Source organism: Paralcaligenes sp. KSB-10, from assembly GCF_021266465.1.
Classification (GTDB): domain Bacteria; phylum Pseudomonadota; class Gammaproteobacteria; order Burkholderiales; family Burkholderiaceae_B.
In genome coordinates this window covers 1,776,076-1,891,418 of record NZ_CP089848.1, presented here as the reverse complement: position 1 = coordinate 1,891,418, position 115,343 = coordinate 1,776,076, and the positions used below count along the sequence as shown (strand labels likewise).

The following is a 115,343-nucleotide window of genomic DNA, read 5'->3' as shown; positions in this document are numbered from 1 at the left end:
CGCATGCCGTGCAGCAGGTGCAGGAAGCGCAAATCTATATCGATGAGACCCCGGCCCTGAACTCCATGGAGGTTCGGGCGCGTTCCCGGCGCCTGGCGCGCCAGTGCGGGCAGCTGGGCCTGATCATCATCGATTATATGCAGCTCATGTCGGCCAATTCGTCGGGTGAAAATCGGGCGACTGAAATTTCGGAAATCAGCCGTTCCTTGAAGGGCCTGGCCAAAGAGCTGAATTGCCCGCTGATTGCCTTGTCGCAGCTTAACCGCAGCCTGGAGCAGCGGCCCAACAAGCGCCCCGTCATGAGTGATCTGCGTGAGTCGGGGGCTATCGAGCAGGACGCCGACCTGATCCTGTTTATTTATCGCGATGAAGTCTACAACCCCGATTCGCCCGATAAAGGTACCGCTGAAATCATCGTCGGCAAGCAGCGTAACGGCCCGATAGGCAGCGTACGCCTGACCTTCCAGGGGGCAAGTACCCGGTTCCTGAATTTCAGTACCGGCATGAATTGATTCCAAGGTGCGGTGGCCCTTGCGGCCACCATCTGGCTTCAACTCAGGATGTGCGCGCCGGGGCCAGGTGCTTGCTGTGCGGCTTGGCCGCCGCCGGCCGGCGGGCGTAGGCTCCCGCTATGACTGCGCAAATGATCAGCTGTGTTTGATGGAAGATCATCAGGGGCAGCACGATGGCGCCTACGGCATGCCCGGCAAATAGAATGTTGGCAATGGGAATTCCACTGCTGAGGCTCTTTTTGGAGCCGCAAAATAGCAGGGTAATCCGGTCTTCGAGCTTGAACTTGAAGATGCGCCCCATCAATAGGGTAATACCCAGCACCAGGGATAGAAGCACAACGGAAATGACCACGAGCGAAATCAGCGCCGACAATGGGGTGTTGGACCATAGCCCGCCTATCACCGCCTCGGAAAACGCCGTGTAGACCACCAGTAGAATCGATCCCTGGTCGACGACCTTCAGCAAGGCATTGTGCCTGCTTACCCATTTGCCTATCCATGGCCGCAGAATCTGCCCAAGCACAAACGGCAGCAGCAATTGCAGCATGATTTTTCCTATGGCATCGAAGGAAATGGGAGCGCTGCCGGCTCCGCCTCCGCTCATGACCAGGCCCACCAGCAGCGGGGTCAGGAATACGCCCAGCAAGCTGGATGCGGAGGCGCTGCACACGGCGGCCGGCACATTGCCACGCGCAATCGATGTAAAGGCAATTGCCGACTGAACGGTGGCCGGCAGGCAGCACAAAAACAGAATGCCCAGGTAGAGTTCATGCGTGATAAAGGGCGATACCAGCGGCTTGGCCAGCAGCCCCAGAATGGGAAAAATAACAAAAGTGGCGGAAAAAATGGTGAGGTGCAGGCGCCAGTGCGATGCTCCGGCCACGATCGCATCGCGCGACAATCGTGCGCCATGCAGGAAAAACAACAGCGCGATAGCGATATTTGTGGCCCATTTGAATACGCTGGCCCCTGTCCCATGAGCGGGCAGGAAACTGGCCAGGACGATGGCAATCAGCAGTTTGATTAAAAATGGGTCTATGGAAAAGCGCGATTTCATAAAGTAGGAAAAGAAAGGAAAGTTCAAGTCAAACCGCATCGTAGCCAATCTGTCGATGGACCGCAAAACGTTGCGAGTTGTGCAGCCGGGATCAGGCGCGGGTCTTTGTTTGTGTCATGGCAAGAGCCATATCGTACGCGGCGCGCAGCGAGCTGGGGTCGGCTATCCCCTGGCCGGCGATGTCGAAGGCGGTTCCATGGTCGACGCTGGTGCGCACGAATGGCAGTCCGACCGTGACATTGACCCCTTGATCCACCCCCAGGTATTTGACGGGAATCAGGCCCTGGTCGTGGTATTGCGCCACCACGATATCGAATTCTCCCCGGCGGGCCCGCATAAAAATAGTGTCTCCAGGCCATGGGCCGCTTGCATTGATGCCTTCGGACCGGGCCTGTTCGATGGCCGGGCCTATGATGTCGATTTCTTCTCGCCCGAATCGCCCGTTTTCTCCCGCATGGGGATTCAGGCCTGCCACGGCAATCCGCGGAGCAGGGATACCCGCTTGCCGGCACGCGTGGTCGGCAAGCCTGATCGTATTGATCTCATTGTCAAAATTGATGTGCCGGCCAACTTGGGCGAGCGCCAAATGGATTGTTACCAGTATGACTCGCAGTTCCAGGTTGGCCAGCATCATGGCGTAGTGCTGTGTCCGGGTGCGCTCAGCCAGAATTTCAGTGTGGCCCGGATAGTCGGCGCCACCGGCCTGCATGGCTTTTTTATTGAGAGGAGCGGTCACTATGGCGCGCAGGCGCCCCAATTGCGCATCGTCGATGGCATGGCACAGGTATTCGTACGCGCCGCGGCCTGCTGCCGCGCTGATCTGGCCCAGGGGCAGCTTGGCTGGCAAGGCGTTCCAGCGATTGCAGACGGGTATGCAGCCTGCCTCGCAGGCAAGCGGGTCGGGGTCGGAAAGTTCCTTGATTCTGAGCTGGCCTTTCAAGTTCAAGCGGCCCAACGTGGCATCCAGCATGCCCGCATCGCCATAGACAATGGTGGGCACCGGCAGCCCGGCGGCAAACAGCTTGACGATGATCTCCGGCCCGATGCCGGCGGCATCGCCCAAAGTGATTCCTATGGGAGCGCGCGAAATGTCTGTCATGAGAAATAAGATAGGAAGAAAAACCCGGGCCTTGCGCCCGGGCATATTCGCTGCAGTGTACGCCTACAAGGCCTCGCTGGCATAGTCGGCCAGTCGTGAACGTTCACCCCGTTGCAGGGTAATGTGTCCGGCATGCGGCCAGCCCTTGAAGCGGTCGACGACATAGGTCAGCCCCGAACTGCCTTCGGTGAGATAGGGCGTGTCGATTTGCGCTATGTTGCCCAGGCACACGATTTTCGTGCCGGGGCCAGCCCGTGTGACCAGCGTTTTCATTTGCTTGGGCGTCAGGTTCTGGGCCTCGTCTATGATGAGGAACTTGTTCAGGAAGGTTCGGCCGCGCATGAAGTTGAGCGACTTGACCTTGATGCGCGAACGTATCAGTTCCATGGTCGGGTTCTTGGACCAGTCCTGTCCGGCCGTGTTCGGAGCAATCTCGTTATTGCCGGCGCCCAAGTGCAGGACTTCGAGATTGTCTTCAAGAGCACCCATCCAGGGCAGCATTTTTTCTTCTTCGGTGCCGGGCAGAAAGCCTATATCGTCGCCCACCGGTACGGTGGCCCGGGTGATGATGATTTCGTTATAGCGTTTGGTTTCCAGCGTTTGCGTGAGCGCGCTGGCCAGGGCCAACAAGGTTTTACCCGTGCCCGCCTGTCCCAGCAGCGAGACGAAGTCGCAATCGGGATTCATGAGCAGATTCAGGGCAAAGTTCTGTTCGCGGTTGCGGGCGGTGATTCCCCAGACATTGTTTTTCCCGTGGCTGTAGTCGCGCAAGGTGGCCAGTACGGCGCTTTTGCCGCTGACTTCCTTGACCTGCGCGTAGAGGGGCAGCTCGCCTTCGAAGTAGACGAATTCGTTGACGATGAATTCCCCGCATAGCGGACCCTTGATGCGATAGAAGGTGGTGCCGCCCTGTTGCCACGATTCGACGTCCTTGCCGTGCTTGGCCCAGAAGTTTTCCGGCAGAGGCAAAACCCCGTCATACAGCAGATCGGAGTCGTCGAGAACGTGGTCGTTGTAATAGTCTTCGGCGTGCAGGCCCAGCGAGCGCGCCTTGAGCCGCATATTGATGTCTTTGGACACCAGGATGACCTGCCGTTTGGAAAACAGGGCTTGAAGAGCATGCACGACATTGAGAATGACGTTGTCGGCCTTGCCCAGCGGCAGTTCTATGGGAAGATCCGCATTCATTGCGGTTGTCTGGAAATGCAAGGAACCCAGGGCCTCTACATTGCCCAGCGCGTCCAGGGCCAGCCCTTTTTGCAGGTCGTTGGAATTGCCGACCAGGCCATCGAGCGTGCGGCTGACCTGGCGAGCATTGCGAGCCACTTCCGACATGCCTTTCTTTTGATGATCAAGCTCTTCGAGCACGATCATCGGCAGGAAAATGTCGTGCTCTTCAAATTTGAACAGGGAGTTCGAATCGTGCAGCAGTACATTGGTGTCGAGCACGAACAGTTTGCGCCGGGCCACGGGAAGGCGGGTTTTCTTCTTGGGCTTGAGCAGTGTGATCGGGGCAGCGGCCGGTTCGACGGTTGCTTTGACTCGGGAAGTTGCCGGTGCGGTGGCTTGCCTGGCTTGAGGCACCGCGGTTAAAGGCGCAGGGACGACAAACGTATCGGATTCGATGTCGGCATCGATGTCGATTTCGGCATCGTTGCTGGAAGCAATCAGGGTCCCCAGACGTGTGGGCAACTTGGGTAGCGGCATAAAGTATCTGCTCCTGAACGTTTAAGATAAAGTGTGTAAAGTACCGCACGCTCCGCTAGGCAATATTGCGGACCGCCTGCAAAACCTCATTGATATGGCCGGGTACGCGCAACCCGCGCCATTCTTGTATAAGCACTCCGCTGGCGTCGACTAAAAATGTGCTGCGTTCGATGCCACGTACCTGTTTACCGTACATGTTTTTCATTTTTATGACATTGAATAACTGGCATAGCGTTTCGTCGTCATCCGAAATCAGTGCAAAAGGCAGATTTTGTTTTTCAGTGAAACTGGCGTGCGATTTAAGAGAATCGCGCGAGATGCCTATGACCTGACAATTGGCCGCCACGAAATCCTGGTGGCGGTCCCGAAAATCCTGGGCCTCGGTGGTGCAGCCCGGCGTATTGTCCTTGGGATAGAAATAAAGAATCGCCGAGCGGCCCTTGAGTTCGTCGGGGCTGACCTCGCCTTGTGTGCTGAGTGCCTTGAAATCGGGCAGGGGCCTGCCGACAGTTGCATGAGTCATAGGGGGGCATCCTCGTGAGGTAAAAGGGCAACGACGACACGGCGCCCTTCGGCCATTAATATGTTGTAGGTGCGGGCAGCCGCCTGGGTGCTCATGGATTCGACTCCAATACCCAGCTTCAGCAGGCCTTGCGTTACGTGTGGGGGTAAAAAATGCTGTTTCAGGCCTGTGCCGATCAGAATCACTTCGGGGGCGCCCGGCGGTTTTTGCGGCGCGGCATCGGCATCCAGGAACGCCATGGGGTCGGCGGTGAAGCTGCTTAGGCCAGCTACTTCGCGCAGCAGGCTGGCGCTGATGTCGGCGACGGTTTTTACGGCCCAGGGTTTGATTTCTCCCTCGGGAGCAAAATAAACGGCGTGCTCATACGAGACTTCGTTAATTTCGATGTAGTCGTGCCCGTAGGCGGTTACGGTGTTCAGGGCAGGATTGGTTTCGGTCTGCAGTTGCACAAAAAAACTCCCAGAGTCATAAAGATAATAGCGCAATTCATTGTGTATTCCGTTCCGGATATTCCGGTTTTACAGAATTTTCGGATCGATTAAACTAGCAGGCTATTTGCCCCCGGCGTTTGCTTGAGCTAGATTAGTACTTTTGTTGCACTGCAACTATCGCACCTGTGTTATCCCCCTCCGCCCGTCCCTAGGATCATTTATGACGAACTTTCCTCGTATTGAGCGTTTACCGCCCTATGTTTTTAATATTACCGGCGAGTTGAAAATGGCGGCGCGGCGGCGCGGAGAGGATATTATCGACATGTCCATGGGCAACCCCGATGGACCGACCCCCAAGCATATCGTCGACAAGCTGATTGAAGTGGCGAGCCGGCCCGATACGCACGGATACTCCGTGTCCAAGGGCATTCCGAGGCTGCGCAAGGCCATATCGGGCTGGTACGATCGCCGCTACGGTGTGCAGATCGACCCCGATTCCGAGGCGATTGTGACCATCGGCTCCAAAGAGGGGCTGGCGCACCTGATGCTGGCTACGCTCGATCGCGGCGATACGGTGCTGGTGCCCAATCCCAGCTACCCCATACATATTTATGGCGCCGTCATTGCCGGGGCGAATATCCGTTCGGTTCCCATGACTCCCGGGCTCGATTTTTTTGAGGAAATCGAGCGGGCAGTGCGCGAAAGCATACCCAAGCCAAAAATGATGATTCTGGGCTTTCCCAGCAACCCGACGGCCCAGTGCGTCGATCTCTCGTTTTTCGAACGGGTCGTGGCGCTGGCCAGGGAGCACAATATTCTGGTGGTCCATGATCTGGCCTATGCCGATATCACGTTTGATGGCTATGTGGCGCCGTCGATCATGCAGGTCGAGGGCGCGCGCGATGTAGCGGTGGAGTTTTTCACCATGAGCAAAAGCTACAATATGGCCGGCTGGCGCGTGGGGTTCATGGTGGGCAACCGGGAACTGGTCAACGCTTTGGCGCGCATTAAAAGCTATCACGATTACGGCACATTCACGCCTATCCAGGTGGCCTCGATCGCCGCGCTCGAGGGTCCGCAAGATTGCGTTTCGCATGTGGTCGAACAATACCGCAATCGTCGCGATGTCCTCGCAAAGGGTTTGCACGAAGCCGGCTGGATGGTCGATATTCCCAAAGCATCCATGTATATATGGGCAAAGATTCCCGAGTTTTACCAGAAGCTCGGCTCGCTGGAATTTTCCAAGCGTGTGCTGGCCGACGCCAAGATTGCCGTTTCGCCAGGCATTGGCTTTGGCGAGTACGGAGACGATTACGTGCGTTTTGCATTGATCGAAAATGAGCAGCGCACGCGCCAGGCGGTGCGAGGCATTAAAGAGATGTTCCGCAAGGATGGTTTGAGTAAATGAGCCCCGTCAAAGTAGGTTTGCTGGGCCTGGGTGTCGTCGGCGGGGGCACGTGGAAAGTGCTGACGAACAATGTTGAGGAAATTGCGCGCCGTGCCGGGCGCCGCATCGAAGTTACGGCGGCGGCTGTGCGCGATGTCGAAAAGGCCAGGGCGCTGGTGGGCGATAGCATCAGGATTACGCGTGACGGCATGGAAGTCGTGCGCGACCCGAATATCGACATCGTGGTCGAATTGATTGGCGGCGATACTCTGGCTTTCGAGTGGGTCATGGAAGCGATCCGCCAGGGCAAGCACGTGGTCACGGCCAACAAGGCGCTGCTGGCCATGCATGGCAATGAAATTTTTGCCGCGGCCCACGCCAAAGGCGTCATGGTGGCCTTCGAGGCTGCCGTGGCTGGCGGAATTCCCATTATCAAGGCCATACGCGAAGGCCTTACCGCCAATCGCATCCAGTGGCTGGCGGGCATCATCAACGGCACCACCAATTTCATATTGTCTGAAATGCGGTCGCGCGGCCTGCCGTTCAACGTGGTGCTGGCCGAGGCGCAACGGCTGGGCTATGCCGAGGCGGATCCGACCTTCGATATCGAAGGCGTCGATGCGGCTCACAAACTGAGCCTGCTGGCATCGCTGGCGTTCGGCATTCCGGTGCAATTCGACAAGGCCTATATCGAAGGTATTTCCAATCTTGCGCAGGAAGATATCGCGCATGCCGAGCGCCTGGGCTATCGCATCAAATTGCTGGGAATCACCAAGCGGCGGCCCGAAGGTATCGAGTTGCGCGTGCACCCCACTCTCATCCCCACCGAGCGATTGCTGGCCAATGTCGAAGGTGCCATGAATGCGGTGCTGGTAAGCGGCGACATGGTGGGCGCTACCCTGTACTATGGCCAGGGAGCGGGCGAATTGCCCACGGCTTCATCGGTCGTGGCCGATCTGGTCGATGTCACCCGCCTGCAGGCGGCCGATCCCGAGCATCGTGTTCCGCATCTGGCCTTCCAGCCCGATGCCATGGCCGACACGCCGATTCTGCCCATGGCCGATGTGATATCGGCGTATTACCTGCGCCTGCATGTCGACGATCGTCCCGGCGTTCTGGCCGATCTGGCGCGGATCCTGTCCGATTCCGGCATTTCGATCGGCTCCATGTTTCAGGAACCGCATGGCGAGCATGCGGCCGATATTATTTTCCTGACCCATGAAGCGCGCGAAGGCGCGGTCAACAAGGCGCTCGAGAAAATCCAGGCTTTGCCTTTTGTTAAATCCCCGGTAACGCGTTTGCGTGTGGATAATCTGTCATGAAATATCGTTCAACTCGCGGCGACATGGAGCTCCAGCCTTTTTCGGATATCCTGCTCGAAGGCTTGGCCCCCGACGGCGGCCTTGCCTTGCCGCAATCCTTGCCCAGGATCGGCGCCGAAACGCTGGAGTCATGGCGCGCGCTGCGCTATCCTGAACTGGCGGCGGAAGTGCTGGGCCTGTTTATTACCGACATTCCCAAAAGCGATCTGAGCCGGCTTACGCAGGCTGCCTATCACACCGATGCATTTGCCAGCAGCGAGATTGTGCCGCTCAAGCCACTGTCAAAGGGCTTGAGCCTGCTGGGGCTGTCCGAGGGGCCGACTCTGGCATTCAAGGACATGGCCATGCAGTTCCTGGGCCAGGTGTTTGAGTACGTGCTCGACAAGCGCCATGCCTCGATCACGATTCTGGGAGCCACTTCGGGCGACACTGGCTCGGCCGCGGAGTATGCCTTGCGCGGCAAGCGCGGCATTTCGGTGTTCATGCTGTCGCCGTACGGGCGCATGAGCGATTTCCAGCGCGCTCAGATGTATTCGCTGCAGGATCGCAATATTCACAATCTGGCGCTCAAGGGCGTATTCGATGAATGCCAGGACATCGTCAAGTCGCTGTCCAGCGATCTTGCCTTCAAATCCGCTTATCATCTGGGCGCGGTCAATTCCATCAACTGGGCGCGCATTGCCGCGCAAGTGGTGTATTACTTCTGGGGCTGGCTGCGCGCCACCTCGGGGCAGAACGCGGGGCATGCGCAGCAGGTATCGTTTGCCGTACCTTCGGGCAATTTCGGTAATATTTTGTCGGGCCATATCGCGCGTGAGATGGGTTTGCCGATACGGCGGCTGGTGCTGGCCACCAACGAAAACAATGTGCTTGAAGAGTTTTTCCGCACGGGCGTGTATCGGCCCCGTTCGGCTGCTCAGACCTACGCCACGTCGAGCCCGTCCATGGATATTTCGCGGGCCTCCAATTTCGAGCGTTTCGTGTTCGATCTGGTGGGGCAGGATGCGGACAGGGTTCGAGAGCTCTGGCATGAGCTCGAGCAGAAGGGCGAGTTCGATTTAAGCGCCATGCAGCCCGATTTCGAGGCGCGCTACGGTTTTGTGAGCGGCGTCAGTACCCATGCCGATCGGCTCGACACGATACGTTCGGTCCATCGGGACGCCGGCTTGCTTATCGATCCGCATACGGCCGACGCGGTCAAGGTGGCGGCGGCATATGTGGAGCCTGGGGTGCCCATGCTGGCGTTGGAAACGGCGTTGCCCGCCAAGTTCAGCGAAACCATCGTAGAGGCTATAGGCCGGCCCGCTCCGGTGCCCGAGCATTTGCAGGAACTGGCCAGCCTGCCGCAGCGCGTGGAAGTCATGGATTGCGACGCGCGACTGGTGCGCGAGTATATCAAGCAGCACGCGTAGGGTGGGCTTTTGTGGTCGGTTGCCGATGGCGTTCTTGAGGCGCGGGGGTGGCGGCCCAGGCGGGGCCATTCATTGAGGTCACGAGAAGCGGTAAGTTTGCAGATGCAGGCTGGTTTCGGTGTTGCTGATGCCGCGGATCAGCCGGATGCGCTCCAGCACTCCGGAAAGCTCCGATAAATTGGCCGCGCGCAGCTCTGCGAGCAGATCCCATCGGCCGTTGGTGTCGTGCAAAACCGCGACTCCTGGTTCACCCAGCAAACTGGCGATGACCGTGCGGGTTTCGTTGCCTTCGACGGCAATTCCCATCCAGGCGCGTATATCGTTGGGTTCGGCATCGGGCCTCAACCGGACTGTGTAGCCCACGATTATTCCCGCGTCTTCGAGCTTGGCGATGCGGTTATTGATCGTGCCGCGCGACACCCCCAGCTTTTTCGCCAGAGCGGCGACATTCATGCGGGCGTTTTTGCGCAAATGGGAAATCAGGGCTTGATCGGTGGCATCCATATTGTCATTATGGCATTTATAGATATCTAAATAGTAAATAAATGACAAAAAGATAGCAATATTGGCGATTTACTTTGCCATGGCTCTAGGCCACACTGCTTTCAACATCTCCAATTGGCAGAACCTATACTCTGGAGGCCATCATGAAAACCGGTCAAGTCAGCCATCGCATCCAAACCCTGTTTTTGAGTGCGCAAGATGTTGCGGTCATTGTGCGGCGCAAAGGCCTGGAGTTCTGTTTCAGTCAGCTGGTCGACGTGATGCGCGCCGATTTTCTGCGTTGGGCCGACTTCGACAAATCGGCCCGCGTTGCGAGATATTCGCCGAACGGAGTGATTGAGCTCATGCCGATTGCGGACAGCAAGACCTACAGTTTCAAGTATGTCAACGGCCACCCGCTCAATACGCAATTGGGCCTGCCTACGGTCATGGCATTCGGCGTGCTGGCCGACATGAATACCGGCACCCTTGAGTTGATCAGCGAACTGACCTTGACGACCGCCTTGCGTACGGCGGCGGCCTCGGCCTTGGCCGCCCGCGCCCTGGCTCGTCCGGATTGCCGCAGCATGGCTCTGATAGGCAATGGTGCGCAGAGCGAATTTCAGGCCCTGGCGTTTCATTATCTGCTGGGTATCCGCGAGTTGCGCCTGTTCGATCCCGATGTGGAGGCGACGCGCAAGCTGATGCGCAATCTGCAGGCTTTCGATCTGGGCCTGACGGCATGCGATTCTGTGGGCGAGGCGGTGCGAGGCGCGGATATTGTCACGACCATCACGGCGCACAGCGGTTTGGCCGAAGTACTGGATGCGGAAATGCTCGATGCCGGCATGCACATCAATGCCGTGGGCGGCGACAGTCCCGGCAAGACCGAGCTGGACCCATCGATTTTGCGGCGCGGCCAGGTGTTTGTCGAGTACGAGCCTCAAACTCGCGCAGAGGGCGAGCTACAGCGGCAGCCAGGGGATTTTGCCGTCACCGAATTGTGGCGGGTGCTGGCCGGGCAGGCCAAAGGTCGTGTCGATGCGCAACAGATCACCATTTTCGATTCGGTAGGATTTGCGCTGGAAGACTATTCGGCATTACGCTTGATGCGCGATCTGGCGCGCGAATTGGAAGTGGGGCAGGCTATTGGGATTGTTCCAGAGCTGGCAGACCCCAAGGATCTCTTTGGATATCTGAATTTGCTGAATAATGAGCCCCAGCGGGCATATATCGGGCCGCTTTGCAGTCAGACCGAAAAGGAAGTGTGTGGATGACCGGCAATATGAGTGCGATCAGTCTGATTGGAGCGCCCACCGATGTGGGGGCGAGTTGTCGTGGCGCCAGCATGGGTCCCGAGGCTTTGCGGGTGGCGGGATTGGCGCAGGCCCTGGAACGCCTGGGTGTCCAGGTTGCGGACTGCGGCAATCTGAGCGGCCCGGCCAATCCGTGGCAGCCTCCGGTCGACGGTTTTAGGCATTTGCCTGAAGTCGCGCAATGGAATGGCTTGCTGCACGACGCGGTCTATGCGGAGCTCTCGGCGGGGCGCCTGCCCGTCGTGCTCGGCGGCGATCATAGCCTGGGCATCGGCTCGATCAGCGCGGTGGCGCGCTATTGCCGGCAACACGGAAAAACCTTGCGGGTACTGTGGCTCGATGCTCACGCCGATTTCAATACGGCGGCGCTGACGCCCAGCGGCAATATCCACGGCATGCCGGTGGCCTGCCTGTGCGGTTACGGGCCACAGGAGTTGATTCGGATCGGCGGCCATGTGCCGGCCCTCGATGCGGCGCAGATCAGGCAGATCGGCATACGCAGTGTTGACGAGGGAGAGAAACAGTTTGTACATGAAGCGGGTATTGAAGTGTTCGACATGCGCACCATAGATGAAATGGGCATGCGTCAGACCATGGAGATGGCATTGCGGGATGTATGCGATAATGTGCATATGCACGTTAGCTTCGATGTCGATTTTCTCGATCCGGAAATTGCCCCCGGCGTTGCCACTACAGTACGCGGCGGGCCCAATTATCGCGAAGCGCAGCTTTGCATGGAAATGTTGGCCGATACGGGATGTTTATCCTCGCTGGATGTGGTGGAACTGAATCCGGCGCTGGATGTGCGTAACCAGACGGCCGAGTTGGCTGTCAGCCTGATCGAAAGCCTGTTCGGCAAGAGCACGCTGATGCGCAAATCGTAGCTATTCAAATACCAGGTTCCCAAGAGGAAATTATCGTGAGCCGCAAAACTCCTATAGAACGCTATCGCAACATTGGTATCAGTGCCCATATCGATGCCGGCAAGACTACGACCACCGAACGTATTCTTTTTTATTCCGGGGTAAGCCACAAGCTTGGCGAAGTCCACGAAGGCATGGCTACCATGGACTGGATGGAGCAGGAGCAGGAGCGCGGCATCACGATTACTTCGGCGGCCACTACCTGCTTCTGGAAAGGCATGGCCGGCAATTATCCCGAACATCGTATCAACATCATAGATACTCCCGGGCACGTCGATTTTACGATTGAAGTCGAGCGTTCCATGCGCGTGCTCGATGGCGCCTGCATGGTGTACGACGCGGTCGGTGGCGTGCAGCCACAGTCCGAGACGGTCTGGCGTCAAGCCAACAAATACAAAGTGCCGCGCCTGGCTTTCGTCAATAAAATGGATCGCGTCGGTGCCGATTTTTTTCGAGTGCAGCGGCAGATCCGTGAGCGCCTGAAGGGCAATCCGGTGCTGGTGCAAATTCCTGTCGGGGCCGAAGACAACTTTCACGGTGTGGTCGATCTGATCAAGATGAAGGCCATTATGTGGGACGATGCCACGCAAGGGGTCAAGTTCGAATATATCGATATCCCGGCCGAGCTGCAGGCCAGCGCAGGGCAGTGGCGAGCCAGCATGATCGAGGCGGTTGCCGAAGCCAGCGAGTCGCTTTTGCAGAAATACCTCGATGGCGTCGAACCGAGCGAAGATGAAATCAAGGCGGCATTGCGCCAGCGCACGATCGCCGGGGAAATCGTACCCATGCTGTGCGGCAGCGCCTTCAAGAACCGCGGCGTGCAGGCCTTGCTGGATGCGGTTATCGATTTCCTGCCCGCGCCCACCGATATTCCGCCGGTGTCCGGTCACGATGAGCGCGATCGCGTCGTCGAGCGCCGTGCCAGCGACGACGAAAAATTCTCAGGGCTTGCGTTCAAGATCATGAGCGACCCCTTTGTGGGGCATTTGACTTTTTTCCGTGTGTATTCGGGCGTCATGCGTTCGGGAGACTCGGTTTACAACCCGATCAAGGGCAAGAAGGAACGTGTGGGCCGTTTGCTGCAGATGCATGCCAATCACCGCAGCGAAATTACCGAGGTGTATGCGGGCGACATCGCGGCGGCGGTCGGCTTGAAAGAGGTGACCACCGGCGAAACGCTATGCGATCCGGCTCATGTGATTACTCTTGAACGCATGGTGTTTCCGGAGCCGGTCATCGCTCAGGCGGTGGAACCCAAGACCAAGGCCGACCAGGAAAAAATGGGCACGGCCCTGAACCGGCTGGCCGAGGAAGATCCCTCGTTTCGCGTGTATACCGACGAAGAATCCGGCCAGACGATTATTTCGGGCATGGGGGAATTGCATCTCGAGGTGCTGGTCGAGCGCATGCGCCGCGAGTTTGGCGTCGAGACGACCGTCGGCAAGCCGCAGGTGGCGTTTCGCGAAACCATACGCAAAGTCTGCGAGTCGAGCGAAGGGAAATTCATCAAGCAATCGGGCGGGCGTGGGCAGTATGGCCACGTAGTGCTCAAGATCGAGCCGCAGCCCGCCGGCAAGGGCTTCGAATTCGTCGATGCGATTAAAGGCGGTACCGTGCCGCGCGAGTTCATTCCGGCGGTAGAGAAGGGCGTGGTCGATTCCCTGAATGCCGGCGTGGTTGCCGGCTATCCGGTCGTCGACGTCAAGGTGACCTTGTTCTTCGGTTCGTATCACGACGTGGATTCCAATGAGAACGCCTTTCGCATGGCCGCTTCCATGGCGTTCAAAGAGGGCTGCCGCAAGGCGGGCCCCGTGCTGCTCGAACCCATGATGGCGGTGGAAGTCGAAACGCCGGAGGAAAAAATGGGCGACGTCATTGGCGATCTGTCGTCGCGCCGCGGCATGATACAGGGCATGGAGGACATTCCGGGCGGTGCCGGAAAAGCAGTGCATGCCGAGGTGCCGCTGGCGGAAATGTTTGGCTATTCCACTGCCTTGCGTTCGCTGACTCAAGGCCGCGCCACCTATACGATGGAGTTTCGGCATTATGCGGAAGCTCCGGCCATGGTGTCGGAGGCAGTGATACGTTCGCGTAGCCCGGAAAGAACCAAGGGCTGATCGTTCCCGGGAAACCGGGCTTACTCGATGGTTTCGTAAGGCAGGCCTACGTAGTTTTCGGCAATGTTGGCCAGGCCTGCCTCGGAGCTTGTGTAGTAGTCCAGTTCGGCCAACTGGATGCGTTGGCTGAAAGGGTCGTCGGAAAGTTTGTGCAGCATCGATGTCATCCACCATGAAAAACGCTCCGCCTTCCAGATGCGGCGCAGGCAGATTTCCGAGTATTTATCGAGCAAATCGCGGCGCCCCTCGTGGTAATTCTTTTTCATGATGGTGTACAGGGCATGGACATCGCTGGCGGCCAGGTTCAAACCCTTGGCGCCCGTGGGCGGGACGATGTGGGCGGCATCGCCCACCAGGAACAGATTGCCGAATTTCATGGGCTCCGCCACGAAACTGCGCAGCGGCGCGATGCTTTTCTCGATAGAGGGCCCGGTAATCAGTTTTGCCGCGACGTGTTCGGGCAGGCGGGCTCTGAGTTCATTCCAGAAGCGGTCGTCGGACCAGTCATCCACGCGATCTTCCAGTGAGCATTGCACGTAGTAGCGGCTGAGAATATTGGAGCGCTGGCTGCACAGGGCGAAGCCGCGTTCGTGGCTGGCGTAAATCAATTCGTGGTCGACAGGTGGCGTATTGGACAGCACGCCAAGCCAGCCAAAGGGATAGATACGTTCGAAGGTTCTGATGGCGTCATGGGGTACCGATCTGCGGCTTACTCCGTGAAAACCGTCGCAACCGGCGATGTAGTCGCATTCGAGTTCCATCCTTGCGCCGTCTTTTACGAAACTTACTCGCGGCTTGCCGGTATGGAAATCATGTATCTGAACATCCTTGGCTTCATATATGCTGATCCCCCCATGCTGGGCACGGGCCTGCATGAGATCTCGGGTGACTTCGGTCTGGCCGTAGATCATCACGGTTTTGCCGCCGGAGTAAGTCTTGAGATCGATTCGTCTCTGGATGCCGTTGAATGACAGCGAAACGCCTTCGTGCACATGTCCTTCACGGTCCATGCGTTCGCTGGCCCGGGCTTCTCGAAGCAGATCGACGGTGCCTTGTTCCAATACTCCGGCGCGGATGCGGGTCAGGACGTATTCCGGGGTTCTGGTTTCCAGAATGACGGTATCTATGCCCTGCAGGTGCAGCAACTGGCCCAGCAAAAGGCCGGAGGGGCCGGCGCCTATGATGGCTACCTGGGTTTTCATGAAGAGGTCTCCCGATCCACCCTTCAGCCGGCGTGCGCCTGATGCGACTGGCCGGCTTGGGCGGATTCTTTCTTGCCGTGGTTCAAGGAATGTTTCCATAGTGCGTCCACGCGGCGTATTTTGGAATGGACTTATAGCGCTAATATTTGTACTTTTCGAATATCTCGGATTTTCATTGCAAGCCGGGTGAAAAATCCTGTTAGGATATGAAAACACTTGAATTTGCCAAGGCGGTTATCAATATGGCTCAGGTAGAAGCAGTCCCTGTTTATAAATTGTACGGTGAGCACCGGCAGTGGATGACGCCCGACATGGTGCATTGCGAATCCATTCCTGATCGAAGCAAATTGCATAATTGGCAGATCAAGCCGCACCAGCACCATGGCCTTATCCAGTTCCTGTATTTAAGGGCCGGTACGGCGCAGGTCCTGCTCGACGACACGCATGTCGATATGGAAGCGGGCGGGATCGTGGTGGTGCCGCAAATGTGCATACACGGTTTCAAGTTCGCCCTGAATGCCGACGGATATGTGGTGACGCTGGCGTACCCCCTGTTCGACAGGATAGGCCGCGATATGGACGATGCCCTGATTGCGTTGCCCCGCATATATCGCCCAGGCTCCGGCGACGGTGCCCATATCGGCATGGCCTTCGAGGCGCTGAATAAAGAATACCGGGGGCATGCGCCGCACCGGAATCTGCTGATGGAATCACTGCTGTCGGCGATCCTGATCTGGCTCAGCCGCAATCCGGCCGACGCAGCCCAGGAGATGCCCGTTGGGGTGGATCGGGGGCAGAAGCATTTCAAGAATTTTTGCCTGCTGATCGACGAGAATTACGCCCGACACTATTCGGTCGATCAGTATGCGCGAAGGCTGGGCATTACCGCCGCTCACCTCAATGTGTTGTGCCGTCAACGAGTGGGGCAATCGGCGCTGGATCTGATTCATCAGCGTGTCTTGCTCGAAGCCAAGCGAAGCCTGGTTTACACATCCATGACGATAAGCCAGGTGTCCAATACTCTGGGGTTTTCCGACCCGGCGTACTTCACGCGTTTTTTCAAGCGCCGGGTGGAGCTGTCCCCCAAGGATTTTCGTAAACGGGCGGCCACGTTATCGGACTGACAATTCAATGTCTTCAGCATGTTCTCATAATGAATTATCATGCACGATAGCCAAGTGGGCCGGGTGCGGCAGAGCGCATGACACGTGCGCAATCGCCAGTTTCGCAGTCGGATTGTTCATTGAATGGCCGGATGAACCGGCAACCCATCAGAGGCATATAACTACAAATAGCAAGGAGAAATAATGCAGATCAATAAAATACTGGCCGGTGCCGCCCTGGTTCTTGGCGCCACGACTTCCGCCTATGCCGCCAATGACCTCAAGATCGGCATGGTATTGCCGATGTCGGGTCCCTTTGCGGCCTACGGCAAACAGATATTGAACGGCGCCCGCCTGTACATCAGCGAGCACGGCGACGCGGTTGCCGGCCGCAAAGTAGTGCTGCTGGTCAAGGACGATACCGGCGTGGCGCCTGAACTCAGCAAGCGCGCCGCTCAGGAATTCGTGGTCAAGGACAAGGTGAATATTCTCGCGGGCTTTGGCCTGACCCCCTCCGCCTTTGCCGTCGGGCCTTTGTCCGCCGAGACCAAGATACCTATGGTGGTCATGAACGCCGCAACGTCTTCGGTGACCACCAAGTCGCCGTATATTGTGCGTACCTCAATGACCTTGCCGCAAATCACGGCGCCGATGGCCACGTGGGCCGCTAAAAACGGCATCAAGAAAGTATTCACGGTGGTGGCCGATTACGGCCCCGGCCACGACGCGGAAAAACAATTCAAGAAAACCTTTACCGAGGCCGGCGGCCAGATTGTGGGCGAAGTACGCACTCCGGTCAAAAACCCCGATTTCGCTCCTTTCCTGCAAAAAGTCAAAGATGCCCACCCCGATGCCGTATTTCTTTTTGTGCCGGCGGGCGAGCAGGGGGTGGCTTTCAGCAAGGGCTTCAAAGAGCGTGGCCTGGAGCAGGCCGGCATCAAACTGATCGCCACGGGCGACCTGACCGATGAAGACGTGCTCGACGCGATGGGCGACTCGGCCCTGGGCGTCATTACTTCTTTCCATTATGCCGAGTCCCATAAATCGCCCGAAAACAAGGCCTATACAGAGGCCTATCACAAGGCCTACCCCAAAAACCGCGCCAATTTCATGTCCGTGGCCGGCTATGACGGCATGCATCTGATCTACGATGTACTGAAAAAAACCGGCGGCGATGCCAGCGGCGACAAGTTCATCGCCGCGGCGAAAGGCGATAAATGGATCAGTCCCCGAGGCCCGATCTCAATCGATCCGGCAACTCGCGATATCGTCCAGAACGTGTATATACGCAAGGTAGAAAAAGTCGACGGCAAGCTGCAGAATGTCGAGTTCGATCACGTGGCCGATGTCAAAGACCCGGGTAAACAATAAGCCGGTCCGCTACGGACGCATAATGCGTTCGTAGCCGCTCGTTCGATCGCGAGAACATTTCATGACGATCCTCTTCGATGGCATCGCTTCCGGCGTATTGCTTTTCCTTATCAGCGTCGGCTTGTCCGTGACCCTGGGCTTGATGAATTTCGTCAACCTGGCGCATGGGGCCTTTGCCATGTTCGGCGGCTATGTATGCGTCATCCTTCTTGGGCGCTTCGACGTGCCTTTTCTGGCGACGCTTCCTGTAGTCGCCATTGCCACGGCGCTGCTTGGCGTGGTGCTTGAGCGAACTTTATATCGGCGCTTGTACAAGGCTTCCGACCTCGATCAGGTCCTGTTTTCCATCGGGCTGGTTTTCATGGCCATGGCGGGCGCCAATTATTTCTTCGGCGCCTCGCAGCAACCTCTGGCGCTGCCCGATTTTCTGCGGGGCCAGTACCATCTGCCGGGCCTGGACATCGGCGTATACCGGCTTTTCCTGATTGGGGTGGGGCTGATTGTTGTGCTGTTGTTGCAATGGCTGGTGGTGCGCACCCGTTTCGGAGCCCAATTGCGGGCATCGGTCGACAATCAGCGTGCGGCCCGTGGCCTTGGCATCGACGTGGATCGTGTATTCAGCCTGACATTCGCGCTGGGGTCGGCCCTGGCGGGACTGGGAGGCGCCCTGGGTGTGGAAATGCTGGGCCTCGACCCCACCTTCCCGGTCAAATACATTGTTTACTTCCTGATCGTGGTGGCGGTGGGCGGCAGCGGCAGCATCAAGGGTTCGCTGATCGCCGCCATTATCCTGGGTGTGAGCGATGTGGCCGGCAAGTATTACGTGCCACAGATCGGCGCTTTTGTGATTTACGCGGTCATGGTTGCGATGCTGATTGTGCGGCCGCAAGGCCTGTTTGGGCGCCGTGCGGCGAAATAAGGCATGGGAACCCCAATGAAAGAAATTGCCATCACCGCCTCAGGGGCCGGGCCTCGGGTTTTGCTCGACCTGGAACCGTGGCGCCGCGCCGCGCGGTGGCGTCCTGCCGAGTATGTATTCTGGCTGATGCCGATTGTTGCCTATTTTGTGTTTGGCGATAATTTGCTGCTGATGAGCCAGATTGCCATCGTGTCGCTGTTTGCCTTGTCGCTGGACCTGATCCTGGGCTATGCCGGCATTGTGTCGCTGGGCCATGCGGCCTTCTTTGGCTTGGGCGCTTATGCAGCCGGCCTGCTGGCCAAGTATGGCATGGGGGAGCCGGTGCTGGGCCTGGCCGCGGCGGCGCTTGTGGCCGGTTTTGCGGGTTTTGTGTCCAGCTTTCTATTGTTGCGCGGCAGCGATCTGACCCGGCTGATGGTGACCCTGGGCGTTTCGCTAATGCTGTTCGAACTGGCCAACAAGCTGACCGATTTCACCGGGGGCGTCGATGGTTTGCAGGGTGTGGAGGTAAAGCCCTTGCTCGGCCTGTTCTCTTTCGATATCTACGGCCGCACCGGCTATGTGTATTGCCTTGTGGTGCTGTTCGCGATGTTCTGGCTGGCGCGGCGCATGGTGCATGCGCCGCTGGGCCAGAGCCTGCGCGGCATCCGCCAGAATGGCTTGCGCATGCCTGCGCTGGGTGTGCCGGTAAAAAGAAGGTTGGTGCTTGTTTACACCGTGGGTGCGGCCTATGCCGGGGTGGCGGGTGCCCTGCTTACGCAGACCAATGCCTTTGTTTCGCTGGATGTGCTCAGCTTCCAGCGTTCCGCCGAGTTGCTGGTCATCCTGGTGCTGGGCGGCACGGGCAGCTTGTATGGCGCCTTGCTGGGCACTATCGTGTTCATGGTGGCTCACAACACTCTGGCGGACATCAACCCGCAATACTGGGAGTTCTGGCTTGGCCTGTTCCTGGTGCTGATCGTGCTGTTTGCGCGCGACGGCATCATGGGGGGCCTGGGTCGCCTTTGCGCCGCATGGCGCCGGCGACATCCAGGCAGCGAGGCCATTTCAGGGGCGAGGGAGAATAGGCCATGAACTATGCATTGCAGACTCGCAACCTGGTCAAGAAGTTTGGCGGCTTTGTCGTGACCGACAACGTCAGCCTGAACGTCGCCGAGGGCGCGCGTCATGCCTTGATCGGGCCCAACGGCGCGGGCAAGACGACGCTCATCAATTTGTTGACCGGCTTTCTCGTGCCCACCTCCGGCTCCGTGACCGTGCATGGCCAGGATGTGACCGGCATGGCCCAGCACAGCCGGGTCCGGCAAGGTCTGGTCCGCACGTTCCAGATCAACCAGTTGTTTCCCGGCATGACGGTGCTCGAATCGCTTGTCATGGCCGTATGCGAGCGTCGCGGCCTGGGCGCCCGCTGGTGGCGTCCGGTAGGGATGTATGCCGAAGTCGCCGACGAGGCGGCCGAATTGCTCTCGCGCCTGCGGCTGCTCGACGTTGCATACGAAAAGATCCGAAGCCTGGCTTATGGCCGGCAGCGTTTAATCGAAATTGCGCTGGCCCTGGCTGCCCGGCCGCGTGTCCTGCTGCTCGACGAGCCCGCCGCCGGCGTGCCCGCCGGCGAGAGCCGCGAATTGTTTGAAACCATTGCGCAATTGCCTCGCGATGTGACCATATTGCTGATCGAACACGATATGGATCTGGTGTTCCGGTTTGCCGAACGCATATCGGTGCTGGTTGCCGGCGCGCTGCTAATGGACGATTTGCCGCAGGCAATCGCCAACGATCCCCGCGTCAAGGAAGTGTATCTGGGGGAGGCCGCCTGTGGCTGAATTGCTTCGTCTGAAAAATGTATGGGCGGGCTACGGCGACGCCACGGTACTGGAAGACATCTCCTTCGCGCTCGACGAAGGTACAAGCCTGGCGCTGCTGGGCCGCAATGGCATGGGCAAGAGTACATTGCTTGCCACCCTGATGGGAGCCGCCCGGTTGCGCCGGGGCAGTATGACCATCGAGGGGCGCGATCTGGTCAGGACTCCCGGCCATTTGAGAGCGCAGGCCGGTTTTGGATGGGTGCCCCAGGAGCGCGATATTTTTCCTTCCCTCACGGTCGAGGAAAACCTGACAGTCGTTGCCAGACCGGGCTCCTGGGATCTGGCGCGGGTGTATTCCACTTTTCCACGCCTGAAAGAGCGGCGCGCAAACATGGGTAATCAGCTTTCGGGAGGAGAGCAGCAGATGCTGGCCATGGGGCGCGCCCTGATGCTCAATCCCCGTATTCTGCTGCTCGACGAACCGCTGGAAGGCTTGGCGCCGCTGATTGCGCAGGAACTGCTGCAAATCATAGGCCGAATGGTGAGCGAGGGCAGTATGACGGTTATCCTGGTAGAGCAGCATGCCCATCAGATTCTGCCCATCACCCGGCAGGCTATTGTGCTGGAGCGCGGCCGCATCGTTTACGAGGGAGCGAGCCGTGTTCTATCGGACGACCCGGCCATGCTGGATCAGTGGCTGGGCGTCACGGCCCGTTGAGCTTGGATTGATGCGGGCGGGCGCAAGGCCCGCCTATGCCTTCGTCCCGTTCCATTCCAATTACGTCAGTGAAGCCAGGAAATTTTCGACGGCCTGTGCAAAGGCCTTGGGCTGTTCCGTGACGGCCAAATGCGATGCTTCGGGTATTACGACAAGCTGGGCGCCGGGGATTTGCGAGGCGATGGTCTTCGACATGGCCACAGGCGCGCCCTGATCCAGTTCGCCGGCAATGACCAGCGCTGGTGCCTTGATTTGCGACAGGCGGCGGGTTGTGTCGACGGTACCTACGGCATTGCAGCAGCCCATATAGCCGTCCTGGTCTGTGGTGACCAGGCGTCGGCGGAATGCGGCGACTGCGCCCGCGTGCTCCTGGCGAAAGCCTTCGTGAAAATACCGTTCCATGACCGCATCGGCTATGACTTCTATGCCTTGGGCGCGGACGGTTTCAATGCGTTGTTGCCAAACTGCCCGGACCGCATCGGGGTATTCCGACGTGGAGTTGGCGATGACCAGGGCCGATACCAGCGACGGATGGCGGATCGCCAGTTCCTGCCCAACCATGCCGCCCATGGATAGGCCGATCCAGATTACCGGCCCGCATCCGAGTTCGTGAACCAGGCGCGCCGCGTCCTCGGCCAGTTCCTCCATGCTGTAGAGCGCAAGCGGGGCATCGGAACTGCCATGGCCGCGATGGTCGTAGGAGACGACGTTGTAATCGGCCGTCAGGAAATCGGCCATCTGGTTCCACATGCTCAGATCGCAGCCCAGCGCATGGCTGAGCACTATGGTTTTGGGAGCCGGAGCGCGGCCGCGAGCCGGGCGCATACTGTAATGCAGCGCAGGTTTGCTGTGTGTGACAGCTTCTGTACCCGCACCCGGGCGGCGAGCTTCGAAGAGCGATGCGGGTTCGAGCTCATAGCCGATTTGCGGGCCGATTTCGCGCAGTATCTTCTGTGCGTGCGTAAAGCCTGTATTGGCGGCGGGCACGCCGGCATAGACCGCCGTCTGAATCAGGACTTCTTTCAATTCGTCTGGTGTCAGGCGCGTGTCTGGGTCGCCCAGCAAAGCAGCGCGCACGTGCAGCTCGAATTCTTCCCAGCGGCCCAGCGACATGGTGATGGCCAGCACTATAATGCGGCGAGTCTGTTTTTCGAGTCCGGGCCGGCTCCAGATCTCGTCCCAGGCAAATCGCGTGATCAAGTGCTGGAACTCCGCATTGAAATTGGTGGCATTGCCGATGGAGCGGTCCACCCAGGCATCTCCCAGGATCTGCCGGCGATTTCGCAGGCCGCGTTCAAGGTCATTGTCAAAGGGGTCGTAGCTCATGGGTGCGATACTCGGGGTGTGGTGAATGGAGGCGCAATGCGGCGAAACGCCTTGCGCTGTCGGGAAGCCAATTTTGCCACATAATAAAGGCATGCTTCTTGCGTGCCACATCCATATCGGGAACGCGGCAAGGAATGCCTTGATCTAATGCGGTGAGGCGAATTTAATCGCTATCGCAAGAAATAGAGCGAAAGCCCTTGTTGCGGCAGGGCTATTTCTTTACACAGGCTGGCAGGGGCTCCGCCCATGCGCCTTGGCTTATTCAGAAGGCGGCACCATGATGACTTATGACGTAAAACTGCAAAAACACGACAATGTTGCGGAAGGCACTATGGCCTTTCATTTTGAAAAGCCGAGCGGCTTCACGTTCAAGCCGGGACAAGCTCTGGATGTGATTTTGCCCGGGCTGGAAGCTGGCGATGCGCAGAATGCGCGACACACGTTTTCCATTGTCAGCGCGCCTGCGCAAAGTGATCTGGTTATTGCGACGCGCATGCGCGACAGCGTGTTCAAGAATGCGCTCAAAGCCTTGCCTGCCGGGTCTGTCGTGAAGCTCGAAGGGCCTTTTGGATCGCTGACTCTGCACAATAATCGCGCACGTGCCGCAGTTTTTATTGCCGGGGGCATAGGTATAACGCCTTTCATGAGCATACTGAAGCAGGCCGGGAACGATAAGTTGCCTCAGAGTCTGACATTGCTGTATGCCAACCGGCGGCCCGAAGATGCGGCATTTCTGGCCGAGCTGCAACAGCTCGAGCAGCAAAACGCGCATTTTCGCCTGATCGGCGTCATGGCGCAGATGGAAAAGTCCAGCATGCCCTGGAAGGGGGAAACGGGGCTGATCGACGGCGATCTGATAAAGCGCGCCATCGCTGGCCTGCAAAGCCCTATTTACTATCTGGTTGGGCCTCCGGCCATGGTTGAGGCCATGCGGACCACTTTGAATCAGATTGGTGTTGATGATGACGATATACGGACCGAAGAGTTTTACGGGTATTAGGGTATTTTTGGTTCGAGTGTTTACGGCATTCTTTGATGGATGGGGTATTGGTATATAAAGACGCCGTCTATCGGTGCTTGGGGTCAGGGCCGGCACGGCGTGCTTGATCCGGATCTACCTCGTCCAGGCGGGCGTCGGGCGAACTCGCCCAGCCTCGCGAGGCTGGGCTCAGACAGCGCCCGCCGAAAGCCCCCGCCTTCCCTACGGTAGCATCCGGCGCACGCCTTACGCCGGCCCTGACCCCAAGCCCCGATAGACGGCTCACGTAATGGCATGACTGGAATGAGCTTGCCGGCCCAGCGTATACCTCGCTGCATTGCCTCAACGCAAGCCGCAGGGTGGGCGGTGCTGTGTAGTCCGGCGGTAGTCCAGCGCCGGGTGCTGACGAAGGGAAGGCGGGGGCCTTCGGCGGGCCATGTTTGAGCGCAGCCGCGCCAGCGGCGTAGCGAGTTTGGCCCGACACCCGCCTGGACGAGGCAGACCCGGGCAGTCGGGGCGCGCAGCGCCACGACCGCTGGACGTGCCGGACTACACAGCACCGCCCACCCTGCGGCGTCTTTATAGAAAAAAACCGCCACAGACCCATACTTCCGATCCAAACCTGCTTGTCGTCTTGTCCGCCCGTTTGATTTCAAATGAATGTGCCAGTGATCATTTAGGGTTTTTGCTGATATCGGCCCATTAAGATCGGCTATTATGATTGCCTTAATACTAATATATTAGTATTTTAATTATTGAGTTTTCCAATTTTCCATAAATACCAATCGGCCGTGAGACTCTGAGATGAATATCGCTAGAAAATTATTTGTGCTTGCCTCGCTGGGGCTAGTCATGTCGGGTGCCTATGCGGACGACACGCCTGCCTATCCATCCCGGCAGGTTACTCTCATCGTGCCTTTCTCTCCCGGCGGGGGCACGGACACCACATCAAGATTCCTGGCCCAGAAACTCGGAGAAATCTGGAAGCAGTCTGTCGTGATCGAAAATAAGCCCGGCGCTTCCGGAATGATCGGCGCCGGATTCGTGGCACGCGCCAAGCCCGACGGATATACCCTGATGATGGGCAATATTGGAACGCAATCGATCAATCCGTCGCTGTATAAAATGCCCTACGACAGCAAAACTGCATTCGAGCCGATTACCGAGGTTGCCGAGCTGCCCTTGATCCTGGTTGTAAACCCCAAGGAAAATATCAAATCGGTCAAGGATTTGATCGATACAGCTAAAAAAGAGCCGGGCAAGCTGTTTTTCAGCTCTTCGGGAGCGGGCAGCTCGATGCAATTGGCGGCCGAGGTGTTTCAGAAAGATGCCCAGATCAAAATGACGCATGTGCCGTTTGCCGGCGAAGGCCCCGCCATTACCAATTTGCTGGGCGGACAGGTAAACGTGACCTTCGGCACTATTCTGGGCAGCGGCCCATTCGTCAAACAGCAAAGGCTGCTTGCGCTGGGAGTCACCAGCAGCAAGCGGTACCCGGCTTTTCCCGATGTGCCGACCATCGCCGAAAGCGGGCTGGATGGCTATAACTCGGTGTCCTGGGTGGGTTTGCTGGCACCCAAAGGCACGCCCAGGGCGGTTATCGATAAAATCTCGAAAGATGTGCAAACAGTACTTCAGAACCCGGAGGTCAAACAAAAGCTGATCAATCAGGGTGCGCTGCCTGTGGGATCCACGCCCGCGGAATTTTCGGAAAAAATAGCCAGCGATTACGCTTTGTACAACAAGATTATCAAAGATAACAAAATTACCGTTCAATAAATATTCCTGAATGTGGCGGCCGGTAAACCCGCTTCGGCGGGTTTCCACGGATGGCTGAACGGTGCGATACTTCGGTGAATATACAAAGTGGATTTCATCAGGAGTTTTTCATGGCACTGGATAATCAACCCGTCTGGTTCATCACCGGTTGCTCGACCGGCTTTGGCAGAGAACTTGCGAAACTCGTCCTGGCCCGCGGCTGGCGGGCCGTGCTTACCGCCCGCAACCCTTCCACGCTCGACGACCTGGTCAAGAACCATGGCGCAAACGCACTGGCCCTGGCGCTTGATGTGACCAATCACCAGCAGGTTGCCGATGCCGTTGCCAAGGCGCATGCGCATTTTTCGCGTATCGATGTGCTGGTCAACAATGCGGGCTATGGTTATCTGGCTGCCATCGAAGAGGGCGAAGACGCCGCCGTGCGGGCCATGTTCGACACCAATGTGTTCGGGCTGATCGACATGACCAAAGCCGTGTTGCCGGGCATGCGCGAGCGCAAAAACGGGCTGATCGTCAATATTTCCTCCATAGGAGGTTTCGTGGGTTTCGCCGCCACCGGCTATTACCATGCAAGCAAGTTCGCGGTGGAAGGATTTTCCGAATCCCTGGCGGTCGAAGTCAAGCCGCTGGGCATCGGCGTGTTGATTGTGGAGCCGGGACCATTCCGCACCAATTGGGCGGGCCCCTCGCTCAAGGAGTCGCCGATACGCATTGCCGACTACGACGCCACGGCGGGTACGCGCCGCAAAGAGACCGCCGCCCGCAGTGGCCGCCAGGTCGGCGATCCGGTGCGTGCCGCCCAGGCCATCATCGATGCGGCCATGGCTCAAGAGCCGCCGCTGCGCTTATTGCTGGGGAAGCGGGCCCTGATCGCCGCGCGTGGCAAGCTCGGAACCTTGCAAGAGGACTTTGACGCCTGGGAAAAAACGACACTGGGCGCGGATTTTCCTGAAGAAGAGCGTTAGCTTCATAAGCCCATCGGTCATGGATAGCCGGCGGGTTGCTGCGCATTCATTTTATTGGAGGGCTTATCATGCGACTCGAAGGTTCCTGCCATTGCGGCGCCGTGCATTTCAGCCTGTTCAGCGCCCATCCTTATCCTTACCAGCGTTGTTACTGCTCCATTTGCCGCAAGACCCAAGGGGGCGGAGGCTATGCCATCAATCTTGGCGGCGATGCGCGAACGATGAAGGTTACCGGCCGCGACGATGTTTCCATTTACCATGCGAAGATCAAGCGCGAGGGCGATGCGCGTGCCCACACCAGTACGGCGCAGAGGCATTTCTGCAGGCGCTGCGGCAGTGCGTTATGGCTTTACAGCCCGGAATGGCCCGAGCTGATCCACCCCTTTGCTTCGGCGATCGATACGCCTTTGCCTGTGGCTCCGGAGCACACGCACCTGCTTCTGGAGTTCAAGGCGCCATGGGTGGAAGTTGCCGTGCGGGCGGGTGACAAGCAATTCGACGGATACCCTGAAGAGTCGATCGCCCAGTGGCATGAGCGCCTGGGATTGACCGACAATGATGGGGCGCCGCGCGAACAGCAATAGGGGGCCAAGGCAGTCTTGTCAGTTCAGAGCCGCCTTGGCTGCCTCTTCGGGCGTCAGGCCTTCATAAAACTGGTCGATGAACCATTCGACCTGCTCTTCGATATGATCCTGCGCTTCGCGCACGCTGGCACCGGCGGCTACCAGAAAGCCTTCCACTTCGGTGCACCATTGAATCAGTTCCTGCGTTTCAGGATCCAGCTTGTCCTTTTTTGCCATCATCGTGTCCTTCGGCCTGCGATGTCGAATTTTATCCCTGTTTTCAGCCGGCGCCTGTATCGTGCTTGAGCGGCAGGCTTATGCCCGCTTCGGAAAAGACCTCGCGAACGATTGCCAGTCCGTTCAGGGCGGCGGGGAATCCCGCGTACACCGACATCTGCATGACAATCTCGACGATTTCGGACGGCGTGCAGCCTACGTGCAAGGCGGCATGCACATGTACCTTGAGTTGCGCGGCGGCATTTCCCAGTGCGCAGAGGGCCGCCACGACGGCAATTTCGCGTTCGCGCAATCCCAGGCCAGGCCTTGAGTAAATATCGCCAAAAGGGTATTCGATCAAATACTTCGCGAAATCGGGAAAAGATTGGCCAAGCTTGTCGAGCACTTGCACTCCGGCCTCGCCGTCAATGGCCCGTAGTTGAGTCTTGCCGCGGGTATAGCGTTCAGATTCCATTGTTCATCTCCAGGTAATCGGGGTTCGAGGCGAGTGCCGCCTCTTGCAATAAGCGCCGGATATGGCGCCCATGGGTCGAACTGTAGGCGGAGTCCGCTGGTGGCGCCATGTCCAATTTCGTGATACCTTTTTGATATGAGTAAACTTATCGATTCACGCGCATTGACACTGTTCCTGGCCGTGGCAGAGTCTTTGAGCTTTCGCCAGGCCGCCGAGACACTGCACATGTCCCAGCCTCCGTTGAGCAGGCGCATCAAGGAATTCGAAGACCGGTTGGGTGTGCGCCTGTTCGAGCGTGATACGCGCGGCGTGTCCCTGACCGCGGCGGGGCACCGGCTGTTGCCTCGCGCCCGGCGCATCATGGCTTTACTGGACGAGGCGGAAAAGACGCTGGCCTCCGGTTGCGAGCCGGCGCGATTGAGGCTGGGCGTCACGAATGCCGTCGAGCCAGAGTGGTTCGCCGGCCTGGTTTCACGCATTCATGCGGAAAGGCCCGGGCTGGCGACGGCAACGGTTACGGGGGCTTCGCCGCACCTTGTCCGCCTGCTTCGGGCCCAGCGCATCGAGGCGGCTTTTATCGCGCTGCCAACCGAAACCAAGGGTTTGCACGTCACCCCGATCGATCGGCAGCCGATGGTGGTGGCGATGAATTCAGCCCATCCTCTTGCGCGTCGGCGCAGCTTGCGCCTGAACGACCTGGGCGACGAGCCTCTTTTCTGGTTCGAACGTTCTCGCCAGCCCGCTTTTTTCGACCATTGCAGCGCGGTATTCGAACGGCATGGATTCGCGCCAACGGTAATCAAAGAGCCCGCCGATCATCATGTGCTGCTTGCGGGCGTGGCCAATGGGCAAGGAATTGCGCTGCTTCCCAAATCATTTACGTCGTTGAAGCGATCCGGCGTTTGCTATCGATCGTTGAAAGAGGGGGATGAACTTGGGGTGGGAGTCGGTCTTGCCCTTGCTCCCGATCATGCCGACTTGCGGGATTTGCTGCTGCGTTGCGCCGGATTGCAACTTTAAATGGTTGCGCGTTTTTTTTCCCACGTTCCAGTCGCACTGGTGCTTGCCGCGTAATCGCGGAAGGTCCACACGAACGGAAGGGCGCCAGGCTTGCGCCATCCTCCCGTTACGTGGAAGCGCCAGAGGCGTTCGGCTCCCGTCAGGCAATGCGCCTCTTCGGTATCCCAAAGAATTTCCGTCGAACCCTGCAGATGCAGCACATCGCCATTCAAAAAATCGACGAACAGCAGCGCCGCCCGTGGCTCGATCAGCAGATTGCCCAGGGTATTGAAGTAGCGATTGCCGTTGAAATCGGGAATCGTCAGCGTGTCGCCGTCGATGCGCACAAAACCCGGCTGTCCTCCCCGGTGCGATATGTCGGTGCCGCCGCGGGCATCGTCGATGCGTGGGCCGGCGGTACTGGCCACAAAAAATGCGTCTGCATGGCTGATCAGGCGGCACGCATCCTGATGGAGATGCGTGAGAAATTCGATTGGCTCCCCGGAAACCGCGGCGTCGTGGATATCGCGCGTCTGGATGTATCTGGGGCAATTCCCGAAGGATTGCTGGATCCCGATCTGCCATTCCCGGGTTTGGACATGGGCGATCAGACCATTGGCCCGGTTGCGGCGGCGCGTACTGAAATCGATGCCGAGCATGCCTATGGGCTGGCCCTCTTCGATCAGCGGCGCAATAGGGTCGTTCCAATCGGCCGCCAGGGCAATGTGCAGGCTGCGAGGGTCCGGGGATGAAACGAATCCCGCCGGTCCGGTCAGCATGGCTGCGGCAGGCTGGCCGCGGCGGTCTGTGGCCGCGATGCACAGAAAAGGCAGGGATGCAAAAAAGGTACGGTGCTGCTCGGGCATGAAGTTGCGTATTGCGGCACCCCCAGGGGCAATTCCCGCGCGCGCCTGGGCCTGCAGTTCGCCCGCATGGAAAGGGCCGCCTTCGATTGCCGTGATCATGATGATCTCGGCGCGGACGAGCGCGGCATGGGCTTGAACCCCGGCAGCGACTCGACTCTGGACAGCCAGGCACGCACTTCGGGGTAAGGTTCCAGAGCAATCCCGCCTTCCGGCGCGTGCGCAGTATATGAGTAGCAAGCCAGGTCGGCAAGGCTCGGGTGGTCGCTTGCCAGATAGGGCCTACCGGCCAGATGCTGCTCCATGAAGCCCAGCAGCCGGGCGGCGATCTGCGCGGCACGCACGGGATCGTCCGGCACACCCCATAGCAGGGCCATGCGCGCGGTCGCGGGCCCATACATGAGTTCTCCGGCGGCAATGGACAGCCATCGCTGCACCTGGGCGGCAGCAATGGCATCGTCGGGCAACCAAGGGCTGCCGGGGGCATAGCGCTTGACCAGATAGACCATGATGGCATTGCTGTCGCACAGCACCAGGTCGCCGTCCAGCAATACCGGAACTTGCCCGAGCGGATTGAGCTGGCGGAACTCGGGCGATTGGCGCGTTGCCGCGGGCGCGTCGATGAAGCGAAAGGGCAATTCCAGCATGCGCAACAGAAGCTCGACCCGGTGCGAGTGGCCGGATAAAGGGGTTCCATACAACGTGATGGCAGGGGGGTTAGTCATGTGTATCAGCCTTCAATGGATTGTGCTGAAATCTTATCTATTTCATAAAATAGTGTAAATACCTATAAAATGAAAATTACTCTTTCATTTTATGAAATAATAAATGGACCGTCTCGACGAGTTTGAAGTCCTGTTGGCCATTCTGGAAGCAGGCAGCCTGACGGGGGCTGCGCGCAGGCTGCGGCGCTCCGCGCCTTCCATCACGCGATCGCTGGCCGCGTTGGAAAAAAGGCTTGGCGCCCGCCTGGTCGAACGCAGCACGCGCAATCTGGCGCCCACCGAAGCCGGCTTGCGCCTGGCGGAACACGCCCGCCGTGTATTGGCCGATTACGCGCAGGCCGTGCAGGAAGATCCGGCGGCGCCGCTGCGCGGCACGCTGCGGGTGACCGCGCCGCATGTGTTTGGCCGCCGGCATGTAAGCCCTGTGGTCATCAGCTACCTTAAGCTCTATCCCATGATGCGGGTCGAGCTTGTATTCAATGACCATAACCTGGATCTGATCGAGGAAGGCCTGGATGTGGCCGTGCGGATCGGGCCCCTGGCCGATACCAGCCTGGTGGCGCGGCGGGTTGGGGAGGTCAGCCGGCTTCTGGTGGCCAGCCCGGATTATCTACAGGCGCGCGGCACGCCGCGCACCTTGTCCGATCTGGAGATGCACGACACCATCTTCACCGATGGCCGGATTGCATCGCTTGAATGGCGCTTTCGCCAGGCTGGCCGCGATCGCGTGCTGCGTCCCGCCCCGCGCCTGATTGTCAACGAAATCGATGCCATGCTGCTTGCCGTAAAAGCGGGGCAGGGCCTGGGGCGACCGCTGTCCTATCAGGTTGCCGACGAACTCCAGGCCGGCACGCTTGTGCGCCTGCTTGCGGAATTCGAATCCGAGCCCTTGCCGGTGCAGCTGGTTGTGCCCAGTGCCCGCTACATGGCGCCCAAGCTGCGCGCTTTCCTCGACCACGCCGTGCAAATGCTGGAAACCCTGGATGTGATCCGGCCGCTTTGAGAGACGATTTTCATGCCGGGAAAGTCAGCTGCATATTGCCCGGCCTGCGGCCATTGGGGTGTAGAGCGTCACTCGGGCGGCTCAGGCTGCATAGTGCTTATATATCGATTGCCGCGATCGAGCCGGCGCGTTTTCTCAATTCGAATTTCTGTATTTTGCCGGTGGATGTTTTGGGCAGTTCGCCGAACTCGATATGGCGTGGGACCTTGAAGCCGGTCAGATGCTTTTTGCAGTGAGCGATGATTTCTTCGGCGGATACCTGTGCGCCGGCTTTGAGCTCGACGAAAGCGCAGGGGGTTTCGCCCCACTTGGCATCGGGCTTGGCAACCACCGCCGCTGCCAGAACGGCGGGGTGGCGGTACAGCACGTCTTCGACCTCGATGCTTGAGATATTTTCTCCGCCTGAAATGATGATGTCCTTGCTGCGGTCTTTGATCTTGATGTAGCCGTCCGGGTATATCACGGCCAGATCGCCGGTGTGGAACCAGCCGCCGCCGAAGGCTTCCTGCGTGGCCTTGGGGTTTTTCAGATAGCCTTTCATGGTGATGTTGCCGCGGAACATGATTTCGCCCATGGTTTCGCCGTCGGCCGCAACCGCCTGCATGCTGGCGGGATCGAGTACGGTGATGGCATCCTGCAGGTGGTAGCGCACGCCTTGCCTGGCGTTCAGACGTGCGCGATCGCCTATGTCGAGCCGGTCCCAGGCCTCGTGTTGGGCGCAGACCGAGGCCGGGCCATAGACTTCGGTCAGGCCATAGACATGGGTAAGTTCGAAGCCCAACTGTTCCATGCCCTCGATCATGGACGCGGGTGGCGCAGCGCCCGCAACCATGGCGTGGACTTTGTGAGTGATGCCGGCCTTGAGCGCATCGGGGGCGTTGACAAGCAGGCTATGGACGATGGGAGCACCGCAATAATGCGTGACGCGTTCGCTGCGGATCAGATCGAAAATGGCCTGGGCGTCGACTTTGCGCAGGCATACATTGACGCCGGCGCGCGCGGCGACAGTCCAGGGAAAGCACCAGCCGTTGCAGTGGAACATTGGCAGCGTCCAAAGATACACCGCATGCTTGGGCATGTCCCATTCGAGGATATTGCTGATGGCGTTGGTATAGGCGCCGCGGTGATGGTAGACCACGCCTTTGGGGTTGCCGGTGGTGCCCGAAGTATAGTTCAGGCAGATGGCATTCCATTCGTCGGCAGGGGGCTGCCAGGCATAGTGCGGATCGCCCGTGGCCAGCAGGGCTTCATAATCGAGCGTGCCTATGCGCTCGCCAGGCCCGGTGTATTGGGAATCGTCGACATCGATGATCAGGACAGGGTGATCGACCTGTTTGAGCGCCTGCGCGACCAGGGGGCCGAACTCTTTGTCGACCAGCATGGCCTTGGCTTCGCCATGATTGAGCATGAAGGCGATGGTGCCTGGGTCGAGTCGCGTATTGAGGGTGTTGAGAACCGCGCCTGTCATGGGCACGCCGAAATGGGCCTCGACCATCTCGGGAATATTGGGCAGCATGGCGGCGACGGTGTCGCCGATGCCGATACCCTGCGCAATCAGCGCCGAGGCCAGCCGGCGGCTGCGATCGTAGGTTTGCTGCCAGGTGCGTCGAATCGAGCCATGCACCACCGCCAATTGCGCAGGGTAGACGCTTGCGGCGCGTTCAATAAAGCCCAGCGGTGTGAGCGCGGCGTAATTGGCGGGATTCTTGTCCAGTCCGTCGGCGTAGATATGGCTCATTGCGTCTCTTCCATGGTGTTTTTTTCATCCTACTATTTTCCCCAAATACTGTCCACGAATCGGCGTGAACCGCCTGGCCTGGGCTCGACCCAGGGGCATGGGATGGGAGGGCTAGCGACAGGCGGCAATGAGCTCGGCCGCGCGTTTGCCGCTGCGCACCGCGCCTTCCAGCACGGCCGGGTAGCCGGTATCGGTCCAGTCGCCGGCTGCCCAGACTCTTGGCCAGGGCGTGGCGTTGCCCGGGCGCTTCAAGTTTGGCACGGCGGCAAAGGTGGCGCGTTTTTCCACAATCAGTTCGTGGCCCAGCACCTTGGGCATGGGCTTGAATCGCCGCGTCTGTTCGCGAATCTGCTGCAGGGCTCCGGTCACGATTTCGTCTCGTGTGTGCGAGCCCAATGCTCCCGCGTTGCTGATGACTATGCTCAATGATGCATCCTGCAACGCGGAGCCCCGGGCGGCGATCCGGCTGCGATCGAACAGCCATTGGCCGAATTGCCGCTTGTCCGGATAGTCGTACAACATCAGCATCGGACAGGGCAGGTTCCAGGCATGTTGCAGCTTCAGGCTTATCGTGGCAATGGAGGTATAGCGAAATGCCGCCAGCCTGGCCAGATACTCGTTGCCAGCCGGCGTAGGGGTGCCCTGCCGCAGCAGGCGAGCGGCCGAGTGCGCGCTGGTTGCCACCACTACGGCGTCGAACGGGTCATTGTCGACTGCTATGTGGGTGGAGCAAGTGTTCAGGTGCCTGATTGCGTGGCCATAGCGGATGTCGAGTTGCCTTGCCGCCTGCGCAGGCCAGAGCTCCGACAAATCGACCCGGGGCAGCAGCATGTCGGAGTCGGCCCGCCGGGCTCCCAGGCTGTCGCGCAAGACGTTTGCCAGCAATTGGGCGCTGGCCTGGTCGATTGGGGTATTCAGGGCAGCCAGGCACAGCGGGGTCCAGAAACAGCGCATGGCGTGAATCGATTGATGTCCCTGTGTCAGCCATTGTTCAACGGTGAGGCTGTCCGGGAGTTGCCATCGCTGTTTTTTTAATCGATGGATAAGGGCGACAAGCCTGAATCGGCCGGGCAGGCTCAGACCCCGCATGCCCACCATGCCAGCCAGCAAGTGCCATGGCGCAGGCAGTACCGGCGCCCGCAAGCGGAAACTGCCATCGGCGGCCTGCAGGTTCAGCCCCAGGCGCAACAGGCGCGATTCGATTGGAAGGTTCAACTGGCGCATCAGGGCAAGGGTTTCGGTGTAGGCGCCCAACAATATGTGCTGGCCGTTATCGATGGTGGCATTCAGGCGCGGCGAATGGAGGCTGCGCGCGCGACCGCCGGGGATGCGGGCGGCTTCGAACACGACCGCGTGATGGCCTTGACGCTGGAGCCCGAGGGCCGCACTGAGTCCTGCCCAGCCCGCCCCGATAACGGCTATTTTCATTGACTCAGGCGTTTGACCAGGCTACGCCCGCCACCTACCCAGATCTTCCAGGCCAGCCAGAATTTGCGTATGGGGGTGAGCGATATGCGCTGGTCCAGCACCTGCCAGTTGTCGCGTTCGATTTCATTGAGCAGGGCATGGTAGATGGCCGCCATCATCAGGCCTGGCCGCTGGGCGCGCCGATCGATTTCAGGCAGGGCACGCATGGCTTCGCGGTAGTATTGGCGGGCGCGTTCGGTCTGGAAACGCATCAACTCCACAAAACGTTCCGAGTATTGGCTGTTCAGGATCTCGGAGGCCTTGACATCGTATTTCTGCATATCGTCGACGGGCAGGTAAATCCGCCCGCGGCGTGCATCATCGCCCACGTCGCGAATGATATTGGTCAGTTGGAAGGCCAGGCCCAGTTTTTCGGCGTAGAGCAAGGTGGCATCTTGCGTATAGCCGAAGATCCCGGCGGAAAGCTCGCCCACCACTCCGGCGGCGTGCCAGCAATATTTGCGCAAACCGGCCCAGTCCAGATAACGGGTTTGGTCGAGGTCCATTTCCATGCCGTCGATAATGGCCTGCAGGCGCCGGGCGTCCAGGCGGCAGGACTCGATATGCGGGGCCAGGGCCTGGGTGACCGGATGTTCGGATTTGCCCTCGAACATTTTTTCGATTTGCGTGCGCCACCAGGCGAGCTTGATCCGGGCTACGGACGGGTCGGTACATTCGTCGACCACATCGTCGACTTCGCGGCAAAAGGCATAAAGCGCGGTAATGGCCTTGCGGCGTTCAGGCGGCAAAAATAAAAAGGAATAATAGAAGCTTGAGCCGCTTTGGGCGGCCTTGTCTTGGCAGTATTCGTCGGGGCTCATGTATCTCAGCGTGTCCGGGTCGTCGAAGCGGCGGCTTGGGTGCTCATTAACGTAAAGCGCGCCATAGTAACAGGGCCCAATCGCGTTTTTGCAGCGTGGGGCGGTGGTTGAATACGTCGTAGTGTAGTTGGTCCAGGCGTTCGAGAATACGCAGGCCGCCCTGTACGACCAGCCTCAATTCGAAACCGATGCGGCCGGGCAGGCGGTGCGCCAACGGCAGGCCCGCGCAGAGCAGGCCGCGCGCCTGCTGCACCTGGCCCTGCATCAAGGCCTGCCAGTTCTTGCCGGTTTGCCGCCGGGCCAGGGCCTTTTCGCTGACGCCGTAACGATGTAGTTTGTCCTGTGGCAGGTAGACTCGGGATTTTTCCCAGTCTATGGCCACGTCCTGCCAGAAATTGGTCAACTGCAGCCCGGTGCAAATGGAGTCGGAGTCGACCATGTTTTGGGGTGTGACGGCCTGGTACAGATACAGCATGAGGCGTCCGACCGGATTGGCCGAGCGCGAGCAGTAATCGAGCAGGGCGGCGTCATTGGCATAGCGATGGGTGTTGACGTCCTGCTCGAAGGCGGATATCAAGTCAAAAAACGCCTGTAGCGGAAGCTGGTGCGTGTGGATGGTGCGCGCAAGAGGGGCGAATATGGCACCCAGGGCGTCGGTTTCGGGTAAATTGAACGTCCCGCTGCCGATTTCCTGCAATGCGCAACGATATGCGGCCAACTGCTCCAGCCGGGTGTCCGCACTGGCTTTTCCCTCGTCGGCGATGTCGTCGGCGCTGCGGGCAAAGCGGTAGATATGCCTGACCGGTTCGCGCAGGCGGGCCGGCAAAAGCAGCGATGCAACAGGGAAATTTTCGTAGTGATCAACAGCCATGTACGATTCTGTAAAAATGCGCAAGACCTCATTTTAAGAGAGCTTGCAGGAAGCAGCTTGCCGCCGCTGGACTTTGGCGTGAAATGTCAGGATTTGTCACGCACCCCCTTAACGGAGTGTGCGGAACTGGATTAGACTGCCGGTTATCAAGGGGGAGATATGCCACGTCCTATAGCGGCACGCATTTCATTGTCTGCATTAAGTCACAATCTGCACGTTGTGGCCAATCAATTATGTCCGGCCGATGCTGCGCCGGCTTGCCCCCGCCCTTTGGTATGGGCCGTTATCAAGGCGAACGCCTACGGACACGGGCTTCTTAACGCTGTTGGGGCTTTCGCGCAGGCCGACGGCCTGGCCATGCTGGATCTGAACGAAGCCGTGCGCTGCCGCGAAGCGGGCTGGGCCAAACCCATTCTACTGCTGGAAGGCTTTTTCGAGGCAGCCGATATTCCCGTTCTCGATCGACACCAAATCTCCATTACCGTGCACAACCAGGAGCAGCTCGATATGCTGCGCTCGGCAACTCCCCGCCGGCCCATCGATGCCATGATCAAATTGAATACGGGCATGAACCGGCTGGGGTTTTCGGGCGCTCAATATCGCGACGCCTACCAGCAGGCGACTGGCCTGCAACAGAAGGGTGTGCTGGGGGCTTTGGGCAAAATGACGCATTTTGCCCGAGCCGACGACGACGCATTGGCAACCCGCGAACAAATACAGTATTTCAATGAAACCACCAAGGGCTTGCCGGGTAAGATCAGCCTGTGCAATTCAGCCGCCACGCTGACACCCGGCTTGTGGTCATCCAGTTTCGAGCCCGTAGAACAGTGGGTGCGCCCCGGTATTTGCCTGTACGGAGCCTCTCCCTTCGACAACAAGGCGGCACACGACTTCGGTTTGCGGCCGGCCATGACGCTCAGCGCCGCGCTGATCAGCGTGCGCGCCGTATCGGCGGGTTCCGGCGTGGGTTATGGGCATGTTTTTACGGCGCCGCACGCCATGTCCGTCGGTGTGGTGGCTTGTGGGTACGCCGATGGCTATCCGCGTCATGCGCCCACGGGAACCCCGATCTGTGTCGGCGGGGTGACAACCCGCTTGATCGGACGGGTTTCCATGGATATGCTGGCTGTCGACCTGACGCACGTGCCGCAAGCCCAGGTAGGCACGGAAGTAGTATTGTGGGGCGAGGGCGGGCCTTCGGTCGACGACGTTGCGCAATCTGCCGGAACCATTGGTTATGAGTTATTGTGCGCCCTGGCCCCCAGGGTACCCGTGACGGTCTTTTGAAGCCGGCATGGCGGCAGGGGCTTGATTTTTGTCTCAAGGAAACGATCTGTGAAAGATAAATGTGTGCTGGTTACCGGAGCAACCAAAGGAATAGGCTGGGCCATTACCCGGCGGCTGGCCGACCTGGGCTGCCATGTAGTCGGTCTGGCGCGGCATACGCAAGAGATCGACTTCCCCGGCTATCTTTATTCTTGCGATTTGCAGAATGCGGGCGAAACCGAAGACATACTGCGCGTCATACGTGAAAAGTACCCTGTCGACGCCGTGGTGAATAACGTGGGTGTGGTCCGGCCCGAGCTGCTGGGCGAGATCGATCTGGCATCCCTGTACCAGGTCTTCGACCTGAATGTGCGGGTCGCCGTGCAGGTGGCGCAGGCCTTCGTGCCCTCCATGAAGGCGCGCAAGGAAGGCCGTATCGTGAATATCTGTAGCCGGGCGATTCACGGCTCGGCGTCGCGAACCAGCTATTCGGCCGCCAAGAGCGCGCTTATCGGCTGTACCAAAACCTGGGCGCTGGAATTGGCCGAGTACGGGATTACCGTCAATGCCATCTCGCCCGGCCCGATCGAAACCGAGCTGTTTCGCGCCGATCGGCCCGTGGGCAGCGAGGGCGAGAAAAAAGCCCTCGCATCGATTCCCATGGGGCGCCTGGGGCAGCCGGCCGAAGTCGCCGCAGCCGTTACTTTCCTGCTATCGGATGAAGCGGGTTTCATTACCGGGCAGGTATTGGGTGTAGATGGCGGCGGTAGCCTGGGCGGCCGCTGAGGCATACGCGGTTAAACTCCGGGTATGGCCAAATCAAAAACCTCATACGTCTGTAATGAATGCGCAGGAACCAGCCTGAAATGGGCGGGCAAATGCCCCCATTGCGGCGCCTGGAATTCGCTCCAGGAGTCGCTCGATTCAGGCTTGCCCGTACACCGCTTTGCTCCCTTGGCGGGTGCCAGTCCCATACGCAGCCTGGCCGAAATCGAAGCCCGCGAACTGCCGCGCCAGCCTTCGGGCCTTCCTGAGTTCGACCGGGTATTGGGCGGCGGTCTGGTGGCCGGTGCCGTGGTGTTGATCGGCGGCGATCCGGGCATAGGCAAATCGACGCTTTTGCTGCAGGCCCTGGTGTCCCTCTCCAAGGTGGCCAATGTTCTGTATGTGACGGGGGAAGAGTCCGCCGAGCAAGTAGCCTTGCGCGCCAGGCGTCTCGACCTGGCCTGCGGCGATGTCAATCTGCTGGCTGAAATCCGCCTTGAAGCGATAGTGGCTGCATTGACCGAACAGCGGCCCAGCGTGGCGGTCATCGATTCGATCCAGACTCTGTATTCCAGCGAGCTCACCGCGGCTCCCGGCTCGGTGTCGCAAGTACGGGAATGCGCCGCGCAACTGACGCGCCTGGCCAAGCAGACCGGTATTTCCATCGTCATGATCGGGCACGTCACCAAAGATGGCTCTTTGGCCGGGCCTCGTGTACTGGAACACATTGTCGATACTGTGCTGTATTTCGAAGGGGACACGCACTCGTCGTTTCGCCTGGTTCGAGCATTCAAGAACCGCTTTGGCGCGGTCAATGAACTGGGCGTATTCGCCATGACCGACAAGGGCCTGCGCGGGGTCAGCAATCCGTCCGCCTTGTTCCTGTCGCAGCACGATCAGGATGTGGCGGGGTCTTGCGTGATGGCTACGCAAGAGGGCACGCGGCCATTGCTGGTTGAAATCCAGGCGCTGGTCGACAGCGCGCATGTGCCCAATCCGCGCCGGCTGTCGGTGGGCCTCGAGGCCACGCGTCTGGCCATGTTGCTGGCCGTGCTGCACCGGCATGCCGGGGTGGCCACCTTCGACCAGGATGTGTTTGTCAATGCGGTGGGCGGAGTCAAAATTACCGAACCCGCCGCCGATCTGGCGGTTGTGCTGGCCATCATGTCGTCTCTGCGCAACCGGCCATTGCCCAAAGGCCTGATCGTTTTCGGGGAAATCGGCCTGGCCGGCGAGATCCGGCCCGCTCCTCGAGGCCAGGAGCGCTTGCGCGAGGCGGCGAAACTGGGTTTTGGCGTGGCGCTCGTGCCCAAGGCCAATGCACCCAAACAGCCTATCGAAGGCCTGGAAATCTGGGCGGTGGACCGGGTGGACGCCGCCATAGATCGCTTGCGATAGCTGTATTGTGGCCTATCGCGTTGCCGGGCGGTCTTCAAGCTGGAAACGTTTTAAGCGCTTACGTCGATCTGGGAGTCTCGGGTGGAGTGGTACATAGTTGGCTTGGGTTGTCTGCTTTCGGGCGCCCTGATCGGTTTTACCGGAGGTGTATTGGGCATAGGCGGTGGCTTGCTGGCTATCCCCTTGCTGGGCCTGGTGCTGAATATGCCGCAGCAGGCAGCGCAAGGCACCGCCCTGGTCATGGTCCTGCCCGCGGTGCTCCTGACGGTGCGCAAATACAATCAGCGCGCCAAGATCGATTTGCGTGCGGCGGCGGCAGGTGCCGCGGGCTCCATCCTGTTCACCTGGATAGGCGCAAAAATTGCCCTGGGTATCGACCCCACGCTGCTGCGGCGTACCTATGCGGTGTTCATCCTTGGCATTGCGATTTTTTATTTCCAGCAGAGCCGGCGCAAGACCGCGCCCTCCCGGCCTGCCGCGCCGTGCCGCAATGCCGGCGATTTTCATAAGGGATGGTTCGCGCTGGTAGGTGTTTTTGCGGGATTGGCCGGCGGGGTGTTCGGTGTGGGCGGCTCGGTTTTGGCAGTACCATTTCTAACAACGTATTTCCGCCTGCCGCAGACGTCGGCCCAGGCGCTGGCCTTGACCATGATCATTCCCGGTACAACCGTCGCGCTGTTTACGTATACGGCTCACGGGCAGGCCGACTGGCCCATAGGAATTCCGCTGGCGATAGGCAGTATTTTCTTTGTGCCTTACGGGGTCAGGTTTGCCTATGCGCTACCCGAACCGCGTCTGAAGAGGATATTTTCCCTGATGCTGCTTGTGATAATTTTTTTACTGCTGATCAAGGCCTGAACCTATGCATGGAAAGTGGCTTGCGGGCATTCGCCCAGGAGTGCTGGCGCTGCGGCGCGACTGGAGCTCGGGCGAGTTGCGGCTGCTCCTGCTGGCTCTGGTCGTTGCGATCGCGGCGGTAAGCAGCGTCGGATTCCTGGCCGACCGGGTCGGCGCGGCCCTGGGGCGCGATTCCGGCCAGATGCTGGGGGGCGACATTGCCCTGGAGGCCGATGCGCCCATTCCTCAATCTTTTATGGAGCAAGCCGGCAAGGCGGGGTTGGCGTATGTGCGAACCTTGCAATTCCCGTCCATGGTCAGCGGCCGGCAGGGTTCGCAACTGGCTTCTCTCAAGGCCGTGGCCCCGGGTTATCCCTTGCGTGGCGCACTGCGGCTTCAAGGGGCTGCGGCAGGCAAGGAGGTCGTTGTGCACGACGTGCCGGACTTGGGTTCGGTTTGGGTCGATCCCCAAATTCTGGGCGCGCTGGGCCTTGGGCTTGGCGATTCACTGGAAGTGGGTGACTCGGTATTGAAAATAAGCGGTATCGTCAGCTATGAGCCGGACCGCGGCATGCGGTTCATCAATGTGGCGCCACGCGTCTTGATGCGTATCGAAGATGTGCCGAAAACCGGCCTGATTGCACCGGGTAGCCGTGTCAAATACGGTTTTCTGGTGGCCGGCGAGAGCGCTGCCGTCAAGGGCTATGGGGCGTGGCTCGATGGACACCTTGAGCGCGGGCAGAAACTCAATACCGTGGGCTCGGCCAGGCCCGAGATCCAGAAGGCACTGGATCGTGCGCACCAGTTCCTGGTATTGGTGGCTTTGCTCACTGTAATGGTCGCTGCAATTGCGATTGCGCTGGCGGCACGCCGGTTCAGTTTGCGACATCGCGATGGTATTGCCGTCATGCGCTGCATGGGTGCTTCGCAGTCTCAATTGAGCCGGATGCTATGGGTCGAGTTTGCCCTGCTGGCCCTGCTGGCTTCCTTCGTTGGAATTGCCATCGGTTTTGCGGCTCACCTGGGCCTGGTATCTGTCGTCGCATCCTGGCTGGATACCAGCTTGCCTGCGTCGTCCTGGACGCCCGCGCTGCAAGGAATGGCAACCGGCCTGGTATTGTTGCTGGGTTTTGCGCTGCCGCCGCTTGCCGCTTTGCGCCGGGTTGCTCCGGCCCGTGTCCTGCGGCGCGAAACGGCGATGTGGCAGCCGCGCAATGGCGTGTCCTATGGGCTTGGCCTGGCGGCTTTTTGTATCCTGGCGCTGTGGTTTTCAGGCGATTTGCGCATGAGCGCCATTGTGACAGCAGGTTTTGTGCTGGCGTTTGGTGCCTTTGCTCTATGCGCCTATGCCGGAATCTGGGCGCTGGGCTTGCTGCGCCATCGCCTGAATGGCCGTCCAGCCCTGCGTTTTGCCTTGGCAGGCATGGCTCGCCGCAAAGGCCTTGTTGTGACCCAGGTCTGTGCACTGTCCATGGGGCTGATGGTCTTGCTGCTGCTGGCGCTTACGCGCACCGATTTGCTGCAGGGCTGGCAGAACACGGTGCCTGCGGATGCGCCTGATACTTTTCTGATCAATATCCAGCCTGACCAGCGTGCGGCGGTGGCGACTCGGCTGCAGCAGGGAGGCGTGGCTTCAATAGTGCTGTCGCCCATGGTGCGCGGCCGGTTGGTGTCGATTAACCGGCGGCCCGTCACCGGCAGCGATTATGCCGAGGATAGGGCCAAGCGCCTGGTGGATCGCGAATTCAATTTGTCGTACCAGGATCAGTTGCCGTCCGACAATCGCATCCAATCGGGGCGTTGGCTCGATTCGAATAAAAATGAGGTTTCCATAGAAAGCGGCCTGGCCGACGCCCTGGGTATAAAGCTGGGCGACGAGCTCGGATTCGATGTGGCGGGCCAGACGGTCGATGTCAGGGTCAGCAGCGTGCGCGAAGTGAAATGGGATTCCTTTCAGGCCAATTTTTTTGCGCTTTTGAGCCCGAGGGCGTTGAAAGATGCCCCCACCACGTACATCACCGCCTTCCGGATTCCCGCCGCGGCACCGGATCTGGTCCAAAAGCTGGTGCACGAATTTCCCAACCTTACGGTATTTGATGTCCGGGCAATTTTGCGGCAGGTTCAGCATGTGCTCGATCAAGTCATTCAGGCCGTGCAATTGCTGTTCTTGTTCACCGTTTTTGCCGGTATTCTGGTGCTGGGCGCTGCACTGTTTTCCACACGCGACGAGCGTATCCAAGAGGTTGCCCTGCTGCGCTCCCTTGGCGCGAGTGCGCGTCAGTTAAGGCAGGCCCAGCGCGTGGAACTGGTGCTGGTGGGGGTCGTGGCTGGATTGCTGGCCGCGGCCGGTGCCGTGGCAGTGGCGTGGGTACTGGCGGACAAGGTGTTCGACTTCGAGCTGTCGTTCCCGTGGTGGCCGTGGCTTGGCGGTATCGTATTGGGTGTTACAAGCGCCAGCGCCGGGGGGGCTATCGCCCTGCGGGGTGTACTGACTACTCCGCCCCTGGCTCTTCTCAGAGAGGTGCCGTGATCATGGGCAGCACGACTATCCGGGATCTGGCCTTGAATCATGGGGCGATGCGGTTCGATTCCAGCCGCCTTGCTCATGCGGGGCCATCCGTTTTTGATCCGGCTGCGGCCGATAATCGGGCGGTGCCGGTTCAGGTGGGCGGGCGACAGGCAGCCTGGTTTACACAGGGCGAATTTGGCGCGGGCGTGCTGCGGCAGTATCGCCGTGGCGGCATGATTGCGCGTCTCAGCCGCGATCGCTATTGCTGGACAGGTGCCGAGCGCACACGGTCGTTTGCGGAGTTTGGACTCTTGCGGTACATGCGTGAACGAGGCCTGGCCGTGCCGGCTCCGTTGGCGGCCGCCTATTGGCGCAACGGCTTCACATATCGCACGGCAATCCTGGTTGAACGCATTGCCACTGTGCAAACGCTGGCAAAGGTGCTGGAGCAGCCCAGTCATGAAGCGGTGGCCCGCGCCATCTTTGCCATGCATCAGGCGGGCGTCTGGCATGCCGACCTGAATGCCTATAACATTCTGCTCGACGAGGGGGGAAAGGCGTGGCTGATCGATTTCGACCGTGGGCATCGGCGCGGCGTATCGTCCAGACAAAGGCGGGCTAATTTGTTGCGCTTGCGCCGCTCCCTCGATAAAGTGGCCGGGCCGGCCGGTGTGGCCTATTGGGAAGAGCTTGACCACGTGTATTGGCGGATGGCGCGCTAGCGAGTCGGTAAAATAAGGAATCAGCATGAAGACGATAAAATTGTATGGCCTGCGCAAATGCAGTACGTGTGTGAAGGCGATGAACTGGCTGGATCAGCATGGTCAGGCCTATGTATTCAGCGATTACCGGGATCAGCCCATCGCGGCGCAGCACCTGAAGGACTGGGCGCGCGAACTGGGCGGCTGGGAAAAACTGGTCAATCGGGCTTCGCTGACCTGGCGTAATCTTCCCGGCGAACGCAAGGAGCCTGGTACGGATGCGCAATGGCTGGCGCTCATCGCCGAGTTCCCCGCGTTGATCAAGCGGCCGGTCGCCGTTGATGCGGGCGGTTCGGTCAGTGTCGGTTTCTCCGAAAAGAAGTACGGCCAATTGTTTGGCTGATTCGTTTCTTATTATTTTCAGGACAATTTTCATGCTGACGCAGGAAGAGCTCAAACAGAACGTCGCCAAGGCGGCGATCGATTACGTATTGCCGTTGTTGGGGCCTGACGTCGTCCTTGGAATTGGAACCGGATCGACGGCCAATTTGTTCATCGACGGCTTGGCCGATCACAAGCACCGGTTCAAGGGGGCGGTTTCAAGTTCCGAGCGCAGCGCCGCGCGCTTGTCCGCCCTGGGCATTGCCGTTTTCGACCTGAATCAAATTGAACGCATGCCGCTGTACATCGATGGAGCCGACGAGATCGACGGCGGCCTGAACATGATCAAGGGCGGAGGCGGGGCGCTTACGCGTGAAAAAATTGTTGCATCGGTGGCCGACAGGTTTGTTTGTATCGTCGATGAATCCAAGCTGGTTCCTTATCTGGGTGCCTTTCCGCTGCCTATCGAAGTGATCCCGATGGCGCTTGCCGCCGTGGCGCGACGGCTTGCCAGGTTTGGCGGGAATGCCGTCTTGCGCAAGGATTTCGTTACGGACAATGGTTGCCGGATTCTGGATGTATCGGGGCTGAGTATCAAGTCGCCGGCCGAACTCGAGGCGGAAATCAATAATATTCCAGGGGTAGTCACCTGCGGGCTGTTTGCCATCGCCGGGGCTGATGTGGCTTTGCTGTCAACCCAGGATGGGGTTCAGCAATTACATTCGCCGCGGTCACAATCACGTAATAATTAGCGTGTAGGCTGAAAACTTTGCGCTTGGGCCGTTGGTATTGCGTGCAATCTTGCGTGCGCCAGGCTTATTATTCCCTGATGCCGTACGGTATTCGAAGCGCTTCCTATTTATAGACTCTTGCGATGACAAAAGGCTGATATGTCCGAGCATACGAATAAACAGTTTCATTCCGACCTGGAGACTACGCGCTCCCTGTTTCTGCAAATGGGCGGTGTGGTCGAGGCCATGATCCAGGAGAGCATGGAGGTGCTGGCCAACGGCGATCTCGGTCTGGTTGATCGCGTGCGGGAACGCGAAAAGGATGTGAATCGGCTCGAGGTCGAGATCGATGAGCTTATCGGCCTGCTGATTGCGCGCAATCAGCCTACGGCGATTGATTTACGGCTTTTGCTGTCGGTTTCGAAAATGCTGACTGACATGGAGCGCTGCGGCGATGAGGCCGAAAAGATAGCCAAGGTGGCGCGCCGCCTGCACGAATCCGAAAGCCGCTATGTGCCGGTGATCGAACTGCGCCACATGGCGAATTATGTCACTGCCATGATTCGTGATGCGCTGGATTCGTTTGCGCGCGAAGACCCGGTACATGCGGCTACTGTGGTGCGCAACGACAAGGAAGTGGATAAGGAATGGAAGGGCTCCTTGCGCCACATTATTACGTACATGATTGAAGATCCGCGTACGATTTCGCGTTCGATCGATCTGATCTTTATTGCCCGTTCGCTCGAACGGATAGGCGATCATGCCAAAAACATGGCGGAGCGGGTCATCTACATGGTGCGCGGCGACGATGTGCGCCATACCGGGGTCAAGAATACCGAGCGCACGGCGCGCGGCGAGTTGCCTGATGAAGGCAACGAAGTCTGATTGCTATTGCCGGGGCGTTTTGTATTCTTAATTCGCCACGGTGGCGGCCTGGGCACAGCGGCTGCGCCTCGCCGGGCCTTGGCGTTGCAGGACTGCCCGCCTCTCAAGCCCCGGACAGGTCGGCCGCGGAACTCGCGCCGCGCGCAGCATGCTGCGCGCACCCGTGGCGCTCGAACAGCCGCAACCTTGCTTCCCCGTCCGGGGTTTGAAAGGCGGCTGGCCCAACGTTCTGGCGCGGATTGTCAGGCTGGTGGGGGCACGAAGCCCTGGGCTTCAACGGAACCGTCTTCGAACAGAAAGCTTTCCATTTGCTGCGCCAGGTATTTGCGCGCACGGGCATCGGCCAGGTTAAGGCGGTTTTCGTTTACCAGGCGGGTCTGGATATCTATCCATTGAGCCCAGGCTTCTTTGGAGATGCTCTGCCAGATGCGCGTTCCGAGCGGACCTGGATAGGGGGGGAAGTCCAAACCTTCCGCTTCGCGCTTGAGTTTTACACATTGAACCATACGAGCCATGACTTCATACCTTAAAACAAGTGAACAAGTAGCTCCTATTGTACCCAGAGCCGGTACGACAGCCAGGGCGGCCTGCACGGGAAGCCTTGCCCAATCCGGGTACCCTTGATATCCTTACTTATCCATAAAAATAAATACATGGATGTGAAAATGAAGGTCAAGAAGAATGAGCGGTCCGCTGGAGGGTGTTCGGGTTATTGACATGACGACCGTATTGATGGGGCCCTATGCGTCGCAGATACTGGGCGACATGGGGGCGGATGTCATCAAGGTGGAATCGCCGCACGGCGACCTGGTGCGTGACCTGGGGCCCATGAAGCACGAGCACATGGGGGCCTTGTACCTGCATATCAATCGCAGCAAGCGCTCGATCGTATTGGATGTCAAAAAGCCCGAAGGGCGCGAAGCCCTGCTGCGCCTGGTGGCCGATGCCGACGTCCTGCTTTACAACATCCGGCCTCAATCCATGGAGCGTCTCGGACTGGGTTACGACGTTGTAGCCGGAGTCAATCCGCGTATTCTGTATGTCGGTACATTCGGCTTTGGCCAGAATGGGCCCTATGCCGCCAAGCCGGCTTTCGATGATCTCATACAAGGCGCCATTGGCTTGCCTACGCTCATCAAGCAGGCCGGGTCCGATGTGCCGCGCTACGTGCCGTCCAATATTGTGGATCGCACTGTCGGCTTGTATGCCGTCTCGACGCTGTGTTCCGCCCTGTATCACAGGGAAAAGACCGGGCGCGGCCAGCGTATTGATATTCCTATGTTTGAAACCATGGTCAGCCATCTGTTGAGCGATCATATTTCCGGCGAGACGTTCGATCCACCCCTGGGCCCGGCTGGCTATGCGCGGCTGCTGTCATCCGAGCGGCGTCCGTACAGGACCCGCGACGGTTTTGTTTGCGCGGTCATCTATAACAACAAGCAGTGGGCCGCGTTCTATGAAGCGATTGGCCGCTCGGATGAAATCGAGAACGATCCGCGCTTTGTCGACCTGGATACCCGCAATCGCCACATCGATCAGTTGCAGCGGATGGTGGCAAAAATCTTCACTGAGCGTACCACCAGTGAATGGCTGCATTTGCTCGAGAGCGTGGATATTCCCTGCATGCCGCTGCACACGCTGGAGTCGATTTTCGATGATCCGCATTTGCGGGCCGTTGATTTGTTCCAGTGGGAGGAGCATCCGACAGAAGGACGTTTGCGCCGTGTGGGTGTGCCCACAACATGGTCGGATTCCCAGCCTGAGCCTGGCCGCCCGGCCCCTGCGCATGGCCAGCACAGCGTGGAAGTGCTGCGCGAGGCCGGCTATCGCGATGACGAAATCGCGGCCATGGTCGAGCGCGGCATTACACGTGATGTTGCCATCGATCAAAAGAATGACTGACGGTATGAATATTGAAACAAGCGCTTATTGTGTGGAGCCCAATTCCTATGCACGGGTGAGAGCGCTGTTGATGGCACAACGTGCGATCCAGGCCGTGGAGCAATCAAGATAAATGTTTTCAATAGCTAACTCGACGGCTTTTCGGGGCAGGAAGCATTCAGATGCGTTCCTGGCCGGCTTGGCTTTAATGCTGGGGTTTCTGTTCAATGTAATTGGTCGCGGCATTGGCGATACTTACATTGTGTTTTTATTGCCCTTAGGCTCCGAGTTCGGCTGGAGTCGTTCCGAGATCTCCAGCGTTTATTCGGTCTATATGTTGTCGGCAGGTTTGTCGGCGCCATTTGTCGGCATGCTTTTCGACCGTTGGGGCCCGCGCGTGGTCTATTCATTTGGGCTGGCTTGCCTGGGTAGCGCGTATGTCCTGGCTGGCAGCCTGAACCAACTGTGGCAATTTCATATTTGCGTGGGGGTGGCGGGAGGCATAGGTGTCTCGGCGCTAGGCATGGTTCCGGCCGCCAGTCTGGTCAGCCGCTGGTTTCGGGGCAACACGGGTACCGCGATCGGCATTGCCTATGCGGGCTCGGGCTGCGGTACGCTTTTGATCGTGCCGTTGGCGCAATACATGAGCCAATCCATCGGCTGGCGCAGCGCCTATCATGTCTTGGGCGCCAGCCTGCTGTTTCTGTTTTTTCTCGCTTTATTCTTGCCCTGGCGCGCATTGCGGGCGGGGCGTCGCGACGACAATGCCTGCGGCGACCCCTCCCGGGCTCAAGCGCGCCGTGCCTTGCCGCGGGGAGCCCCCTTGCTGGCGGCGCTGAAAACGCGCGCGTTCTGGTCGCTGGCGCAGGTTTTTTGCTTTACCGGCTTGGCCATGTATACCATTCTGGTACAGACCATCGCCTTTCTGGTCGAGAGCGGTTTTGCGCCGCTGGAGGCGGCCAGCGCATTTGGCGTGGCAGGCATGCTGTCGGTCATTGGCGTGACGGCATCGGGCACATTGGCCGACCGCATCGGCTATCGGCGCACGGCCATGGCCAGTTTCGTGTGCACGTTTCTGGGCTTGATTCTGCTATTGGCCCTGTCGTACCGTCCCTCGCACTGGCTTCTGTTCGGATTTGTCGCGTTATTTGGCATTGCCCAGGGCGCCCGCGGCCCCATTGTGTCCAGCCTATGCGCCAAGATATTTCCCGGGGCGGGGCTGGCTACCATCTATGGCACTATCTACGCATGCATGTCGCTGGGTGCCGCAACCGGCTCGCTGGCCTCGGGCCTGTTGCACGATCTGACAGGCGGTTACCAGGCCAGTTTTATATTTTCGATGCTGAGCGTCTTGGTTGCCGTGGCTCCATTCTGGACTTCTCCGGCCTTGAGGCGTTTTTCGCGCTCGTAAACGGTTGTTGAACCGCGCCATCCCGTCAGAAAGAAGCGGCGCCTGCCGCCTTGAAGGCTAATGCCGTTTTTGCCGAATGGAAAAGAGCATATTGTGCGTGGCCCTTTTCACGGTATCGGCCAGATTGGCAAACTCCCGGCGCAGCACGTCCGACCATGAGCGCTTCGGACCCGGTGCCGCGACATTGATGGAGGATTCAAAGCTCTCGTCGGGCCGGATACAAAATGGGTCCAGGCCTATGGCTTCGACCTTGTGTTCAAAAAAACGGTCCATCGTGTCGTCGACCGGATAGATCCATTCCGAACAATAATCGAGCAGGGCCTGTGCCTTGCCGGGAGTGATCAGATAGCCTGCGGTATGGGAAAAGCCTTTGGCGAATTTCTTGACAGTGAACGGGCCAATCCGCTCGAGAATCAAACCCCGATGATCCTTGATCTTGTTGCTGGGCTGGATCCAGACGAAACCGTATTTATCGGCGAACTGCTCCGCTATTTCATAGAAAGGCATGAACGGCGCCAGCAAAATGGCGTCGTCTTCGAGCACGATGATGGCTTGCCCGTCGCGCACGCATTTCTCCCAAAGCAGATAGTGGCTGGCAAAACAGCCCAGTTGGGAGGTCCGCAGTGGCGTTCCCTTGCCTTTCCTCCGGGCCCGTTTCTTGTCGTTATATTTGTCAAATAAATAATGGTGGGGATTTTCCGCGCCGTTGACCGCATCGAAAAAAAGATAATCGACGCTCAGTTCCTGCAACTGCCGCCGCATGAAGTCCCGCCTGTTTGTGGCGGAAGCAAGGCTTACAACATGAATGACCGGTTTGGGCATGCGGGGCTCTGTAAACAAAAGCTTAAAGCTTTTTGATGAATATCATGCTGTTGCGCGACCGGTTGTAGTGCGCCTGGCGCTCGCGGGGCAGATCGGAAATGCCGCCCTGCACGAAGCCGCGCTTGATGAACCAGTGCGATGTGCGAGTGGTCAGTACGAACAATCGCCTTGCGCCCATCGCGCGCGCGCGGGATTCGGTATGGCGCAGCAGGATTTCGCCTTCTCCCGTGCCCTGCCATTCGGGGTGGACGATCAAACAAGCCATTTCGGCCATATTGTCTTCCATATAAGGCATCAGGGCCACGCAGCCGTAAATGACGCCATCGTGTTCCAGCACCGTGAACTTTTCGACGTCGCGCTCAATGACGGAGCGGCCTCGCGGCACCAGAGTGCCGTCGGCCTCGAGCGGGTCGATAAGCTGAACGATAGCCCCCACATCGTCCACGGTCGCCGGTCGCAAGTCGTCCAGTGTATCTTCCACAACCATGGTTCCAACGCCGTCGTGGGTAAAGATCTCGAGCAGCATGCTGCCGTCCAGCGTGTAGGGAACCAGATGGGCGCGCGCCACGCCGCGCTTGACGGCCAGCGAGGCGTGCCGCAGAAACGACGCTGTGTCTTCATCCAGGGTGCCGGCGGCAAGCAGGGCGTCGGCATCTTCGCGGGCAAGTTCGGTATCGACCGCGCCGTCCGCATCGAGGACAGTGCGTCCCTGGGTCAGGAAAATCAGCTTTTCGGCGCGCAGGGATGCCGCGGCGCTGGTGGCCAGGTCTTCCATCGCCAGGTTGAAGGCTTCCCCTGTGGGCGAGAACCCCAGCGGCGACAGGAGTACGATAGCGCCCTGGTTGATGATGCTTTTGATCGCATCCAGATCGAGTTTGCGCACGGTGCCGGCATGCTTGTAGTCGACCCCGTCGATAATGCCTACGGGACGGGCGGTTACGAAGTTGCCCGAAATAACGCGTATATGGGCGTGCGACATCGGTGTATTGGGCAAGCCCTGGCTGAACGCCGCTTCGATGTCCAGGCGGATTTCACCGGCCGCTTCCTTGGCGCATTCCAGCGCTTCGGCGCTGGTCGGCTCGGTTCCGCGGCCGAATTGAGTGTTGTAGCCTTTGAGCTTGAGCTGTTCGTTGACCTGGGGGCGCGACCCGTGCACCAGTACCAGCCTTACTCCCAGGGCCGACAAGAGGGAAAGATCTTGCACCAGGGTGTTCAAGGCGCCGTCGCCGACCAGTTCGCCGCCGAAGGCGACAATGAATGTTTTTCCGCGAAAATCATGGACATACGGCGCAACGTCACGAAACCAGCGCACGAATTGAGCGGGGGCGAATTCGGGGGCATCCTGGGCTGATACGGTGTCTGGTTCGTTGGTGGCCATGTCTATTTGCTTAGTGGGTCAATTAAGGGGTTTCGCACAAAATTATAATGAGTGCAGCCCATTGAAAAGAATTTTTATGCAAGAGTCTGTCAATTCGACTGTCAAGGTGTTGCCAAAGCCCCGCACGGAGCGCGAGGCGCCGCGTCCGGTGCCGCCCATCAATTATCCCGAGGAATTGCCTGTCAGCGCCCGGCGCCAGGACATCGCGGCGGCAATCAAGGCGCATCAGGTGGTGATTGTCTGCGGCGAAACCGGTTCGGGAAAAACCACGCAGCTGCCCAAGATCTGCCTGGAGCTGGGGCGTGGCAGTGTCAAGATGATAGGTCATACCCAGCCGCGTCGCCTGGCGGCAACCTCGGTAGCCAGGCGAATTGCCGAGGAACTGAACACTGAGCTGGGCGATTGGGTGGGCTACCAGATACGGTTCAACGACAGGACCGGACCCCGGGCGGCCATCAAGCTGATGACCGACGGCATTTTGCTGGCCGAATCGCAGCGCGACCCCTTGTTGCGCCGGTACGATACGATCATTATCGACGAGGCCCACGAACGCAGCCTGAATATCGACTTCCTGCTGGGTTTCTTGCGGCAACTGCTGCCCAGGCGGCCCGATCTGAAACTGATCATTACCTCGGCGACTATCGATGCGAATCGCTTCGCGCAGCATTTTTCCCAGAAAGGGAAGCCCGCTCCGGTGATCGAGGTGTCGGGCCGCTTGTATCCGGTCGAGATTCTGTATCGCCCAGTGCTGCAGGACACTGGTGCTCCCGAGGCGGAAGCGGCTAGCCGGCGTTCCAGCGCCGACGAGGAGCGCGACCTGATCGATGCCGTGGTGGACGGGGTGGCCGAATGCGCCCGGCATGGCGCGGGCGATGTACTGGTGTTTTTGCCCGGCGAGCGCGAGATACGCGAAGCGGCCGAGGCGCTGCGCAAGAATCACCCGGTTGGGACCGATGTGCTGCCCCTGTTCGCACGGCTGTCGCAGGCCGAGCAGGAGCGCATTTTCAGGCCGCAGGGCAATGGGCGGCGCATTGTGCTGGCCACCAATGTGGCCGAAACATCGCTGACCGTGCCGGGTATACGCTATGTGGTCGACAGCGGCCTGGCGCGCGTCAAGCGTTATTCGTGGCGCAACAAGGTGGAGCAGTTGCGTATCGAAGCCATCAGCCAGGCGTCCGCCAACCAGCGCTCCGGGCGCTGCGGGCGCATAGGCCCGGGTGTATGCGTGCGTTTGTACGATGAATCCGATTTCAAGAACCGGCCGGCGTTTACCGATCCCGAGGTGCTGCGATCTTCGCTGGCTTCGGTGATCCTGCGCATGAAGGCCCTGAAACTCGACGATATCGAAACCTTCCCGTTTGTCGATGCTCCCTCGGGCCGGGCTATTGCCGATGGTTATCATTTGCTGCAGGAATTGGGCGCGCTCGACGATGCCAATCAGTTGACCGAGACCGGGCAGACCCTGGCGCGCCTGCCGGTCGACCCAAGGCTCGCGCGCATGATTCTCGAAGCCAAAGATCAGCAGTGCCTGGCCGAAGTACTGATTATCGCCTCCGCCCTGTCGGTGCAGGATCCACGCGATCGCCCTATGTCAGAACGCGAGTCCGCCGAGGCGGCGCATGCCAAGTTCGGCGACGATAAATCCGAATTCCTCTCTTATGTGAAGCTGTGGCGATGGTATGGCGAACAGGTGGCGCACAAGGCTTCGCAGCGCAAGCTTGTCGGCCTGTTGCGGCAGAATTTTCTGTCGCCGCTGCGGCTGCGCGAATGGCACGACGTACACACGCAACTGGCCGCGCTGGTGGGCGAGCAGGGCTGGCGTGTCAACACACTGGATGCGACGTACGAGCAGACTCATATGGCGCTGCTTGCCGGCCTGCTGGGCAATATAGGCTTGAAAAGCGACGAAGGGGCCGGTTATCAGGGTGCCCGCGATATTCGCTTCCAGATTCATCCAGGTTCGCGGTTGGTCAAGAAGGCCGGGCGCTGGCTGGTGGCCGCTGAACTGGTCGAAACCACGCGGCTCTATGCCCGCTGTGTGGCAAGAATCGATCCGGTCTGGCTGGAGCGGGCCGGCGCGCACCTGATCCGCCGCAGTTGGTCGGATCCCCGTTGGGAAAAGAAGGCTGGCCAGGTGGTGGCCAATGAGCGGGCTACCCTGTATGGCCTGCCCATTTATGTTGGGCGTCGGATCCATTTCGGCAAGATTGATCCCGTACAGGCGCGCGAGCTGTTCATCCGCCAGGCGCTGGTGACGGGCGAAATCGAGACTTCCTTGCCGTTTGTCAGCCACAACCGGCAGTTGATTGCTTCCATAGAGAAACTTGAACATCAGGCGCGCCGTCCCGACATTCTGGTTGATGATGCGCTGATCCATGCGTTTTACGACCAGCACATACCCTCCGATATCTGTCAGACGATTACCTTGGAAAAATGGGCCAGGAAGCTGGACAGGACAGCAGCCCAGGCCCTGTTGCTGACGCGCGATGCGCTGATGCGCCATGAGGCCGCCGGGGTGACCACCGATGTGTTTCCCAAGAAAGTCGAATGGCAGGGCGTGCAGATGGCGCTCGATTACCATTTCGAGCCGGGCTCGGTGCGCGATGGGGTTACGCTTACCGTACCGTTGTTTGCCCTGAACCAGATCGATGCCTTGCGTTGCGAATGGCTGGTGCCGGGCATGCTCAAGGAAAAAGTGTTGCAGCTGCTCAAGTCTTTGCCGCAGAAAATGCGGCGTCATTGCGTGCCCTTGCCGGAGTACGCGGCAGGATTCTATGAGCGCTGGTTCGAACGCGCCTCCGCCCCGGAGTCGGGACTGCTGGAGGCCCTCGCCGCCGATATGTGGGAACAGGTCAAGGTCAGGCCCTTGCGCAGCGATTTCAAGCTCGAAACGCTGGCACCGCATTTGTTCATGAATTTCAAGATTGTGGACGAGCACGGCCGCATGCTTTCAGGCGGTCGCAACCTGGATCAGCTCAAGGCCGAACATGGCCGTCAGGCCCAGGCCTCGTTCCAGAAATTTGCGGCACGCGACGATCAGGTGGCGCAGGCCCTGGCTCACGAGCAACTGACAGACTGGACCTTTGGCCCTTTGCCTGAAATCATGGAAATCAGGCGCAAGGGACAATCCTTCGTAGGCTACCCGGCCCTGATCGACCGCAAAACCCACTGTGATCTGGATGTCTTCGACGATCCGGCCGAAGCAAAACTTCAGCATCGCGCCGGTTTGTTGCGGCTGTTCCGGCTGGGTTTGCGCGATCAGGTCAAGTTCCTGGAAAAAAATCTTGCCGATCTGACCCGCATGGGCATGTTGTACATGAGCCTGGGCACTCAAGAAGAATTGAAGGATCAGATCATTGATTGCGCGCTGGAGCAGGCCTGCCTGGCTGAGCCGTGGCCTAGCGACCAGTCCAGTTTCGAGCTGCGGCGCAATGAAGGCAAAAGCCGCCTGGGCCTGCTGGCGCAGGAAATCGCCAGGCTGGCGGGGCAGATTCTGAGCGAATGGGCCAGCCTGCAAAAAAAATTGCCTCAGGCCAAGGCCCAGCCGGGGGCCTATGCCGATTTACAAAAGCAATTGGGCGTATTGATGGGCAAGTGGTTCGTGCGCGCGACCCCCTATAGGCAGCTAGCCCATTACCCGCGCTACCTCAAAGCGGCGCAGGCGCGTATCGACAAGCTGCGTGCCGACCCCGCCAGGGACGCTCGCCTGATGGCCGATATGGCGCCTTTGCTGGTCCAGTACCAGCGCGCGCAGACCGCCTTGAAGGGCGCGGAGGACAAGCAATTGGAGGAATTTCGCTGGTTGCTGGAAGAGCTGCGCGTGGCATTGTTCGCCCAGGAATTGCGTACGCCCATGCCAGTTTCGGTCAAACGTCTGCAAAAATCCTGGTCAATGTTACAACGCTAGATCTTGAGCCGTCTCTGGGTACAATCTGGGCATGACTGAAGCAAATATTTCATCCCCCTTCGTACACCTGCGCGTTCACTCCGAGTTTTCGGTGGTGGACGGCATTGTGCAAATCCCCAACCTGATTGAAAAGGCGGCCGAATACGGGCAGCCTGCGGTCGCCCTGACAGATCTGGCCAATATTTTCGGTTTGATCAAATTTTACAAAGCCGCCCGTAAATCGGGCGTCAAGCCGATTGCCGGCTGCGACGTCTGGCTGCAGAACGAGGAAGATCGCGACAAGCCGTGCCGATTGCTGATGCTCGTGATGAATCGGCAGGGGTATTTGAATCTTTGCGAAATACTGACCAAGGCGTGGCTCGATAATCAATATCGCGGGCGGGCCGAAATTCGCCGCGAATGGCTGGCAGGGAAAGAAGGGTTGATCCTGATTTCGGGCGCCCGCGGCGGCGATGTCGGACAAGCTCTCGAGGCCGGCAAAGAGGCTGAGGCACGGGCACTGGCCCGGGATTGGGCCAGACGCTTTCCCGATCACTATTACATCGAGTTGCAGCGGACCGGGGTCGAGGGCGACGATGCCTATGTCCAGGCCGCCCTGAAGCTGGCGCTTGAATTGAATTTGCCGGTGGTGGCTACTCACCCTGTGCAGTTCATTGCCGCCAGCGACTTCCGGGCCCACGAGGCCCGGGTCTGCATCGCCGAGGGCGAACAGCTGGCCAATGCCAAGCGCGTGCGGCGTTTCACCGAAGATCAGTATTTGCTGAGTTCGGAAGAAATATCGCGTCGCTTTGCCGATATTCCGTCGGCATTGGCCAACACGGTTGAAATTGCCAAGCGCTGCAACCTGACCCTGGATCTGGGCAAGCCTCGCCTGCCGGATTTCCCCACCCCCGAAGGCGTGACGCTGGATGATTACCTGATCGAGTTGTCGGTAAAAGGGCTGGACGTGCGCATGGCCCAGCTTTTTCCTGACGAACAGGAGCGCCAGGCTCGGTATCCCGCTTATTCCGAACGTCTTCAATGGGAATGCAAAACCATTACCAGCATGGGCTTTTCGGGTTATTTCCTGATCGTGGCCGACTTCATCAATTGGGGCAAGCACAATGGTGTGCCGGTTGGGCCGGGACGCGGTTCGGGGGCGGGCTCCCTGGTAGCCTATTCCCTGGGCATTACCGATCTCGATCCCATACGCTACGATTTGCTGTTCGAACGTTTCCTGAATCCGGAACGCGTATCCATGCCCGACTTCGATATCGACTTCTGCCAGGACAACCGCGAACGCGTCATCGACTACGTCAAGCAGAAATACGGCAAAGAGGCGGTCAGCCAGATTGCCACCTTCGGTACCCTGGGGGCCAAGGCGGTAGTGCGCGACGTGGGCCGTGTGCTCGACATGCCGTATATGCTGTGCGATGGCCTGTCCAAGATGATTCCGTTCAACCCGGCCGATCCATGGACCCTGAGCCGGACTCTCGAGCATGAGCCGGCGTTCAAGGAACGCTACGAACAGGACGAAGAAGTGCGCGCGCTTATCGATCTGGCCCGGCCGCTCGAAGGCCTGACCCGAAACATAGGCATGCATGCCGGCGGTGTGCTGATCGCTCCCGGCAAGCTGACCGATTTCTGTCCGCTGTATTGCCAGCCAGGCCCCGACAGCAATGCGGTATCGCAGTTCGACAAAGACGACGTCGAAGCTGCCGGCCTGGTGAAATTCGACTTCCTGGGGCTGCGCAACCTGACGATCCTGGATTGGGCCGTGCGTTATGTGCGCCGGTTCAACGAAGGTCTGCGCGACTTTGACATCATGGCCCTGCCCCTGGACGACCATGGGGTATACAAGCTGCTGAGCGAAGGCAATACAACCGCCGTGTTCCAGCTGGAAGGGCGCGGGATGAAAGAGCTGCTCAAGAACATGCAGCCCAATACCTTCGAGGATATCATCGCCTTGCTGGCGCTTTATCGGCCGGGGCCGCTCGAGTCCGGCATGGTGGTCGATTTCGTCAATCGCAAGCACGGCCGCGCGGAAGTCGATTATTTCCACAGCGATCTGGAGGCCGTGCTCAAGAGCACCTACGGCGTGATCGTATATCAAGAGCAGGTCATGCTCATTTCGCAGGTGATAGGCGGCTATACCCTGGGCGGCGCCGATTTGCTGCGTCGTGCCATGGGCAAGAAAAAGGCCGAGGAAATGGCCAAGCACCGCGAGATATTCGAAAAAGGCGCGGTCGAAAAAGGCTACGATGCCGCACTGGCAGTCAAGCTCTTCGATTTGATGGAAAAGTTTGCCGGCTATGGCTTCAACAAGAGCCACTCGGCCGCTTATGCGCTGATTGCCTATCAGACCGCATGGCTCAAGGCGTATCATCCGACCGAGTTCCTGGCGGCAACCTTGTCGTCCGATATGGACGACACCGACAAGGTACAGACGTTCTGGAAAGATGCGCTGGCCAATGGCGTGGAAGTCCTGCCGCCGGATGTGAACGCTTCCCCCTACCGCTTTGAACCCGTTGCCGATCGCTACATGAAAGACGGCAAGCCGCCGCGCACCATGCGCTACGGCCTTGGAGCGGTCAAGGGCACAGGGCAGGGCGCTGTGGAAGAAATAATCAGGGCGCGTGAAGAAGAAGGCCCGTTTACCAGCCTGTTCGACTTTTGCCGCAAAGTGGATCGCCACACGGTAAATCGCCGCACTATCGAGGCCCTGATACGCGTGGGCGCTTTCGATCAAATCGAAGAAAACCGTGCGGCCCTGCTGGCTACGGTAGGCAATGCGATCGAAGCGGCCGAACAGGCCGAGCGCAGCGCCAACCAGGTATCCTTGTTTGCCGACGACAGCAACGATATCGTCGAGGGCGAGCTGGCCAAAGTGTTGCCCTGGGATTTACAGACACGGCTGACCCAGGAAAAAGCGGGTCTGGGTTTTTGCTTCAGCGGCCATCTGTTCGATGCCTGGCGCGACGAAGTCCGCCGTTTTGCTCCCAAGCCGCTGGCGCGCCTCGAGGCTTCCCGCAGTCTCCAATGGTTTGCAGGCGTCCTGACTTCGATGCGGCCAAAAATGACGCGGCGCGGGAAAATGTTGTATGCGGTACTCGACGATGGCTCCGCGCAAGTCGAGGTTGCCATTTTCAATGAACTGTATGAGCAGCATCGGCAGCGCCTGAAGGAAGACCGCCTCATCATTATCCAGGGAAAAGTCAGCAATGACGATTATTCGGGAGGGTTCCGGGTGTCGGCGGAATCCATATTCGATCTGCAACTGGCGCGCGAAGCCCGCGCCCGCACGCTGCGCATTACCCTGAATGGCAATGCCGACGCCGTACGCCTGCGGCAGATGCTCAATCCATTTCGCGCCGAACCCGAAAACGGCGTGCCGGGCGTTCCGGTTGAAATTTTGCTCAAGCGCCACGATTTTCTTTGCACCCTGCGGTTGGGCGAGGAATGGCGTGTACGCATGGCCGATACCTTGTTCGAGCAGCTCAATGGCTGGGTCGAGCCCGATGGCGTGGAGATCCGTTACTCATGACGCCCTTGCGTATTCTGCATACCGAGGCGGCGACCAGCTTTGGTGGCCAGGAGCAATATATTTACAGAATGATGCTGGCCATGCGCGAGCGCGGCCACCATCTCGAGGCGGTGTGCCAGCCCGATGCCATGTTGACGCAACGCTTGCTGGCCGAGGGCTTTACTGTCCACACGACATTCATGGACGGGCCGTTCAATTTTGTGAAAAGCGTGGCGGCAATACGCAAGGTGCTGCGGGCCGGCCGTTTCGATGTGCTCAATTGCCATAGCCGTCGTGACACCATGATTGCGGCCACCGCCGGCCGGCTGGCGGGCACGCCCTTGATCGTACGAACGCGCCATTTGGCCAACCGGGTCGGCTCGCTGCTGTCATTTACCGTATTGCCGCATCGCGTGACAACAGCCAGCGATTTCGTGCGCAATCACCTTATAGAAAGAGGGGTGCCTCCCGGGCATGTGGCCACTGTCTATCCCGCTGTCGAATTGGCGCCCGTGCCCGGGCACTCCACATTGCGGCAAGAACTCCACCTGGCGCAAAACGATATTGTCGTGGGTTGCGTGGCGGTCATGCGCGCCCAGAAAGGCCATCGCGATCTGATCGATGCAATCGAACCGCTGATCAGGGAGCGCCCCAATGTCCATCTGGTTTTGGTCGGTGGCGGTTCCCCGGTTTTCGAGGAAGTGCAGGCTTATATTGCCGAAAAAAATCTGGAAAAGCGCGTACACCTGATGGGAGCGCGCAGCGATGTGGCCAATTTGCTCGCCGGCTTCGATCTGTTTGCGCTGGCGACCCGGAAAGAGGCATCCGGCACCGTTTTTGTCGAAGCCGGGGCGGCCGGCTTGCCGGTGATAGGCACGGACGTCGACGGCGTACCCGAGATGATGCAGGATGGCATTAGCGGTCTGCTGGTCCCGCTTGGAGATTCCGCCGCCCTGACGGCCGCCCTCAGGAAACTGATCGACGATTCCGAACTGCGTTGCGCAATGGGGCGCGCGGGCCTGCAGTTTTGCCGCAAAGAGGGCCGGTTCAGTGCCGAGGCCATGGTGCAGCGTATTGAATCCTGCTATACACGCTGGTTAAGCGAGCGACAAAAATGAAGCAAGCCCGAACTGTGCCGGTACTGATGTACCACCACATATCGCCATCCGAAGGCATGATCACCACTTCGCCCGATAATTTCGAACGGCAACTGGCCTGGTTGTCGCGACGCGGCTACCGCTCTCTGACCAGCGACGAGTTCGCCGGACATTTGCATGGCCGTGCCGTGCCGGCCCGCTCCATACTGATTACTTTCGACGACGGCTACCTGGATAACTGGGTCTATGCCTACCCCTTACTCAAGAAATATGGCTTTTCCGCATTGATTTTCCTGGTCACATCATGGGTTGGCCAAGGGTCGGTGCGACGCTATCTGGGGCAGGACGAATTGCCGCAAACGCCCGCGCACGACGAGTGCGAGCGGCTTATAGCGCAAGGGCGCAGCGACGAGGTGATTTTGCGATGGAGCGAAATAGAGGCGCTGCGCGCTGCCGGCACCTTCGAATTTCATAGCCATACGCACACCCATACTCGCTGGGATAAAAGCATGCCCGCTTCCGAAAAAAATGCCCATATGGCCCAGGAATTGAGCTTGTCGCGCGAAACCCTGGCCGAGCACCTGGGCAGCGTTTCGGAACATTTTTGCTGGCCCCAGGGCTATTTCGATGCCGACTATATCCGGATAGCCCGCGAAGCAGGTTTTCAGTACTTGTATACCACCCAGGCATTCGGGCAGAATCGGGCCGGCACCGATCCGGCTTCCATTTACCGTTTCGCGGTGCGCAATACTTCGGGCGAGTCGCTCGGGCGCCGCATCCGGATTGCCGTGCATCCCTGGATCGGACCTTTATTCAATCGCTGGAAGCTGTGGCGGCGCGCGCGCAGGCAGCGCTCATGACCTTATCAGTCATAATCATTACCAAAAATGAATCCAGGCACATCGCCGAGTGCCTGGATTCGGTCGCCTTTGCCGACGAAATCATCGTCGTGGATTCAGGCAGCACCGACGATACCTGCGCTATTGCCGCCGCAAAAGGCGCCAAAGTGACGCAAACCCGCGACTGGCCTGGCTTTGGTCCGCAAAAAAACCGTGCGCTCGATCTGGCTACCCAGGAATGGGTTTTATCCATTGATGCCGACGAACGCGTCACCCCTGAGCTGGCGCTTGCCATCCGCAGCGAGCTTGAACACCCGCGGGCCGATGCCTACAAAATCGCACGCTTATCGAATTTTGGTGGGCGCTGGATACGTCACAGCGGCTGGTGGCCCGATTATGTATTGCGCCTGTTCAAAAGAGAAACCGCGCGCTTCAGCGATGCCGCGGTGCACGAAAGCGTACAGGCTGCGCAGCCGCCAGCGGTGTTGGACGGGCATTTTTTACATTACCCCTACGCCGACATGGAAAGCCTGATCGACAAGGTCAATCGCTATTCATCAGATGCCGCCGGCATGATGCACGCCAGGGGGAAAAAAGTCGGCATACTAGGTATTGTCGGCCATGCGGCCTGGACATTCATTCGTATCTACATCATCCGCCGCGGCTTCCTCGATGGCAAGGAAGGCTTCATACTGGCGGCCACCGCGGCGGCGGGCATTTTTTTTCGGTATGGCAAGTTGATGTTCCTGAACAGGAAAAGCAAGTAGCTCCACATCAGATCGACCGTGCTCCCGGAGGGCAGGTGTCCACCAGACCAGAGCCTCGATATAATCGCTTCATGATTCCTGTACTTATGTACCATCAGCTTGGCCTGCCGGCTCCCAAAGGCTCGCCTTACCGCGGCTTGACCGTGCATCCGTCCGACTTCAGGCGCCAGATGATCTGGATGCGCCGCTTCGGCTATCGCGGCCTGTCGATGCGCGACCTGGTGCCTTATTTAAAGGGCGACAAGCGCGGCAAGGTGTTCGGCATCACTTTCGATGATGGCTATCGCAACGTGTATCAGAACGGCTTGCCCATATTGAGCGAGCTGGGGTTTACTTCGACCAATTATTTTGTGGCCAGGCAACTTGGTGGAGAGAATGTCTGGGATATTGAAAAGGGAGTTCCCCGTTCTGCGCTCATGTCTGTCGAAGAAATGCAGGCCTGGGCGGCGGCCGGCCAAGAGGTGGGTTCGCATACGCTCGATCATGTCGATTTGCCGCAGATTTCACCGGAACTCGCCGATTATCAAATCAAACAATCAAGGCACGAGCTCGAACGTGCGCTGGGCGCCGAGGTCAGCGCTTTTTGCTATCCCTATGGGCATGAAACGCCCGAGGTACGGGCCATGGTGCAAGGGGCGGGTTACCGCAATGCCACGACCACTGAAAGAGGGCTGGCGCGACGCTCCGACGACCTTTATGGCATTCCTCGTGTTACGGTTGCACGTTCGACCCATATCCTGCGTTTTATGCAAAAATGCCTGACACGCCTGGAAGACAGGCACCGCAAGGACTGACCTGAGCCCCTGGGTAGCCTCGCATGCGCTCCGAAGAAGGCAAACAACTTTGCGGCCGTCCTATCATGTACCCATGTCCAGATTGAAAATAGCATTCGTCGTCGATCGATTCGGTAGCCGTTACGGCGGCGCCGAGGCATATGGAGTCGCCCTGATGCGCGAACTGGCCCGGGGTCACGAAATAACGGTTTTTGCGCGTGACTACGATTCGGCCTGCGATCTGCGCCTGCCTTTTGTTCCCTTGCGTTCGTGGTCCGGGTGGCCCAGCTGGATCCGGGTTTTGCTGTTTGCCTGGCGAGCGGGGCGTTGCACGCGCAAGGGCTTCGATATCGTGCATTCACACATGAACGGTTGGTGCGGCGATATTGAAGTCGTGCATGTCACGCCGGTCCGCTATAACTGGCGTGTGCGCAGCCTGCCTTTCCTCAAGCGGGCTTTGTCGCGAGTCAGCCCCCGCGTGCAAACTTATCTGGGCCTGGAGCATCGGCGCGTGGAGGTACGGCAGGCCCACCGCACGGTTTCGGTCTCGGGCTTGATTGCCGAGCAATTGCGGCAAGCCTATGGCGAGCAGCTTGTGTCTCCGGTTATCCCGCCTGGTGTGGCGCGGCCGGCTTCACCCCCGCCCGGCCTGCGAGCCCGGGTTCGCCAGGACCTGGGCCTGTCCGACCAGGACCGGGTGTGCCTGCTGGTGGCCCGCAACCCCTTGCGCAAGGGCTTGCCTGCGGTCCTGAAGGCGTTGGCGCTGCTGCCCGAACGCTACAAGGCGCTGGTGGTTGGAGGCAAGGCAATTACTCAGGATTTCCTGCGCAAGACCGACAGTGTGGGCCTGGCGGATCGAGTACGCCTGGTCGATACCACGTCGGAGGTCGATTGTTATTACCTTGCGGCCGATCTGTATGTGCACCCGACCCTCAACGACAGTTTCGGCATGGCTCCCCTGGAGGCCATGTCATTCGGCCTGCCGGTCGTCCTCAGCCCCAGCCCCTGGTGCGGCTTTGCCCAGTATGTGAAGCCGGGGGAGGAGGCACTGGTCCTGTCTCATCCTGAAAATGCCGAGGAACTGGCCAGTTTTATCGCGCAAATCAGTGACGATGCCGCCTTGAGGGCACGACTGGTGCAAGGTGGCGACCAGGTTGTCGCCCGCCACAGCTGGGCCGAAGTCGCGCGCCGTTATCTGGATCTTTACCAGGAAGTGCTTCGCGAACGGACATGAGCGGGCATGGGATGCGTTAAATCCAACCCCGTACCCAGTAGGCCAGCAGGCCCGCATATTCCTTGATGATCGAACGGCTGGCATCCAGCGCGCGCATATTGGGCAGCCAGAACGAGAATCCAGGCTCGGCGGGCACGAGGATTTGCGGCGCCGACGGCGCGGGGATTGGTGTAATGCCCTGTTTCCTGAAAACGGCCATGGCCCTGGGCATATGCAGTGCTGAAGTGACCAACAGAATTCGTGTGATGTGCAGCGCCTTGAGTTTTTCGACGGTGTACAGGCCGTTTTCATGAGTATTGCGGCTTCGTGTCTCGAGTATCAGGGCTTGTTCCGGGATTTCTTGCTGTTCGAGGGCGCGGGCCATCATTTTCGCTTCGCTGACTTTTCCTTCCAGCGCGGCTCCTGACAGGATAATGATGGGGGCGCGATGCGACTTGTAAAGCAAGGCTGCCGTATCGACACGGGGCGCCGCGGTTTCCTTGTCGTAAGGTTCAAACCAGTTCGGGCGGTTGTTGGCCGTATTGCCGCCCAGTACGACAATGGCCCCGGCCTCGGGCAGATCCGACGGCAGTTCTTGTGGGTAGAGTTGTTCCAGACGCCCGCCCGCCCAGAGCGACGATGCCGGCAGCGACCAGAACAGGGCCCAGCACAGCCCCCCGGCCGCTACGAAAAAAGCCGTTTTGCGGCGCCGGACCATGAAAAGCACCAGGCCAACCACGAGCAGCGTGACGCACAGATTGAGAGGAATTACCAGATTCGTAAAAAAACTCGACATTGTTATGTGCCAGGATCAGTGTGCAAAAGGGCGCAGGCCTGATTTTCCACTTCAGCCAGTGAAGGCCAATGCTGTGCCGAGCCCAGGCACGTTGCATTGCCTGACCACGGCCCTGTGCGTGCCCGTTCGGTGACGCCAAACAAGGTTAGTTGCCTGGCGTTCGCGGCCGCGGCAAGGTGCGAAACGCCTGAATCGTTGCAAATAACCAGTGCGGCCAGATGACTGAGTGTAGCAAACGCTCCCAGATTCAGGGGCGGCAGGCACAGGGCGCTTGGCGCATTGCGTCGTGCGTCCTCGGCTTCGGATGGCGGCGGGCACATCGCGACGGTATAGCCCTTTTGCTGCAGCGCACGCGTCAACGCGTCGAAATAAGGCCAGACCTTGATTTTGCCATGATGCAGGCCGGTGGCTGTCGGTGCGATCAGGACGAACCGGCCGGGCTGCAGGCCGGCTTCATTTACGGCCCGCAGGCCTTCCGCCTGATGCCGGCCGGCCAGTTTCAGGCCCAGGTGCTTGCCCGGATGCCGGGGTTCGACAGGCAGATTCCAGCGCATGAGCGCGTGCGTGGCTACGTAGTACCAGGATTCCACGGCATGCAGGGCCGCCGCCGGCTTGTTGATGGGCCAGCGCAGGATCAGGCTGCGCCCGTCGTCGCGGTATCCGGCCGAGGGAATGCCGGCAAACTTGAATACCATGGCGCTCGACAGCGAATCGGGCAGCAGCAGCCCCCGGACATGCGCGTGCCGGGTTTTCTTTTTGTGGGCATGGACCGCGGCCCGGTCTTCGCGCCAGCGGCCTTTCATTTCCACGAACCCCGACAGTTCGAATCCGGCCAGCAGATCGCGCGCCCAGGGGCGCGCGCAGACAACGATAGGAACCCGGGTATTCAGCAGGGCCTGCAGACTGGGCAGGCTCATGCAAACGTCTCCTATCCAGTTTGGAAGTCGCACGTAAATGGCTGAGAGTGTAGACATTAATTTGACGAGTGTTGTGTGCAAGAGAGGTATGATGATCGACGCTTATTATCGACGGATTTTCGAGAACGTTAAAATAGGCGGTCCTTTAGTGTAAAAGTGAGTTGCTTTTTGAATCCAGCCTCAACGCCCTCGTCAACGCCATCCAAGCCCGTCAAGTTCGACGTGTGGCGGAGAATATACAGCCGCCTGGGGCCTTACTGGAAGGTGGTCGTTCTTTCCGCTGTGCTGCTCACTCTTTCGGCGGCCACCCAGCCCACACTGGCCATCATCATGAAGCCCTTGCTCGATCAGGGGTTTTCGGGAGCGCAGCCGTCCTATATATGGTCGATTCCGCTTGCGGTCATAGGCCTGGTATTCCTGCGCGGCGTTTGCAGTTTCGGCAGCGATTATTTGCTGGCCTGGATAGCCAACAATATGCTGTTGGGACTGCGCAAGGATATGTTCGATCGCCTGCTGGGGTTGCCCGACGAAGAGTTCAAGCGCGGCGACTCGGGACGCCTGCTGAACCGGTTCACCATCGACGCCGGGAATGTCACCGCATCGGCCACCGAGGTGGTTACCGTCGTTGTGCGCGAAACCTTGGTCATCATCGCCTTGTTATGTGTGTTGGTCTATATGTCATGGCAGCTGACGCTGATCGTTCTGGTGATGTTGCCGATTTCCACCTTGATTGCTCGTACTTTCATCAAACGCCTGCGGCGCATCAATCGGGACACCGTGAACATGAATGCGGAGCTCACGCGGGTGGTTGGCGAAGGCATCGATGGGCAGCGCGTCATCAAACTGTTCGATGGCTATGAACGCGAGTCCAGCCGCTTCCAGTATGTCAATGGCCGCTTGCGGCGATTTGCCATGCGCACGGCAACCGCCGAGGCCGCCATGTCGCCCCTGGCCCAGTTCTCGATTGCCCTTTCGGTTGCGGCGGTCATCGCCGTTGCCTTGTACCAGGCCAATACCCAGAGCCTGACGGTGGGCAGCTTCGCGTCCTTCATGGCTGCCCTTGGGCAGATTTTCGATCCAGTCAGACGCATGACCAATACGGCGGGACGCATGCAGCGCATGCTGGTCTCGGCCGAAAGTGTGTTTACCCTGGTCGATCACAAGCCTGAAGAAGATACCGGCACCCAGGTGTTTCAAGGCCCTATCAAGGGTCGGGTTGAATTCAGGAACATCAGCCACCGCTTTGCCGATAGCTCGCAGGACACCGTTTCCAATGTCTCATTTACCGCCGAGCCGGGTCAGACGATAGCTTTGGTGGGGCGTTCGGGCAGTGGTAAAACGACGCTGGTCAATATGTTGCCCCGTTTTGTCCAGCCCACCCAGGGCGAGGTTTCGATAGATGGGCAGTCCGTCAAGGACCTGACATTGCGCAGTTTGCGGGAGCAGTTGTCGCTGGTCAGCCAGGATGTGGTGATGTTCGATGGAACCATAGGCGAGAATGTCAGCTACGGTTCCTTGCATGATGCCAGCCTCAAGGAAATCTACGATGCGCTTGAGGCTGCCAATTTGCGGGCTTTTGTCGACGGATTGCCCGACGGCCTCGATACGCCCGTCGGCGAAAACGCCAGCAAGCTGTCGGGTGGACAGCGTCAGCGACTGGCCATTGCGCGCGCCTTGATCAAAAACGCGCCAATACTCATACTGGACGAGGCCACTTCGGCTCTCGATAACGAGTCCGAGCGGCAGGTGCAGGCATCGCTCGAACGATTGATGAAGGGGCGTACGACGCTGGTCATTGCGCACCGCTTGTCGACGGTTCAAAATGCCGACAAGATTGTCGTGCTCGATGCGGGAAAGATTGTGGAGCAAGGTCGTCACGACGAACTGCTGGCTTTGAATGGCTTGTATGCATCGCTTTATCGCATGCAATTCAGGGAAGAGGCCTGACGGTATTCCGTGGGCCGGCGATGCTCATTGAATGTCCCCAGATACGGGCTGAAAATCTGTATTTCAAGAATATATGCGGCGCTTCGGCGCATGTACCAATGATTTATGCTCAGAGTGGCAGGTAAAAATGAAAAAAATCGTATTTTTGACTGGCTTGTGCATCCTGGCGGGATGCGCCGTGCCAAAATCAGGGATGCAGCTTAACGATCTGCGTAAAGATGAGTATCTCCGTACCGAACGCAGCCTGCCTTTTGACACTTTCGCCAAGGTGCAGATGGCTTTGTTCAAGCATAAGGCGGCCTGCGGCGGAGATATCGAATTCAAGTTGAATCCGCGCAATGCAAGCTATGCCATTATTACGAAAAAATCTTCTCCCGCGGCCGACTGGAACCATACGATCGTGCTCGATCTGGTGCTGATGGAGGGCAGGCCGATCAAGGCCAGCGCCTATAGCTATTACGCGGGCACTGACGCGCAAATCCAGCAGATGTTCGATGCGGTCACCCGCCCGCAGGTGTGCTCCAAGTAGCCTCGTTGCCTGGCGCCGGCGAGCCATCTGTTGCAAAGGCGAAGTCCCGGCTGATCTATGGCCGGCGCGGATACGCGCGGCCGCCTACATCAAAATGATGTCGTATTGCTCCTGGGAATACACCCGTTCCACCTCGAGCGAGATCGGTTTGCCTATGAAGTCGCCCAGCATGGCAAGATGCGGGCTTTCTTCTTCCAGAAACAGATCGACAATTGCCTGCGAGGCCAGAATCCGGAACTCCTTGGGATTGAACTGCCGGGATTCGCGCAGTATTTCGCGCAGTATTTCGTAGCAGAGCGTACGCGCCGTCCTGACATTGCCGCGCGACTGGCATGTGGGGCACGATTCGCAAAGCTGATGCGCGAGCGAGTCGCGAGTCCGTTTGCGGGTCATTTCCACCAGCCCGAGCTGGCTGAATCCGCTGACGGTCATGCGTGTGCGGTCTTTGCTGAGCGCTTTGTTGAGTTCGGCCAGGACTGAATTGCGGTGTTCCAGGTCCTCCATGTCGATGAAGTCCAGAATAATAATGCCGCCCAGGTTGCGCAGCCGCAGTTGGCGAGCAAGCGCCTGAGCCGCTTCCAGGTTGGTTTTGAATATGGTGTCGTCGAAGTTGCGGCCGCCGACAAAACCGCCGGTGTTTACGTCGACAGTGGTCAGCGCTTCGGTCTGGTCGATGATGAGATAGCCGCCGGATTTCAGATCGACGCGGCGCGACAGGGCGCGGGCGATTTCTTCGTCGACGTTGGCGGTATCGAACAGCGGCCGGTCGCCGCTATAGTGCTTGATTCGGTCCAGCACCGATGGGGTGTAAATTTTGGCCCATTCCATGAGTTCCTGCGATGTGGTGCGCGAGTCGACATGAATGGTGCCTGTGTCGGGGCCCACCATATCGCGCAGGACGCGCTGGGCCAGGGTCAGGTCGGTATGCAGCACGGATGGGGTAGGCTGGGTCTTTGCGAGTGCCTGAACGCTGCTCCAGAGGGTGCGCAGATACGATTGGTCGACGCGCAGTTCTTCGTCGGTGGCTTCGCTGGCTTGCGTGCGCACGATAAATCCGCCGGCCTCGTCTTTGGGCACAAGGGCCTGGACTCGTTCGCGCAAGACGATGCGCTCTTCGTCGGATTCGATTTTTTGCGAGATGCCGATGTGAGGGTCGTAGGGCAGGTACACCAGCATCCGTCCGGCAATGCTGATCTGGGTGGACAGGCGGGCTCCCTTGGTGCCCAGGGGGTCCTTGATGACTTGCACCATCAGGGACTGGCCTTCGAACAGCAGTTTTTCGATGGGCGTCAGGGTGCCCCCATTGGTGCGTTCATGGCGGTTCTGGCGTAAGTCGGCCACGTGTATGAAGGCTGCGCGGTCCAGGCCTATGTCGACAAAGGCGCTTTGCATGCCCGGCAGTACACGCACGACTTTGCCCAGGTACAGGTTTCCTACGTGTCCACGCTGGATGCTGCGCTCTATGTGCAATTCCTGCACGGCGCCTTGTTCGACCAGTGCTACGCGAGTCTCGAAAGGGGTGACGTTGATGAGAATATCTTCAGACATGAGTGAATCGCTTATTTAGACGTTGCTTTACCAAGACGTTATTTTGAGGGTAATCGATGTTTCAAGGCTACTCCTGTATTCCAAACTGTTCTGCTTGTTGACTGGGCGGTGGTTGTAGGGGCCAGCAAGAAATCCGGGGCCCAGCAAAAATCCGCGTTGTGGGGCGGCTTTTGTAAGCTGGCGCTTTGAGCGGCGCACGATTGCATTGTCGCTTTGGGATAGACCCTGCTCGTACATGACGAACGGCCTGCCGCAGTAAATGCGGCAGTAAAAAGAATAATCGCGGTGTCTGGAATGACTTGACCACTGAAGGGGGGATTTTGGACAAGGCCTTTCTCGAGCGGTACGTGGGAGTGGCCGTTATGAGCTGGCGCGGCTGAAGTTGGGCGGTTTATTGTGGCTGGCCGTGGGGCTGTTTTTTGTGGTGCCTATTTGGGTTTCTTAAGGCGCGGGGGTGGCGGCCCAGGCGGGGTGGGGCTCGCCTCGTCCGGTCCTGGCTTTGCCAGGACTGCCCGCGGCCGGCGCCTGGATCGGGCGGTCGCGGAACTCGCGTCGTCCACAGCCCCCCGGGCTGTGGACACCCTTGACGCTCAAACAGCCGCTCCCTTGCATCCCGATCCAGGCGCCGGCCGCGGCGGACTCAAGCTCGCCCACCCCGCCTGGGCCGCCACCCCCGCTGGCGTCGGGGCATTTTGCGCGAGTGCACGCTAGCGTGGCTCTAGGTGAGCGTACAGGGCCGGTCCGTGGGGGTAGCCGTGGAAACTGTTCGCGGCGGGGTGGGTTTTTGCGGACTGGTTAAAAAAAGATTTTAGGTGCGTGGATTGGTTTCAAATCAAGGGCTTAGGTGCGGCGCAAGGGGGTCGGGACGGGGCGGGGGCGAACTGGGTTTGCGCGGGGGTTAAAAGGCGTGCTATAGTGGCGTTCTTTCGCAGCCCACACATCAGGGTTAACCCTTAAATGAGGCGGTTGCGGGAAGGCAGTGCAGCGGGACCCGGTGAGTGCCAGGCAGGCTTTTCGAAGCGGCCCGGCCTGGCGGGGGAAGGAGGGGACGGCAGCAGGAGTCAAGGCCGTGGGACGTACGCCCGGGATCGGGATGAGCCAGCAGGCCAAACGATTCGAGGCGCGGTACAGCGACTTGACAGGCTTAAAAAACTCCTTCATAATCTCGTTTCTCTGCTTCTGGAACAACGCCGCGATTAACGCGGGGCTGGGTCAGGCGGCAGGACTGAATACATAGTACCGAATACGCAGTACCGTAGTATGGACAGGAAGTTTGACGATTTCATGTCATTGCTCTTTAACAATTTAACAGCCGATAAGTGTGGGCGCTTGGAATGAGTGTGCAGCCTTTCTCACGAGAGGTCGCGAAATTTATATCAAGTGCTCGCACAAATGAAGAAGTAAGGTTTGAAGAAATTTGAACCGGTCTTTTTCTTTGAGCGAAACGCGACGTATGACCACTGGCTCCTTTGGGGGCCGGATGGAAATTACGATTTTTATACAGAGATTGAACTGAAGAGTTTGATCCTGGCTCAGATTGAACGCTAGCGGGATGCTTTACACATGCAAGTCGAACGGCAGCGCGAGAGAAAGCTTGCTTTTTCTTGGCGGCGAGTGGCGAACGGGTGAGTAATATATCGGAACGTGCCCAGTAGCGGGGGATAACTACGCGAAAGCGTGGCTAATACCGCATACGCCCTACGGGGGAAAGGGGGGGATCGCAAGACCTCTCACTATTGGAGCGGCCGATATCGGATTAGCTAGTTGGTGGGGTAAAGGCCCACCAAGGCGACGATCCGTAGCTGGTTTGAGAGGACGACCAGCCACACTGGGACTGAGACACGGCCCAGACTCCTACGGGAGGCAGCAGTGGGGAATTTTGGACAATGGGGGCAACCCTGATCCAGCCATCCCGCGTGTGCGATGAAGGCCTTCGGGTTGTAAAGCACTTTTGGCAGGGAAGAAACGGCGCTCTTTAATACGGGGCGCAACTGACGGTACCTGCAGAATAAGCACCGGCTAACTACGTGCCAGCAGCCGCGGTAATACGTAGGGTGCAAGCGTTAATCGGAATTACTGGGCGTAAAGCGTGCGCAGGCGGTTCGGAAAGAAAGATGTGAAATCCCAGGGCTCAACCTTGGAACTGCATTTTTAACTCCCGAGCTAGAGTATGTCAGAGGGGGGTAGAATTCCACGTGTAGCAGTGAAATGCGTAGAGATGTGGAGGAATACCGATGGCGAAGGCAGCCCCCTGGGATAATACTGACGCTCATGCACGAAAGCGTGGGGAGCAAACAGGATTAGATACCCTGGTAGTCCACGCCCTAAACGATGTCAACTAGCTGTTGGGGCCTTCGGGCCTTGGTAGCGCAGCTAACGCGTGAAGTTGACCGCCTGGGGAGTACGGTCGCAAGATTAAAACTCAAAGGAATTGACGGGGACCCGCACAAGCGGTGGATGATGTGGATTAATTCGATGCAACGCGAAAAACCTTACCTACCCTTGACATGTCTGGAATCCTTAAGAGATTAGGGAGTGCTCGCAAGAGAACCGGAACACAGGTGCTGCATGGCTGTCGTCAGCTCGTGTCGTGAGATGTTGGGTTAAGTCCCGCAACGAGCGCAACCCTTGTCATTAGTTGCTACGAAAGGGCACTCTAATGAGACTGCCGGTGACAAACCGGAGGAAGGTGGGGATGACGTCAAGTCCTCATGGCCCTTATGGGTAGGGCTTCACACGTCATACAATGGTCGGGACAGAGGGTCGCCAACCCGCGAGGGGGAGCCAATCCCAGAAACCCGATCGTAGTCCGGATTGGAGTCTGCAACTCGACTCCATGAAGTCGGAATCGCTAGTAATCGCGGATCAGCATGTCGCGGTGAATACGTTCCCGGGTCTTGTACACACCGCCCGTCACACCATGGGAGTGGGTTTTACCAGAAGTAGTTAGCCTAACCGCAAGGGGGGCGATTACCACGGTAGGATTCATGACTGGGGTGAAGTCGTAACAAGGTAGCCGTATCGGAAGGTGCGGCTGGATCACCTCCTTTTAGAGCGACGCACACGAAGCGAAAGCGTCCACGCTTATCGGCTGTTAGCAGCAAGACATGGTTACCCATCCACGGGAAGTTGGGTCAGTAGCTCAGTCGGTTAGAGCACCGTCTTGATAAGGCGGGGGTCGTTGGTTCGATTCCAACTTGACCCACCACGGATTTGAGAGAGGGGGGATTAGCTCAGCTGGGAGAGCACCTGCTTTGCAAGCAGGGGGTCGTCGGTTCGATCCCGTCATCCTCCACCACTGAATTTGGGGTTGTGGGGTGAGGGAAGGTAGTCATGTTGGAAGCGGGTTATCCGAGCGGATAACGAAGAGCGTCCTGGTTCGTGAGAGTCAGGGGGTTGTTCGTTAGGCGTTGGAGCCTGACGGCTGTTTTGTTCTTTAACAATCTGGAAGAAGCACAACAAAATGTATTTATGGGTGCATGGTCTCTGAAGTAGGGAGGCGATGCGCGCAGAAAGTACGGGTTGTGATTGCATTATATTTTTTGTTCAATAGTTCTCAATACGCGAGTGGGTGCGAATCCATGAGCGGCGTTGAAATGATGAACGGCACAAACGCGAATACTCAGTAGTAAATATAGCGACGTTCTATAGCCGATAGCGTTATAGGATCAAGCGACTAAGTGCATATGGTGGATGCCTTGGCGATCACAGGCGATGAAGGACGTGGTAGTCTGCGAAAAGCGACGGGGAGCTGACAAACGAGCTTTGATCCGTTGATGTCCGAATGGGGAAACCCACCGCAGCAATGCGGTATCTCACACTGAATACATAGGTGTGGCGAAGCGAACCGGGTGAACTGAAACATCTCAGTAACTCGAGGAAAAGAAATCAACCGAGATTCCGATAGTAGCGGCGAGCGAACTCGGAACAGCCTTGACGATTTAACACACACGATAATCGAACGGAATGGAAAGTCCGGCCATAGCAGGTGATAGCCCTGTAGATGAAATCGTGGGTGTGGAACTAAGCGTCAGACAAGTAGGGCGGGACACGTGAAATCCTGTTTGAAGATGGGGGGACCATCCTCCAAGGCTAAATACTCGTGATCGACCGATAGTGAACCAGTACCGTGAGGGAAAGGCGAAAAGAACCCCGGAAGGGGAGTGAAATAGATCCTGAAACCGTATGCATACAAACAGTAGGAGCCTCATTTATGGGGTGACTGCGTACCTTTTGTATAATGGGTCAGCGACTTACATTCAGTGGCAAGCTTAACCGAATAGGGGAGGCGTAGCGAAAGCGAGTCCGAATAGGGCGATTCAGTCGCTGGGTGTAGACCCGAAACCAGGCGATCTATCCATGGTCAGGTTGAAGGCACGGTAACACGTGCTGGAGGACCGAACCCACTAATGTTGAAAAATTAGGGGATGAACTGTGGATAGGGGTGAAAGGCTAAACAAGCCTGGAAATAGCTGGTTCTCTCCGAAAACTATTTAGGTAGTGCCTCGCGTGATTACTGCAGGGGGTAGAGCACTGTTATAGCTAGGGGGTCATGGCGACTTACCAACCTATGGCAAACTCCGAATACCTGCAAGTACAGCGCGGGAGACAGAGCACCGGGTGCTAACGTCCGGACTCAAGAGGGAAACAACCCAGACCGCCAGCTAAGGTCCCTAACTATGGCTAAGTGGGAAACGAAGTGGGAAGGCATAGACAGTCAGGAGGTTGGCTTAGAAGCAGCCATCCTTTAAAGAAAGCGTAATAGCTCACTGATCGAGTCGTCCTGCGCGGAAGATGTAACGGGGCTAAGCCATAGACCGAAGCTGCGGATGTGTGTCCTTCGGGACATACGTGGTAGGAGAGCGTTCTGTAAGCCTGTGAAGGTCGCTTGAGAAGGCGGCTGGAGGTATCAGAAGTGCGAATGCTGACATGAGTAGCGATAAAGGGGGTGAAAAGCCCCCTCGCCGTAAGTCCAAGGTTTCCTGCGCAACGTTCATCGGCGCAGGGTGAGTCGGCCCCTAAGGCGAGGCAGAGATGCGTAGCTGATGGGAAACAGGTTAATATTCCTGTACCGTCGTAGAATGCGATGGGGGGACGGATTGCGAAAGATCATCGGGGTGTTGGACGTCCCCGTTGCGGCATCGAAGAAGGCGCTTAGGTAAATCCGGGCGCGTAATTCAAGGGTGTTGCACGAGTGAACTTTGGTTCGCGAAGTGATTGGAAGTGGTTCCAAGAAAAGCCTCTAAGCTTCAGTTCTACGAGACCGTACCGCAAACCGACACAGGTGGACGGGATGAATATTCCAAGGCGCTTGAGAGAACTCAGGAGAAGGAACTCGGCAAATTGATACCGTAACTTCGGGAGAAGGTATACCCCGGTAGTGTGAAGGGCCTGCGCCTGGAGCATGATGGGGTCGCAGAGAATCGGTGGCTGCGACTGTTTATTAAAAACACAGCACTCTGCTAAGACGAAAGTCGACGTATAGGGTGTGACGCCTGCCCGGTGCCGGAAGGTTAAGTGATGGGGTGCAAGCTCTTGATCGAAGCCCCGGTAAACGGCGGCCGTAACTATAACGGTCCTAAGGTAGCGAAATTCCTTGTCGGGTAAGTTCCGACCTGCACGAATGGCGTAACGATGGCCACACTGTCTCCTCCTGAGACTCAGCGAAGTTGAAGTGTTTGTGATGATGCAATCTACCCGCGGCTAGACGGAAAGACCCCATGAACCTTTACTGTAGCTTTGCATTGGACTGTGAACCGGCCTGTGTAGGATAGGTGGGAGGCTTTGAAGCGGCGTCGCTAGATGTCGTGGAGCCAACCTTGAAATACCACCCTGGTTTGTTTGCGGTTCTAACCTTGGCCCGTTATCCGGGTTGGGGACAGTGCATGGTGGGCAGTTTGACTGGGGCGGTCTCCTCCTAAAGTGTAACGGAGGAGCTCGAAGGTACGCTAGGTACGGTCGGAAATCGTGCTGATAGTGCAATGGCATAAGCGTGCTTGACTGTGAGACTGACAAGTCGAACAGGTGCGAAAGCAGGACATAGTGATCCGGTGGTTCTGAATGGAAGGGCCATCGCTCAACGGATAAAAGGTACTCTGGGGATAACAGGCTGATACCGCCCAAGAGTTCATATCGACGGCGGTGTTTGGCACCTCGATGTCGGCTCATCTCATCCTGGGGCTGTAGCCGGTCCCAAGGGTATGGCTGTTCGCCATTTAAAGAGGTACGTGAGCTGGGTTTAAAACGTCGTGAGACAGTTTGGTCCCTATCTGCCGTGGGCGTTGGATACTTGACGGAGCCTGCTCCTAGTACGAGAGGACCGGAGTGGACGTACCGCTGGTGTATCGGTTGTCATGCCAATGGCATTGCCGAGTAGCTATGTACGGAAGAGATAACCGCTGAAGGCATCTAAGCGGGAAACTCGTCTGAAGATTAGGTATCCCGGGGGCTAGACCCCCCTGAAGGGTCGTTCGAGACCAGGACGTTGATAGGTCAGGTGTGGAAGCGCAGTAATGCGTTAAGCTAACTGATACTAATTGCCCGTGCGGCTTGATCCTATAACCCTGTTGGTTATACGTGAGAGTGCCGTTCAAACAAAGAAAAGTCGTACCGTGAGGTGAACCGGTACGCACACACTGAGCTGCGGCTCAGTATCGCGGCCCGTACCGCTATCCAGACATACATCACCTTGAAGGCGCGGCCTTCGAGGGTGCTTCTTCCCAGATTCGTTGGCTGTGGGCGTAACCGCCCGCACCAACACCCGGTTACGCTTGACGACCATAGCGAGGTGGTCCCACTCCTTCCCATCCCGAACAGGACCGTGAAACGCCTTTGCGCCGATGATAGTGGACGTACGTCTGTGAAAGTAGGTCATCGTCAGGCTCTTATCTGTACCAATCGCCCCGACAGGCTCAACCCTGCCGGGGCGTTTGCCTTTTCCGCACCTGTAGCCGCAACTCGGCTGCGCGTGCCGGGCCCCTATCCCAACACCACTTATAAAAAAGTATCCGGGACTCGCTCTTGGGCTGCAAGCGCCCGGCCTGGACCTCTTGATCCTGAAGCCTGATCGTCTTACGCTCCTTCACGGTCTCGATGCGCGCTGCACTGTAAGCGTCTGCCGAACACACCTTGATGGAGCGTAGCGATCGGGACGATAGTTCCCACTTGTTTTTAGTGGGGACTATTCATGGATCCAAACCCTTCAGTCCAGCGGCCCGCGCGGCGCAAGCACAGCAAGGCTCTCAAGGCACAGATTCTTCAGGCTTGTGAGCAGCCTGAGGCTTCGGTCGCGGGCATCGCCATTGCACACGGCCTGAACCCGAACATGGTGCAGCGCTGGCGCCGCGAAGCCAGGCGCGGTGAACTGACACTGTCGGACGCGCCGGCGTTTATTCCTGTCGTTGCCACGGCGGGCTGCGCGATGAGCACACACCACAGCGCACAGACTGCGTCGGTGGCCATCGAGGTTCAACTGCAATGGGGGAGCTTGCAAGCGCGGGTGAGCTGGCCCGCACAGGCCGCTGGCGAGTGCGCCGCCTGGCTGCGGGAACTGTTTCGGTGATCCGCATCGAGAGAATCTGGTTAGCCGTCGAACCCGTGGACATGCGTAGTGGCATGGATCGGCTGTTGGCTCGTGTCGTGGAAGTCTTCGGTGCCTCACAGCCGCATCACGCCTATGTGTTTGCCAACCGCCGGGGCACACGACTGAAGGTGCTGGTGTGCGATGGCTTCGGCCTCTGGCTGGCCGTGCGCCGCTTGCACCAGGGCAGTGTGCACTGGCCCAGACCCGGCGACACCCAGATCGAACTGACGTCTGAACAGGCGCGCGCCCTGGTCATCGGCCTGCCGTGGCAACGCTTGGGCGAGCACGAGTCGATCGCCATCTTATGAACACGGATTTGCAATCCGGTGCATTCCGAATGGTGCGCCGCTCACCGGCATGGCATCATGGCGACCATGTCTCTAAAATCGGCTTCTCACCTCGATCAGCTTGATGCCAATGCCCTGCGGGCCTTGGCCCAGCAACTGATGGGCGAGTTGGATGAAACGCGCCAATTGGTGGCCAAGCAGGCTCACGATATCCAGTTTAAGGAAACCCACATCCGCAAGCTCACGTATGAGATTGCGATGCTGCGCCGCTATCGCTTCGGCAAAAAGAGCGAACAACTCGGCGGTGAGCAGGGGCTGTTGCTGGAAGACGCGGTCGATGCCGACATCGCCGCCATCGAGCAGGAACTGATCAGCCTGGGCGGGCAGCCGCCTGCGCACAAGACGGCCTCTCAGCCCAAGCGTCAGGCCTTGCCGCCGGAGTTGCCCCGTCTCCAAGTGCGTCACGAACCGCACTCCACCACGTGTACTTGCGGCTGCCCGATGCAACGCATCGGCCAAGACATCACCGAGAAACTGGACTATGTGCCTGGGGTGTTCAGCGTCGAGCAACATGTCCGCGGCAAGTGGGCGTGCCGTCAGTGCGAAACACTCACCCAGGCGCCCATGCCGGCACAGGTCATCGACAAGGGCTTGGCCACCTCGGGGCTACTGGCTCACGTGTTGATAGCAAAGTATGCGGATCATCTCCCGCTCTACCGCCAAGAACAGATATTTGCGCGCGCCGGCGTGAAGATCCCCCGTTCCACGCTGGCTGAATGGGTAGGCGTGTGTGGGGTGCGCTTGCAGCCGCTGGTCGATGCCCTGCGCGAAGCCATCCTGAATGAACCGGTGGTGCATGTGGACGAAACACCGGTTCAAGTCCTGCAGCCAGGTAGCAAGAAGACCCATCGCGCGTATCTGTGGGCCTATGCCCCCGGCGCCTTCCAGGATCTGCGCGCCGTCGTTTACGACTTTACCGAAGGACGCAGCGGGGCACACGCCCGGGCCTTCCTAGGTGACTGGCGCGGTGAGCTGATCTGCGACGATTATGGCGGCTATAAAGCGTGCTTCGAGCAAGGCATTGACGAGGTCGGTTGCATGGCGCACGCCCGACGCAAATTCTTCGAACTGCATCAGTCGGGCAAAAGTCTGATCGCGGAACAGGCACTGAAGTCCATCGGGCAGCTCTATGAGATCGAAGTCCAGGCGGCAGACTTGCTTCCTGAGCAGCGCCAGCGTCTACGTGAGCAACAGGCCAGGCCGATTGCCCAGGCACTGCATACCTGGATGACGGCCCATCGTCTGAAGGTGCCCGATGGCACCGGCATTGCCCGAGCGCTGGACTACAGCCTGAAGCGCTGGACGGCGCTGACGCGCTACCTGGTTGATGGTCGATTACCCATCGATAACAACTGGATCGAGAACCAGATCCGGCCTATCGCCCTTGGGCGCAAGAACTGGCTGTTCGCTGGTTCCCAGCGAGCGGGCCGGCGTGCGGCTGCCGTGATGAGTCTCATCCAGTCCGCCAAGATGAACGGGCACGATCCGTATGCCTATCTGAAGGACATTCTCACGCGTCTGCCCACGCATCCGAATAACCGGATCGAGGAACTGTTGCCGCATCGCTGGTAACCAGAAACGGCGTAGTTAACGCCGTTAACCCGATGACTAAAAACTGACGGCCGCAACTGCGGCCGTTCGTCAATGTGTATTCGGCAGACGCTTACGCTGCACTGTGTGAAAATCTGCCTGCTTGGCAATGGAACAGTTAAAATAACAAGCTTGCCATCTGTCTTGGCCTATTACCGGAGATTAGTATGATCGAGGCGTTGCCGCCAGAAGACCAGCAGGGTCCCGCCATGCGCACCATTACGCATGTGATATACGGCTTGTTTGCGCTGGGACTGATCAGTGCGGGGTTCCTGGGCCTTGCCACCGTGGCAGCCATTGTCCTGGCTTACTTGAAGCGCGGCGACGCCGCAGGCACGGTATGCGCCGGGCATTTCGACTGGATCCTCAAAACATTCTGGTGGGGCTTGTTGTGGCTCGTCCTGAGCGCCATCGCAACCCATTTATTCATAGGTTGGGCAACGGGTCTGGTTGCTGTGGTCTGGGTGCTGTATCGTCTGATCAAAGGCTGGCTTGCCTTGTTTGCAGGGCAATCGCCCTATACGGATCTGTAGGTTTCAGATTACACACAAAAAAAACGCTGCCTGGATTCAGGCGGCGTTTTTTTATGGCGGCAGCGCAGTTAATTCATCGCTGCGGACTTGCTTAAGGTTCGAATAAAAAATTTGCGACAAACCCTTGATTTCTCGTAGAGGGCCTCGGCTGGTTTTTTATCCGAATCAACGCGCTCAGCCGGTTTGTTGCCGCTTGGTTCAGCCAGGCTTATTTGAGATGGCCGCTGACCAGCTTGGTGAGTTCGAACATTGACACTTGATCTTTGCCGAACAAGGGGCGCAGCTTTACATCGGCATTGATGTTGCGGCGGTTTTTGGGGTCTTGCAGATCGTGCTTTTTGATGTAGTCCCAGATTTTCTTGGTGACTTCAGTGCGCGGTACAGCTTCGGGCCCGATAATGGCTGCCAGGGTAGCGCTAGGTGTTAGTGGCTTCATGAACGCGGCGTTCGGTTTGCGGGCTGCGGGTTTCGCGGTTGTTGCCATAGAGTAGTGCTCCTCGGAATGGGTGAAAAAAACATTTTCTTGAGCATAACTTGAGATGCTCGGAAAAACAAAGCGATTTATGCAGAAAATTTCTAAAAAATAGCCGCTCTTGGGTGAGGGTGTTCCCGAGGCATTCGGCCCGATATTGCTTTATGGCGAAATAGACAGCGGATTGACTCCTTTTCGCCCTGTTTTTACTCGGTTTTAAAAGAAAAGCATGGCGAACTACGATGTGTTGCCCGGGCGCTCGAAATAAATCGGAATTTGTATTTTCTTGAAACAAGAAGGGCTGACGGTGCTTCGCTCCCTGTTTGAAAGCCCATGGATATTGCCGGATGGTTGGTTTTCCTGGACTCTTTTCTTGCGCAGGCTGCGGGTTTTTGCGGGGTATCGCCGCGCGTTGCGGCCAAGGTTACTGTGATAAGATTTACTGAATGTAGCATTTTACCCGGGTCTTGCGCATCAGTTGGCGGCCCGCGCGATGGATGGCGCAGTGTCTGTCCGGACCGGACAATATCTGTCGGTTTGCCGCAAGGAGGAGATTTTTCGCTGACCATGGCAAAACAATCCAACTCAGGCTTAATGGATGATGGCGCCGCAGGCTCGTCCGACGATCTGCTCGACGTGCGCGGCATTTCCAAGAACTTCGGTGGCTTGTGTGCTGTCGATCAGTGTTCGCTGAGTGTGCGCCGCGGCACCATCACTGGGCTGATCGGACCCAATGGCGCCGGCAAAACCACGATGTTCAATATCATCACCGGTTTCATCGCCCCGGATTCGGGGCGTATTCATTTCAAGGGCCAGGATATCGCCGGCATGCGCCCAGACCAGATTTTCACGCGCGGGCTGTGCCGGACTTTCCAGATTCCGCGCGAGCATGGCAGCATGAGCGTGCTCGAAAACCTCATGCTGGTGCCGAAGGGGCAGATCGGCGAGCATATCTGGAATACCTGGCTCAGGCCTGGCGCGGTTCGCCGGCAAGAGCACGAGAATCGCGCCAAGGCGCTGGAGGTGCTCGAATATATCGAGCTCACCCATGTCAAGGACGAATACGCGGGCAATCTTTCGGGTGGCCAGAAAAAATTGCTGGAACTCGGCCGCACGCTCATGACCGGCCCCGAACTGGTGCTGCTGGACGAGCCGGCGGCAGGTGTCAATCGCACTCTGCTCAAACGGCTCGTGGCCAATATCGAATATCTATCGCGCGAACGCGGCATCACCTTTCTGCTGATCGAGCACGATATGAATATGGTCATGAATCTGTGCGATCCGGTGATCGTGATGAGCGAAGGCCGCAAGCTCGTGGAAGGTTCGCCGCAAGAGGTCCGCAGCAATCAAAGCGTGCTTGAAGCCTACCTGGGAGGGCAGTATGCCGCTGTTGAACGTTGACAAGGTAAGCTGCGGCTATGGCGATTCGGAAGTGCTGCGACAGGTTTCCATGAGGGTCGATGAAAACGAAATCGTGTGCATCGTCGGGCCCAATGGCGCGGGCAAGTCTACGCTCATGAAGACAGTCTTCGGCCTGCTGCATCCGCGCGAGGGTTCCGTTGCGTTTGCCGGCCACGAGATCTCCCAACTCGCCGCGCACCAGATCGTCAAGCTCGGCATGTGCTATGTACCCCAGGTGGCCAATGTATTCACCAACCTGTCGGTCGACGAAAATCTGGAAATGGGCGCCTTCACTCTGGCCAGTGGCGATATCGATGCGGCCAAACAGCGAATCTACGAGATGTTTCCGCGGCTCAAAGAGCGGCGGCGGCAAATGGTGGGCAAAATGTCGGGCGGTGAGCGCCAGATGGTCGCCATGGGTAGCGCCCTGATGCTGAGCCCCAGGCTTTTGCTTCTCGATGAGCCGACCGCGGCTTTATCCCCCAGGCTGGTCGACGAGATTTTCGATCGGGTCGTACGCATCAACCAGACCGGCATTGCCATTCTGATGGTAGAGCAAAACGCCCGGCAATCGTTGCAGATGGCGCATCGTGGATACGTGCTTGCCAGCGGCGAGAACCGTCACGAAGGCACTGGCCCGGACCTGTTGGCCGATCCGAATGTCGGGCGCCTTTATCTAGGAGGATGAACTGCTGATGCGTATGTCACTCTTTCGACAGAAGCCGTTCGCGGCGCCCGTGGTTCCGGACACCGGAGGCGGGGCCGTGCCGGCGCCGGGCACGGAATCTCCGGCGGCCGATGGTGCCCCGCGCGGTTCATGGGCCGCCTCGGCGCTGCAGAGCCGCACGGCCATGGGCCTGGGCCTGCTGGTCATTCTGGCGGTAATGTGGCTGCTGGGCCTGGCACTGGGTGGCAACCTGGTCGAACTGCTGTCCCTGACCATCTGGGGGGTGATGCTCGGGGCGATCATCGCGCTTGGCGGCGCGGGGCTCACGCTATGCTATGGAGTGCTCAAGTTTCCCAATTTCGCACACGGCGAACTGCTGACTATCGGTGCCTACGTGACCTATACCGTGGTCTCGGTGCTGCCCAAAAGCGCCCCGATCTGGCATTTTTCCTTCGGCTGGGAACTGGTGGCCGGCCTGCTGGTCGCGATTCCCGTGACAGGGCTGATCTCGGTACTGCTCGATCGTGTGCTCTATCGCCGCTTGCGCAGGACTAAAGCGCCCATGGTTCTGTTTGCCATGGCTTCGCTGGGCATGGCATTTTTTCTGCGCAGTTGCATTTATATATTGTGGGGCTCGGATTTTCACTTCTTCTATGTGGGCCGAGCCAACCCGGCCCTGCACTTGCCTTGGCAGATACGGGTGCAGGCGGATCAGATTTTCGTGCTGGCGCTGGCGGTGGTGCTGGTGGTGCTGGTCTACCTTTTGCTGGCCAAGACCAGAATGGGCAAGGCCATGCGCGCGACCGCGGACAATCCCGATCTGGCACAGATCCGGGGCATTGATACCGAGCGGGTGACGGCCTGGACCTGGGGCATCAGCGGAGCGCTTGCGGCGGCGGGCGGGGTCATGTATGGGCTCGCCTCGCAATTGCGGCCGGACATGGGGTTCACTCTGTTGCTGCCCATGTTTGCGGCGGTGATCCTGGGCACCATAGGCAATGCTTTCGGCGCGCTGGTGGGAGCCATTGTTATTGGCGTGGCGATACAGGTGACGTCCTCCTTCATGAATCCCGCCTATGGGCCTGCCGTGGCCTTTGCACTGATGGTGCTGGTCCTGGTGGTGCGTCCCCAGGGTCTTTTCGGCGAAAAATGAAAAAAGGAAAAAGCCCATGAGTCCGATTCTTACCCTGAAGGCTGTTTTCCTGATCATTCCGTTCATGTTTCTGGCCTTCGCGGTCTTGCCGCTGCGCTGGCTCTGGCGGATTCCCGCGGGCGCGGCCCTGGGTGTGGCCGTCGCTTTCGCCCTGGCGGCTTTTTTCCCGGGCGGCATGGATTACATTGTGTCGTTTTCCATCATGGCGTCCATTTACGCTGTTCTCAGCCTGGGCTTGAATTCGCAGTGGGGCTATGCCGGCCACCTGGATTTCGGCATTGCCGGTTTCTTCGCCGTCGGCGCATTCACTACCGCTCTGTTTGTCACGGCCGTTCCCAGCGGCTTGATGGCTCAATATGCGCATCAGGCATTCGGGCTGCATGCCCCATTCCTCATAGGCCTGATTGCGGCCGGCGTGGTTTCGGGGCTGGTGGGCTACCTGATTGCCCTGCCCGTGCTGCGCCTGCGCACCGACTTCCTGGCCATTGCCACCCTGGGCATTGCGGAAATCATACGCCTCATATTCCAGAATGAACGCTGGCTGGCCAATGGTCCCCAGCCTTTGAGCGGCATTCCCCAACCCTTGTCATGCCTGTTCGAGCATCCTGGCTGCGCCTGGTTGCCTCAATCACTGGCCTCGCTGCTCGAGCCCCTGACGCCGCGCGACTATAGCTATCTGTACCTGGACATCACCATCCTGGTCCTGGCGGCCATCTATCTGGTGCTGGAAATCGCCGTGCGCTCCCCCTGGGGACGGGCGCTGCGAGCCGTGCGTGACGAAGAACAATCGGCTGCCATGAATGGCAAGAATGTGACATCGCTGCGGATCCAGTCCTTCGTGCTGGGCGCGGTGATAATGGGTATGGGCGGGGCGCTGTATGCCCCTTATATGGTCACTATCGATTACAGCCACTTTGAGCCGCTGTTCGCTACTTTTCTCGTGTGGGTGATGCTGATGCTCGGAGGTAGCGGCAACAACAAGGGCGCCATACTCGGAGCTTTTGTCATTTGGGGGGTCTGGAGTGGCACGGGTTTCCTGACCGATTCGCTGCAAGTTGCCTTGAGCTCGATTGCACCGCAGATTGCCTCCCGCACTGCTTTCCTGCGCTGGATGCTTGTCGGCTTGTTGCTGGCGGGAATCGTGCTTTATCGCCCCGAGGGCATCTTCAAGGAACGCAAGATCGTTTCCCGCTTCCTGAAATAAACCGTTGCCGGTTCAAAGATTACGCCCGGCCGCATAGGCCGGGCGTAATGGGGGGATTCGCCGAGCTAGACGCTGGGAATCGAAGCCGCGGGCAAAGTCTTCATGGTCTGGACCTCGCCCTTGTCGAACTTCCAGATATTGATCGGCGTGATGACGTCCCCGTTCTTGTCGAAATCGCAGGGGCCGGCCACGCCGGTGTAATTGATTTTCTTGCCCGCCTTGATCATCTTGAGCATTTCGGTGACGCGGCCCTGGTCGCCCCCTTCTATGGATTCGCCCGGCGGGTTGGCGACGACCCGCAATTGATCGCGCAGCGCCGTTCCGGTGATTTTGCTTGGGTCGGTTGCGCCTCCGGCGATGACCTTGGCCAGCGCCAGGCCGATGACCAGGCCGGCGTCATAGGTGGAGGCGGTGAATGGCGGAATGTGGTCGTATTTGAAATCTTTCAGGAAGGTCTTGGAGAAATCCTTATAGGAAGCGGTGGTGGTGTCTTCGCCGGGTGCCGTGCCCAATTTGCCGTCCATGCTTTGGGCGCCCACCGCCTTGACTACATCCAGCGATGCATTGCCGTCGGTGAACTGCCAAGTGGTGAAATTGAAGATATCGCGCGATTCCTTGAGGAACACCGCCGTGTGCGACGGGTAGCTGATGCACAACAGCAATTCGGGCTTGCCCTTGAGCGCGGCCTCGAGCTGCGATCGGTAGGTGGCTTGCACTTGTTCGGGGTGCGGAACCTGGGCAAGCACCTTGCCGCCGCGCTTCTCGAACGAGGCCGTAAAGGCATTGGACAAGCCCTGGCCGTAGGGGTTATTGATATAGATGGTAGATACCGATTTGTACTTGTACGTGGGGATGATTTCGCCATTCACCAACTGCGCGGCCACCACGCCTTGCAAAGCATCCGAAGCGGTGGTGCGGAACAGCAGGTCGGCCTTGGCATCGGCCGGCAGCACAGTGATCAGCGGGGATGTGGCGCCATTGGCGATCTGCAGCACGCCCGAGGGAATGGTGACCGAGGTGGCAACCGCCACGGTGACCCCGCTGGACCAGCCGCCGACGATCGCCGGCACATGCGCCGTGTCGACCATCTGGCGCGCGGCCTGAACGCCGACCGTGGGCACGGTCGTGGTATCGACCGTGATGTGTTTGGCGATGATGGGGCCGCCGAATACCTGCTGGGCCGCCGTGTTGATATGATTGATGGCAAGCTGCACGGCATCGCGGTAATAGGGGCCGAATTCCGCCGCCGCGCCGGTCATGGGCGCAATTTGCCCAAGGTTGATGGCCGGCGGCGCTGCTGCGAAGGCCCTGCGCGGGAATGCGCTGGCGAATATTACTGCCCCTCCGGCGACTCCGGCGGATACAAAGAATTTACGGCGACTTATGAGGCTCGAGTTCTGGTCAGTCATAGTATGTCTCCTGGGGTTGATCTTCATCGTATTCAGGCAGCACATGGGGCTCGGATGAACTCGAGTCTGGCGCAGTCCATTTGTAGCTTTATATTACCGCCGGATTTATGGCAACTGTCAAGCAAATAAGCCTTGATATGCAAAAAGAAGTAGGCCTGAAGGGCCGGGTAGCAATAAGATATGGCACATGCTTTGTACCCATGGGGCTGCATGGCCGTTCGGGCCGCGAATTTAAAGAGGCGGGCCGGATGTGGCGGCGGCAACCTTTGTTATAAAGAGCATGGGTGCTGGTTTCGCGATCGTTTTTGAGGTGTCAACACATGTACGCAAAGAATATAGTCGAGTCGATCAAATTATTCCACGACGAACTAATTTCGATACGCCAGGATATTCACGCTCATCCTGAGCTGGGTTTCCAGGAAACCCGGACTTCCGATCTGGTGGCCAATGCGTTGCTGGCTTTGGGCTACGAGGTGCATCGCGGCATAGGCAAAACGGGTTTGGTGGGGGTGCTGGAAGGTCGCCGCAACACCATGGGCCGCTGCATCGGCCTGCGAGCCGATATGGATGCACTGCCGATACTTGAACAGGGCAAGCATGCTTATGCGTCGACGAATGCCGGGGTAATGCATGCTTGCGGGCACGATGGCCATACTACCGTCTTGCTCGGCGCGGCGCGCTACATGGCCGAGACTCGCAATTTCGACGGTAAGGTGGTGCTGATTTTCCAGCCGGCCGAAGAGGGCTTGGGCGGCTCCAAGGCGATGCTCGACGATGGCTTGTTCGACCGCTTTCCCTGCGACGCCATCTACGGTTTGCATAACTGGCCGGGGCTGCCTGCGGGAGTAATAGGAGTCAGCCCGGGGCCCATGATGGCGGCCGCCGACCATTTTGAAATACACATCGAAGGGCGGGGCGGTCACGGCGCCCACGCTTATCAAACGAACGATCCCATCGTGATTGCGGCCCAACTGATCACCGCATTGCAAACCATCGTATCGCGCAATGTGCCGGCACCCGATTCGGCCGTGGTTACAGTAGCCGCAGTCAATGCGGGCAATTTGCAGGCGATGAATGTCATTCCCAAAGACGCTCATATGGTGGGCACCGTGCGCACCTTCAGCCCCAAGGTCCAAGAGCAAGTCATACAGCGCATGGAAGAGATGGTGGCGGGTATTGCCGCGGCATTCAAAGCCAGGATAGAAATGAAATACCATCGCCTGTTCCCGGCGACGGTCAATACACCCGAGCACGCGGCATTTGTGGCCGAGGTCGCCACCGAACTGTTTGGCGCCGAGAATGTGGTGCCCAATCTGGTTCCGTCGATGGGATCGGAAGATTTTTCCTTCATGCTGCAACAGCGTCCCGGCGCGTATTTCCGCCTGGGCCAGGGCGGCGCCGAAGAGGGATGTGTCTTGCATAATGCCGCTTTCGATTTCAACGATGCGGTGATCCCGGTAGGAAGCGCCATGTTCTGCCGTCTGGTCGAGCGCAGCATGCCTTTGGCGAATGCGTCATAATTCCATCCTTTGTTCCCGACGGCCCGATTTGATCCAATGCAAAACGCCACCGACTCACTGACTATTGTTCGCCCCGACGACTGGCATCTGCATTTGCGCGATGGTGCGGTGCTGGACGCCGTGGTGCCCGATTCGGCGCGCCAGTTTGCCCGCGCCATCATCATGCCGAATTTGAAACCGCCGGTCACGACGACCGCGCTGGCCCTGGCCTACCGCGACAGAATTATCGCCGCCCTGGCCCGGGCGGGAATCGGGGAAGGCAGTTTCACTCCGCTCATGACCTTGTATCTGACCGATAACACCTCGGCTCAAGAGATCGCCACAGCCAAGGCTTCCGGAGCCGTGCACGGCGTCAAGCTCTACCCGGCCGGGGCTACCACCAATTCAGACGCCGGTGTCACCGATTTGCTGGGGCGCTGCAGGCCTGCCCTGGAGGCGCTGCAAAAATCAGGCATGCCTTTGCTGGTGCATGGCGAGGTCACCGACAAGGATATCGATCTGTTCGATCGCGAGGCGGTCTTTATCGATCGAGTCATGATTCCCCTGCGTAAAGCACTGCCTGAGCTCAAGGTCGTGTTCGAGCACATCACCACTCGGCAGGGTGCCGAATACGTACGCGATGCCGAGGGGCCTATTGCCGCGACAATCACCGCGCATCACCTGCTGTATAACCGCAATGCGCTGTTTTTGGGCGGAATGCGGCCTCACTGGTATTGTCTGCCGGTTTTAAAGCGTGAAACGCATCGGCAGGCCCTGGTCGAAGCGGCCACGGGCGATAGCCGGCGTTTTTTTCTGGGCACCGACAGCGCCCCGCATCCCAAGGGGCTCAAAGAACATGCCTGTGGTTGCGCGGGCTGCTACACGGCCCTGCATGCCATGGAGTTGTACGCCACGGCTTTCGATTCGGTTGGCCGGATAGATAGGCTGGAAGCCTTTGCCAGCCTGAACGGGCCGGCGTTTTATGGTTTGCCTGTCAATCAGGGGACGCTGACGTTGAATCGGGCGCATTACGAGATTCCGGCTGAGTTGTCCATGGGCAACGATACCCTGGTTCCCCTGGCGGCCGGCGAATCGCTGGGCTGGCGGATAGCGGACGGTTCATAGCGCCAAGATTGGACGCATAGAGGCGATGGCGTAATCGCGCTGTCACGAATCGCCGCGTTTTTCTTCCAGGATTTCCCAGCGGGCGAACAATGCGGTCAGCTTGTTCTCGAGCGTGTGCAACTGCTCGTTGATTTTCTCGACTTCGCCGGGCGCATCGCGATACAGGCCTGCATCGGCCAGTTTGGCGGCCAGCTCTGCCTGCTGCGCTTCGACCTGAGCGATAGCTTCGGGCAAACCTTCGAGTTCTCGCAATTCCCAGGCATTGATTTTGCTGGGCTTGGGCGGTTTTGGGCGTTCCGCAGGCGCGGCTTCGATTTTTTTGCCTTTATCATCGGCGGACTTGTCTGTCGGCGCGGGGCGCTGCGCGAGCCATTCGTCGTAACCGCCCACGTACTCCCGCCATTCCCCATCGCCCTCCGCGGCAATGGTTTGAGTGACCACATTGTCCAGGAAAGCCCGGTCGTGGCTGACCAGCAGCACTGTTCCCGCATAATCCTGAAGCAGTTCTTCCAGCAATTCCAGCGTTTCGATATCCAGATCGTTGGTGGGTTCATCCATGACCAGCACATTGGTGGGGCGGGCGAAAAGCCTGGCCAGGACCAGGCGGGCGCGCTCGCCTCCCGAGAGGCTCTGCACCGGCGAATTCGCCCGGGCGGCTGGAAACAGAAAGTCTTCCAGATAGCTCATGACGTGCTTGCGCTGATTGCCGATTTCAATCCACTCGCTGCCGGGATTGATGGTGTCGGCCAGGGTTGCCGTTTCGTCGAGCTGCGAGCGCATCTGATCGAAGTAGCCGATCGACAGATTGGTTCCCAGGCGTACTTGTCCCGAGCTGGGCTCCAACTGACCGAGTATGATTTTCAGCAAGGTGGTCTTACCGGCGCCGTTGGCGCCGATCAGGCCGATGCGGTCCTTCCGCAGGATAGTGGTGGACAGGTTTCGGATGATGGTCCGTTCGCCATAATGTTGGCTGACGTTTTCCAGTTCAGCCACCATCTTGCCCGACCGCTGTCCTTCGGCGACAGCCAGGCTGACGTTGCCGACGCGTTCGCGCCTGGCCGCCCGGTCGCGCCGCAATTGTTCGAGGCGGCGTACGCGCCCTTCGTTGCGAGTGCGCCGGGCTTCCACTCCTTTACGTATCCAGACTTCTTCCTGGGCCAGTACTTTGTCTAATTTGGCGCTTTGCTGCTTTTCGGCTTCCAGCCATTGCGCTTTGCGTTCTTGCCAGGCTGAGAAATTTCCGGGGAAGCTGAAGAGTTGACCCCGGTCGAGCTCGACGATGCGGGTGGCGACTGCATCCAGAAAACGCCGATCATGAGTAATAATGATCGCGCTGCAGCGGGCATTGAGCAGCAGCGTTTCCAGCCATGCGATGCCGTCGAAGTCCAGATGGTTGGTGGGCTCGTCCAGCAGCAGCAAATCAGGCTCGTCGGCCAGGGCGCGGGCCAGCGCGACGCGTTTGCGGGTTCCTCCGGACAAGTCGGCGATGCTGGCGTCCGAACTCAAACCCAATTGATCAATCAGGGCCTGTACCCGGGACGGGCGTCGCCAGTCTTCGCTGTCATTGATATTGCCGCACAGCGTCTCGAACACGGTCAGCGATTCGTCGAGATCGGGTTCCTGTTCAACAGTGGCAATCTTGAGCCCGCCCAGGCGCATGACTTCGCCATCGTCGGGCAGCGTACGCCCATCAAGGACCTTCAGGAGCGATGATTTTCCCGCTCCGTTACGGCCGATCAGGCCTATGCGCTCGTTAGGCTGAATGGCAAAATTGGCGTGATCGAGCAGGGGATGATGCCCATATGCGAGTTGCGCGTCGGTCAGGGTAACAAGAGTGGTAACAGCCATAAATCCTGTGGTGGGTAGCAATAATCGGCAAGCAGCAAACCGCTATTGTCGCAGTTTGAAGAAATTGCGTTCTGGCCCGCCCTGTCGAAGCATGACGCAAACACCTCGCAAGGCCGTTATTTAAATGGGCGTCCGAGCTTGCGGGCGGCCAGAGTTGCCACTGTCCTATACAATGCGGGTGCGGGGCAGGTTGGGCAATCGCGGTATTTCGATATCGAGGAAGGTCCGGACTCCACAGAGCGGGATAGCGGCTAACGGCCGTCCGGCGCTTGTCATACTCCGGTATGTCAGGCGGCCGAGGAACAGGGCCACAGAGACGAGTCTGCGGCGTGGGCATGCCTGGCATGCACCGGCACGGCTACTTCCGTGCTGCATGGTCTGGGAACAGGCCATGGCGCTGCAGGGTGAAACGCGGCAACCTCTATCCGGAGCAACATCAAATAGGCATACGTGGGCCCTCGGGTCCGAAGGGCGGCTCGCTCGAGTATGCGGGTAGATGGCTAGAGCAGGGCAGCAATGTCTTGCGCAGAGGAATGATTGCCCGCCAGGCTTGCCTGGCGTACAGAATCCGGCCTACAGACCTGTCCCGCCTTTATTGTTTTCCACAGGGATACCCATGCCGCAGCGGTTCGGGCCTGGTGGCGCTGAATGTTAGAAATTGAAAATACAAAAAATCTTTTTCCCTGTTTTCTCTTCATGAACGACTTCTAGATAAACCTGCAATTTCTTGATTTATCTACGGATTTCTATTTTCCACTTTTTATAGATTGATGCTAAGTGCTTGTTGTCATTGAAAAAATTGCAACTGAGCGCTTGACCTGCTGCGCGTGTTCCCGTAGAGTGGGGAAAAGTAGGATTTAGTGTAAAAAAGTGGAGGTAAAGTGGTGTTTCAGGGTAGCAGTGCGCTCACGTTGGATGTCAAGGGTCGGGTCTCCATCCCGACTCGGCATCGTGACGCGCTCGTGTCGCAGGTAGAGGGTCGTTTGACCCTGACGCGTCACCCTGATGGCTGCTTGCTTGTTTATCCACGGTCGGTTTGGGAAAAGAAGCGTGAACAGATCGCCGCCTTTCCAATGTCGGCGCGGCCCCTGCAGCGTTTGCTGCTGGGCAATGCGCAAGATGTCGATATGGATGGTGCCGGACGTATCCTGGTCGCGCCCGAGCTTCGGGCCGCTGTCGGCCTGACCCGTGAAGTCATGCTTTTAGGGATGGGAAGCCATTTCGAATTATGGGATGCGGCCGAGTGGGCTCGCCGAGAGGCGGAAGACCTGGCCAAAGGCATGCCCGACGCATTAGATCAGTTTTCGTTCTGAAGTAGGTCATGGAGTTTTTGCACCGACCCGTGCTGCTAGAGCCTACGGTTAATGCCCTGGTGGATCCGCATTTCGGCGGGAAGGCCAGACGTGGGCACACAGAGGACGATTCCTCGGCGCGGTTAAGCGGTGTTTTTGTGGATGGCACCTTCGGTCGTGGCGGGCATAGTCGCTTGCTACTGTCGAAGTTGGCGCATGACGCAAGGCTGGTGGTGTTCGACAAAGATCCCGAAGCTATTGTCGCGGCGCGAGTTCTGCAAGCCGAGGATCCGCGCGTTCAGGTGATACATGGCGGTTTTGCGTCGATGCCGGAGCAGCTCGGCGCCTTGGGCATAGCGGGTGCCGATGGCGTAATGCTGGATTTGGGGATTTCATCTCCGCAGATAGATGATGCAAGTCGCGGGTTTTCCTTCATGCGTGAAGGCCCCCTCGATATGCGGATGGATACAAGCAGCGGCTTGACGGCCGCGGAATGGCTGGCGCAAGCCAGTGTTGAAGAGATACGGGAGGTCATAGCTAAATATGGCGAAGAACGGTTTGCTTTCCAGATTGCAAAGGCGGTTATTGCTCGCCGCGAATCCAGGCCGCTGCGCACAACGCTCGACCTCGCCGAGCTCGTCGCCAGTGTCGTCCGTACGCGCGAAAAGGGTCAACACCCGGCCACTCGTACCTTTCAGGCTTTACGGATTTACCTCAATCAGGAACTCGAAGAACTCGCGTTCACCCTCGCGGCAGTTTTAAGAGTTCTGGCACCAAAGGGGCGGCTTGCGGTGATCAGTTTTCATTCTCTGGAAGATCGCATGGTGAAGCAGTGCATTGCGGCGGCCGCGCGGCCGGCGGCGGCGCACGCCCGCCTGCCGATTTTCGAGAAAGACCTGCCGCAGCCCATATTGAATTCACTGGGCCGAGTCCTGCCTTCCGCCGAAGAAGTGGCGGCCAATGCCCGGTCCCGTTCGGCGGTCCTGCGTGTGGCTGAACGTACCAATATTCCTTTGCCGCCTGATCAGGGCGCTTCTTTTGTCAATGCGATTCGCCTGGGTCCCGAACCGGCTGCGCATCACAAAAGGGGGAGAAAATAATGGTCCGGCTGATTGCAATAGTTGCCGCCTTATTGATGTTTTCCGCGATTTCCCTGGTGACGGCGCGCTTTCAGTCGCGCCAACTATTTGTGGTATCCGATCGTCTGGCGACCAAGGCGCGCGATCTGGATACCGATTGGCGGCGTCTCCAGCTCGCGCGCGCCGAATTGGCGCGCAACGCCCGTATCGACGGCACGGCTCGTGGCGAGCTGAAAATGATCAACGTAACGCCGGGCCGCACAATATATATTAAAGATGGGCCCGCTGCCGCTCCACCCGCTGCCGCCGCGCCCGTCGCGCCTGCCGCGGCGGCTCGATCCTCCCGGAGGAAGCCATGAAGCGAGTCCGGTTCTATGACAGCCCGGTGCTCAATGTGCAGATGCCTTTGTGGCGCTCGCGCCTGGTGTTGATCTTGCTGATGCTGGGCTTTGTGGCGCTTGCCGTCAAGGCGCTTTATTTGCAGGGGCTGTCCACCGAATTCCTGCAGCAGCAAGGCGAGCGGCGTTACGAGCGCACACTGGTCCTGCCCGCCACGCGTGGCAAGATATTCGACCGCAGCGGTTCGGTGGTGCTGGCGTCAAGCGTTCCCGCTCGCGCCATTTGGGCTATCCCGGAAGATGCCAAGGATGCCACGCCCGAACAACTGGCGGCGCTGGGCAAATTGCTCGATATGCCGGTCAAGGACATACAAAGCCGCCTGGTTGATGAGGACAAGAATTTTGTCTACATCAAGCGCCAGGTGCCGCTTGATGTGGCGGCAAAAATCAAGGAACTGAAGGTTCCCGGTTTTCATCAGCAGGGAGAAATGCGGCGTTCATACCCCGAGGGCGACATTGCGGCGCACGTGGTGGGTTTCACCAACATCGAAGATCAGGGCATCGAAGGCATTGAACTGGCGTTCAATTCCGAGCTTTCCGGCCGTCCGGGCAGCCGCCGGGTAATCAAGGATCGCCTTGGTCGTGTGGTTGAAGACGTGCAGGCTGTTGTCCCGCCCGTCAATGGGCAGGATTTGAGCTTGTCGATCGATGCCGGTTTGCAGTTCGATCTTTTCAGCGCGCTTAAAAAAGCCAAGGACGAGCACCAGGCCAAGGCGGCGGCTGGCATCATCGTCGACGTGCGCACCGGCGAAATTCTGGCGTTGGCGAATCTCCCTTCCTACGATCCGAACGATCGCGAAGACCGCAAAGGTGCGGCGTTGCGCAACCGGGTGATTACCGACACATTTGAGCCCGGCTCTATCATGAAGCCGTTCACGGCGGCTTTGGCCTTGAGCCTGGGGCGGATCACGACCTCGACGATGTTCAATACCGGCAATGGGCATTATCGGTATCAAGGCGCCACGATCACCGATGTCAGCAGCAATGGCACCTTGAACGTGGCTGGAATTTTGCGCCGTTCCAGCAATATCGGCATGACGATGATTTCCGAATTGCTGACCTCGCAGGAAATGTGGAACAACTTTACCGAGTTGGGTTTCGGCCGCGCCCCGCAGGCCAATTTCCCAGGTGTTGCGTCCGGACGCCTGCGTCCCTGGGAGCGCTGGCGCCCCATCGAGCGGGCCACCATGGCCTATGGCTACGGCTTGTCGGTGTCGCTATTGCAAATCGCCCATGCCTACACGGTGTTTGCGCGCAACGGCGACATGGTTTCACTGACTTTGTTAAAGCGCAAGGGCAAGGCGACCAGCGTGCAGGTGTTCACCCCGCAAGTGGCTGGCCTGATCCGGGCCATGCTGGAGGCGGCCGCAGGTCCCGAGGGCGCCAAGCAAAAGGTTCCCGGCTACCGCGTGGCGGGCAAGAGCGGGACGGCGCGTCAGATCGTCAACGGTCACTACAGCAAGTCTCTATATAGAGGGTCTTTCGTCGGCTTCGGGCCGGTGTCCAATCCTCGTGTCGTGGTGGCTGTCTCGCTCGATGAGCCGCATGTCGGTGGTTATTATGGCAGCGTCATCTCGGGACCCGTATTCGCCAGTGTGATGGGCAGCACTCTGCGCCGGCTTGGGGTTCAGCCTGATGCGCCAGTCGATTCCCTGGTGGCGGTCGGCTCTCCTCACGAGGTGCGGCGATGACGGCGCAACAGATAATCGGCTGGCTGAAAGAGCATGTCGCGCGCACGGCGCATCTTTGCCTGGATTCACGCCAAGTGGCGCGGGGCGATGTGTTTTTTGCCTGCCCCGGCCTGGCGGACGATGGGCGGCAATACATACGCGATGCGATTGCCCGCGGTGCCGCGGCCATAGTGGTGCAGGCCGGCGACGGTGCTGTCCTCGAGCAGTCGGCGCCCATGCTTGAAATCCAGGGCTTGCAGGCGCTGCTGGGCTCGATCGCCCACGCCTGGTACGAAGAGCCTTCGAGCGTCATGTCGGTGATCGCCGTCACGGGTACCAATGGCAAGACCACGACAGTGCAGTGGATCGCGGCAGCCCTGAATCTGGAAGGCGTGCCTTGCGGCACGGTAGGGACTTTGGGAGTAACGCTCCCCAATGGAGCGAATCTGGGCGGGGCCTTGACGACGCCCGATGTACTGACCTTGCACCGCAGCCTGGCCGCCATTCGCGATGCCGGCGGCAAGGCGGTCGCGCTCGAGGCGTCTTCCATAGGCATCGAGCAGGGGCGCCTAGACCATGTTCACATCGAGATTGCCGGGTTTACCAATCTGACGCGCGATCATCTCGACTATCACCAGACCCTGGAGAACTACAAGGCCGCCAAGTTTGCACTGTTCGGCTGGCCGGCTTTGCGCGCGGCAATTGTCAATGTAGACGATGCCGCGGGAAAGGAATTGTATGCGTCGGTGGCCGTCTCCGATCGGCTGGGATATTCGCTCAAGCGCGACAGCGCCGCCGCCGTGCAGGCGCAGGATGTTCAAACAGGAAGCTACGGCCTGATTTTCAATTTGCTCATGCCCGATGGCGCGGCCCAAATCGTGACTCGTCTGGTGGGCGAGCACAATATTTCCAATTTGCTGCTGGTCGCCGGAGTATTGCGTGAACTGGGCTGGGGCTTGGCGCGCATAGCCCGGGTGTTGGTTACATTGCGCTCTGTCGAGGGGCGATTGCAGGTCGTTGAGCCTTGCGATGGCGGCGATGCATCGATTGCAACACCCCTGGTGGTGGTCGATTATGCGCATACGCCGGATGCGCTGGAACGTGCCTTGCAGTCTTTACGCGAAGTCGCCCGTGTACGAAACGGACGCCTGGTATGTGTGTTCGGTTGCGGTGGCAGCCGCGACAGCGGCAAGCGTCCCATCATGGGCGGGATAGCCGGCAAGCTGGCCGATTCCGTCATCCTGACCAACGATAATCCGCGTGCCGAGGACCCGCACGCGATTGTCGATCAGATCGTCGCCGGCATGCCGGCCCGGCCGCAGATCGAACTGGATCGTGCCAGCGCTATTCTTGCTGCGATCTGGGGTGCGAAGCCCAACGATGTGGTGCTGCTCGCGGGCAAGGGGCATGAAACCTACCAGGAATTCAAGAATACGCGCATTCCTTTCGATGATCGCGAATGGGCTCGTTTTGCCGTGACCTGGCTGCGTGGAATGACAGTCTCGACCGATTCGCGAAGCATCCTTCCGGGCCAGATCTTTGTTGCCCTCAAAGGTGAGTCTTTCGATGGGCACCGGTATCTGGCTCAGGTGCAATTGGCAGGAGCCTGCGCAGCCATTGTGTCCCGGCGCGACACGAACATTACCTTGCCGCAATTCGAATTGGGCGATACACGCGCGGCCCTGATCAAGGCCGGATCGGCATGGCGCCGCCAGTTTCATTTGCCGGCCATTGCGGTGACCGGAAGCAATGGCAAAACGACGACCAAAGAAATGGTCGCCGCGATCCTGCTGGCATGGGTGGGTGCAGAGGCGTCTTTGTCCACGGCGGGCAATTTGAACAACGATATCGGCGTGCCGCTGACACTGCTGCGTTTGCGCCCTTCGCATTCCGCCGCGGTGTTCGAGCTGGGAATGAATCATCCGGGCGAAATCGCCGGCTTGGCCGATATGGCACAAGCCACGGTGGCGCTGGTGAACAATGCCCAGCGCGAGCACCAGGAGTTCATGCATTCCGTCGAGGCTGTCGCGATTGAAAACGGTGCGGTTCTGAGCGCCTTGCCGGACGATGGTGTGGCGGTTTTCCCCGGAGATGATCTGTATACCCCCGTGTGGAAGCGGCTCGCGGGTGAGCGCAAAACCCTGTTGTTCGGGTTTGAACCACACTTCGATGTGTATGCCGATCAGATTCATGCCGAGGCTCGAGGCACACAGTGCCAGTTGCATACGCCTGTTGGAGTTGCCGCACTGACGCTTGCGGCTCCGGGCGTGCATAACCTGCGCAACGCCCTGGCGGCGGCGGCTTGCGCCTGCGCCGCGGGAGCGCCATTGGTCGCCATAGTGGAAGGCCTGGCTCGTTTCAATCCGGTTGCGGGCCGCATGCAGCCCTATTTGCTGGCCGATGGCCGGCAGCTTATCGATGATTCGTATAACGCGAATCCGGACTCTGTACGGGCCGCCATCGATGTGCTGGCGCGTCTGGATGGCAAAAAAATACTCGTTCTGGGCGATATGGCCGAGGTTGGCGAAAATGGGCCTGCCATGCATGCCGAAGTCGGGGCCTATGCGCGCGAACAGACTATCGATGAGCTGTTGACTTTTGGGCCGGCAGCCAGGAATTCGGCCGCCGCGTTTGGAGGGACGGTTCGGGCCTTCGATTCGATCGAGGCCCTGGTCGCCGATTTGCTGGAGCTTCTGCCCGCGAACATTCTGGTGAAAGGATCCCGCAGCACTCGCATGGAAAGAGTGGTGCAGGCGCTGCAAAAACAACTCAAGCAACAAGAAAGCGAGGCGCGCCATGCTACTTGAATTAGCACGTTGGCTGTCCGATGCCCACATCCGCGCCTTTGGCGTCGTTGAATACATTACGTTTCGAGCGTTGCTGGCGTGCGGCACGGCTCTATTCATCGGTTTGGTGGCCGGGCCCCGTGTGATACGCAAATTGACTGAATTGAAAATCGGCCAGGCAGTCCGCAGCTACGGGCCCGAATCGCATTTGCAGAAAACCGGCACGCCGACCATGGGGGGTGCCCTGATTCTGATTTCGATCGCGGTCAGCACGCTGTTGTGGGCCGACTGGACTAACCGTTTTGTGTGGGTGGTATTGCTGGTGACGTTTGGCTTTGGCTGGATCGGTTGGGCCGACGACTACAAAAAGGTGGTCAATCGCGATCCGGAAGGAATGTCTTCGCGCCGAAAATTTTTCTGGCAGGCCCTGGTTGGCCTTATCGCCTCCATTTACCTGACTTTTGCTGTTTCAGCGCCGGCCAATGCCGACTTATGGCCCTTGTTTCGCGATTGGGTGGTGAGTGGCTTTACCATGTCCTTGCCGACTCGCGCCGATCTGATTGTGCCGTTCTTCAAAAGCGTCAGCTACCCGCTGGGTGCATTCGGTTTCGCCGCGCTGACCTGGTTCGTGATCGTCGGTACCAGCAACGCCGTCAATCTGACCGATGGCCTGGATGGGCTGGCGATCATGCCTACCGTCATGGTGGGCAGCGCCCTGGGGATTTTTGCCTATGTCGTGGGACGGGTCGATTACTCGAAATACCTGCTCTTCCCGTATATTCCCGGCGCGTCGGAGCTGATGGTTCTGTGCGCGGCGATTGCCGGAGCAGGCTTGGCATTTTTGTGGTTCAACGCTTATCCGGCCCAGGTGTTCATGGGCGATGTGGGGGCGCTTGCACTCGGCGGCGCCCTCGGCACAATCGCCGTCATTGTGCGTCAGGAAATTGTCCTGTTCATCATGGGAGGGGTGTTTGTGGCAGAAACCCTTTCGGTGATGCTGCAGGTGACCTATTTCAAATACACGAAGAAACGGTATGGGCAAGGCCGGCGCATTTTGCGCATGGCTCCATTGCATCATCATTTTGAAGTAGGCGGCTGGAAGGAAACCCAGGTTGTGGTGCGTTTCTGGATTATCAGCATGATGTTGGTGCTTCTTGGCTTGGCAACATTGAAATTACGATGACTACGATGTCTTTTCCCTCGGTACCTGCCGGTTCTCTTGTCCTGATCCTCGGATTGGGCGAGACGGGCGTGGCGGCGGCTCTCTGGTGCGCCGATCGCGGAGCCCGGCTGAGGGTACTCGATACCCGTGAGCAGCCGGGTGCCTGGCCCGCCTTGCGCGAGCAGTTGGGGGAAGCGGCGGCCGAGTGCCGGTTTGGCGCCGCTGCATTGGTCGAAGATGCTTTGCTGGATGTATCTATGGTCGTCCTCAGTCCCGGGCTTTCTCCTCGGGACGAACCGGTACGGTCATTTCTGGCCTTGGTTGCCGAGCGCGGCATTGAAGTCCTTGGCGAAATCGAGCTTTTTGCCCGTGCATTGTCTGATATGGCCGAACAGGGCTACCAGCCGAAAGTGCTGGCGGTAACCGGCACCAATGGCAAGACAACCGTGACCGCCATGGCGCGGCAATTGTGCGAGGCGGGCGGCCTGAAAGCGCGCGCGGCGGGCAATATCAGCCCGGCTGCATTGACGGCCTTGCGCGAAGCCTTGGCAGCCGACGATCTGCCCGAGGTCTGGGTACTGGAGCTGTCGAGTTTTCAGCTTGACGCAACCCATACTCTGGCAGCGGATGCGGCTGCTGTGTTGAATATCAGCCAGGACCATCTTGACTGGCATGGGTCCATGAACGCCTATGCGGCGGCCAAGGCCAGGCTGGTGAAGATGGCAAAAGTCGTTGTCATCAACCGCGACGACCCTGTGGTTGCAGCCATGGTGGCCGATGTCAAGGCGCAATCCGTGCGTTCGTTTGGTCGCGATGTGCCTGTGATCGAGGGCGATCTTGGCATTGAAAGCAGCCACGAAGTCCGTTGGCTGGCGGTCGCCGAGGCATTGGATTTCGACGTACCGGCCGCCAAGCCAAAACGGAAAAAGAACGATGCCGAGCCGCCGCGCGAAACGGGCCGCATGACGCGCCTGATCCCGGTCGATGCCTTGCGGGTCCGAGGCACGCATAATGCCTTGAATGCCTTGGCGGCGCTGGCGTTGGTGCGATGCCTGGGCCTGGCTTGGGCCGGTATCTTGCCGGCGCTTCGAGATTATCGCGGCGAGCCTCATCGGGTGGAGTTCGTGCGCAGCATTGGGGGTGTCGCCTTTGTCGAAGACAGCAAGGGAACCAATGTCGGCGCTACGGTAGCCGCGCTCGATGGTCTGGGCCAGACCGTTGTATTGATCGCTGGCGGCCTGGGGAAAGGCCAGGACTTTTCGCCCTTGGTGAAAGTGGTTCGAGAGCACACCCGGGCGGTGGTGCTGATTGGCCAGGACGGCCCCTTGATTGCCCAGACTTTGGCGTCCTGCGGTGTTCCGCTCGAGCAGGCCGAGTCCATGGAGCAGGCCGTGGCCCGCGGCTTTGCCCTGGCCCGGGAGGGCGATGCCGTATTGTTGTCGCCGGCCTGCGCCAGCATGGATATGTTTAAAAATTATGGCGATCGTGCCCGGGTTTTTGTTGAGGCTGTTCAGGCGCTGGCTCTTGAGCAAGGAGAGCTGACATGAGCGTATTTGGGGATCTGAGTTCCGGCGTCAACGCCGTGCGTCCTGGCCGCACCACGATGCCGAATTTCGATGTTGCCATAGTGATTACTGCCGTGGCACTGTTGCTGTTTGGATTGCTCATGGTGTATTCGGCCTCGATTGCCCTGGCCGATGGGCCGCGTTATGAAAGCTATGGCCGCTTCTATTTTGTGGGCCGGCACGGCATGTTCATTTGTGCCGGGCTATTATGCGCCGCTTTCGTACTCAGCATACCCATGCAGGTGTGGCAGAAATTTGCCGTGCCCTTGTTCCTGATCAGTTTGTTGCTGTTGCTCGTTGTGCTGGTGCCCGGCATAGGCCGGGAAGTGAATGGCGCGCGTCGCTGGCTGCCTCTGGGGCCGCTCAATTTTCAGCCTTCGGAGCTCATGAAGATCACCATCTTGCTCTATGCCGCCGATTACACGGTGCGCAAGCAAGAACATATGCAGAATTTTTTCCGGGGTTTTTTGCCCATGTCTTTCGCCCTTGCCGCGGTCGGCATAGTGCTGCTGCTCGAACCGGATCTGGGCGCGTTCATGGTGATCGTGGCGATTGCCGTGGGTATTCTGTTCATAGGCGGTATCAATGGCAAGCTGTTTTCGAGTCTGCTGGCCATTCTGTTCGGCAGCTTCCTGGCGCTGATCTGGTTGTCTCCGTGGCGGCGCGGGCGCCTGTTTGCCTATCTCGACCCCTGGAATCCCGACAATGCCTACGGCAGCGCTTATCAGTTGTCTCATTCCCTGATTGCCTTGGGGCGTGGGGAATGGTTTGGCGTGGGTCTTGGGGCCAGCATCGAGAAACTGCATTACCTTCCGGAGGCGCACACCGATTTTATTGTTGCCGTCATCGGTGAGGAGCTGGGCTTTGTGGGCCTGATGTGTCTGCTCTCCCTGTTTGTGTTTCTTGTGTGGCGCGGTTTTGACATTGGCCGGCAATCGATTGCCATGGAACGCATTTTCAATGGCCTGGTGGCCCAGGGTGTTGCGCTGTGGTTCGGCGTGCAGACCTTCATCAATGTGGGTGTGTGTGTGGGACTGCTGCCTACCAAGGGGTTGACTCTGCCAATGGTGAGCTACGGCGGCTCCGGGATTGTCATGAACCTGTGCGCGATTGCCTTGCTGTTGAGGGTGGATCATGAAAATCGCAATATGATGCGGGGCAAGCGGACATGAGTATGCGCACCTTGCTCATCATGGCTGGCGGTACGGGTGGGCACATCATGCCGGGACTGGCCGTGGCCCACGAGATGCAAAGCCGCGGCTGGCGGATCGTGTGGCTGGGCGATCCCGATCGCATGGAAGGCCGGCTGGTGCCGCAGCAGGGATTTGAACTGGTATCGCTGCGTTTTGGCGGCGTACGGGGGAAGGGCCCGATGGCTTTGCTGAAATTGCCTTTCGCGTTGGCCTGCGCATGCCGGCGGACGTTCGCCAGCCTGAAGGCAATTCGCCCGGATGTGGTGCTGGGCATGGGTGGCTATGTTGCTTTTCCCGGCGGCTTGATGGCGGCCTTGCGCCGTATCCCGCTTGTGATACATGAGCAGAACGCCGTGGCCGGTACCGCCAATCGATGGCTGGCGAAAATAGCCAAGAAAGTATTGGTGGGTTTTCCGGGGTCCTTGCCCGGAGCCATTATGGTAGGCAATCCCGTCCGCCGCAGCCTGACTGGATTGACACCGGCGCAGCAGCGTTACAGCGCTCGTCAGGGTGCATTGCGCCTGCTGGTGGTGGGCGGCAGCCTGGGGGCGCAGGCCCTGAACAAGATAGTGCCGCTGGCGCTGGCGCAGATCGCCGTCGACGACCGGCCTGTGGTCGTACATCAGGCGGGAGAGCGGCATTTGGCCGGTTTGCGCGCGGCTTATGAAAGTGCCGGGGTCCAGGCTGAGTGCCATGCCTTTATCGACGATATGGCGGCGGCCCTGGCCGACGCCGATTTGTTGATTTGCCGCGCCGGAGCCATGACCGTGGCTGAAGTAGCCGCAGTCGGTGTGGCGGCCCTGTTTATTCCACTGCCGAACGCGATTGACGATCATCAGACGGCCAATGCCCGTTACCTGAGCGACTGCCAAGGGGGCTGGCTGCAAAGCCAGGCGGAATTCTCGGCGGATTGGCTGGCTCAGTGGTTGCGTGCGCGTTCACGCACGGAATTGGCCGCCGTGGCACAGCATGCCCACGAGCACGCGTGCCTGAATGCGACACAGCAGATTGCCGATGCCTGTGAGCAAGCGTTAAGGAGTCGGGCATGAAGCACAGAATTCAAAGCATTCATTTTGTAGGTATTGGCGGGTCGGGCATGAGCGGCATTGCCGAAGTGTTGTTGAACCTGGGCTATGCCATCAGCGGATCCGATATACAGGAGTCGGCTGTAACACGTCGGCTCGCCGGTCTTGGTGCGAAGGTCTCGATCGGCCATACGGCTGAAAATATACGTGGGGTCGGCGCCATCGTGACATCGACGGCCGTCACCGCCGACAACCCCGAGGTCCTGGCCGCTCGGGCGGCGCACATTCCGGTTGTGCCCCGTGCCCTGATGCTGGCAGAGCTCATGCGTCTCAAGCGTGGTATTGCGGTGGCGGGCACGCATGGCAAGACCACGACCACCAGTCTCGTGGCCAGCGTGCTGGCGGCGGGAGACCTGGATCCAACCTTTGTTATCGGGGGGCGCCTGAATTCAGCGGGCGCCAATGCCCGCCTGGGGCAGGGAGAATTTATTGTCGTCGAGGCGGACGAATCCGATGCGTCGTTCTTGAACTTGTTGCCCGTCATGGCGATCGTGACGAACATCGACGTCGACCACATGGATACCTATGGGCATGACGTAGCCCGTCTCAAGAGCGCTTTCATCGAATTTACGCACAAGCTGCCGTTTTACGGCAGTGCCGTATTGTGCAGCGACGATGCCAATGTGCGTGAAATCATGCCTTTCGTTTCGCGTCCAATCACGACTTATGGCGTCAATCCCGATGCTCAGGTACGTGCCGTCAATCTGCGGGCGGACGGAACCACCATGCATTTCGACGTGGAGCGCCGCAGCGCCGCCGGGATGCTGCCCCGACTGTCGATCACCCTGAATCTGCCTGGCAAGCACAATGTCCTGAATGCACTGGCGGCAATTGCCGTCGCCACGGAGCTGGGCGTGGCCGACAGCTCCATTGCCGGGGCGCTTGCCGCTTTCAACGGCGTAGGGCGCCGCTTTACGCAGGTTGGCGAATTCGCCGTATCCGACCAGCGCAATGGCGGCGCATTCACTCTGATCGACGACTACGGACATCATCCGGTCGAGATGGCGGCGACGCTGGATGCCGCGCGCGGGGCGTGGCCCGAACGTCGTATCGTCCTGGCGTTCCAGCCGCATCGGTATACGCGTACACGCGACTGCTTCGAAGATTTCGTGCGTGTCCTGAGCTCGGCCGACGCGGTGCTCCTGACGGATGTTTATCCGGCCGGCGAGGCTCCTTTGGTCGCTGCCGATGGGCGCGCCCTGAGCCGCGCAATTCGTGTGGCGGGCAAAGTCGAACCCCTGTTCGTCGAAGATGTCGTCGATTTGCCTCAGGCGATACTGGATTTTGTACAGGATGGCGATGTAGTCATCGTCATGGGTGCGGGCTCGATCAGCAAGGTTCCGGCCCGCATAGGAGAGTTGGCATGAGCGAAAATTTTGGGCGCGTCGGAGTGTTGTATGGAGGCTGTTCGGCCGAGCGCGAGGTATCGCTCATGTCCGGCCAGGGCGTACATGCGGCGCTGACCAGCGTGGGTATCGACGCCCATCTGTTCGACCCGGGCAAGCAAAGCCTGGTCGACCTGGCCAATGCAGGTTTCGATCGCGTGTTTATTGCGCTGCATGGCCGTTACGGCGAGGACGGCACTCTGCAAGGCGCTCTCGAGCTGCTGCAGTTGCCTTACACCGGCAGCGGCCCCCTGGCATCCAGTCTTGCCATGGACAAGATCATGACCAAGAGAGTCTGGCTCGAACAGAATTTGCCGACACCCGGATTCGCAATATTGACGGAGTCCTCCGATCTCGATGAGGTCGTTGCCGCAATCGGCTTGCCGCTGATCATCAAGCCGCCGCATGAAGGGTCGACGCTGGGAGTGACGAAGGTCGGGAAGCTCGAAGAATTGAGCGCCGCCTATCGTCTGGCCGCCCGGTACGATGCGGAGATTCTCGCCGAACGGTTTATCTCGGGCCGTGAACTTACCGTGCCGGTACTCGGCAAGGGCAAGAGCGCGCGTGCCTTGCCGATAGTCGAGATCGTGGCACCTCAAGGCAATTACGACTACGAGCACAAATATGTGTCGAATGACACGCAGTATGTGTGTCCGGCCAAACTCGACACGGCGCTGACCCGGGAAATCATGACCTTGGCGGAACGGGCCTATGTGGCCTTGGGGTGCGAGGGATGGGGACGCGCAGATTTCATGCTCGATGCCGATGACAGGCCTTGGCTGCTGGAAATGAATACCTCTCCCGGGATGACGAGCCACTCGCTCGTTCCGATGGGAGCCAAGGCTGCCGGGATGAGTTATGTCGATTTGTGCGTGACGATCCTGGCCAGCGCCTCGTGCAAAGTACTTGCGCCGCCCGCGGCCTGAAACGACAGGAGAAAATGTAATCGTGTTTAACGACGCCCGCCTAACCAACTTCATTGCCAATTCGCTGGCTTTGCTGGCGGTATTGGCGTTGATCTTGGGCGTCGTACTCTGGGTCGCGCAGCGGCCGTATTTCGCGATTACCCAAATCCAGATTGAACCGATGCAAGCGGATACATTGAATTACGTCTCGGCGACCAGTGTGCGGGCGACAATAGCCGGGAGGTTGGCAGGAAATTTCTTTACGGTAAATCTTAACGACACGCGCAAATTGTTGGAAACCGTACCATGGGTGCGCCGTGCGCAGATCCGGCGCGTGTGGCCCAATACTTTGCGGGTTCAAATAGAAGAGCAGCAACCATTGGCATTGTGGAACGAGAATCAAATGATCAACACCTGGGGCGAGGCTTTCAGCGCCAACCAGGGTGAACTTCCCGACGATGCCAATTTGCCGCATTTTTATGGCCCGGCCCAGTCCGAGCGCTTGGTGGTGCAGCGCTATGCCGAGCTGGCTCGCTGGTTTGCGCCGCTCAACTTGCATGTCAAGCAAATTACGCTCAGCCCGCGTTATGCGTGGGATGTCGAATTGTCGGATGGCGTGCGTCTGAGCCTGGGCCGCGATCCGGCCGCCGACGTGGCCGATCCTCACGGCCGCTCCGGCGCGCTGCCATTCGCGGCGCGCATTGAACGTTTTGTAAAAACCTGGCCGGTGCTTATGCAACGGCTTGGCGGTCGTGCCGTACGCAGTGCCGATTTACGTTACTCCAACGGGTTTGCTATTACGTTGGCTCCTGTTTCTCCTACCTCTACTAAATAGAAAAACTATGACCCGTGACATCAAGGATCTGATCGTTGCACTCGATATCGGCACCAGCAAAGTGGTGGCGGTGGTGGCTGAAATATTGCCGGAAGGGCGTTTCGAAGTGCTTGGCCTGGGCCAGCATGAGTCCCAGGGGATGCGCAAAGGCGTCGTGGTCAATATCGAGTCGACCGTAAATTCGATTCAGCGCGCGCTCGAAGAGGCTGAACTCATGGCCGACTGCAAGATTCGTGAGGTGTATACCGGTATCGCCGGCAGCCACATCACGAGTTTCAACTCGAGCGGCATGGTCGCGGTCAAGGACAAAGAGGTCACTGCGACCGACGTGGCCCGCGTGATTGAAACCGCCAAAGCCGTGAATATACCTACCGATCAGCAGGTATTGCACGTGTTGACGCAGGAGTTCATCGTCGATTCGCAAGAAGATATACGCGAACCGATAGGCATGAGCGGCCTGCGCCTCGAGGTGCGTGTGCATATCGTCACGGGCGCGGTCAGCGCGGCACAAAATATCGTCAAGTGCGTGCGCCGCTGCGGTCTCGAAGTCCAGGACCTTATTTTGCAGCCCTTGGCCTCCAGCATGGCCTGCCTGACCTCCGACGAAAAGGAGCTGGGCGTGGTGCTGGTCGACATCGGCGGCGGCACCACCGATATCGCGATCTATACCGGCGGGGCGATACGCCATACCGCTGTCGTGCCTATCGCGGGCGATCAGATCACCAGCGATATCGCGGCAATGCTGCGCACACCGACCCCGGACGCGGAAGAAATCAAATTGCGTTTCGGGATCGCCAAGCAGGTATTGGCCAGTGCCGAGGATCATGTCGAAGTGCCGGGCCTGGGCGACCGGCCCAACCGCCAGGTCAAGCGGCAGGCTTTGGGCGCGGTCATAGAGCCCCGGATCGAGGAGCTGTTTACGTTTGTGCAGCAAATCGTGCGTGAGTCCGGCTACGAGGATTTGCTGGCGTCGGGCGTGGTCCTGACCGGCGGTACGGCCCTGATGCCCGGCATTGTCGAGCTGGCCGAGGATGTTTTCTTAAAACCGGTGCGTGTTGCGGTGCCCGATTACCAGGGTAGTCTGGCCGATGTCATGCACAACCCACGCTTTTCAACCGTCATGGGTTTGTTATCCGAGGCGCGTTTGCAGCGTGCACGCGGTCGCAAGGTCGCGCAACAAAAAGGGAGTTTCAAAAGCCTTTTATCGCGCATGAAGGAGTGGTTTATGAATTAGGGCCTTATGGCCTTAATAGACAGGTGGTTTTTTGTCCTGTCTTCGGGAGGCGTTTCAAATTTGGTGCGAGTCATGCAACTGGCATCTCCTTTGAAGCGATTTCCGGCAAGGTAAGTAGTACTGGGGAAATTTATACGCTTTTATCGTTTTCAGGAAATGTGAGGGAGTCAATCATGATGAATTTTGAAATGCTCGATAGCAATGCCAATGGTACCGTTATCAAAGTAGTCGGTGTGGGTGGTGCTGGCGGCAACGCCGTGGCGCACATGATCCGTTCCGGCGTCAACGGTGTGGATTTTATTTGCGCCAATACCGATGCCCAGGCATTGGTTGCCAGCGAAGCCCCTGTGCAAATCCGTCTGGGTCGCACAGGCCTGGGTGCAGGCGCCAAGCCTGAGCAGGGCCGCGCCGCGGCCGAAACCGCAAGAGAAGAAATTCGTGCCGCATTGACGGGTGCGAATATGGTGTTCATTACAGCCGGCATGGGTGGCGGCACAGGAACCGGAGCGGGTCCCGTGGTTGCCGAAGTTGCCAAGGAACTTGGCATTCTGACCGTCGGGGTCGTAACCAAGCCATTCTCCTTCGAAGGCGCCAAGCGCCTGAAAATGGCGGAAGACGGTATTGCCGAGTTGTCCAAGCATGTGCATTCGCTGATTGTCGTGCTGAACGAGAATCTCTACGAATTGATGGACGACGACGCCACTCAGGAAGACTGCTTCAAGTCGGCCGACGACGTGTTGCACAATGCGTGCGCCGGAATTGCCGAGATCATCAATGTCGAAGGCAATGTGAACGTCGACTTCGAAGACGTCAAGACCATTATGGGCGAACAGGGCCAGGCCATGATGGGCACATCCATCGCCGCCGGGGCCGACCGCGCCCGTGTGGCTGCCGAGCGGGCCATTGCATGCCCGTTGCTGGAAGGCGTCGATTTGCACGGAGCCCGTGGCATGCTGGTGAATATCACTGCCAGCCGTACCCTTAAAATGCGCGAAACGCGCGAAATCATGGATACCATCCGCAGCTACGCCGCTGAAGATGCCACGGTGATTTTCGGGACGGCCTACGACGAATCCATGGGTGAAAACTTGCGTGTTACGGTGGTCGCAACCGGCTTGGGCCGCACGGCTGCTTCCACGCGTCCTCAACTCGTGTCGAATTCGGCCGAAGTGTATCGCACCGGCACCGATAATCTGCCCCTGATGGGAGGTTTTGCCAATTCCGACGTGCCCGCAGTGATCCGCAATCCGCGCAGCCAGGCTTCCGCACAGGTTCGGGCGCTGGAAACCGCCGGCATGGATCACTTCGACATACCGGCGTTTTTGCGTAAACAGGCCGACTAGACAGAAATCCGGCCCAAGGCTGTTCAGGCAGCCCTCACAGCGATGAGGCGGGCGAAACGCCCGTACCGATCCGACGGCACGTCTTCCTATATCCCCGGGAGGGCGTGCCGCCGCGTATCAACCGCAGCCATTGCGATGGCCGGCGGTCCGCAGACGTTGCCAGGACTTACAAAAATTTAAGGGATTGATACGTATTCTTGTTACAATGACGAGTACGCTGCCAAAGTGGTCGCGCCAGCTGTTTGAATTCTGGTCTTTTATTTATGTTACGCCAACGCACCATACAAAAATCCATCAGTACCAAAGGTGTGGGCCTGCACTCTGGTCGTCGAGTTGAAATTACGCTCCGCCCCGCAGCCCCCAATACAGGTATTGTGTTTCATCGCGTCGATCTGCCCGAAGTCGTGGATTTTCCGGCCCAGGCAAATCGGGTCGGCGATACTCGCATGGCTTCGGTGCTGCAGCAGGGCAATGTGCGGGTATCGACTGTCGAGCACCTCATGTCGGCTCTGGCCGGCCTGGGCATCGACAACCTTCATATCGATCTTACCGGCGAAGAAGTTCCCATCATGGATGGCAGCGCCGGGACTTTCGTTTACTTGTTGCGCTCGGCAGGCCTTCAGGAACAGGCGGCTGCCAAGCAATTCCTGCGGGTGCTGAAAACCATCGAGGTGCAGGAAGGCGAAGGCCAGGAATTGAAGTGGGCTCGCCTGGAACCCTACGATGGCTTCGCCCTGTCGTTTGCCATCGACTTTCATCATCCGGCCATCGACTCCACGGCCAATTTCGCCGAAGTCGATTTTTCCAAGGATTCGTACGCCAAAACCATTGCGCGGGCCCGCACCTTCGGATTCGTGAGCGAGGTTGAAGCTTTGCGCGCGGCGGGCTTGGCTCGCGGCGGCAGCCTTGACAACGCCATTGTCATGGATGAATACCGGGTGTTGAATTCCGATGGCTTGCGCTACGACGACGAGTTCGTCAAGCATAAAATTCTTGACGCTATCGGCGATTTATATCTGATCGGCAAGCCGCTGGTGGCGCGCTATGTGGCTTGCAAGTCGGGCCATAGCCTGAATAACAGGCTGGCGCGGGCCTTGCTGGCCCAACAGGATGCCTGGGAGATGATTACCTACGAATCCAGTGCCACGGCGCCCAAGGCTTTCACCAACGAGTGGAAGTTCGCCTGATCTCGGCGTTACGGGTGCCGATGATGCGCCAGCAGGCGTTTTACGGCGTCGGCCAGCGGGCCGGGGCGCAAGTTATTTTGTAACGTTTCAAATGCGCGTAAAGCGTTATTATCGAGTGGCACCACTTCTTTGATGGGTGCTGCTTTTGTCTGGTTTTGTAACAAGCCAGCTTGAACCCTGACATTAATTTCGTTAAGGTTCCATCCACCCTCCGTTAGCAGTTGAACAATTCGGGGGGCCAATTGTCGAAGCTTTGCCGCATGCGCCGCGCTGGGAACCGCCAGCGTGACTTGCTGTCTGTCTATACGCGCTACTCGACAAACCTGCGCAATCGCAGGGGGCAATATTTTTTTGGCCGCATGTTCTATTGATAGCAACATGCGTGCCGTCGTTAAAACATCAGCGCCATGCCGATCGCTACCCAGCCAACTGATTGCAGAAAGGTTGGCGGGTAAGGATTTATCTCGGGATCGTCGATCGGGAGTCTGGGGCATGCGCGACTTGTCAGTAAGGATTTATACAGTGAATGTTGTCATTATGCATGGTCGTTCGGATGGTTCCAATGTCAAGAAGCTGGGAATGCCGTTTCTGGCTGCCTTGGCGATTGCCGCGCTGTCGGCTTCGGCCGCCGCAGGCGCCTGGGTACAATCGCGCTACAGTCGCCCGGCTTCGCTTAGTGTGGCGCAAGAACGCGTTATTAACAATCAAGTTTCCCGCGATTCCGCGTATATACGCGAAAATGTAAACCTTCTTGCCCAGACTGTCGGCGAGCTGCAGGCCAAGCTCATCGCCATGGGCGGCCTGAGCAAGCGGGTGGCCGATGTCGCCGGCATTTCCTACACCGACCCGGAAATCAAGGCCAGTCTCGACCACGCTCAGCCTGTTATGGATTACATCAACGACGGTCCGGGCGACTCCATGTCGGCCGAGGGCCTGGGGCGCCAGCTGGATCTCATGCAGCAGCAGATCGACGAGCAAAAAGACTGGTTTGCCATGCTGGATCTGGTGCTGACCAAGCGTGCCGGCACCGAGGCTCGCTTGCCGACCTTGATGCCGGTCAATTACCCTTACCTGAGCTCTTCGTTTGGCTGGCGCCTGAATCCAGTGACCGGCCGTCGCTCCATGCACGAGGGCCTGGATTTTGCGGCGCCCAAAGGCGCGCCCATTTATGCGGCTTCAGGTGGCGTGGTATCCGAAGCGGGTGTTCAGGCGGGTTACGGGAAAATGGTTGAAATCAATCATGGAAACGGCCTGGTTACACGGTACGCTCATGCATCCGTGCTGGATGTGAAAGCCGGCGATCTGGTCGAAAAAGGGCAAATGATCGCCCGTGTCGGTTCCTCTGGCCGATCCACCGGCTCGCATCTGCATTTCGAAGTTCGAATGGCAGGGCACCCCCTGGATCCCAAGTTGTTTTTAGCCAAGCCGGAGGTGTCCAGGCACTTGGTCGCCGACGCCTCAAGCCACGTAAAAGCCATCCTGCCCGAGGTGCGTTAAACTGTCTCGTTTTCCTGCGGATTTTCCGCCAACCTAAAAAAAGATATGCATTAGGCGTTGCGCGTGCTAACGGTGCAAGCCTGCATTAACGACACAAGAATGGTCTCTCTGCTAAAAAAGCTCATTGGTAGTCGCAACGATCGGTTACTTAAGCAGTATCGCAAGCAGGTAGCGCAAGTTAACGCGCTCGAGTCGAAAATGGTTGCTCTCGCCGACGAGCAGTTGACGGCTAAAACAGACGAATTCCGCCAAAGATATCAGGCCGGTGCATCGCTGGACGATTTATTGCCCGAGGCGTTTGCCGTGGTGCGCGAGGCCAGCAAGCGGGTATTTGGCATGCGCCACTTCGATGTCCAGATGCTCGGGGCCATTGCCCTGCATAACGGCAAGATCGCGGAAATGCGCACCGGCGAAGGCAAAACGCTTATGGCGACCCTCGCGGTGTACCTCAACGCCCTGGCCGGTCGCGGCGTGCATGTGGTAACCGTCAACGACTATCTGGCTCGCCGCGATGCGCAATGGATGGGCCGTTTGTACAATTTCCTGGCCATGACGGTTGGAGTGGTTGTACCCCAGCAGGAAAACGAGGAAAAAAGAGCGGCCTATATGGCCGACATCACATACGGCACCAACAACGAATACGGTTTTGATTATTTGCGCGACAATATGGAGTACCGCGCCGAGGATCGCCGGCAGCGCCAGCTTGCCTACGCTATTGTCGATGAAGTCGATTCGATCCTGATCGACGAGGCGCGCACGCCACTGATCATTTCCGGTCAGGCCGAAGACAATACCGATCTTTACATCCGCATGAATGCGGTACCGCCGCTGCTGTCGCGCATGGCTTCCGAACCCAAGCCGCAGGAGCCCGAACCCGAAGGCGATTTCTGGGTCGACGAAAAGGCGCAGCAGGTTCATATGTCGGAAGCGGGGCATGAGAAGGCCGAGCAAATTCTGTCGAGCATGGGCCTGCTGCCCGATGGCGAGTCTCTGTACGACCCACGCAATATTGCCTTGATACACCATTTGATGGTGGCCTTGCGGGCGCATAACTTGTTCTTCCGGGACCAGCAATACGTTGTTCAGAACGACGAAGTGATGATCGTCGATGAATTCACCGGACGACTGATGGTTGGGCGCCGCTGGTCGGATGGCCTGCACCAGGCCGTCGAAGCCAAAGAAGGCGTCAAGATCCAGAACGAAAACCAGACGCTCGCTTCCATTACATTCCAGAATTACTTCCGCATGTACGACAAACTGTCGGGCATGACCGGAACGGCCGATACCGAGGCTTATGAGTTCCAGGAGATCTATAGCCTGGAAACCATGATTATCCCGACCAATCGTCCCATGATCCGCAAGGATCAAAACGATCAGGTTTTCAAAACCGATAAAGAAAAATACCAGGCGATCCTGGGCGACATCAAAGATTGCCACGAGCGTGGCCAGCCGGTGCTGGTTGGTACAACCAGTATTGAAAACTCCGAGCTGTTGGCGGGTTTGCTGGTGCGGGCCAAGTTGCCGCATGAAGTTCTGAATGCCAAGCAGCATGCGCGCGAGGCCGAAATCGTGGCCGAAGCCGGCAAGCCCGGGCATATTACGATAGCCACCAATATGGCCGGCCGCGGAACCGATATCGTGCTGGGCGGCAGCATCGAGAAGCAGATCGACCTGATCCGTGCCGATTCCTCACTCAGCGAGGACGACAAGGTGGCGCGCATTGACACCGTCAAGTCCGAGTGGGCTCCTGCCAATGAGCGCGTCAAGCAGGCGGGGGGCTTGCGCATTATCGGTACCGAACGCCACGAATCCCGTCGCATCGACAATCAGTTGCGTGGCCGTGCCGGACGTCAGGGCGACCCGGGTTCTTCGCGCTTCTACCTGTCGCTCGATGATTCCCTGATGCGGATTTTCGCCGGTGACAGGGTACGGTCCATCATGGAGCGTCTGCGTTTGCCTGAGGGCGAGCCTATCGAGGCTCGCATGGTGTCGCGCTCGATCGAATCGGCGCAACGCAAGGTCGAGGCGCGCAACTTCGATATACGCAAGCAATTGCTCGAATACGACGATGTTTCGAACGATCAGCGCAAGGTCTTGTATGCGCAGCGCAACGAGGTGCTGGAATCGGCCGATGTGTCCGAAACCATCAATAATTTGCGCGACGCCGCGGTGACCGAGCAGTTCCGGGCGTATATCCCCGAGGAAAGCATGGAAGAGCAGTGGGACGTCCCTGCCCTGCAGAGTGCGCTGGAAGCCGACTGGCAGATTGAAATGCCTCTGGTCGATATGCTCGAAAAAGAGCCTAACCTGACCGATGATGACCTGCTTGAGCGTGTGCTGGCCGAAGCGCGCCGTATTTACGACGCCAAGGTCGAGATGGTGGGGCGAGAAAACTGGAATCCCTTTGAGCGGTCGATGTTGCTGCAGGCTGTCGATACGCATTGGCGCGGGCATTTGTCGTCGTTGGATCATCTGCGGCAAGGCATTCATTTGCGCGGCTATGCGCAGCAGGATCCCAAGCAGGCATACAAACGCGAGGCCTTTGAACTGTTTTCGGCCATGCTTGACCGGATCCGCAACGATGTAGTCAAGGTCTTGATGACAGTCAAGATCGAGTCCGCCGCTCAGGTGGAAGCCGAGGAGCAGCCTCAGCTCGAGAACGTGACCTATCATCACTCCGATTACGACGTCGCATTGAGCGGCGAAGATCCCGGTATCGATGGCGTGGATGCGACCGGGCCCGTGAACCGTCCCCTGGTCAATGTGACGCCGAAAGTAGGCCGCAACGATCCGTGCCCCTGCGGGAGCGGGAAAAAATACAAGCATTGCCACGGCAAGCTGGCGTAGATACCCTCTTGGCAAGCAAGGGATGATGTAGAGGCGGGACTTGTGCCCGCTTCTACAGCAAGAATAGGGTTGCCAGGCCGAGAAAGAGAAAAAAGCCCAACGAATCGGTGGCAAAGGTCAGGAGCACCGACGAGCCCATTGCCGGGTCTTTGCCGAAGCGGTCGCGCAGGATCGGAATCAGCACGCCAAGTGCCGCGCCTATCAGTATATTGCCCACCATGGCGGCCATCATGACGGCCGCTATGGCCAGCGAGCCTGAAATCAGCCAGGCGAATATTCCGGTGACGAAACTGCCGCATGTCCCGACCAGGAAGGCCACGTACAGTTCGCGCTTGACGAGTTGCCAGGCGTTGGCGCCTGTGACCCGGCCCACCGCCAGCGCGCGAATGATCATGGTCATGGTCTGATTGCCGGAGTTGCCGCCGATTCCGGCGACGATGGACATTAAAAATGCCAGTATGACGATATGGCTGACGGTCTCTTCGAAGCGCGAGGCAATGAATGAAGCCGTCGATGCCGTGCATAAATTGACCAGCAGCCAGGGCGCGCGGTTTTTCAGGGCGCTGACGATCGGCGCAAAGATGTCCTCTTCCTGCAGGCCGGCGCGGGACAAGGCTTGCTCCTGGGAGTCTTCCTGCATCACGTCCACGACTTCGGCGATGGTGACGCGCCCGATCAAGCGGCCCTGGTCATCGACTACCGGCGCCGAGACCAGGTCGTAACGTTCGAATGCGCCAGCCGCGTCGGCGTCGGAGTCCAGTGGGTTGAGCGTCAGGTAATCGGTGTCCATGACACCCGACACATCGGTTTCGGGTTCGCTGACAAGCAGGGTCGATAAGGGCAGCGTGCCTTGCAGCTTGTCCTGGCGATCGACCACAAAAATCTGGTCGGTATGGTCCGGCAATTCGCGCAGGCGCCGCAAATAACGCAGGACAACCTCGAGCGATACATTCTCGCGTACCCGCACCATTTCGAAGTCCATGATGGCGCCCACGGTGCCTTCGGGGTAGCCCATGGCCGCAATCAATTGCGCACGTTCTTCGTCGGTCAGGCCTTTTTGCACTTCGGCTATGACGTCAGCCGGCAGGTCCGGAACCAGGTCGGCGATTTCGTCGGCATCCATGGTGCCGGTGGCAGCCACCAAGTCCTGGTGGTTCATGGATTCGATCAGCGATTCGCGAGCCCAGTCGTCCACTTCGAGCAGCACATCGGCATCGTGTTCGGCGTCGACCAAGTGCCATACCGCTTGCCGCTCGACGACCGGCAGGGACTCGAGGATAAAGGCGATATCGGCCGGGTGCAGGCCGTTGACGATCGTCTTGATCTCGTTCTCATGCTGCCGATGCAGCATGCCTTCGAGCAGGTTTGAGCGGTCTTCGTCTTCGTACTGGCGGTGGGCCAGGGCTTCTACGACTTCTTGCCGCTTGAGTATCGATTGCAGCTTTTGCAGGGCAAGCTGCGCATCTTCAGGGTCCAGCCTGCGAGGAATCGCGATGGGCTCGCTTTCAGGCTTGACGAAGGTGTCCGACATAGGCGCGCCTTGTTCAAACGGGTGGAAGGGGGCGGCGCCGACGCTGCTCGTCGGTGGCGACGTAAGTCAGGGTCGCTTCGGTTACCTTGACGACTTCGAATTGCAGGCGTTGGCGTTCGGCGTAGACTTCGACGGCAACCGTAACCGAGGTAGTACCGACTTTGATGATTTCCGCATAGAAGCTGAGAAGGTCGCCGACAAAAACAGGTTGCTTGAAGGTAAAGGCATTGACGGCGATGGTTGCCACGCGTCCGGCGGCCCGGCGGGCCGCGGGGATCGATCCGGCTATATCGACTTGCGCCATGATCCAGCCTCCGAATACATCACCGTGCATATTGGCGTCGGCAGGCATGGGGACAACGCGCAGCACGGCGTGCCGCGACGGGGTGGGCAGGATGGTGGCGGGCATAGGGGTGCTCAAGACAACTCCAATAAAAGCCTGGCCGATGCGCAGGCGTGCAAGGCAGCGAGAAAGAGGTTAATGAGAAGCCGCGTCGGCCAGCCAGCTTCGAGCCAGTTCGA

General features: G+C 58.7%; 96 protein-coding genes, 2 tRNA genes, 3 rRNA genes and 1 other RNA gene (2 of these 102 only partly in view). 72 read left to right on the top strand and 30 right to left on the bottom strand.

Annotated features, from left to right (window positions below; all coding sequences use genetic code 11):
- Window positions 1-512 carry the end of a replicative DNA helicase gene (locus tag LSG25_RS08555; RefSeq protein ID WP_370636004.1) on the top strand. 871 nt of this gene lie to the left of the window's left edge, so only the last 512 of its 1,383 coding nucleotides appear in the window; its start codon lies off the left edge, out of view; the stop codon is at window positions 510-512.
- A 43-nt stretch (window positions 513-555) separates the two neighbouring features.
- Here the strand turns inward: LSG25_RS08555 and LSG25_RS08550 are convergent, their stop codons facing one another.
- The 5 genes from LSG25_RS08550 to LSG25_RS08530 form a co-directional block, all read right to left on the bottom strand.
- Window positions 556-1,569 carry a bile acid:sodium symporter family protein gene (locus LSG25_RS08550; RefSeq protein ID WP_232744241.1) on the bottom strand — a complete coding sequence of 338 codons (1,014 nt, stop codon included), beginning with the start codon at window positions 1,567-1,569 and terminating at the stop codon, window positions 556-558.
- A gap of 91 nt (window positions 1,570-1,660) precedes the next feature.
- Window positions 1,661-2,668: a 4-hydroxythreonine-4-phosphate dehydrogenase PdxA gene (pdxA, locus tag LSG25_RS08545; RefSeq protein WP_232744240.1), complete on the bottom strand. Its 1,008-nt coding sequence runs from the start codon at window positions 2,666-2,668 to the stop codon at window positions 1,661-1,663.
- 63 nt (window positions 2,669-2,731) lie between these two features.
- A complete protein-coding gene (locus LSG25_RS08540; protein WP_232744239.1) occupies window positions 2,732-4,375 on the bottom strand; it encodes a PhoH family protein in 1,644 nt (547 codons plus the stop codon).
- A 55-nt stretch (window positions 4,376-4,430) separates the two neighbouring features.
- A complete protein-coding gene (locus tag LSG25_RS08535) occupies window positions 4,431-4,898 on the bottom strand; it encodes a peroxiredoxin (protein WP_232744238.1) in 468 nt (155 codons plus the stop codon).
- Entirely contained in the window at window positions 4,895-5,347 is a 453-nt protein-coding gene (locus tag LSG25_RS08530; protein WP_232744237.1) for an Mth938-like domain-containing protein, read from the bottom strand. The genes LSG25_RS08535 and LSG25_RS08530 overlap by 4 nt, the downstream gene beginning before the upstream one ends.
- A 202-nt stretch (window positions 5,348-5,549) precedes the next feature.
- On the opposite strand from LSG25_RS08530, the gene alaC reads away from it, so the two are divergent.
- Genes alaC through thrC form a run of 3 tightly spaced genes read left to right on the top strand, consistent with a single transcriptional unit; the run spans window position 5,550 to window position 9,450 of the window.
- Complete coding sequence (gene alaC / locus LSG25_RS08525; protein ID WP_232744236.1) at window positions 5,550-6,737, top strand: alanine transaminase; 1,188 nt, start codon at window positions 5,550-5,552, stop codon at window positions 6,735-6,737.
- Entirely contained in the window at window positions 6,734-8,038 is a 1,305-nt protein-coding gene (locus LSG25_RS08520) for a homoserine dehydrogenase (protein WP_232744235.1), read from the top strand. Before alaC ends, LSG25_RS08520 begins: the two co-directional genes overlap by 4 nt.
- Window positions 8,035-9,450, top strand: a complete 1,416-nt coding sequence (gene thrC, locus LSG25_RS08515) for a threonine synthase (protein WP_232744234.1) — start codon at window positions 8,035-8,037, stop codon at window positions 9,448-9,450. Before LSG25_RS08520 ends, thrC begins: the two co-directional genes overlap by 4 nt.
- Window positions 9,451-9,528: 78 nt before the next feature.
- Here thrC and LSG25_RS08510 read toward each other — a convergent pair whose 3' ends face one another.
- Window positions 9,529-9,954: an Lrp/AsnC family transcriptional regulator gene (locus LSG25_RS08510; RefSeq protein ID WP_232744233.1), complete on the bottom strand. Its 426-nt coding sequence runs from the start codon at window positions 9,952-9,954 to the stop codon at window positions 9,529-9,531.
- Window positions 9,955-10,097: 143 nt separating this feature from the next.
- Here LSG25_RS08510 and LSG25_RS08505 point away from each other — a divergent pair, with 143 nt between their 5' ends.
- From LSG25_RS08505 to fusA, 3 genes are read left to right on the top strand one after another with little or no spacing between them, the layout of a single operon-like run.
- Window positions 10,098-11,210 (top strand): ornithine cyclodeaminase, encoded by a 1,113-nt coding sequence (locus LSG25_RS08505; protein ID WP_232744232.1) that lies wholly within the window; start codon window positions 10,098-10,100, stop codon window positions 11,208-11,210.
- An 8-nt stretch (window positions 11,211-11,218) separates the two neighbouring features.
- Complete coding sequence (gene rocF / locus LSG25_RS08500; RefSeq protein ID WP_370635973.1) at window positions 11,219-12,133, top strand: arginase; 915 nt, start codon at window positions 11,219-11,221, stop codon at window positions 12,131-12,133.
- Between the two features lie 35 nt (window positions 12,134-12,168).
- Window positions 12,169-14,289 (top strand): elongation factor G, encoded by a 2,121-nt coding sequence (gene fusA / locus LSG25_RS08495; protein WP_232744230.1) that lies wholly within the window; start codon window positions 12,169-12,171, stop codon window positions 14,287-14,289.
- 20 nt (window positions 14,290-14,309) lie between these two features.
- On the opposite strand, the gene pobA is transcribed toward fusA, so the two are convergent.
- A complete protein-coding gene (gene pobA / locus LSG25_RS08490) occupies window positions 14,310-15,491 on the bottom strand; it encodes a 4-hydroxybenzoate 3-monooxygenase (protein ID WP_232744229.1) in 1,182 nt (393 codons plus the stop codon).
- A 206-nt stretch (window positions 15,492-15,697) separates the two neighbouring features.
- On the opposite strand from pobA, the gene LSG25_RS08485 reads away from it, so the two are divergent.
- The 6 genes from LSG25_RS08485 (at window position 15,698) to LSG25_RS08460 (ending at window position 21,407) form a co-directional block, all read left to right on the top strand.
- Entirely contained in the window at window positions 15,698-16,615 is a 918-nt protein-coding gene (locus LSG25_RS08485; RefSeq protein ID WP_232744228.1) for a helix-turn-helix domain-containing protein, read from the top strand.
- A gap of 183 nt (window positions 16,616-16,798) precedes the next feature.
- Window positions 16,799-17,965, top strand: coding sequence for an ABC transporter substrate-binding protein (locus LSG25_RS08480; protein ID WP_232744227.1), 1,167 nt, complete (start codon window positions 16,799-16,801; stop codon window positions 17,963-17,965).
- A gap of 61 nt (window positions 17,966-18,026) precedes the next feature.
- On the top strand, window positions 18,027-18,884 hold the full coding sequence (locus tag LSG25_RS08475) for a branched-chain amino acid ABC transporter permease (protein ID WP_232744226.1): 858 nt from the start codon (window positions 18,027-18,029) through the stop codon (window positions 18,882-18,884).
- 15 nt (window positions 18,885-18,899) lie between these two features.
- Window positions 18,900-19,958 carry a branched-chain amino acid ABC transporter permease gene (locus LSG25_RS08470; RefSeq protein WP_232744225.1) on the top strand — a complete coding sequence of 353 codons (1,059 nt, stop codon included), beginning with the start codon at window positions 18,900-18,902 and terminating at the stop codon, window positions 19,956-19,958.
- Entirely contained in the window at window positions 19,955-20,707 is a 753-nt protein-coding gene (locus LSG25_RS08465) for an ABC transporter ATP-binding protein (protein WP_232744224.1), read from the top strand. The genes LSG25_RS08470 and LSG25_RS08465 overlap by 4 nt, the downstream gene beginning before the upstream one ends.
- The gene (locus LSG25_RS08460; RefSeq protein WP_232744223.1) at window positions 20,700-21,407 is read left to right on the top strand and encodes an ABC transporter ATP-binding protein; all 708 of its coding nucleotides are present in this window, start codon (window positions 20,700-20,702) and stop codon (window positions 21,405-21,407) included. The genes LSG25_RS08465 and LSG25_RS08460 overlap by 8 nt, the downstream gene beginning before the upstream one ends.
- Before the next feature lie 60 nt (window positions 21,408-21,467).
- On the opposite strand, the gene pcaD is transcribed toward LSG25_RS08460, so the two are convergent.
- Window positions 21,468-22,733: a 3-oxoadipate enol-lactonase gene (gene pcaD / locus LSG25_RS08455; RefSeq protein ID WP_232744222.1), complete on the bottom strand. Its 1,266-nt coding sequence runs from the start codon at window positions 22,731-22,733 to the stop codon at window positions 21,468-21,470.
- A gap of 277 nt (window positions 22,734-23,010) precedes the next feature.
- On the opposite strand from pcaD, the gene LSG25_RS08450 reads away from it, so the two are divergent.
- The 4 genes from LSG25_RS08450 (at window position 23,011) to LSG25_RS08435 (ending at window position 27,040) form a co-directional block, all read left to right on the top strand.
- Window positions 23,011-23,733, top strand: a complete 723-nt coding sequence (locus tag LSG25_RS08450) for a ferredoxin--NADP reductase (RefSeq protein WP_232744221.1) — start codon at window positions 23,011-23,013, stop codon at window positions 23,731-23,733.
- Between the two features lie 783 nt (window positions 23,734-24,516).
- Window positions 24,517-25,491, top strand: coding sequence for a tripartite tricarboxylate transporter substrate binding protein (locus LSG25_RS08445; RefSeq protein WP_232744220.1), 975 nt, complete (start codon window positions 24,517-24,519; stop codon window positions 25,489-25,491).
- Window positions 25,492-25,601: 110 nt separating this feature from the next.
- Window positions 25,602-26,456 carry an oxidoreductase gene (locus LSG25_RS08440; RefSeq protein WP_232744219.1) on the top strand — a complete coding sequence of 285 codons (855 nt, stop codon included), beginning with the start codon at window positions 25,602-25,604 and terminating at the stop codon, window positions 26,454-26,456.
- Between the two features lie 68 nt (window positions 26,457-26,524).
- Window positions 26,525-27,040 carry a GFA family protein gene (locus LSG25_RS08435; protein ID WP_232744218.1) on the top strand — a complete coding sequence of 172 codons (516 nt, stop codon included), beginning with the start codon at window positions 26,525-26,527 and terminating at the stop codon, window positions 27,038-27,040.
- An 18-nt stretch (window positions 27,041-27,058) separates the two neighbouring features.
- Here the strand turns inward: LSG25_RS08435 and LSG25_RS08430 are convergent, their stop codons facing one another.
- Together LSG25_RS08430 and LSG25_RS08425 are read right to left on the bottom strand one after the other, a co-directional pair.
- Window positions 27,059-27,256: a hypothetical protein gene (locus LSG25_RS08430; RefSeq protein WP_232744622.1), complete on the bottom strand. Its 198-nt coding sequence runs from the start codon at window positions 27,254-27,256 to the stop codon at window positions 27,059-27,061.
- Between the two features lie 43 nt (window positions 27,257-27,299).
- Complete coding sequence (locus LSG25_RS08425) at window positions 27,300-27,710, bottom strand: carboxymuconolactone decarboxylase family protein (RefSeq protein WP_232744217.1); 411 nt, start codon at window positions 27,708-27,710, stop codon at window positions 27,300-27,302.
- 135 nt (window positions 27,711-27,845) lie between these two features.
- Here LSG25_RS08425 and LSG25_RS08420 point away from each other — a divergent pair, with 135 nt between their 5' ends.
- The gene (locus LSG25_RS08420; protein WP_232744216.1) at window positions 27,846-28,730 is read left to right on the top strand and encodes a LysR family transcriptional regulator; all 885 of its coding nucleotides are present in this window, start codon (window positions 27,846-27,848) and stop codon (window positions 28,728-28,730) included.
- On the opposite strand, the gene LSG25_RS08415 is transcribed toward LSG25_RS08420, so the two are convergent.
- Window positions 28,727-29,674: a pyridoxamine 5'-phosphate oxidase family protein gene (locus tag LSG25_RS08415; RefSeq protein WP_232744215.1), complete on the bottom strand. Its 948-nt coding sequence runs from the start codon at window positions 29,672-29,674 to the stop codon at window positions 28,727-28,729. The two genes, LSG25_RS08420 and LSG25_RS08415, sit on opposite strands and share 4 nt — an antisense overlap.
- Entirely contained in the window at window positions 29,671-30,303 is a 633-nt protein-coding gene (locus tag LSG25_RS08410) for a glutathione S-transferase family protein (RefSeq protein ID WP_370636003.1), read from the bottom strand. The genes LSG25_RS08415 and LSG25_RS08410 overlap by 4 nt, the downstream gene beginning before the upstream one ends.
- A 97-nt stretch (window positions 30,304-30,400) precedes the next feature.
- Here LSG25_RS08410 and LSG25_RS08405 point away from each other — a divergent pair, with 97 nt between their 5' ends.
- A complete protein-coding gene (locus LSG25_RS08405) occupies window positions 30,401-31,300 on the top strand; it encodes a LysR family transcriptional regulator (protein WP_232744213.1) in 900 nt (299 codons plus the stop codon).
- A gap of 97 nt (window positions 31,301-31,397) precedes the next feature.
- Here LSG25_RS08405 and LSG25_RS08400 read toward each other — a convergent pair whose 3' ends face one another.
- From LSG25_RS08400 to hpnC, 4 genes are all read right to left on the bottom strand, one after another.
- Window positions 31,398-33,038, bottom strand: coding sequence for an acyl-CoA synthetase (locus LSG25_RS08400; protein WP_232744212.1), 1,641 nt, complete (start codon window positions 33,036-33,038; stop codon window positions 31,398-31,400).
- A 111-nt stretch (window positions 33,039-33,149) separates the two neighbouring features.
- On the bottom strand, window positions 33,150-34,466 hold the full coding sequence (gene hpnE, locus LSG25_RS08395; RefSeq protein WP_232744211.1) for a hydroxysqualene dehydroxylase HpnE: 1,317 nt from the start codon (window positions 34,464-34,466) through the stop codon (window positions 33,150-33,152).
- A complete protein-coding gene (gene hpnD / locus LSG25_RS08390) occupies window positions 34,463-35,326 on the bottom strand; it encodes a presqualene diphosphate synthase HpnD (RefSeq protein ID WP_232744210.1) in 864 nt (287 codons plus the stop codon). Before hpnD ends, hpnE begins: the two co-directional genes overlap by 4 nt.
- A 46-nt stretch (window positions 35,327-35,372) precedes the next feature.
- On the bottom strand, window positions 35,373-36,197 hold the full coding sequence (hpnC, locus tag LSG25_RS08385; protein ID WP_232744209.1) for a squalene synthase HpnC: 825 nt from the start codon (window positions 36,195-36,197) through the stop codon (window positions 35,373-35,375).
- Window positions 36,198-36,356: 159 nt separating this feature from the next.
- Between hpnC and alr the strand changes: the two genes are divergently transcribed.
- The 9 genes from alr to phoU all read left to right on the top strand — a co-directional run bounded on the left by alr (window position 36,357) and on the right by phoU (window position 45,670).
- Window positions 36,357-37,484: an alanine racemase gene (gene alr, locus LSG25_RS08380; RefSeq protein ID WP_232744208.1), complete on the top strand. Its 1,128-nt coding sequence runs from the start codon at window positions 36,357-36,359 to the stop codon at window positions 37,482-37,484.
- A 48-nt stretch (window positions 37,485-37,532) separates the two neighbouring features.
- Window positions 37,533-38,249 carry an SDR family oxidoreductase gene (locus LSG25_RS08375; RefSeq protein ID WP_232744207.1) on the top strand — a complete coding sequence of 239 codons (717 nt, stop codon included), beginning with the start codon at window positions 37,533-37,535 and terminating at the stop codon, window positions 38,247-38,249.
- 24 nt (window positions 38,250-38,273) lie between these two features.
- Entirely contained in the window at window positions 38,274-39,626 is a 1,353-nt protein-coding gene (gene radA / locus LSG25_RS08370) for a DNA repair protein RadA (RefSeq protein WP_232744206.1), read from the top strand.
- An 81-nt stretch (window positions 39,627-39,707) separates the two neighbouring features.
- Window positions 39,708-40,484: a sulfite exporter TauE/SafE family protein gene (locus LSG25_RS08365; RefSeq protein WP_232744205.1), complete on the top strand. Its 777-nt coding sequence runs from the start codon at window positions 39,708-39,710 to the stop codon at window positions 40,482-40,484.
- 4 nt (window positions 40,485-40,488) lie between these two features.
- Window positions 40,489-42,993, top strand: a complete 2,505-nt coding sequence (locus tag LSG25_RS08360; RefSeq protein ID WP_232744204.1) for an ABC transporter permease — start codon at window positions 40,489-40,491, stop codon at window positions 42,991-42,993.
- 2 nt (window positions 42,994-42,995) lie between these two features.
- Complete coding sequence (locus LSG25_RS08355; RefSeq protein ID WP_232744203.1) at window positions 42,996-43,694, top strand: 3-deoxy-D-manno-octulosonic acid kinase; 699 nt, start codon at window positions 42,996-42,998, stop codon at window positions 43,692-43,694.
- A gap of 25 nt (window positions 43,695-43,719) precedes the next feature.
- Window positions 43,720-44,076, top strand: coding sequence for a Spx/MgsR family RNA polymerase-binding regulatory protein (locus LSG25_RS08350; protein ID WP_232744202.1), 357 nt, complete (start codon window positions 43,720-43,722; stop codon window positions 44,074-44,076).
- A 31-nt stretch (window positions 44,077-44,107) separates the two neighbouring features.
- On the top strand, window positions 44,108-44,806 hold the full coding sequence (gene rpiA / locus LSG25_RS08345; protein ID WP_232744201.1) for a ribose-5-phosphate isomerase RpiA: 699 nt from the start codon (window positions 44,108-44,110) through the stop codon (window positions 44,804-44,806).
- 138 nt (window positions 44,807-44,944) lie between these two features.
- On the top strand, window positions 44,945-45,670 hold the full coding sequence (gene phoU, locus LSG25_RS08340; protein ID WP_232744200.1) for a phosphate signaling complex protein PhoU: 726 nt from the start codon (window positions 44,945-44,947) through the stop codon (window positions 45,668-45,670).
- A gap of 242 nt (window positions 45,671-45,912) precedes the next feature.
- Here phoU and LSG25_RS08335 read toward each other — a convergent pair whose 3' ends face one another.
- Entirely contained in the window at window positions 45,913-46,185 is a 273-nt protein-coding gene (locus LSG25_RS08335; protein ID WP_232744199.1) for an oxidative damage protection protein, read from the bottom strand.
- Between the two features lie 166 nt (window positions 46,186-46,351).
- Between LSG25_RS08335 and LSG25_RS08330 the strand changes: the two genes are divergently transcribed.
- Entirely contained in the window at window positions 46,352-47,572 is a 1,221-nt protein-coding gene (locus LSG25_RS08330) for a CaiB/BaiF CoA-transferase family protein (protein WP_232744198.1), read from the top strand.
- Window positions 47,573-47,684: 112 nt separating this feature from the next.
- The gene (locus LSG25_RS08325) at window positions 47,685-48,962 is read left to right on the top strand and encodes an MFS transporter (protein WP_232744197.1); all 1,278 of its coding nucleotides are present in this window, start codon (window positions 47,685-47,687) and stop codon (window positions 48,960-48,962) included.
- A 57-nt stretch (window positions 48,963-49,019) separates the two neighbouring features.
- Here the strand turns inward: LSG25_RS08325 and LSG25_RS08320 are convergent, their stop codons facing one another.
- Together LSG25_RS08320 and argA are read right to left on the bottom strand one after the other, a co-directional pair.
- The gene (locus LSG25_RS08320) at window positions 49,020-49,784 is read right to left on the bottom strand and encodes a glycosyltransferase family 25 protein (protein ID WP_232744196.1); all 765 of its coding nucleotides are present in this window, start codon (window positions 49,782-49,784) and stop codon (window positions 49,020-49,022) included.
- Between the two features lie 22 nt (window positions 49,785-49,806).
- Window positions 49,807-51,162, bottom strand: a complete 1,356-nt coding sequence (gene argA / locus LSG25_RS08315; protein ID WP_232744195.1) for an amino-acid N-acetyltransferase — start codon at window positions 51,160-51,162, stop codon at window positions 49,807-49,809.
- 76 nt (window positions 51,163-51,238) lie between these two features.
- On the opposite strand from argA, the gene hrpA reads away from it, so the two are divergent.
- The 7 genes from hrpA to LSG25_RS08280 all read left to right on the top strand — a co-directional run bounded on the left by hrpA (window position 51,239) and on the right by LSG25_RS08280 (window position 63,281).
- Complete coding sequence (gene hrpA, locus LSG25_RS08310) at window positions 51,239-55,069, top strand: ATP-dependent RNA helicase HrpA (protein ID WP_232744194.1); 3,831 nt, start codon at window positions 51,239-51,241, stop codon at window positions 55,067-55,069.
- Window positions 55,070-55,100: 31 nt separating this feature from the next.
- Window positions 55,101-58,592: a DNA polymerase III subunit alpha gene (gene dnaE / locus LSG25_RS08305; RefSeq protein WP_232744193.1), complete on the top strand. Its 3,492-nt coding sequence runs from the start codon at window positions 55,101-55,103 to the stop codon at window positions 58,590-58,592.
- Complete coding sequence (locus tag LSG25_RS08300) at window positions 58,589-59,689, top strand: glycosyltransferase family 4 protein (protein ID WP_232744192.1); 1,101 nt, start codon at window positions 58,589-58,591, stop codon at window positions 59,687-59,689. The genes dnaE and LSG25_RS08300 overlap by 4 nt, the downstream gene beginning before the upstream one ends.
- Entirely contained in the window at window positions 59,686-60,528 is an 843-nt protein-coding gene (locus LSG25_RS08295) for a polysaccharide deacetylase family protein (RefSeq protein WP_232744191.1), read from the top strand. Before LSG25_RS08300 ends, LSG25_RS08295 begins: the two co-directional genes overlap by 4 nt.
- The gene (locus LSG25_RS08290) at window positions 60,525-61,274 is read left to right on the top strand and encodes a glycosyltransferase family 2 protein (RefSeq protein WP_232744190.1); all 750 of its coding nucleotides are present in this window, start codon (window positions 60,525-60,527) and stop codon (window positions 61,272-61,274) included. The genes LSG25_RS08295 and LSG25_RS08290 overlap by 4 nt, the downstream gene beginning before the upstream one ends.
- An 86-nt stretch (window positions 61,275-61,360) precedes the next feature.
- Entirely contained in the window at window positions 61,361-62,068 is a 708-nt protein-coding gene (locus tag LSG25_RS08285; RefSeq protein ID WP_232744621.1) for a polysaccharide deacetylase family protein, read from the top strand.
- A gap of 82 nt (window positions 62,069-62,150) precedes the next feature.
- Window positions 62,151-63,281 carry a glycosyltransferase family 4 protein gene (locus LSG25_RS08280; RefSeq protein WP_232744620.1) on the top strand — a complete coding sequence of 377 codons (1,131 nt, stop codon included), beginning with the start codon at window positions 62,151-62,153 and terminating at the stop codon, window positions 63,279-63,281.
- Between the two features lie 16 nt (window positions 63,282-63,297).
- Here the strand turns inward: LSG25_RS08280 and LSG25_RS08275 are convergent, their stop codons facing one another.
- Both LSG25_RS08275 and LSG25_RS08270 read right to left on the bottom strand, forming a co-directional pair.
- Window positions 63,298-64,062 (bottom strand): YdcF family protein, encoded by a 765-nt coding sequence (locus LSG25_RS08275; RefSeq protein ID WP_232744619.1) that lies wholly within the window; start codon window positions 64,060-64,062, stop codon window positions 63,298-63,300.
- On the bottom strand, window positions 64,059-65,030 hold the full coding sequence (locus LSG25_RS08270) for a glycosyltransferase family 9 protein (RefSeq protein ID WP_232744189.1): 972 nt from the start codon (window positions 65,028-65,030) through the stop codon (window positions 64,059-64,061). Before LSG25_RS08270 ends, LSG25_RS08275 begins: the two co-directional genes overlap by 4 nt.
- A gap of 111 nt (window positions 65,031-65,141) precedes the next feature.
- On the opposite strand from LSG25_RS08270, the gene msbA reads away from it, so the two are divergent.
- Window positions 65,142-66,920 (top strand): lipid A export permease/ATP-binding protein MsbA, encoded by a 1,779-nt coding sequence (gene msbA / locus LSG25_RS08265; RefSeq protein WP_232744188.1) that lies wholly within the window; start codon window positions 65,142-65,144, stop codon window positions 66,918-66,920.
- Window positions 66,921-67,047: 127 nt separating this feature from the next.
- Window positions 67,048-67,449, top strand: a complete 402-nt coding sequence (locus tag LSG25_RS08260; RefSeq protein ID WP_232744187.1) for a hypothetical protein — start codon at window positions 67,048-67,050, stop codon at window positions 67,447-67,449.
- An 84-nt stretch (window positions 67,450-67,533) separates the two neighbouring features.
- On the opposite strand, the gene rng is transcribed toward LSG25_RS08260, so the two are convergent.
- On the bottom strand, window positions 67,534-68,997 hold the full coding sequence (gene rng / locus LSG25_RS08255) for a ribonuclease G (RefSeq protein ID WP_232744186.1): 1,464 nt from the start codon (window positions 68,995-68,997) through the stop codon (window positions 67,534-67,536).
- 1,509 nt (window positions 68,998-70,506) lie between these two features.
- On the opposite strand from rng, the gene LSG25_RS08250 reads away from it, so the two are divergent.
- The 9 genes from LSG25_RS08250 (at window position 70,507) to LSG25_RS08210 (ending at window position 79,049) form a co-directional block, all read left to right on the top strand.
- A 16S ribosomal RNA gene (locus tag LSG25_RS08250) occupies window positions 70,507-72,047 on the top strand.
- 81 nt (window positions 72,048-72,128) lie between these two features.
- A tRNA-Ile gene (locus tag LSG25_RS08245) sits at window positions 72,129-72,205 on the top strand.
- Window positions 72,206-72,219: 14 nt separating this feature from the next.
- A tRNA-Ala gene (locus tag LSG25_RS08240) sits at window positions 72,220-72,295 on the top strand.
- Window positions 72,296-72,663: 368 nt separating this feature from the next.
- Window positions 72,664-75,554 (top strand): 23S ribosomal RNA (locus LSG25_RS08235).
- 212 nt (window positions 75,555-75,766) lie between these two features.
- Window positions 75,767-75,879: ribosomal RNA gene (rrf, locus tag LSG25_RS08230) — 5S ribosomal RNA — on the top strand.
- The 16S, 23S and 5S rRNA genes sit together here with 2 tRNA genes alongside, the layout of an rRNA operon.
- A gap of 304 nt (window positions 75,880-76,183) precedes the next feature.
- The gene (locus LSG25_RS08225) at window positions 76,184-76,558 is read left to right on the top strand and encodes a transposase (RefSeq protein WP_232742696.1); all 375 of its coding nucleotides are present in this window, start codon (window positions 76,184-76,186) and stop codon (window positions 76,556-76,558) included.
- A complete protein-coding gene (gene tnpB / locus LSG25_RS08220; RefSeq protein WP_232742697.1) occupies window positions 76,474-76,887 on the top strand; it encodes an IS66 family insertion sequence element accessory protein TnpB in 414 nt (137 codons plus the stop codon). The genes LSG25_RS08225 and tnpB overlap by 85 nt, the downstream gene beginning before the upstream one ends.
- Before the next feature lie 57 nt (window positions 76,888-76,944).
- Window positions 76,945-78,498, top strand: a complete 1,554-nt coding sequence (locus LSG25_RS08215; RefSeq protein ID WP_370635922.1) for an IS66 family transposase — start codon at window positions 76,945-76,947, stop codon at window positions 78,496-78,498.
- A 185-nt stretch (window positions 78,499-78,683) separates the two neighbouring features.
- Complete coding sequence (locus LSG25_RS08210) at window positions 78,684-79,049, top strand: hypothetical protein (protein WP_232744185.1); 366 nt, start codon at window positions 78,684-78,686, stop codon at window positions 79,047-79,049.
- Between the two features lie 208 nt (window positions 79,050-79,257).
- Here the strand turns inward: LSG25_RS08210 and LSG25_RS08205 are convergent, their stop codons facing one another.
- Complete coding sequence (locus LSG25_RS08205; RefSeq protein ID WP_232744184.1) at window positions 79,258-79,533, bottom strand: SWIB/MDM2 domain-containing protein; 276 nt, start codon at window positions 79,531-79,533, stop codon at window positions 79,258-79,260.
- Between the two features lie 194 nt (window positions 79,534-79,727).
- The gene (locus tag LSG25_RS08200; RefSeq protein ID WP_232744183.1) at window positions 79,728-80,090 is read right to left on the bottom strand and encodes a hypothetical protein; all 363 of its coding nucleotides are present in this window, start codon (window positions 80,088-80,090) and stop codon (window positions 79,728-79,730) included.
- Here LSG25_RS08200 and LSG25_RS08195 point away from each other — a divergent pair.
- The 4 genes from LSG25_RS08195 to LSG25_RS08180 are packed head-to-tail and all read left to right on the top strand — an operon-like array spanning window position 80,089 to window position 83,946.
- Window positions 80,089-80,922, top strand: a complete 834-nt coding sequence (locus LSG25_RS08195; RefSeq protein ID WP_232744182.1) for an ABC transporter ATP-binding protein — start codon at window positions 80,089-80,091, stop codon at window positions 80,920-80,922. The genes LSG25_RS08200 and LSG25_RS08195 overlap by 2 nt on opposite strands.
- Window positions 80,903-81,610, top strand: a complete 708-nt coding sequence (locus LSG25_RS08190; protein ID WP_232744181.1) for an ABC transporter ATP-binding protein — start codon at window positions 80,903-80,905, stop codon at window positions 81,608-81,610. Before LSG25_RS08195 ends, LSG25_RS08190 begins: the two co-directional genes overlap by 20 nt.
- Window positions 81,611-81,623: 13 nt before the next feature.
- Entirely contained in the window at window positions 81,624-82,742 is a 1,119-nt protein-coding gene (locus tag LSG25_RS08185; RefSeq protein ID WP_232744180.1) for a branched-chain amino acid ABC transporter permease, read from the top strand.
- Window positions 82,743-82,758: 16 nt separating this feature from the next.
- Complete coding sequence (locus tag LSG25_RS08180; RefSeq protein WP_232744179.1) at window positions 82,759-83,946, top strand: branched-chain amino acid ABC transporter permease; 1,188 nt, start codon at window positions 82,759-82,761, stop codon at window positions 83,944-83,946.
- 65 nt (window positions 83,947-84,011) lie between these two features.
- Here LSG25_RS08180 and LSG25_RS08175 read toward each other — a convergent pair whose 3' ends face one another.
- Window positions 84,012-85,355, bottom strand: a complete 1,344-nt coding sequence (locus LSG25_RS08175; RefSeq protein WP_232744178.1) for an ABC transporter substrate-binding protein — start codon at window positions 85,353-85,355, stop codon at window positions 84,012-84,014.
- Window positions 85,356-85,675: 320 nt separating this feature from the next.
- Here LSG25_RS08175 and LSG25_RS08170 point away from each other — a divergent pair, with 320 nt between their 5' ends.
- The gene (locus LSG25_RS08170) at window positions 85,676-86,875 is read left to right on the top strand and encodes a M20 aminoacylase family protein (RefSeq protein ID WP_232744177.1); all 1,200 of its coding nucleotides are present in this window, start codon (window positions 85,676-85,678) and stop codon (window positions 86,873-86,875) included.
- Window positions 86,876-86,911: 36 nt separating this feature from the next.
- Window positions 86,912-87,979: a dihydroorotase gene (gene pyrC, locus LSG25_RS08165; protein ID WP_232744176.1), complete on the top strand. Its 1,068-nt coding sequence runs from the start codon at window positions 86,912-86,914 to the stop codon at window positions 87,977-87,979.
- A 42-nt stretch (window positions 87,980-88,021) separates the two neighbouring features.
- On the opposite strand, the gene LSG25_RS08160 is transcribed toward pyrC, so the two are convergent.
- The gene (locus LSG25_RS08160; RefSeq protein WP_232744175.1) at window positions 88,022-89,827 is read right to left on the bottom strand and encodes an ATP-binding cassette domain-containing protein; all 1,806 of its coding nucleotides are present in this window, start codon (window positions 89,825-89,827) and stop codon (window positions 88,022-88,024) included.
- Window positions 89,828-90,009: 182 nt separating this feature from the next.
- On the opposite strand from LSG25_RS08160, the gene rnpB reads away from it, so the two are divergent.
- From rnpB to lpxC, 16 genes are all read left to right on the top strand, one after another.
- Window positions 90,010-90,419: RNase P RNA component class A (gene rnpB / locus LSG25_RS08155), an RNA gene on the top strand.
- Window positions 90,420-90,711: 292 nt separating this feature from the next.
- Window positions 90,712-91,140, top strand: coding sequence for a division/cell wall cluster transcriptional repressor MraZ (gene mraZ / locus LSG25_RS08150; RefSeq protein ID WP_232744174.1), 429 nt, complete (start codon window positions 90,712-90,714; stop codon window positions 91,138-91,140).
- Window positions 91,141-91,148: 8 nt separating this feature from the next.
- Window positions 91,149-92,219 (top strand): 16S rRNA (cytosine(1402)-N(4))-methyltransferase RsmH, encoded by a 1,071-nt coding sequence (gene rsmH / locus LSG25_RS08145; RefSeq protein ID WP_232744173.1) that lies wholly within the window; start codon window positions 91,149-91,151, stop codon window positions 92,217-92,219.
- Window positions 92,219-92,557 carry a cell division protein FtsL gene (gene ftsL, locus LSG25_RS08140; protein WP_232744172.1) on the top strand — a complete coding sequence of 113 codons (339 nt, stop codon included), beginning with the start codon at window positions 92,219-92,221 and terminating at the stop codon, window positions 92,555-92,557. Before rsmH ends, ftsL begins: the two co-directional genes overlap by 1 nt.
- Complete coding sequence (locus LSG25_RS08135) at window positions 92,554-94,287, top strand: penicillin-binding protein 2 (protein WP_232744171.1); 1,734 nt, start codon at window positions 92,554-92,556, stop codon at window positions 94,285-94,287. Before ftsL ends, LSG25_RS08135 begins: the two co-directional genes overlap by 4 nt.
- Window positions 94,284-97,073, top strand: coding sequence for a bifunctional UDP-N-acetylmuramoyl-L-alanyl-D-glutamate--2,6-diaminopimelate ligase MurE/UDP-N-acetylmuramoyl-tripeptide--D-alanyl-D-alanine ligase MurF (murF, locus tag LSG25_RS08130; protein WP_232744170.1), 2,790 nt, complete (start codon window positions 94,284-94,286; stop codon window positions 97,071-97,073). Before LSG25_RS08135 ends, murF begins: the two co-directional genes overlap by 4 nt.
- Window positions 97,063-98,235, top strand: coding sequence for a phospho-N-acetylmuramoyl-pentapeptide-transferase (gene mraY, locus LSG25_RS08125; protein WP_232744169.1), 1,173 nt, complete (start codon window positions 97,063-97,065; stop codon window positions 98,233-98,235). The genes murF and mraY overlap by 11 nt, the downstream gene beginning before the upstream one ends.
- Complete coding sequence (gene murD / locus LSG25_RS08120) at window positions 98,232-99,761, top strand: UDP-N-acetylmuramoyl-L-alanine--D-glutamate ligase (protein ID WP_232744168.1); 1,530 nt, start codon at window positions 98,232-98,234, stop codon at window positions 99,759-99,761. Before mraY ends, murD begins: the two co-directional genes overlap by 4 nt.
- Window positions 99,758-100,951 (top strand): putative lipid II flippase FtsW, encoded by a 1,194-nt coding sequence (gene ftsW / locus LSG25_RS08115; RefSeq protein ID WP_232744167.1) that lies wholly within the window; start codon window positions 99,758-99,760, stop codon window positions 100,949-100,951. Before murD ends, ftsW begins: the two co-directional genes overlap by 4 nt.
- Complete coding sequence (gene murG / locus LSG25_RS08110) at window positions 100,948-102,021, top strand: undecaprenyldiphospho-muramoylpentapeptide beta-N-acetylglucosaminyltransferase (protein ID WP_232744166.1); 1,074 nt, start codon at window positions 100,948-100,950, stop codon at window positions 102,019-102,021. Before ftsW ends, murG begins: the two co-directional genes overlap by 4 nt.
- The gene (gene murC / locus LSG25_RS08105; protein WP_232744165.1) at window positions 102,018-103,424 is read left to right on the top strand and encodes a UDP-N-acetylmuramate--L-alanine ligase; all 1,407 of its coding nucleotides are present in this window, start codon (window positions 102,018-102,020) and stop codon (window positions 103,422-103,424) included. Before murG ends, murC begins: the two co-directional genes overlap by 4 nt.
- Window positions 103,421-104,368, top strand: a complete 948-nt coding sequence (locus tag LSG25_RS08100; RefSeq protein WP_232744164.1) for a D-alanine--D-alanine ligase — start codon at window positions 103,421-103,423, stop codon at window positions 104,366-104,368. Before murC ends, LSG25_RS08100 begins: the two co-directional genes overlap by 4 nt.
- Window positions 104,369-104,390: 22 nt before the next feature.
- Window positions 104,391-105,182, top strand: coding sequence for a cell division protein FtsQ/DivIB (locus tag LSG25_RS08095; protein WP_232744163.1), 792 nt, complete (start codon window positions 104,391-104,393; stop codon window positions 105,180-105,182).
- A gap of 7 nt (window positions 105,183-105,189) precedes the next feature.
- The gene (ftsA, locus tag LSG25_RS08090; RefSeq protein WP_232744162.1) at window positions 105,190-106,416 is read left to right on the top strand and encodes a cell division protein FtsA; all 1,227 of its coding nucleotides are present in this window, start codon (window positions 105,190-105,192) and stop codon (window positions 106,414-106,416) included.
- 173 nt (window positions 106,417-106,589) lie between these two features.
- Window positions 106,590-107,759, top strand: coding sequence for a cell division protein FtsZ (gene ftsZ / locus LSG25_RS08085; RefSeq protein ID WP_232744161.1), 1,170 nt, complete (start codon window positions 106,590-106,592; stop codon window positions 107,757-107,759).
- Between the two features lie 263 nt (window positions 107,760-108,022).
- Entirely contained in the window at window positions 108,023-108,946 is a 924-nt protein-coding gene (lpxC, locus tag LSG25_RS08080; RefSeq protein WP_232744160.1) for a UDP-3-O-acyl-N-acetylglucosamine deacetylase, read from the top strand.
- 8 nt (window positions 108,947-108,954) lie between these two features.
- Here lpxC and LSG25_RS08075 read toward each other — a convergent pair whose 3' ends face one another.
- Window positions 108,955-109,440, bottom strand: coding sequence for a DciA family protein (locus tag LSG25_RS08075; protein ID WP_232744159.1), 486 nt, complete (start codon window positions 109,438-109,440; stop codon window positions 108,955-108,957).
- A gap of 43 nt (window positions 109,441-109,483) precedes the next feature.
- Between LSG25_RS08075 and LSG25_RS08070 the strand changes: the two genes are divergently transcribed.
- Window positions 109,484-110,443: a M23 family metallopeptidase gene (locus LSG25_RS08070; RefSeq protein ID WP_370636002.1), complete on the top strand. Its 960-nt coding sequence runs from the start codon at window positions 109,484-109,486 to the stop codon at window positions 110,441-110,443.
- 99 nt (window positions 110,444-110,542) lie between these two features.
- A complete protein-coding gene (gene secA / locus LSG25_RS08065; RefSeq protein WP_232744158.1) occupies window positions 110,543-113,290 on the top strand; it encodes a preprotein translocase subunit SecA in 2,748 nt (915 codons plus the stop codon).
- 52 nt (window positions 113,291-113,342) lie between these two features.
- Here secA and mgtE read toward each other — a convergent pair whose 3' ends face one another.
- From mgtE to LSG25_RS08050, 3 genes are all read right to left on the bottom strand, one after another.
- Window positions 113,343-114,821 (bottom strand): magnesium transporter, encoded by a 1,479-nt coding sequence (gene mgtE / locus LSG25_RS08060; RefSeq protein WP_232744157.1) that lies wholly within the window; start codon window positions 114,819-114,821, stop codon window positions 113,343-113,345.
- A 13-nt stretch (window positions 114,822-114,834) separates the two neighbouring features.
- Window positions 114,835-115,230 (bottom strand): acyl-CoA thioesterase, encoded by a 396-nt coding sequence (locus tag LSG25_RS08055; protein ID WP_232744617.1) that lies wholly within the window; start codon window positions 115,228-115,230, stop codon window positions 114,835-114,837.
- A gap of 69 nt (window positions 115,231-115,299) precedes the next feature.
- Window positions 115,300-115,343 carry the end of a M20 aminoacylase family protein gene (locus LSG25_RS08050; protein WP_232744156.1) on the bottom strand. It continues 1,162 nt past the right edge of the window, so only the last 44 of its 1,206 coding nucleotides appear in the window; its start codon lies beyond the right edge, outside the window; its stop codon occupies window positions 115,300-115,302.

Bases quoted from the DNA above. Each gene is read 5' to 3' on its own strand.
- LSG25_RS08550 (WP_232744241.1), bottom strand. From the start codon at position 1,569: ATGAAATCGCGCTTTTCCATAGACCCATTTTTAATCAAACTGCTGATT.
- pdxA (WP_232744240.1), bottom strand. From the start codon at position 2,668: ATGACAGACATTTCGCGCGCTCCCATAGGAATCACTTTGGGCGATGCC.
- LSG25_RS08540 (WP_232744239.1), bottom strand. From the start codon at position 4,375: ATGCCGCTACCCAAGTTGCCCACACGTCTGGGGACCCTGATTGCTTCC.
- LSG25_RS08535 (WP_232744238.1), bottom strand. From the start codon at position 4,898: ATGACTCATGCAACTGTCGGCAGGCCCCTGCCCGATTTCAAGGCACTC.
- alaC (WP_232744236.1), top strand. From the start codon at position 5,550: ATGACGAACTTTCCTCGTATTGAGCGTTTACCGCCCTATGTTTTTAAT.
- LSG25_RS08520 (WP_232744235.1), top strand. From the start codon at position 6,734: ATGAGCCCCGTCAAAGTAGGTTTGCTGGGCCTGGGTGTCGTCGGCGGG.
- thrC (WP_232744234.1), top strand. From the start codon at position 8,035: ATGAAATATCGTTCAACTCGCGGCGACATGGAGCTCCAGCCTTTTTCG.
- LSG25_RS08510 (WP_232744233.1), bottom strand. From the start codon at position 9,954: ATGGATGCCACCGATCAAGCCCTGATTTCCCATTTGCGCAAAAACGCC.
- LSG25_RS08505 (WP_232744232.1), top strand. From the start codon at position 10,098: ATGAAAACCGGTCAAGTCAGCCATCGCATCCAAACCCTGTTTTTGAGT.
- rocF (WP_370635973.1), top strand. From the start codon at position 11,219: ATGAGTGCGATCAGTCTGATTGGAGCGCCCACCGATGTGGGGGCGAGT.
- pobA (WP_232744229.1), bottom strand. From the start codon at position 15,491: ATGAAAACCCAGGTAGCCATCATAGGCGCCGGCCCCTCCGGCCTTTTG.
- LSG25_RS08485 (WP_232744228.1), top strand. From the start codon at position 15,698: ATGAAAACACTTGAATTTGCCAAGGCGGTTATCAATATGGCTCAGGTA.
- LSG25_RS08480 (WP_232744227.1), top strand. From the start codon at position 16,799: ATGCAGATCAATAAAATACTGGCCGGTGCCGCCCTGGTTCTTGGCGCC.
- LSG25_RS08475 (WP_232744226.1), top strand. From the start codon at position 18,027: ATGACGATCCTCTTCGATGGCATCGCTTCCGGCGTATTGCTTTTCCTT.
- LSG25_RS08470 (WP_232744225.1), top strand. From the start codon at position 18,900: ATGAAAGAAATTGCCATCACCGCCTCAGGGGCCGGGCCTCGGGTTTTG.
- LSG25_RS08465 (WP_232744224.1), top strand. From the start codon at position 19,955: ATGAACTATGCATTGCAGACTCGCAACCTGGTCAAGAAGTTTGGCGGC.
- pcaD (WP_232744222.1), bottom strand. From the start codon at position 22,733: ATGAGCTACGACCCCTTTGACAATGACCTTGAACGCGGCCTGCGAAAT.
- LSG25_RS08450 (WP_232744221.1), top strand. From the start codon at position 23,011: ATGATGACTTATGACGTAAAACTGCAAAAACACGACAATGTTGCGGAA.
- LSG25_RS08445 (WP_232744220.1), top strand. From the start codon at position 24,517: ATGAATATCGCTAGAAAATTATTTGTGCTTGCCTCGCTGGGGCTAGTC.
- LSG25_RS08440 (WP_232744219.1), top strand. From the start codon at position 25,602: ATGGCACTGGATAATCAACCCGTCTGGTTCATCACCGGTTGCTCGACC.
- LSG25_RS08435 (WP_232744218.1), top strand. From the start codon at position 26,525: ATGCGACTCGAAGGTTCCTGCCATTGCGGCGCCGTGCATTTCAGCCTG.
- LSG25_RS08430 (WP_232744622.1), bottom strand. From the start codon at position 27,256: ATGGCAAAAAAGGACAAGCTGGATCCTGAAACGCAGGAACTGATTCAA.
- LSG25_RS08425 (WP_232744217.1), bottom strand. From the start codon at position 27,710: ATGGAATCTGAACGCTATACCCGCGGCAAGACTCAACTACGGGCCATT.
- LSG25_RS08420 (WP_232744216.1), top strand. From the start codon at position 27,846: ATGAGTAAACTTATCGATTCACGCGCATTGACACTGTTCCTGGCCGTG.
- LSG25_RS08415 (WP_232744215.1), bottom strand. From the start codon at position 29,674: ATGATCACGGCAATCGAAGGCGGCCCTTTCCATGCGGGCGAACTGCAG.
- LSG25_RS08405 (WP_232744213.1), top strand. From the start codon at position 30,401: ATGGACCGTCTCGACGAGTTTGAAGTCCTGTTGGCCATTCTGGAAGCA.
- LSG25_RS08400 (WP_232744212.1), bottom strand. From the start codon at position 33,038: ATGAGCCATATCTACGCCGACGGACTGGACAAGAATCCCGCCAATTAC.
- hpnE (WP_232744211.1), bottom strand. From the start codon at position 34,466: ATGAAAATAGCCGTTATCGGGGCGGGCTGGGCAGGACTCAGTGCGGCC.
- hpnD (WP_232744210.1), bottom strand. From the start codon at position 35,326: ATGAGCCCCGACGAATACTGCCAAGACAAGGCCGCCCAAAGCGGCTCA.
- hpnC (WP_232744209.1), bottom strand. From the start codon at position 36,197: ATGGCTGTTGATCACTACGAAAATTTCCCTGTTGCATCGCTGCTTTTG.
- alr (WP_232744208.1), top strand. From the start codon at position 36,357: ATGCCACGTCCTATAGCGGCACGCATTTCATTGTCTGCATTAAGTCAC.
- radA (WP_232744206.1), top strand. From the start codon at position 38,274: ATGGCCAAATCAAAAACCTCATACGTCTGTAATGAATGCGCAGGAACC.
- LSG25_RS08360 (WP_232744204.1), top strand. From the start codon at position 40,489: ATGCATGGAAAGTGGCTTGCGGGCATTCGCCCAGGAGTGCTGGCGCTG.
- LSG25_RS08355 (WP_232744203.1), top strand. From the start codon at position 42,996: ATGGGCAGCACGACTATCCGGGATCTGGCCTTGAATCATGGGGCGATG.
- LSG25_RS08350 (WP_232744202.1), top strand. From the start codon at position 43,720: ATGAAGACGATAAAATTGTATGGCCTGCGCAAATGCAGTACGTGTGTG.
- rpiA (WP_232744201.1), top strand. From the start codon at position 44,108: ATGCTGACGCAGGAAGAGCTCAAACAGAACGTCGCCAAGGCGGCGATC.
- phoU (WP_232744200.1), top strand. From the start codon at position 44,945: ATGTCCGAGCATACGAATAAACAGTTTCATTCCGACCTGGAGACTACG.
- LSG25_RS08335 (WP_232744199.1), bottom strand. From the start codon at position 46,185: ATGGCTCGTATGGTTCAATGTGTAAAACTCAAGCGCGAAGCGGAAGGT.
- LSG25_RS08330 (WP_232744198.1), top strand. From the start codon at position 46,352: ATGAGCGGTCCGCTGGAGGGTGTTCGGGTTATTGACATGACGACCGTA.
- LSG25_RS08325 (WP_232744197.1), top strand. From the start codon at position 47,685: ATGTTTTCAATAGCTAACTCGACGGCTTTTCGGGGCAGGAAGCATTCA.
- LSG25_RS08320 (WP_232744196.1), bottom strand. From the start codon at position 49,784: ATGCCCAAACCGGTCATTCATGTTGTAAGCCTTGCTTCCGCCACAAAC.
- argA (WP_232744195.1), bottom strand. From the start codon at position 51,162: ATGGCCACCAACGAACCAGACACCGTATCAGCCCAGGATGCCCCCGAA.
- hrpA (WP_232744194.1), top strand. From the start codon at position 51,239: ATGCAAGAGTCTGTCAATTCGACTGTCAAGGTGTTGCCAAAGCCCCGC.
- dnaE (WP_232744193.1), top strand. From the start codon at position 55,101: ATGACTGAAGCAAATATTTCATCCCCCTTCGTACACCTGCGCGTTCAC.
- LSG25_RS08300 (WP_232744192.1), top strand. From the start codon at position 58,589: ATGACGCCCTTGCGTATTCTGCATACCGAGGCGGCGACCAGCTTTGGT.
- LSG25_RS08295 (WP_232744191.1), top strand. From the start codon at position 59,686: ATGAAGCAAGCCCGAACTGTGCCGGTACTGATGTACCACCACATATCG.
- LSG25_RS08290 (WP_232744190.1), top strand. From the start codon at position 60,525: ATGACCTTATCAGTCATAATCATTACCAAAAATGAATCCAGGCACATC.
- LSG25_RS08285 (WP_232744621.1), top strand. From the start codon at position 61,361: ATGTACCATCAGCTTGGCCTGCCGGCTCCCAAAGGCTCGCCTTACCGC.
- LSG25_RS08270 (WP_232744189.1), bottom strand. From the start codon at position 65,030: ATGTCTACACTCTCAGCCATTTACGTGCGACTTCCAAACTGGATAGGA.
- LSG25_RS08260 (WP_232744187.1), top strand. From the start codon at position 67,048: ATGAAAAAAATCGTATTTTTGACTGGCTTGTGCATCCTGGCGGGATGC.
- rng (WP_232744186.1), bottom strand. From the start codon at position 68,997: ATGTCTGAAGATATTCTCATCAACGTCACCCCTTTCGAGACTCGCGTA.
- LSG25_RS08225 (WP_232742696.1), top strand. From the start codon at position 76,184: ATGGATCCAAACCCTTCAGTCCAGCGGCCCGCGCGGCGCAAGCACAGC.
- tnpB (WP_232742697.1), top strand. From the start codon at position 76,474: ATGGGGGAGCTTGCAAGCGCGGGTGAGCTGGCCCGCACAGGCCGCTGG.
- LSG25_RS08215 (WP_370635922.1), top strand. From the start codon at position 76,945: ATGGCGACCATGTCTCTAAAATCGGCTTCTCACCTCGATCAGCTTGAT.
- LSG25_RS08210 (WP_232744185.1), top strand. From the start codon at position 78,684: ATGATCGAGGCGTTGCCGCCAGAAGACCAGCAGGGTCCCGCCATGCGC.
- LSG25_RS08205 (WP_232744184.1), bottom strand. From the start codon at position 79,533: ATGGCAACAACCGCGAAACCCGCAGCCCGCAAACCGAACGCCGCGTTC.
- LSG25_RS08195 (WP_232744182.1), top strand. From the start codon at position 80,089: ATGGCAAAACAATCCAACTCAGGCTTAATGGATGATGGCGCCGCAGGC.
- LSG25_RS08200 (WP_232744183.1), bottom strand. From the start codon at position 80,090: ATGGTCAGCGAAAAATCTCCTCCTTGCGGCAAACCGACAGATATTGTC.
- LSG25_RS08190 (WP_232744181.1), top strand. From the start codon at position 80,903: ATGCCGCTGTTGAACGTTGACAAGGTAAGCTGCGGCTATGGCGATTCG.
- LSG25_RS08185 (WP_232744180.1), top strand. From the start codon at position 81,624: ATGTCACTCTTTCGACAGAAGCCGTTCGCGGCGCCCGTGGTTCCGGAC.
- LSG25_RS08180 (WP_232744179.1), top strand. From the start codon at position 82,759: ATGAGTCCGATTCTTACCCTGAAGGCTGTTTTCCTGATCATTCCGTTC.
- LSG25_RS08175 (WP_232744178.1), bottom strand. From the start codon at position 85,355: ATGACTGACCAGAACTCGAGCCTCATAAGTCGCCGTAAATTCTTTGTA.
- LSG25_RS08170 (WP_232744177.1), top strand. From the start codon at position 85,676: ATGTACGCAAAGAATATAGTCGAGTCGATCAAATTATTCCACGACGAA.
- pyrC (WP_232744176.1), top strand. From the start codon at position 86,912: ATGCAAAACGCCACCGACTCACTGACTATTGTTCGCCCCGACGACTGG.
- LSG25_RS08160 (WP_232744175.1), bottom strand. From the start codon at position 89,827: ATGGCTGTTACCACTCTTGTTACCCTGACCGACGCGCAACTCGCATAT.
- rsmH (WP_232744173.1), top strand. From the start codon at position 91,149: ATGGAGTTTTTGCACCGACCCGTGCTGCTAGAGCCTACGGTTAATGCC.
- ftsL (WP_232744172.1), top strand. From the start codon at position 92,219: ATGGTCCGGCTGATTGCAATAGTTGCCGCCTTATTGATGTTTTCCGCG.
- LSG25_RS08135 (WP_232744171.1), top strand. From the start codon at position 92,554: ATGAAGCGAGTCCGGTTCTATGACAGCCCGGTGCTCAATGTGCAGATG.
- murF (WP_232744170.1), top strand. From the start codon at position 94,284: ATGACGGCGCAACAGATAATCGGCTGGCTGAAAGAGCATGTCGCGCGC.
- mraY (WP_232744169.1), top strand. From the start codon at position 97,063: ATGCTACTTGAATTAGCACGTTGGCTGTCCGATGCCCACATCCGCGCC.
- murD (WP_232744168.1), top strand. From the start codon at position 98,232: ATGACTACGATGTCTTTTCCCTCGGTACCTGCCGGTTCTCTTGTCCTG.
- ftsW (WP_232744167.1), top strand. From the start codon at position 99,758: ATGAGCGTATTTGGGGATCTGAGTTCCGGCGTCAACGCCGTGCGTCCT.
- murG (WP_232744166.1), top strand. From the start codon at position 100,948: ATGAGTATGCGCACCTTGCTCATCATGGCTGGCGGTACGGGTGGGCAC.
- murC (WP_232744165.1), top strand. From the start codon at position 102,018: ATGAAGCACAGAATTCAAAGCATTCATTTTGTAGGTATTGGCGGGTCG.
- LSG25_RS08100 (WP_232744164.1), top strand. From the start codon at position 103,421: ATGAGCGAAAATTTTGGGCGCGTCGGAGTGTTGTATGGAGGCTGTTCG.
- ftsA (WP_232744162.1), top strand. From the start codon at position 105,190: ATGACCCGTGACATCAAGGATCTGATCGTTGCACTCGATATCGGCACC.
- ftsZ (WP_232744161.1), top strand. From the start codon at position 106,590: ATGATGAATTTTGAAATGCTCGATAGCAATGCCAATGGTACCGTTATC.
- lpxC (WP_232744160.1), top strand. From the start codon at position 108,023: ATGTTACGCCAACGCACCATACAAAAATCCATCAGTACCAAAGGTGTG.
- LSG25_RS08075 (WP_232744159.1), bottom strand. From the start codon at position 109,440: ATGCCCCAGACTCCCGATCGACGATCCCGAGATAAATCCTTACCCGCC.
- LSG25_RS08070 (WP_370636002.1), top strand. From the start codon at position 109,484: ATGCATGGTCGTTCGGATGGTTCCAATGTCAAGAAGCTGGGAATGCCG.
- secA (WP_232744158.1), top strand. From the start codon at position 110,543: ATGGTCTCTCTGCTAAAAAAGCTCATTGGTAGTCGCAACGATCGGTTA.
- mgtE (WP_232744157.1), bottom strand. From the start codon at position 114,821: ATGTCGGACACCTTCGTCAAGCCTGAAAGCGAGCCCATCGCGATTCCT.
- LSG25_RS08055 (WP_232744617.1), bottom strand. From the start codon at position 115,230: ATGCCCGCCACCATCCTGCCCACCCCGTCGCGGCACGCCGTGCTGCGC.